Source organism: Bradyrhizobium sp. RD5-C2 (assembly GCF_019972155.1).
Taxonomy (GTDB): Bacteria; Pseudomonadota; Alphaproteobacteria; order Rhizobiales; family Xanthobacteraceae; genus Bradyrhizobium.
On record NZ_BOVL01000012.1, the window covers coordinates 231,109 to 345,304 of the forward strand.

General features: G+C 65.3%; 105 protein-coding genes and 1 tRNA gene (1 of these 106 cut by a window edge). 73 read left to right on the forward strand and 33 right to left on the reverse strand.

All coding sequences use genetic code 11. The features are described 5' to 3' along the window. The 4 genes in view from BraRD5C2_RS15355 to leuC are tightly spaced (at most 3 nt apart) and all read right to left on the reverse strand, a layout consistent with a single transcriptional unit that may run on beyond the window. On the reverse strand, positions 1 to 698 hold the 5' portion of the coding sequence (locus tag BraRD5C2_RS15355) for an ABC transporter substrate-binding protein (protein ID WP_223969551.1). It extends 364 nt beyond the left edge of the window; only the first 698 of its 1,062 coding nucleotides appear in the window; its start codon is at positions 696 to 698; its stop codon lies off the left edge, out of view. Beyond that, complete coding sequence (gene leuB, locus BraRD5C2_RS15360; protein ID WP_223969552.1) at positions 698 to 1,831, reverse strand: 3-isopropylmalate dehydrogenase; 1,134 nt, start codon at positions 1,829 to 1,831, stop codon at positions 698 to 700. Before leuB ends, BraRD5C2_RS15355 begins: the two co-directional genes overlap by 1 nt. Further along, positions 1,828 to 2,478, reverse strand: coding sequence for a 3-isopropylmalate dehydratase small subunit (leuD, locus tag BraRD5C2_RS15365; protein WP_223969553.1), 651 nt, complete (start codon positions 2,476 to 2,478; stop codon positions 1,828 to 1,830). The genes leuB and leuD overlap by 4 nt, the downstream gene beginning before the upstream one ends. Positions 2,479 to 2,481: 3 nt before the next feature. Continuing rightward, entirely contained in the window at positions 2,482 to 3,885 is a 1,404-nt protein-coding gene (gene leuC / locus BraRD5C2_RS15370) for a 3-isopropylmalate dehydratase large subunit (protein WP_223969554.1), read from the reverse strand. A gap of 146 nt (positions 3,886 to 4,031) precedes the next feature. On the opposite strand from leuC, the gene BraRD5C2_RS15375 reads away from it, so the two are divergent. Then, entirely contained in the window at positions 4,032 to 4,802 is a 771-nt protein-coding gene (locus BraRD5C2_RS15375) for an IclR family transcriptional regulator (RefSeq protein WP_223969555.1), read from the forward strand. A gap of 83 nt (positions 4,803 to 4,885) precedes the next feature. On the opposite strand, the gene ald is transcribed toward BraRD5C2_RS15375, so the two are convergent. Continuing rightward, the gene (ald, locus tag BraRD5C2_RS15380) at positions 4,886 to 6,001 is read right to left on the reverse strand and encodes an alanine dehydrogenase (protein WP_223969556.1); all 1,116 of its coding nucleotides are present in this window, start codon (positions 5,999 to 6,001) and stop codon (positions 4,886 to 4,888) included. Between the two features lie 87 nt (positions 6,002 to 6,088). Between ald and BraRD5C2_RS15385 the strand changes: the two genes are divergently transcribed. Continuing rightward, complete coding sequence (locus BraRD5C2_RS15385) at positions 6,089 to 6,616, forward strand: Lrp/AsnC family transcriptional regulator (protein ID WP_212316444.1); 528 nt, start codon at positions 6,089 to 6,091, stop codon at positions 6,614 to 6,616. 15 nt (positions 6,617 to 6,631) lie between these two features. On the opposite strand, the gene BraRD5C2_RS15390 is transcribed toward BraRD5C2_RS15385, so the two are convergent. Further along, positions 6,632 to 7,192 (reverse strand): cytochrome b, encoded by a 561-nt coding sequence (locus tag BraRD5C2_RS15390; RefSeq protein WP_223969557.1) that lies wholly within the window; start codon positions 7,190 to 7,192, stop codon positions 6,632 to 6,634. 478 nt (positions 7,193 to 7,670) lie between these two features. Between BraRD5C2_RS15390 and BraRD5C2_RS15395 the strand changes: the two genes are divergently transcribed. Next, positions 7,671 to 8,645: a hypothetical protein gene (locus BraRD5C2_RS15395; protein ID WP_223969812.1), complete on the forward strand. Its 975-nt coding sequence runs from the start codon at positions 7,671 to 7,673 to the stop codon at positions 8,643 to 8,645. 85 nt (positions 8,646 to 8,730) lie between these two features. Then, the gene (locus BraRD5C2_RS15400) at positions 8,731 to 9,444 is read left to right on the forward strand and encodes a type 1 glutamine amidotransferase (RefSeq protein ID WP_223969558.1); all 714 of its coding nucleotides are present in this window, start codon (positions 8,731 to 8,733) and stop codon (positions 9,442 to 9,444) included. Between the two features lie 6 nt (positions 9,445 to 9,450). Here the strand turns inward: BraRD5C2_RS15400 and BraRD5C2_RS15405 are convergent, their stop codons facing one another. After that, entirely contained in the window at positions 9,451 to 9,801 is a 351-nt protein-coding gene (locus BraRD5C2_RS15405) for a hypothetical protein (protein ID WP_223969559.1), read from the reverse strand. A 249-nt stretch (positions 9,802 to 10,050) separates the two neighbouring features. Next, complete coding sequence (locus BraRD5C2_RS15410) at positions 10,051 to 10,986, reverse strand: LysR substrate-binding domain-containing protein (RefSeq protein WP_223969560.1); 936 nt, start codon at positions 10,984 to 10,986, stop codon at positions 10,051 to 10,053. Positions 10,987 to 11,187: 201 nt separating this feature from the next. Between BraRD5C2_RS15410 and BraRD5C2_RS15415 the strand changes: the two genes are divergently transcribed. The 4 genes from BraRD5C2_RS15415 (at position 11,188) to BraRD5C2_RS15430 (ending at position 17,072) form a co-directional block, all read left to right on the forward strand. After that, a complete protein-coding gene (locus BraRD5C2_RS15415; protein ID WP_223969561.1) occupies positions 11,188 to 12,516 on the forward strand; it encodes an MFS transporter in 1,329 nt (442 codons plus the stop codon). A 22-nt stretch (positions 12,517 to 12,538) separates the two neighbouring features. Next, on the forward strand, positions 12,539 to 13,564 hold the full coding sequence (locus BraRD5C2_RS15420) for an amidohydrolase family protein (protein ID WP_223969562.1): 1,026 nt from the start codon (positions 12,539 to 12,541) through the stop codon (positions 13,562 to 13,564). A 33-nt stretch (positions 13,565 to 13,597) separates the two neighbouring features. Next, a complete protein-coding gene (locus BraRD5C2_RS15425) occupies positions 13,598 to 14,272 on the forward strand; it encodes an RraA family protein (protein WP_223969563.1) in 675 nt (224 codons plus the stop codon). A gap of 325 nt (positions 14,273 to 14,597) precedes the next feature. Next, the gene (locus tag BraRD5C2_RS15430; protein ID WP_223969564.1) at positions 14,598 to 17,072 is read left to right on the forward strand and encodes a TonB-dependent receptor; all 2,475 of its coding nucleotides are present in this window, start codon (positions 14,598 to 14,600) and stop codon (positions 17,070 to 17,072) included. 22 nt (positions 17,073 to 17,094) lie between these two features. On the opposite strand, the gene BraRD5C2_RS15435 is transcribed toward BraRD5C2_RS15430, so the two are convergent. Together BraRD5C2_RS15435 and BraRD5C2_RS15440 are read right to left on the reverse strand one after the other, a co-directional pair. Continuing rightward, on the reverse strand, positions 17,095 to 17,868 hold the full coding sequence (locus tag BraRD5C2_RS15435; protein WP_223969565.1) for an SDR family NAD(P)-dependent oxidoreductase: 774 nt from the start codon (positions 17,866 to 17,868) through the stop codon (positions 17,095 to 17,097). Positions 17,869 to 17,992: 124 nt separating this feature from the next. Then, a complete protein-coding gene (locus BraRD5C2_RS15440; RefSeq protein WP_223969566.1) occupies positions 17,993 to 18,613 on the reverse strand; it encodes a hypothetical protein in 621 nt (206 codons plus the stop codon). A gap of 362 nt (positions 18,614 to 18,975) precedes the next feature. Between BraRD5C2_RS15440 and tuf the strand changes: the two genes are divergently transcribed. From tuf to BraRD5C2_RS15455, 3 genes are all read left to right on the forward strand, one after another. Then, positions 18,976 to 20,181, forward strand: a complete 1,206-nt coding sequence (tuf, locus tag BraRD5C2_RS15445) for an elongation factor Tu (RefSeq protein ID WP_223969567.1) — start codon at positions 18,976 to 18,978, stop codon at positions 20,179 to 20,181. A gap of 197 nt (positions 20,182 to 20,378) precedes the next feature. After that, positions 20,379 to 20,750: a hypothetical protein gene (locus BraRD5C2_RS15450; RefSeq protein ID WP_223969568.1), complete on the forward strand. Its 372-nt coding sequence runs from the start codon at positions 20,379 to 20,381 to the stop codon at positions 20,748 to 20,750. A 147-nt stretch (positions 20,751 to 20,897) separates the two neighbouring features. Beyond that, entirely contained in the window at positions 20,898 to 23,171 is a 2,274-nt protein-coding gene (locus BraRD5C2_RS15455; protein ID WP_223969569.1) for a TonB-dependent receptor, read from the forward strand. A 20-nt stretch (positions 23,172 to 23,191) separates the two neighbouring features. Here the strand turns inward: BraRD5C2_RS15455 and BraRD5C2_RS15460 are convergent, their stop codons facing one another. Beyond that, the gene (locus BraRD5C2_RS15460; RefSeq protein ID WP_223969570.1) at positions 23,192 to 24,124 is read right to left on the reverse strand and encodes a LysR family transcriptional regulator; all 933 of its coding nucleotides are present in this window, start codon (positions 24,122 to 24,124) and stop codon (positions 23,192 to 23,194) included. On the opposite strand from BraRD5C2_RS15460, the gene BraRD5C2_RS15465 reads away from it, so the two are divergent. The 3 genes from BraRD5C2_RS15465 (at position 24,117) to BraRD5C2_RS15475 (ending at position 25,383) form a co-directional block, all read left to right on the forward strand. Then, positions 24,117 to 24,590: a hypothetical protein gene (locus BraRD5C2_RS15465; protein WP_223969571.1), complete on the forward strand. Its 474-nt coding sequence runs from the start codon at positions 24,117 to 24,119 to the stop codon at positions 24,588 to 24,590. The genes BraRD5C2_RS15460 and BraRD5C2_RS15465 overlap by 8 nt on opposite strands. A gap of 43 nt (positions 24,591 to 24,633) precedes the next feature. After that, a complete protein-coding gene (locus BraRD5C2_RS15470) occupies positions 24,634 to 25,098 on the forward strand; it encodes a hypothetical protein (RefSeq protein WP_223969572.1) in 465 nt (154 codons plus the stop codon). A 132-nt stretch (positions 25,099 to 25,230) separates the two neighbouring features. Next, entirely contained in the window at positions 25,231 to 25,383 is a 153-nt protein-coding gene (locus BraRD5C2_RS15475; protein WP_223969573.1) for a hypothetical protein, read from the forward strand. Positions 25,384 to 25,420: 37 nt separating this feature from the next. Here the strand turns inward: BraRD5C2_RS15475 and BraRD5C2_RS15480 are convergent, their stop codons facing one another. Beyond that, positions 25,421 to 26,329, reverse strand: coding sequence for a LysR family transcriptional regulator (locus tag BraRD5C2_RS15480; RefSeq protein ID WP_223969574.1), 909 nt, complete (start codon positions 26,327 to 26,329; stop codon positions 25,421 to 25,423). Positions 26,330 to 26,466: 137 nt separating this feature from the next. Between BraRD5C2_RS15480 and BraRD5C2_RS15485 the strand changes: the two genes are divergently transcribed. The 24 genes from BraRD5C2_RS15485 to BraRD5C2_RS15600 all read left to right on the forward strand — a co-directional run bounded on the left by BraRD5C2_RS15485 (position 26,467) and on the right by BraRD5C2_RS15600 (position 52,956). Further along, the gene (locus BraRD5C2_RS15485; protein ID WP_223969575.1) at positions 26,467 to 27,240 is read left to right on the forward strand and encodes an SDR family oxidoreductase; all 774 of its coding nucleotides are present in this window, start codon (positions 26,467 to 26,469) and stop codon (positions 27,238 to 27,240) included. A 135-nt stretch (positions 27,241 to 27,375) separates the two neighbouring features. Further along, on the forward strand, positions 27,376 to 28,311 hold the full coding sequence (locus BraRD5C2_RS15490; RefSeq protein WP_223969576.1) for a helix-turn-helix domain-containing protein: 936 nt from the start codon (positions 27,376 to 27,378) through the stop codon (positions 28,309 to 28,311). A gap of 114 nt (positions 28,312 to 28,425) precedes the next feature. Then, positions 28,426 to 29,670 (forward strand): acyl-CoA dehydrogenase family protein, encoded by a 1,245-nt coding sequence (locus BraRD5C2_RS15495; protein WP_223969577.1) that lies wholly within the window; start codon positions 28,426 to 28,428, stop codon positions 29,668 to 29,670. Between the two features lie 48 nt (positions 29,671 to 29,718). Further along, positions 29,719 to 30,438, forward strand: a complete 720-nt coding sequence (locus tag BraRD5C2_RS15500; protein ID WP_223969578.1) for an SDR family NAD(P)-dependent oxidoreductase — start codon at positions 29,719 to 29,721, stop codon at positions 30,436 to 30,438. A gap of 501 nt (positions 30,439 to 30,939) precedes the next feature. After that, positions 30,940 to 32,190, forward strand: coding sequence for an ABC transporter substrate-binding protein (locus BraRD5C2_RS15505; protein ID WP_223969579.1), 1,251 nt, complete (start codon positions 30,940 to 30,942; stop codon positions 32,188 to 32,190). Between the two features lie 138 nt (positions 32,191 to 32,328). Further along, on the forward strand, positions 32,329 to 33,147 hold the full coding sequence (locus tag BraRD5C2_RS15510) for a helix-turn-helix transcriptional regulator (protein WP_223969580.1): 819 nt from the start codon (positions 32,329 to 32,331) through the stop codon (positions 33,145 to 33,147). A gap of 121 nt (positions 33,148 to 33,268) precedes the next feature. After that, positions 33,269 to 34,279, forward strand: coding sequence for a branched-chain amino acid ABC transporter permease (locus BraRD5C2_RS15515; protein WP_223969581.1), 1,011 nt, complete (start codon positions 33,269 to 33,271; stop codon positions 34,277 to 34,279). Between the two features lies 1 nt (position 34,280). After that, positions 34,281 to 35,366 carry a branched-chain amino acid ABC transporter permease gene (locus BraRD5C2_RS15520; protein WP_223969582.1) on the forward strand — a complete coding sequence of 362 codons (1,086 nt, stop codon included), beginning with the start codon at positions 34,281 to 34,283 and terminating at the stop codon, positions 35,364 to 35,366. After that, entirely contained in the window at positions 35,359 to 36,141 is a 783-nt protein-coding gene (locus BraRD5C2_RS15525; RefSeq protein ID WP_223969583.1) for an ABC transporter ATP-binding protein, read from the forward strand. The genes BraRD5C2_RS15520 and BraRD5C2_RS15525 overlap by 8 nt, the downstream gene beginning before the upstream one ends. Beyond that, the gene (locus tag BraRD5C2_RS15530) at positions 36,134 to 38,344 is read left to right on the forward strand and encodes an ABC transporter permease (protein WP_223969584.1); all 2,211 of its coding nucleotides are present in this window, start codon (positions 36,134 to 36,136) and stop codon (positions 38,342 to 38,344) included. Before BraRD5C2_RS15525 ends, BraRD5C2_RS15530 begins: the two co-directional genes overlap by 8 nt. Positions 38,345 to 38,347: 3 nt before the next feature. Continuing rightward, positions 38,348 to 39,181 carry a phosphoenolpyruvate hydrolase family protein gene (locus BraRD5C2_RS15535; protein ID WP_223969585.1) on the forward strand — a complete coding sequence of 278 codons (834 nt, stop codon included), beginning with the start codon at positions 38,348 to 38,350 and terminating at the stop codon, positions 39,179 to 39,181. Positions 39,182 to 39,206: 25 nt separating this feature from the next. After that, positions 39,207 to 42,092: a flotillin family protein gene (locus tag BraRD5C2_RS15540; protein ID WP_223969586.1), complete on the forward strand. Its 2,886-nt coding sequence runs from the start codon at positions 39,207 to 39,209 to the stop codon at positions 42,090 to 42,092. Positions 42,093 to 42,101: 9 nt separating this feature from the next. Continuing rightward, positions 42,102 to 42,539, forward strand: coding sequence for an SRPBCC family protein (locus BraRD5C2_RS15545; RefSeq protein WP_092124412.1), 438 nt, complete (start codon positions 42,102 to 42,104; stop codon positions 42,537 to 42,539). 3 nt (positions 42,540 to 42,542) lie between these two features. Continuing rightward, positions 42,543 to 42,986, forward strand: coding sequence for an SRPBCC family protein (locus BraRD5C2_RS15550; protein WP_223969587.1), 444 nt, complete (start codon positions 42,543 to 42,545; stop codon positions 42,984 to 42,986). Between the two features lie 14 nt (positions 42,987 to 43,000). Then, entirely contained in the window at positions 43,001 to 43,819 is an 819-nt protein-coding gene (locus tag BraRD5C2_RS15555) for an FAD binding domain-containing protein (protein ID WP_223969588.1), read from the forward strand. A 6-nt stretch (positions 43,820 to 43,825) separates the two neighbouring features. Next, positions 43,826 to 44,305, forward strand: coding sequence for a (2Fe-2S)-binding protein (locus BraRD5C2_RS15560; protein ID WP_223969589.1), 480 nt, complete (start codon positions 43,826 to 43,828; stop codon positions 44,303 to 44,305). 12 nt (positions 44,306 to 44,317) lie between these two features. Further along, positions 44,318 to 45,907, forward strand: coding sequence for a xanthine dehydrogenase family protein molybdopterin-binding subunit (locus tag BraRD5C2_RS15565; RefSeq protein ID WP_223969590.1), 1,590 nt, complete (start codon positions 44,318 to 44,320; stop codon positions 45,905 to 45,907). A 2-nt stretch (positions 45,908 to 45,909) separates the two neighbouring features. After that, entirely contained in the window at positions 45,910 to 46,932 is a 1,023-nt protein-coding gene (locus BraRD5C2_RS15570) for a xanthine dehydrogenase family protein molybdopterin-binding subunit (protein WP_223969591.1), read from the forward strand. Positions 46,933 to 46,941: 9 nt separating this feature from the next. Beyond that, entirely contained in the window at positions 46,942 to 47,823 is an 882-nt protein-coding gene (locus BraRD5C2_RS15575) for an AAA family ATPase (RefSeq protein ID WP_223969592.1), read from the forward strand. Next, positions 47,820 to 48,938, forward strand: coding sequence for a vWA domain-containing protein (locus BraRD5C2_RS15580; RefSeq protein WP_223969593.1), 1,119 nt, complete (start codon positions 47,820 to 47,822; stop codon positions 48,936 to 48,938). Before BraRD5C2_RS15575 ends, BraRD5C2_RS15580 begins: the two co-directional genes overlap by 4 nt. Next, the gene (locus BraRD5C2_RS15585; protein WP_223969594.1) at positions 48,935 to 49,825 is read left to right on the forward strand and encodes an amidohydrolase family protein; all 891 of its coding nucleotides are present in this window, start codon (positions 48,935 to 48,937) and stop codon (positions 49,823 to 49,825) included. Before BraRD5C2_RS15580 ends, BraRD5C2_RS15585 begins: the two co-directional genes overlap by 4 nt. Before the next feature lie 51 nt (positions 49,826 to 49,876). Next, positions 49,877 to 50,725, forward strand: coding sequence for an MBL fold metallo-hydrolase (locus tag BraRD5C2_RS15590; protein ID WP_092124404.1), 849 nt, complete (start codon positions 49,877 to 49,879; stop codon positions 50,723 to 50,725). A gap of 17 nt (positions 50,726 to 50,742) precedes the next feature. Beyond that, positions 50,743 to 52,317, forward strand: coding sequence for an isochorismatase family protein (locus tag BraRD5C2_RS15595; protein WP_223969595.1), 1,575 nt, complete (start codon positions 50,743 to 50,745; stop codon positions 52,315 to 52,317). A gap of 12 nt (positions 52,318 to 52,329) precedes the next feature. Further along, positions 52,330 to 52,956, forward strand: coding sequence for an FMN-dependent NADH-azoreductase (locus tag BraRD5C2_RS15600; protein ID WP_223969596.1), 627 nt, complete (start codon positions 52,330 to 52,332; stop codon positions 52,954 to 52,956). Between the two features lie 198 nt (positions 52,957 to 53,154). On the opposite strand, the gene BraRD5C2_RS15605 is transcribed toward BraRD5C2_RS15600, so the two are convergent. The 3 genes from BraRD5C2_RS15605 to BraRD5C2_RS15615 form a co-directional block, all read right to left on the reverse strand. Further along, a complete protein-coding gene (locus tag BraRD5C2_RS15605) occupies positions 53,155 to 54,207 on the reverse strand; it encodes a sensor histidine kinase (protein WP_463671634.1) in 1,053 nt (350 codons plus the stop codon). A 307-nt stretch (positions 54,208 to 54,514) separates the two neighbouring features. Continuing rightward, a complete protein-coding gene (locus tag BraRD5C2_RS15610; protein ID WP_021075850.1) occupies positions 54,515 to 55,207 on the reverse strand; it encodes a response regulator transcription factor in 693 nt (230 codons plus the stop codon). A 146-nt stretch (positions 55,208 to 55,353) separates the two neighbouring features. Then, positions 55,354 to 55,866, reverse strand: coding sequence for a hypothetical protein (locus tag BraRD5C2_RS15615; protein WP_223969598.1), 513 nt, complete (start codon positions 55,864 to 55,866; stop codon positions 55,354 to 55,356). Positions 55,867 to 56,299: 433 nt separating this feature from the next. On the opposite strand from BraRD5C2_RS15615, the gene BraRD5C2_RS15620 reads away from it, so the two are divergent. Then, entirely contained in the window at positions 56,300 to 57,763 is a 1,464-nt protein-coding gene (locus BraRD5C2_RS15620) for a catalase (protein ID WP_223969599.1), read from the forward strand. Positions 57,764 to 57,982: 219 nt separating this feature from the next. On the opposite strand, the gene BraRD5C2_RS15625 is transcribed toward BraRD5C2_RS15620, so the two are convergent. The 4 genes from BraRD5C2_RS15625 to BraRD5C2_RS15640 form a co-directional block, all read right to left on the reverse strand. After that, positions 57,983 to 60,322 (reverse strand): Tex family protein, encoded by a 2,340-nt coding sequence (locus tag BraRD5C2_RS15625; RefSeq protein ID WP_223969600.1) that lies wholly within the window; start codon positions 60,320 to 60,322, stop codon positions 57,983 to 57,985. A gap of 119 nt (positions 60,323 to 60,441) precedes the next feature. Beyond that, positions 60,442 to 61,296, reverse strand: a complete 855-nt coding sequence (locus BraRD5C2_RS15630) for an amidohydrolase family protein (protein WP_223969601.1) — start codon at positions 61,294 to 61,296, stop codon at positions 60,442 to 60,444. Further along, positions 61,293 to 62,300, reverse strand: coding sequence for an aldo/keto reductase (locus BraRD5C2_RS15635; protein ID WP_223969813.1), 1,008 nt, complete (start codon positions 62,298 to 62,300; stop codon positions 61,293 to 61,295). The genes BraRD5C2_RS15630 and BraRD5C2_RS15635 overlap by 4 nt, the downstream gene beginning before the upstream one ends. A gap of 175 nt (positions 62,301 to 62,475) precedes the next feature. After that, positions 62,476 to 62,793, reverse strand: coding sequence for a YdhR family protein (locus BraRD5C2_RS15640; RefSeq protein ID WP_223969602.1), 318 nt, complete (start codon positions 62,791 to 62,793; stop codon positions 62,476 to 62,478). Positions 62,794 to 62,907: 114 nt separating this feature from the next. Between BraRD5C2_RS15640 and BraRD5C2_RS15645 the strand changes: the two genes are divergently transcribed. Further along, entirely contained in the window at positions 62,908 to 63,453 is a 546-nt protein-coding gene (locus BraRD5C2_RS15645) for a TetR/AcrR family transcriptional regulator (RefSeq protein ID WP_223969603.1), read from the forward strand. A gap of 9 nt (positions 63,454 to 63,462) precedes the next feature. Here BraRD5C2_RS15645 and BraRD5C2_RS15650 read toward each other — a convergent pair whose 3' ends face one another. The 8 genes from BraRD5C2_RS15650 to BraRD5C2_RS15685 all read right to left on the reverse strand — a co-directional run bounded on the left by BraRD5C2_RS15650 (position 63,463) and on the right by BraRD5C2_RS15685 (position 70,691). Then, entirely contained in the window at positions 63,463 to 64,302 is an 840-nt protein-coding gene (locus tag BraRD5C2_RS15650) for a class I SAM-dependent methyltransferase (protein WP_223969604.1), read from the reverse strand. Between the two features lie 45 nt (positions 64,303 to 64,347). Beyond that, a complete protein-coding gene (locus tag BraRD5C2_RS15655; RefSeq protein ID WP_223969605.1) occupies positions 64,348 to 65,202 on the reverse strand; it encodes an alpha/beta fold hydrolase in 855 nt (284 codons plus the stop codon). 75 nt (positions 65,203 to 65,277) lie between these two features. After that, on the reverse strand, positions 65,278 to 66,309 hold the full coding sequence (locus tag BraRD5C2_RS15660) for a hypothetical protein (RefSeq protein ID WP_223969606.1): 1,032 nt from the start codon (positions 66,307 to 66,309) through the stop codon (positions 65,278 to 65,280). 263 nt (positions 66,310 to 66,572) lie between these two features. After that, entirely contained in the window at positions 66,573 to 67,694 is a 1,122-nt protein-coding gene (locus tag BraRD5C2_RS15665; protein ID WP_223969607.1) for a branched-chain amino acid ABC transporter substrate-binding protein, read from the reverse strand. 234 nt (positions 67,695 to 67,928) lie between these two features. Then, a complete protein-coding gene (locus tag BraRD5C2_RS15670; RefSeq protein WP_223969608.1) occupies positions 67,929 to 68,441 on the reverse strand; it encodes a hypothetical protein in 513 nt (170 codons plus the stop codon). Between the two features lie 19 nt (positions 68,442 to 68,460). Further along, positions 68,461 to 69,480 carry a DUF4424 domain-containing protein gene (locus BraRD5C2_RS15675; RefSeq protein WP_223969609.1) on the reverse strand — a complete coding sequence of 340 codons (1,020 nt, stop codon included), beginning with the start codon at positions 69,478 to 69,480 and terminating at the stop codon, positions 68,461 to 68,463. Positions 69,481 to 69,517: 37 nt separating this feature from the next. Next, a complete protein-coding gene (locus BraRD5C2_RS15680; protein WP_223969610.1) occupies positions 69,518 to 70,000 on the reverse strand; it encodes a hypothetical protein in 483 nt (160 codons plus the stop codon). Between the two features lie 97 nt (positions 70,001 to 70,097). Next, positions 70,098 to 70,691, reverse strand: a complete 594-nt coding sequence (locus tag BraRD5C2_RS15685) for a class I SAM-dependent methyltransferase (protein ID WP_223969611.1) — start codon at positions 70,689 to 70,691, stop codon at positions 70,098 to 70,100. 223 nt (positions 70,692 to 70,914) lie between these two features. Here BraRD5C2_RS15685 and BraRD5C2_RS15690 point away from each other — a divergent pair, with 223 nt between their 5' ends. Then, positions 70,915 to 71,286 carry a hypothetical protein gene (locus BraRD5C2_RS15690; RefSeq protein ID WP_223969612.1) on the forward strand — a complete coding sequence of 124 codons (372 nt, stop codon included), beginning with the start codon at positions 70,915 to 70,917 and terminating at the stop codon, positions 71,284 to 71,286. Positions 71,287 to 71,325: 39 nt separating this feature from the next. Here the strand turns inward: BraRD5C2_RS15690 and BraRD5C2_RS15695 are convergent, their stop codons facing one another. After that, the gene (locus BraRD5C2_RS15695) at positions 71,326 to 72,306 is read right to left on the reverse strand and encodes an AraC family transcriptional regulator (protein WP_223969613.1); all 981 of its coding nucleotides are present in this window, start codon (positions 72,304 to 72,306) and stop codon (positions 71,326 to 71,328) included. Positions 72,307 to 72,696: 390 nt separating this feature from the next. On the opposite strand from BraRD5C2_RS15695, the gene paaG reads away from it, so the two are divergent. Then, positions 72,697 to 73,488 (forward strand): 2-(1,2-epoxy-1,2-dihydrophenyl)acetyl-CoA isomerase PaaG, encoded by a 792-nt coding sequence (paaG, locus tag BraRD5C2_RS15700; protein ID WP_223969614.1) that lies wholly within the window; start codon positions 72,697 to 72,699, stop codon positions 73,486 to 73,488. A 109-nt stretch (positions 73,489 to 73,597) separates the two neighbouring features. Continuing rightward, a complete protein-coding gene (paaZ, locus tag BraRD5C2_RS15705) occupies positions 73,598 to 75,625 on the forward strand; it encodes a phenylacetic acid degradation bifunctional protein PaaZ (RefSeq protein WP_223969814.1) in 2,028 nt (675 codons plus the stop codon). An 8-nt stretch (positions 75,626 to 75,633) separates the two neighbouring features. Here paaZ and BraRD5C2_RS15710 read toward each other — a convergent pair whose 3' ends face one another. Next, the gene (locus tag BraRD5C2_RS15710; protein ID WP_223969615.1) at positions 75,634 to 76,287 is read right to left on the reverse strand and encodes a TetR/AcrR family transcriptional regulator; all 654 of its coding nucleotides are present in this window, start codon (positions 76,285 to 76,287) and stop codon (positions 75,634 to 75,636) included. Positions 76,288 to 76,455: 168 nt separating this feature from the next. Continuing rightward, positions 76,456 to 77,376 carry a LysR substrate-binding domain-containing protein gene (locus tag BraRD5C2_RS15715; protein WP_097673243.1) on the reverse strand — a complete coding sequence of 307 codons (921 nt, stop codon included), beginning with the start codon at positions 77,374 to 77,376 and terminating at the stop codon, positions 76,456 to 76,458. A 100-nt stretch (positions 77,377 to 77,476) separates the two neighbouring features. Here BraRD5C2_RS15715 and BraRD5C2_RS15720 point away from each other — a divergent pair, with 100 nt between their 5' ends. From BraRD5C2_RS15720 to BraRD5C2_RS15820, 21 genes are all read left to right on the forward strand, one after another. After that, positions 77,477 to 78,250: an ABC transporter ATP-binding protein gene (locus BraRD5C2_RS15720; protein ID WP_223969616.1), complete on the forward strand. Its 774-nt coding sequence runs from the start codon at positions 77,477 to 77,479 to the stop codon at positions 78,248 to 78,250. Further along, positions 78,247 to 78,969 (forward strand): ABC transporter ATP-binding protein, encoded by a 723-nt coding sequence (locus BraRD5C2_RS15725; RefSeq protein WP_223969617.1) that lies wholly within the window; start codon positions 78,247 to 78,249, stop codon positions 78,967 to 78,969. Before BraRD5C2_RS15720 ends, BraRD5C2_RS15725 begins: the two co-directional genes overlap by 4 nt. Position 78,970: 1 nt before the next feature. After that, positions 78,971 to 79,885: a branched-chain amino acid ABC transporter permease gene (locus tag BraRD5C2_RS15730; protein WP_223969618.1), complete on the forward strand. Its 915-nt coding sequence runs from the start codon at positions 78,971 to 78,973 to the stop codon at positions 79,883 to 79,885. 3 nt (positions 79,886 to 79,888) lie between these two features. Further along, complete coding sequence (locus tag BraRD5C2_RS15735) at positions 79,889 to 80,962, forward strand: branched-chain amino acid ABC transporter permease (protein ID WP_223969619.1); 1,074 nt, start codon at positions 79,889 to 79,891, stop codon at positions 80,960 to 80,962. A gap of 30 nt (positions 80,963 to 80,992) precedes the next feature. Beyond that, on the forward strand, positions 80,993 to 82,180 hold the full coding sequence (locus BraRD5C2_RS15740) for an ABC transporter substrate-binding protein (RefSeq protein WP_223969620.1): 1,188 nt from the start codon (positions 80,993 to 80,995) through the stop codon (positions 82,178 to 82,180). A gap of 88 nt (positions 82,181 to 82,268) precedes the next feature. After that, positions 82,269 to 82,997, forward strand: coding sequence for a LamB/YcsF family protein (locus BraRD5C2_RS15745; protein ID WP_223969621.1), 729 nt, complete (start codon positions 82,269 to 82,271; stop codon positions 82,995 to 82,997). A 39-nt stretch (positions 82,998 to 83,036) separates the two neighbouring features. Continuing rightward, on the forward strand, positions 83,037 to 83,279 hold the full coding sequence (locus BraRD5C2_RS15750; protein ID WP_223969622.1) for an acetyl-CoA carboxylase: 243 nt from the start codon (positions 83,037 to 83,039) through the stop codon (positions 83,277 to 83,279). A 12-nt stretch (positions 83,280 to 83,291) separates the two neighbouring features. Beyond that, positions 83,292 to 84,692, forward strand: coding sequence for an acetyl-CoA carboxylase biotin carboxylase subunit (locus tag BraRD5C2_RS15755; RefSeq protein ID WP_223969623.1), 1,401 nt, complete (start codon positions 83,292 to 83,294; stop codon positions 84,690 to 84,692). A gap of 43 nt (positions 84,693 to 84,735) precedes the next feature. Further along, positions 84,736 to 85,611, forward strand: coding sequence for a 5-oxoprolinase subunit B family protein (locus BraRD5C2_RS15760; protein WP_223969624.1), 876 nt, complete (start codon positions 84,736 to 84,738; stop codon positions 85,609 to 85,611). Next, a complete protein-coding gene (locus BraRD5C2_RS15765; RefSeq protein ID WP_223969625.1) occupies positions 85,601 to 86,578 on the forward strand; it encodes a 5-oxoprolinase subunit C family protein in 978 nt (325 codons plus the stop codon). Before BraRD5C2_RS15760 ends, BraRD5C2_RS15765 begins: the two co-directional genes overlap by 11 nt. 210 nt (positions 86,579 to 86,788) lie before the next feature. Then, on the forward strand, positions 86,789 to 87,754 hold the full coding sequence (locus BraRD5C2_RS15770) for a LysR family transcriptional regulator (protein ID WP_223969626.1): 966 nt from the start codon (positions 86,789 to 86,791) through the stop codon (positions 87,752 to 87,754). A gap of 105 nt (positions 87,755 to 87,859) precedes the next feature. Then, the gene (locus BraRD5C2_RS15775; RefSeq protein WP_223969627.1) at positions 87,860 to 88,819 is read left to right on the forward strand and encodes an AraC-like ligand-binding domain-containing protein; all 960 of its coding nucleotides are present in this window, start codon (positions 87,860 to 87,862) and stop codon (positions 88,817 to 88,819) included. A gap of 193 nt (positions 88,820 to 89,012) precedes the next feature. Then, positions 89,013 to 91,037 carry a hydantoinase/oxoprolinase family protein gene (locus tag BraRD5C2_RS15780; protein ID WP_308444430.1) on the forward strand — a complete coding sequence of 675 codons (2,025 nt, stop codon included), beginning with the start codon at positions 89,013 to 89,015 and terminating at the stop codon, positions 91,035 to 91,037. A 3-nt stretch (positions 91,038 to 91,040) separates the two neighbouring features. Beyond that, on the forward strand, positions 91,041 to 93,002 hold the full coding sequence (locus BraRD5C2_RS15785) for a hydantoinase B/oxoprolinase family protein (RefSeq protein ID WP_223969629.1): 1,962 nt from the start codon (positions 91,041 to 91,043) through the stop codon (positions 93,000 to 93,002). A gap of 116 nt (positions 93,003 to 93,118) precedes the next feature. Continuing rightward, positions 93,119 to 94,225 carry a TMAO reductase system periplasmic protein TorT gene (gene torT / locus BraRD5C2_RS15790; protein ID WP_223969630.1) on the forward strand — a complete coding sequence of 369 codons (1,107 nt, stop codon included), beginning with the start codon at positions 93,119 to 93,121 and terminating at the stop codon, positions 94,223 to 94,225. A gap of 79 nt (positions 94,226 to 94,304) precedes the next feature. After that, positions 94,305 to 95,843, forward strand: coding sequence for a sugar ABC transporter ATP-binding protein (locus tag BraRD5C2_RS15795; protein WP_223969631.1), 1,539 nt, complete (start codon positions 94,305 to 94,307; stop codon positions 95,841 to 95,843). After that, positions 95,840 to 96,856, forward strand: a complete 1,017-nt coding sequence (locus BraRD5C2_RS15800) for an ABC transporter permease (RefSeq protein WP_223969632.1) — start codon at positions 95,840 to 95,842, stop codon at positions 96,854 to 96,856. The genes BraRD5C2_RS15795 and BraRD5C2_RS15800 overlap by 4 nt, the downstream gene beginning before the upstream one ends. Next, the gene (locus BraRD5C2_RS15805) at positions 96,849 to 97,862 is read left to right on the forward strand and encodes an ABC transporter permease (RefSeq protein ID WP_223969633.1); all 1,014 of its coding nucleotides are present in this window, start codon (positions 96,849 to 96,851) and stop codon (positions 97,860 to 97,862) included. Before BraRD5C2_RS15800 ends, BraRD5C2_RS15805 begins: the two co-directional genes overlap by 8 nt. Next, positions 97,859 to 98,752: an FAD binding domain-containing protein gene (locus BraRD5C2_RS15810; RefSeq protein WP_223969634.1), complete on the forward strand. Its 894-nt coding sequence runs from the start codon at positions 97,859 to 97,861 to the stop codon at positions 98,750 to 98,752. The genes BraRD5C2_RS15805 and BraRD5C2_RS15810 overlap by 4 nt, the downstream gene beginning before the upstream one ends. Before the next feature lie 15 nt (positions 98,753 to 98,767). After that, entirely contained in the window at positions 98,768 to 99,226 is a 459-nt protein-coding gene (locus BraRD5C2_RS15815) for a (2Fe-2S)-binding protein (RefSeq protein WP_223969635.1), read from the forward strand. 14 nt (positions 99,227 to 99,240) lie between these two features. Then, entirely contained in the window at positions 99,241 to 101,610 is a 2,370-nt protein-coding gene (locus tag BraRD5C2_RS15820) for a xanthine dehydrogenase family protein molybdopterin-binding subunit (protein WP_223969636.1), read from the forward strand. 23 nt (positions 101,611 to 101,633) lie between these two features. Here the strand turns inward: BraRD5C2_RS15820 and BraRD5C2_RS15825 are convergent, their stop codons facing one another. Next, on the reverse strand, positions 101,634 to 102,392 hold the full coding sequence (locus tag BraRD5C2_RS15825) for an SDR family NAD(P)-dependent oxidoreductase (RefSeq protein ID WP_223969637.1): 759 nt from the start codon (positions 102,390 to 102,392) through the stop codon (positions 101,634 to 101,636). Positions 102,393 to 102,471: 79 nt separating this feature from the next. Then, positions 102,472 to 103,743 (reverse strand): ROK family protein, encoded by a 1,272-nt coding sequence (locus BraRD5C2_RS15830; RefSeq protein ID WP_223969638.1) that lies wholly within the window; start codon positions 103,741 to 103,743, stop codon positions 102,472 to 102,474. Between the two features lie 241 nt (positions 103,744 to 103,984). On the opposite strand from BraRD5C2_RS15830, the gene BraRD5C2_RS15835 reads away from it, so the two are divergent. The 9 genes from BraRD5C2_RS15835 (at position 103,985) to BraRD5C2_RS15875 (ending at position 113,977) form a co-directional block, all read left to right on the forward strand. Next, positions 103,985 to 104,950, forward strand: a complete 966-nt coding sequence (locus tag BraRD5C2_RS15835) for a sugar-binding protein (protein WP_223969639.1) — start codon at positions 103,985 to 103,987, stop codon at positions 104,948 to 104,950. A gap of 64 nt (positions 104,951 to 105,014) precedes the next feature. Further along, entirely contained in the window at positions 105,015 to 106,541 is a 1,527-nt protein-coding gene (locus BraRD5C2_RS15840; protein ID WP_223969640.1) for a sugar ABC transporter ATP-binding protein, read from the forward strand. Further along, the gene (locus BraRD5C2_RS15845; protein ID WP_223969641.1) at positions 106,538 to 107,599 is read left to right on the forward strand and encodes an ABC transporter permease; all 1,062 of its coding nucleotides are present in this window, start codon (positions 106,538 to 106,540) and stop codon (positions 107,597 to 107,599) included. The genes BraRD5C2_RS15840 and BraRD5C2_RS15845 overlap by 4 nt, the downstream gene beginning before the upstream one ends. Before the next feature lie 300 nt (positions 107,600 to 107,899). Then, complete coding sequence (locus BraRD5C2_RS15850) at positions 107,900 to 109,249, forward strand: carbohydrate porin (protein WP_223969642.1); 1,350 nt, start codon at positions 107,900 to 107,902, stop codon at positions 109,247 to 109,249. Between the two features lie 38 nt (positions 109,250 to 109,287). Next, positions 109,288 to 110,052, forward strand: a complete 765-nt coding sequence (locus BraRD5C2_RS15855) for an ATP-binding cassette domain-containing protein (RefSeq protein ID WP_223969643.1) — start codon at positions 109,288 to 109,290, stop codon at positions 110,050 to 110,052. Next, a complete protein-coding gene (locus tag BraRD5C2_RS15860) occupies positions 110,052 to 111,134 on the forward strand; it encodes an ABC transporter permease (RefSeq protein WP_223969644.1) in 1,083 nt (360 codons plus the stop codon). Before BraRD5C2_RS15855 ends, BraRD5C2_RS15860 begins: the two co-directional genes overlap by 1 nt. Before the next feature lie 96 nt (positions 111,135 to 111,230). Beyond that, a complete protein-coding gene (locus tag BraRD5C2_RS15865; protein WP_223969645.1) occupies positions 111,231 to 112,163 on the forward strand; it encodes a sugar-binding protein in 933 nt (310 codons plus the stop codon). A gap of 312 nt (positions 112,164 to 112,475) precedes the next feature. Beyond that, positions 112,476 to 112,985, forward strand: coding sequence for an Lrp/AsnC family transcriptional regulator (locus BraRD5C2_RS15870; RefSeq protein ID WP_223969646.1), 510 nt, complete (start codon positions 112,476 to 112,478; stop codon positions 112,983 to 112,985). A 155-nt stretch (positions 112,986 to 113,140) separates the two neighbouring features. Next, the gene (locus BraRD5C2_RS15875; protein ID WP_223969647.1) at positions 113,141 to 113,977 is read left to right on the forward strand and encodes an alpha/beta fold hydrolase; all 837 of its coding nucleotides are present in this window, start codon (positions 113,141 to 113,143) and stop codon (positions 113,975 to 113,977) included. A 64-nt stretch (positions 113,978 to 114,041) separates the two neighbouring features. Here the strand turns inward: BraRD5C2_RS15875 and BraRD5C2_RS15880 are convergent. Continuing rightward, a tRNA-Met gene (locus BraRD5C2_RS15880) sits at positions 114,042 to 114,118 on the reverse strand. Positions 114,119 to 114,196: the final 78 nt, after the last annotated feature.

Genomic DNA, 114,196 nt, shown 5'->3' on the forward strand with positions numbered 1-114,196 from the left:
ATATGCTTGTTCCATATCGCCTCGTCAGTGCCGTCGAACAGCAATTCGCCCCAACCCTGCTGCTGCGCCTCGTTCAACAGCGACAGCGAAGAGACCAGGATATCGACCTGCTTCGATTTCAGCGAACCCAGCATGGTGTCGACATTGCCGGTGCCGATCCAGGTAACCTTGTCGTCGAGTCCCATGGTTTCCATGTAGTAGGATGACCAGACGTGGTTGGTGCCGCCGAGCGAAGAGACCGAGACGATCGGCTTGCGGCCGTCGGGCCGCTTCCATTGCGTGAAGGCCTCTAGCGAGTTGATGCCCTGGTCCTTCAGATCCTTGCGCAGGATGAACATCACCGAGTTCGACCGTGTGTCGACCGGCAGCAGCACGCGCGCAGCACGGCCGTGATTGGTCAGCTGCATCGGATGGGTGACGTCGCCGATCCCGATATCGCCCTGCGAGGAGGCGATGATCTCGCGGGTCTTCACGCCGCTGCCGCCCTGCACCAGCTTGCAGTCGAGCCCGGCTTCCTTGAAGTAACCGATGCGGTCCGCAACAAACTGCGTCTGATAGACCGGCACCGCGACCGGATAGATCGCGCGGCCGGTCGCCGCCTGCGCCCACGCACGCCCGGTCGCCAGCGCCGCGCCACCCGCGGCGATCACCGTCAGGGCCGACCGCCGCGAAATGTGGGGCATGGCGACATCAGGCATCACGCGTGCTCCTTGGCCGAGATCTTGTCCAGCGCGCCGAGCACCGCGTCGCCCATCTGGACGGTCGACAGCTTCTTCGCACCCGCTTCCGCAATGTCGGCCGTTCGTGCGCCGGAGGCAAGCGCACTCTGCACCGCCTTTTCCACCAGGTCGGCATCCTCGGGGCGATTCAGCGTCAGGCGCAGCAGCATTGCGACGCTGAGGATCGAGCCGAGCGGATTGGCGACGCCCTTGCCCGCGATATCGGGTGCGCTGCCATGTACGGGCTCATACAGCGCCTTGCGCCGGCCGAAGCGATCCACCGGGCCGAGCGAGGCCGACGGCAGCATGCCGAGCGAGCCTGACGCCATCGCCGCGCAGTCGGACAGGATGTCGCCGAAGATGTTGCCGGTCACCATGACGTCGAACTGCCGCGGCTCGCGCACGATTTGCATCGCGGCGTTGTCGACATAGAGATGGGTCAGCTCGACGTCGGAGAATTCCTCCTTGTGCAGCCTGATCACCTCCTCGCGCCAGACCACGCTGGTTTCCAGCACATTGGCCTTGTCGACCGAGCAGACCTTGTTGCGCCGGGTTCGCGCCAGCTCGAACGCCGAGCGCGCCACGCGGCGGATCTGGTTCGTGGTGTATTGCTCGGTGTTGAAGCCGCGGCGCTGGCCATCCGGCAAGGTCTCGATGCCGCGCGGCTCGCCGAAATAGATGCCACTGGTCAATTCGCGGATGATGACGAAATCGACGCCGTCGAGCACCTCGGGCTTGAGCGGCGCCGACGCCGACAGCGCCGGGCTCGCCACGATCGGCCGCAGATTGGCGTAGAGGTCGTACTTGCTGCGCAGGCCCAAGAGACTGCCGGCCTTGCGCGCCGCCGCCGGCACTTCGGTGGTCTCGGGACCACCGGTCGCACCCCACAGGATGGCGTCGGCCTCGTCCATCGCCTCTGCGGTGTCTTCGGGCAGCACCTTGCCGGTCGCCAGATACGGGATCAGACCGTATTGCGCCTCGCGCAAGGTCATCGGCACGTTCCGTTTGGCCGCGAACCACTCGAGCACGCGGCGCGACTGCGCGGTGACCTCGGGACCGATGCCCTCGCCACCGACGACGGCGACCTTGACCATGTTGGATTGCGTGCTCATGCCGATGTCCTTGAAGCGGGTGTCTTCTGAAAATGAATCCAGGGCCGCGCCGTGCGGTCGGCAGCCTGGAAAGCGTGGATCTCGCCATCGCGCTGCAATGTCAGCGCCACCTCGTCGAGCCCCTTCAACAGCCCTTCGCGCCGCCGTGGATCGATCTCGAAGGAATGCCGTGCGCCCGACGGCGAGACGATGGTCTGCGCCTCAAGGTCGATCGAGACCTTGCCCGCGCCCTGCGTCGCCTCGATGTCGGCGGCAAGCTGATCGACCACCGCCTTGTCGACGACGACGGGCAGGATGCCGTTCTGGAAGCAGTTGGCGAAGAAGATGTCGCCGAAGCCGGAGCCGATGACGGCGCGGATGCCGCGCTCCTGCAGCGACCACACCGCGCCCTCGCGCGACGAGCCGCAGCCGAAATTCGGTCCGGTCACCAGGATCTCGGCCTCCCGGTACGGCTCGCGGTTGAGGATGAAATCCGGATTCTCGGAGCCGTCAGCGAGATAGCGCAGCGAGCCGAACGCCCATTTGCCGAGCGTGCCGCGGATCGAATTGCCGACCAGGCGCTCGATCCGGATGATCACGTCGGTATCGATATTGGCGCGCATGATCGGCGCAGCAGTCGCGGTGAGCTTGTCGAACGGTTTCGGCATCGTCTAGCGCCCCATCATCCTGACATCGGCGATCGCACCGGCGATGGCCGAGGCCGCCGCACTCGCTGGGCTCGCCAGATGCGTCCGCGCCCGCGGTCCCTGCCGGCCGACGAAATTGCGGTTCGAGGTCGAGACCGAGCGCTGCCCGGGCGCCACCACCTCGCCGTTGGCGGCAAGGCACATCGAGCAGCCCGGCTCGCGCCATTCGAAGCCGGCCTCGATGAAGATCTTGTCGAGCCCTTCGGCAACCGCCTCGCGCTTGACGTTCTCCGAGCCCGGCACCACCCAGGCGCGGACCCCGGCGGCGACCTTGCGGCCGCGCGCGACTTCGGCCGCGGCGCGCAGATCGCTCAGCCGGCTGTTGGTGCAGGAGCCGATGAACACCCAGTCGACCGGCGTGCCGGCGATCGGCGCACCGCCCTGCAGGCCCATATACTCGAGCGCGGTCTCGATTGCGGCGCGCCGTGCCGGATCGTCGACTGCCTTCGGATCGGGAATGAGGCCATCGACGCCGACGACATGCTCGGGGCTGATGCCCCAGGTCACCTGCGGGATGATCTTCTCGACATCGATCACGACCTCGCGGTCGAACACCGCATCGGGATCGCTCGGCAATTCGCGCCATGCCTTGACTGCCAGATCCCACATCTCGCCTTGCGGCGCATAGGGACGGCTGCGCAGGTACTCGAAGGTTTTTTCATCGGGCGCCACCATGCCCATCTTAGCGCCGAGCTCGATCGAGAGGTTGCAGATCGTCAGCCTTCCCTCGATCGGCAGTTCGCGGATCGCACTGCCGGCATATTCGACCGCGTAGCCGGTGCCGCCGGCCGCACCGATATGCCCGATCAGTGCGAGGATCATGTCCTTGGCGGTGACGCCGAGCGGCAGCTTGCCCTCGAAGCGCGCGCGCATCGTCTTCGGACGCTTCTGGATCAGCGCCTGCGTCGCCAGCACGTGGGTGAGCTCGCTCGACCCGATGCCGAAGGCGAGCGCGCCGAGGCCGCCATGGGTGCAGGTGTGGCTGTCGCCGCAGACGATCGTCGCGCCCGGCAGGCTCAAGCCGAGCTCCGGCCCGATGACATGGACGATGCCCTGGCCGGGCTGATCGACATCGAAGAGCGTGATGCCGCTCGCCGCCGTCTCGGTCCGCAGCGCGGCCAGCAATTCCTGTCCGATCTTGCTGGTTCCGGCGCGGCCGGGCGCCGTCGACAACGCATGATCCGGCGTCGCAAACGTCAGTTCGGGATTGTGAACCTTGAGGCCACGGCTCTTGAGATCGAGCAAGCCGCGCGAGCCGCCGAGATCGTGCAGCAGATGGCGATCGATATGAAGGAGGTCCGTGTCCTCGCTCAAACGGGCGATGACATGCTGGTCCCAGATCTTCTCGAGCAAACTGCGTCCGGGCATCCGCCTTCCCCTGCTCTCCGCGTTTCCATGCGGCTTGATCGAATTGGCGCCAATCTGTGCCAAAGTTGTCGTCAAGTGAAGCAGTTTTGCCCTAACATCACATATGTGATGGAAGGCGCGGTCGTTGCGCCGCCGCGGAGACAGCCATGCCGAACGCGAACAAGACGGCCATCGTCAAATCGGCCATGCGGTCGTTTGCTGTTCTGGAGTTCTTTCGGGAAAGAAAGCGGGCTGCTTCCGTGACTGAAATAGCTTCCGCGCTTCAGATGCCCCAATCGAGCACGTCAGTGTTGCTTCGCAGTCTCGTTGAATTGAACTACCTTGAATACGACCGACGAACCCGGCGTTTCATCCCCAGCTACCGGGTCAATCTGCTTGGTGATTGGATCCGTCGTTCTCCGTTCCGGGACACAAAGCTCACCGATCTGATGGAGGAACTCTGGACCGCGACGGGCGGCGAGACCGTGATGCTTGGGCAACAGGCCGGCGCCGCCGGGATGCGGTATCTGCACGTTGTCCCGGGCGGCAATCAGCTTCAGTTCATTGCAAATGCCGGTCAAATACGACCGATGGTTCGCACCGCGCTCGGACACGTGCTGCTGAGCCAGATGCCGAACACCAAAATTCGCGGCATCATCCGTCGCAATAACGCCGAGGAGCCCAGTCAGTCGGCGCGCGTTCGCGAAGCGGCATTTCTGGAAGAGGTCGAGCGCATCCGCCGCCGCGGCTTTTCCGAGTCGAGCGGCCGCACGACGCCGGGCGCAAACACAATCGGCATGCTTGTTCCCCTGCCAAAGCGACGCGCGCCGCTCGCGATCGGCATCGGCGGGCCAATCGAACGGATCGCGGCAAAGCGCGCGCAGATCATTGAAGTCATGCAGAGCCGGCTGAAGGAACTGACAGATGTGGCGCCGTAGCCCGGACGGAGCCAACGGGTCGCGCGAAGCGCGCCCGATGACAGGCTCCGCGCAATCCGGGCTACAAATGCGCGCCGAAATTCCTACGACGCCAGCGCTTCCTCCGGCATGACGGCCGACAGATGCTGGCTCTCGGCCACGGCGCGGTTGGTGATGCGGCCGCGATGGACGTTGAGGCCGGCGCGCAGATGCGGATCCTCGACCAGCGCACGCAATCCCTTCGACGCCAAAGCCAGACCAAACGGCAAGGTGGCGTGGTTGAGCGCATGGCTCGAGGTCACCGGCACCGCGCCCGGCATGTTGGCGACGCAGTAATGCACGATGTCGTCGACCAGATAGGTCGGCGCCTGGTGCGTGGTCGCCTTCGAGGTCTCGAAGCAGCCGCCCTGGTCGATCGCGACATCGACCAGCACTGCGCGGCGTTTCATGCCTGCAAGCTGCGCGCGCGAGACAAGTTTCGGCGCGCTGGCGCCGGGCACCAGCACCGCGCCGATTACAACGTCAGCCGCGAAAACCTCCTGCTCGATCGCCTCCAGCGTGGCGTAACGGGTGCGGACGCGCCCGAGGAAGAGATCGTCGAGCGCGCGGAGCCGCGGCAATGAACGGTCGAGGATGGTGACGTCGCTGCCGAGGCCGGCGGCCATCCGCGCCGCGTGGGTGCCGACCACGCCGCCGCCGATGATCGCAACGCGCGCCGGCGGAACGCCCGGCACGCCGCCGAGCAGCTTGCCCATGCCGTCGGCGGATTTGCGCAGCGCGGCGCCCGCGGCCTCGATCGCCAGCCGGCCGGCGACTTCGCTCATCGGCGCGAGCAGCGGCAGCCCGCCATGTGCATCGGTCACAGTCTCATAGGCGACCGCCGTGCAGCCGGAGGCGATCAGCCCCGTGGTCTGCGGCACGTCGGGCGCGAGATGCAGATAAGTGAACAGGATCTGGCCCTCGCGCAGCCTGCTCCATTCGGACGGCTGCGGCTCCTTCACCTTCACGATCATCTCGGCGACCGAGAACACCTCTTCGGCGGTGTCGGCAATCCGTGCGCCGGCCTGGGTGTAGACGTCATCGCCGGCACCGATGCCGTCACCGGCGCCGCGCTGGACCACGACCTCGTGGCCGTGCGCCACATATTCCCGCACCGAGGCAGGCGTCAGCCCGACCCGATATTCCTCGACCTTGATTTCCTTGGGCACGCCGATGCGCATGGTCCGCTCCTTGAAGAATTCGTTTCCCTTAGCCTCAAGGCTATTCCTCGTCACACGGCGTTTCTCAGCGAATTCCGGCTTGTGCACATGCAAATACGCTCATATCCTTCGTTTCCAGCTCAGCCCTCGAAGGAAAACTGCGTGGACGGTCTCGATCGTATCGATCTCAGAATCCTTGCCGAGCTGGTCGCCGATGCGCGCGCTAGCCAGATCGAGCTCGCCGAGAAGGTCGGGCTGTCGCCGACCGCCTGCGCGCGGCGCATCCGTCATCTCGAGGAGATCGGCGTGATCCGCGGCTACCGTGTCGACCTCGAGCCGACAGCGCTTGGCCTGGTGACCACCGTCGTCGTCACCATCACGCTGGAGAAGCAGAGCGAGGATTATCTCGCAGCCTTCGAGGCCGCGATCGCGCGCTGCCCCGACGTCGTGTCCTGCCATCTGATGTCGGGCAGCGACGATTATCATTTGCAGGTCATCGCCCGCGACATCGCCGACTTCGAGCGCATCCACAAGCAGCATCTGTCGCGGATGCCGGGCGTCGCCCGCATCCATTCCAGCTTCGCGATGCGCGAGGTGGTCCGCCGCACCATTCCGGAGACCGCGCTGCGCGGCTGAAGGCCGATCGCCGCGTCAGGACGGATGGCGGCTCGCGCGCGGCCACATCCGCGCCAGCGTGTCGTCCTTCTTGACGACGACATGCCAGAGCGTCGCGGCGATGTGCAGCGCGACCACCGCATAAACGAAGTAGGCAAGTACGCCATGCGCGAGCTCGCCGGCCTCCGCGACCGCCTTGTTGTCGGCGAACAGGCGCGGCCAACTGAAGGTCCAGAAATAGCGCAGCGAATAGCCGCCCGCCGACGAGAACATGTATCCGGTCACCGGCATCACGAACAGGATGGCGTAGAGCGCCCAGTGATTGAGCCGTGCCGCGATCCTGACCAGCGGCGAGAACGAGCCCTGCTCCGGCGGCGCCGTGGTCACGGCGCGCACCATCAGCCGCAGGATCGCCAGGAAGAACAGGGTGACGCCGAGCGACTTGTGCACCTCGAGCAGCTCGCGCCGCGGCGACGTTCCCGCCGGCTGCAGCCCGCAATAAAGCCCGATCAGCATGGCCGCGATGAACAGCACCGCCGTCGCCCAGTGAATCCGGCGCAACAGCGGATCGTAGCTGGCCGTCATGTCCGTCGTCACGAGGCGCCTTCGGTTGAAGCCAGCCCGTGCGGGTTCGGCCCGAAAATGGAAGCCGTTCCATAGATGATCGCGCGACGCCTGCCTACGGGGCGGGCGTCAACTTCGATCACGATCGCGAAGGGGTGGCGGGCCGATGCTCCCCTCAATCGTCATTCCGGGGCGCGCGAAGCGCGAGCCCGGAATCCATCCAACCGCAACACGGCCCGATGGATTCCGGGCCTGCGCCTTCGGCGCATCCCGGAATGACGAAGGAGGGACGGCGCGCCTCGGAATGACGAACGGAGGGTCCGCGCAGCCACGCGCTCACTGTCACAAATGCCGCGCTGTCACAAACCGCGCCCGCTGTCACAAACGCTGTCACAATCGGAGCCGCCCGGCCCCGCGCCACACGCATTTTTTAGTCGTGATACGCCGCCTTCTATGACAGAATTACTACAATTCAATATCAGTTCGGTTACACGCGGAGCGGTGAATGAGCATGGAGTGGCGGGCGCGGCCGGTTTCGCTGGCTTGGTCGAATCCAGTGGTCCGGTGGTGGGGCTTCCTGAGCCTCGTCAGCGCTGCCAACATCGCGATCTGGTTCGCGCTGTACCGCCAGTTCCATGAGCAGTCGAACGGCAGCTTCAGCAACACGTCCGGCATCGGCCTGATGCTGCTGCTCTGCGCGGCCTATGTGTTCGGCTGCGCCTTCCGCTCGGTGCTGCCGCGCGCCGACGTGCAGCGCATCTGCCTGTTCGACACCTGGCTGTCGAGCGTCGTTGTCGGCCGCACCGTCGCCACCGTCGCCGAGGTCTGCTTCGCCGCGCAATGGGCGATTATCCTGCATCAGCTCGGCACCATGACCGGCGCCGAGACCACCATCAACATCGCCTGGATCATCGTGCCGCTGATCGTGATCGCGGAATGCTTCTCCTGGTATGCGGTGCTGACCACCCATTATCTCTGCAACGCGATCGAGAACTCGATCTGGGCTGTCGTGTTCTTCCTGGTCGGGATCGCGCTGTGCCGGCTGCTGCCCGAGTTTCATGGCCCGGTGCGCTGGGCGTTCATCGTCGCGATCGTCGGCATCGCCGCCTTCCTCGCCTTCCTGATGACCGTCGACGTCCCGATGTATCTGAACCGCTGGCGCGCCAACCTCGCCGCCGGCGGCACGCTGCTGCATCCGCTCGAGGGCCTGCGCGACGTCAGCAGGCGGTGGGTCGTGACCCATGACATCGCCGAATGGCGCGAGGAGATCGCCTGGATGTCGCTGTATTTCAGCATGGCGGTATGGTCGAGCCTTGCGCTCTGCGTCGGCTACTCGCTCGAGGATCAGCTGCCGCGCTACCGCACCGAGCCTGCGATCCTCGCGACCACGCCGGCGATCGAAAACCCGACACCGTCGATCGTCAGCACGACGCCGGCGGCGCAGCACACCGCAACGATCGACGCGGCGGCGCCGTCACGGAATTGAACGGCGGTCGCCGCGCGCGGCTTGTGGCCGTCAGCGTTTCCGGAGTAAACGCTGGATCGTCCCCGCTCATCCATCCGCGCGTTCCATGCCCCGCATCACCATCATCGAAACCGGGCTCGTCAGTCCGCAATTCCGCGAGCGCCACGGCAGCTATCCGCAGATGTTCCAGCGGATGGTGGCGACTTCATATCCGTCGGTCGCCTGTGACGTCGTCAGTGTCGCCAACGGTGAGGCACTTCCGGATCCGGCCACGTTGGATGCGATCCTGATCACGGGATCGGCGGCCGGCGTCTATGACGATGTCGCCTGGATCGCGCCGCTCGAAGCCTTCGTGCGCACAGCCCACGACAAGCACGTTCCGATGGTCGGCGTCTGCTTCGGTCATCAGCTGATCGCGCAAGCGCTTGGCGGCACAGTGCGCAAGTCCGAGAAAGGCTGGGGCATCGGCCGCCATGTCTATCGGATAGCGCCGGACAACGGGCTGCTCGCGGGCGACACGATCGCGGCGGCCGCCTCGCATCAGGACCAGGTGATCACCCCGCCCGCCTCTGCGCGCACCATCATGGCGTCCGAGTTCACCCCGCATGCCGGGTTGCTCTATGCCAACGGCACGACGCTGTCGGTGCAGCCGCATCCGGAATTCAGCGCCGATTACGCCGACGCGCTGTGCGACCTGCGCCGCGGCCTCGCGCCCGACGCCGTGGTCGAAACCGCCAAGGCATCGCTCACCGAGCCGCTCGACCACGCCACGCTCGGCGGCGTGGTCACGCGCTTCCTCATGCGCCGCGGGCCTGAGTGAGAACCCTCAAGTCATGCTGCCCGGCATGAAGCAGCGCACGCGCGGGTGGCCGTCGATATAGTGCTTCCACACCATGGTTCGCCCGATCTTGTTCGGCTCGGTGATCAAGGCCTCGTCCGGCACCACGACCCATTCGTCGTCGATGTGCACGCGATAGTGACCGTGGTCCGATTCCCAGTCCGGATCGGCGACCACGGATCCGTCGGCGTCGGAACAGCATTGTCCGTAGCCGCTGTGCAGGCTTTCAAACCAGGGCTTTAGAGGTGAATTGGCGTAGCGGCCGTCATCGCGCGCCAGGGTCGGCGATGTCAGCCACATCGCCCCCAGCAGCAGTGCCGCACGCGTGATGGCGTGCATGTTGTGGTCTCCGCAGATCTGATCCAGCTGCGGGCGCGCATCACTTACTGTTCGCCGGCGACATTGCCGTCGCGGGCGAAACACGACGAATCGGCGCCCCAGCACCTTGCATTGAAGTATGCAAGAGCGACGCCAGACTGCATTCCGGGAGACTACGGCCGACGAAAGTATTGGGGGCGCGGACCGTCGCGTGCCGCGCAGGGCAGGTCGCCTTTTCAGGCACGCGCGATCGCCTTCGGCACGACTCGATCAGCGGATCGCCGCAGCGACCTCGGGGACCAGCGGCGGTGCGCTTCGTGACGCAGCCTGCAGCGCGCATTCGACGAACCGGCGTGGCAAGAGCGAGGCGTTCGAACGCATCGCCACCAGCATGCGGCTCTCCGCATCCGGCGTGTCCAGCGCTTTCGCGACCACGTTCATGACGCCGGCCTGCTGGTAACACGACGGCAGGATCGAAAGTCCGATCCCGGCCGCCACGAGGCTGAGCACCGTGCGCAGTTCATGAGCTTCCTGCGCGATCCGCGGCGCAAAGCCGGCCCTCCGGCACAGCATCGCCGCCTGGTCGCCGACGCCGCAACCGCTTTCCGCCATGCCGACGAATTCATGTTCGGCAAGGTCGGCAACGCTGAGCTTGCCGGGCGCGGCGGCCAGCGGATGATCGATCGGCAGGAACACCATCAACCGGTCGCGCCAGACGACATGAACCTGCAAGTCCGCCGCCGGCCGGAAATCCAGCGGCGGCCGCATGATCGCGACGTCGAGCTCGGCGTCGGCGAGCGCCTGCAGCTGCTTTGCGGTCGACATGTGCCTGAGCTCGATCTTCACCCGCGGATAGCTGCCGCGGAAGCTGCGGAACAGTTCGGCGAACATCTCGAGCATCGGAACCGAGTCGGTGAAGCCGACACGGACCGCGCCAGCCTCCCCGCGCGCGGCGCGGCGCACGGTCTCCGACGCAAGGTCGAGCTCGCTGACAGCACGCCGTGCGTGCTCAAGCAGCAACTGGCCGGCCTGGGTGAGCTCGACCGCACGCCGCGTCCGCGACAACAGCTGAGTGCCGAGCTCCTCCTCCATCGCCTTGATCTGCGTGCTCAGCGGCGGCTGGCTGACATGCAGCCGCTTGGCGGCGCGGCTGAAGCTGAGCTCTTCGGCCACCGCGATGAAGTAGCGAAGCTGCCTGTAATCCATCGCTTATTCCGTTTCCCTATAAGTGATGGGTCAAAGCGGTATTTGACCTCCCACGGCCGTTTCCCGATCTTGGCGGCAAAACGCCGATGCTCCAAGGGGCAACACGCGCAGCCGGTCAGCCATGCGAAATCGCCGCGAATAACAGGCGCTCCGCCCGGTTCGGATCACAAGCGCGATAACAAGAAGCAAGGGAGGATTCCAATGGGCCAAGCGTCCGTCAGCGAGCTCGAACAGCAAACCATCCGCCGGGTCTATTGGCGGCTGATCCCGATCCTCTTCGCCATGATGTTCTTCAACTATCTCGACCGTATCAATCTCGGCTACGCCGGGCTGACGATGAACAAGGATCTCGGCCTCAGCCCCGCGATCTTCGGCTTTGCCGCCAGCATCTTCTTCCTCGGCTACATGGTGCTCGAAGTGCCGAGCAATCTGATGCTGCACTGGCTCGGCGCCCGGATCTGGCTCGCGCGGATCCTGATCACCTGGGGTCTCGTCGCCACGCTCACGGCCTTTGTCTGGAATCCGCTCAGCCTCTATGTGATGCGGTTCGGCCTCGGCGTCGCGGAAGCCGGCTTCATGCCCGGCGTGGTGCTGTATCTGACCTACTGGTTCCCCGCGCGCTACCGCGCCCGCGCGGTCGCCGGCTACATCATCGCCGGCTCGTTCTCGGCGGTGCTGGGCGGGCCGATCTCGACCAGCATCATGACCTTCCTCGACGGCGCGTCCGGCCTGCATGGCTGGCAATGGATGTTCATCGCCGAGGGCGTGCCGACCATTCTGCTCGGCCTGTTCACGCTCTATTATCTGACCGACCGTCCCGCCAAGGCGAACTGGCTCACCAAAGAGCAGGCCGCCTGGCTGGAAGGCGAGCTCGCCACTGAGCGGGCCGAGATCGAACAACAGGGGCAGCACAGGTTGATCGAATGCGTGCTCGATATCAGGGTCTGGCTGCTGGCGGCGCTGTTCGGCTGCGCGCTGGTCGGGATCTATGGCCTGCTGCTGTGGCTGCCGCAGATCATCAAGGGGATGGGCAATCTCAGCAACATCGAGGTCGGCTTTCTATCGGCGATCCCGCCGCTGCTCGGCGTCGTCGGCACCATCGTGGTCAGCCGCAGCTCGGACAAGACAGGCGACCGCAAGTTTCATCTCGCGGCCGTCTATCTGCTCGCCGCCGTCGCCATGCTCGGCAGCGCCTATGTCGCGAGCCCGGTGCTGGCCTTCGTGTTCCTCTGCATCGTCGGCTTCAGCCTGAACGCCGGCAATCCGCTGTTCTGGAGCATCAACGCCTCGCTGCTGACCGGCGCGGCCGGCGCCGCTGCGATCGCCATGGTCAACACGCTGGCGCAGTTCGGCGGGCTGATCGGCCCGTGGTGCATCGGGCTGATCAAGGACTCCACCGGAAGCTTCTCCTGGGCGCTGGTCGGCATTGCCGGCTTCCTGTTCGTCGCCTCCGCCATCGCCGCCACCATGCGCGTCAAACCGCGCGAGACGGAATTGACGGGCGCGATCCCGTCATCCGTCGCACACTGAAAAACCTACTAAGGACGCAACCATGATCATCGACTGTCACGGCCATTACACCACCGAGCCGGCCAAGCTGCAGATCTTCCGCGACAAGCAGCTCGCCGGCCTCGCCGATAAATCACGCCGGCCGCTCACCACCAATCTCGGCATCACCGACGACGAGATCCGCACCAGCGTCGAGGGTGCGCAGCTCCGCCTGCAGAAGGAGCGCGGCACCGACGTCACCATCTTCTCGCCGCGCGCCGCCGGCATGGCGCATCATGTCGGCAAGGAAGCAACCAGCCGCGAATGGACCACGATCTGCAACGACCTGGTGCACCGGGTCTGCACGCTGTTTCCGCAGAACTTCGTCCCCGTCTGCCAGCTGCCGCAGAGCCCGGGCGTGCAGCCCAAAAACTGCATCGAGGAGCTCGAGCGCTGCGTGACCCAGCTCGGCTTCGTCGGCTGCAACCTCAATCCCGATCCGGCCGGCGGCCACTGGTGCGATCCGCCGCTGACCGATGAATGGTGGTATCCGCTGTATGAGAAGATGGTCGAGCTCGACGTACCGGCGATGGTCCATGTCTCTTCGTCCTGCAATCCGTGCTTCCACGGCACCGGCGCGCACTACCTCAACGGCGACACCACCGCCTTCATGCAGTTCCTGACCTCTGACCTGTTCAAGCGCTTCCCGACCCTGCGGTTCATCATCCCGCATGGCGGCGGCGCGGTGCCCTATCACTGGGGCCGCTACCGCGGCCTCGCACAGGACATGAAGCTGCCGCCGCTGTCGGAGCATCTGTTGAAGAACGTGTTCTTCGACACCTGCGTGTATCATCTCCCCGGCATCGAGCTGTTGACCCGTGTGATCCCGGTCGAGAACATCCTGTTTGCTTCCGAGATGGTCGGCGCGGTGCGCGGCATCGACCCTGAAACGGGACATCACTTCGACGATACCCGCCGCTACATCGATGCGCTGCCGCTGAGCGCGGAAGACAAGGCCAAGATATTCGAGGGCAACGCCCGCCGCGTCTATCCCCGCCTCAACGCCCATCTCGACCGCCGCCCGCACTAGGCGACCGCGCCGACAACACACCGGAGAACACCGATGGCCATAGGATTTGCAATTCACAAGGCGAAGCGGAAAGTGTCGCCTGACCTCGTCGCGCGCTACCGCACGCTGCCGGTCGCCAATATCAGCGATGTGATGTCGCGGATCGCAGGCACCAACCGGCTGCGGCCGATGCATGCCGGCGGCTGGCTCGGCGGCCCGGCGCTGACAGTGAAGACCCGGCCCGGCGACAATCTGATGGTGCACAAGGCGATCGACCTCGCGCAGCCGGGCGACGTGATCGTGGTCGACGCCGGCGGCGTGCTGGTCAACGCCATCATCGGCGAGATCATGTCGACGCTGGCCGAGAAGAAGGGCGTCGCGGGCTTCGTGATCGACGGCTCGATCCGCGATGCCGGCGCGATCCGCGCCGGATCGTTCCCGGTGTTCGCCGCCGGCGTCGCCCATCGCGGCCCCTACAAGGACGGCCCGGGCGAGATCAATTGCACGATCTCGATGGACGGCATGATCGTCGAGCCCGGCGATCTCATCGTGGCCGACGATGACGGCGTGCTCTGTGTGCCGCATGACGACGCCGAGGCCGTCTGCAAGCTGACCGAGGCCAAGAAGGCAACCGAGGAGAAGGCCATCCAGCAAATCCTCGCCGGTACCAGCGACCGCCGCTGGGTCGATGAGGCCCTGCACCGGCTCGGCTGCGAGTTCAAGGACTGACCTGCCGCCGCTGCCCAGGAGGCGGAATGCCTGCCTCTTGGGCATAAGTCTCCGTACAACCGGCGAAAATCACCGCCGCGCGAACGGTTGGCGCGTCCGTCGATCGGCATCGGGAATTTTTCCCGATTGCAGATGGAAAAGAATCCCGAACCTCCGGGACACATCTTGTTTGCCAAAGCTAAAGCGCTCCCGCAGTCTCGAAGCCAAGGTTCGTCGGGGATAAAAGTCGAACCGGGACAACAGGGTGGGCGTTATGGCTGGTGCGTTGTTGCGTACGGCAACACGATTTTTGTCTGGTTCGGTCACGACGCGCGGCGCTGCGGCCGTGCTCACCGCCATCGGAGCCGCAGCGCCGCTGACGATGGTGCAGGCCCAGACCCCCGCCCCGACCGAACTGCCGCCGGTCACCGTGATTGCCCCCTCGCCGCTTTCGGGGACGCGCAGCATCAAGCCAGCCTCCCGGCCGGTGGTGCGGACCTCACGATCCGCCCGAACACGGGCCGCGCCGGCGCAAACTGCGGCGGCGCCCGAGGGCGGCACCGGGGTCCCGGGCCCCTCCGACCGCGACTCGAGTCTGCTCGACCGCGACAAGATCCCGTCCAACACCGAGGTGCTGACCTCGGCGGATTTCAGCCGCAACTATTCGACCAACTTTCTCGACTCGGTGAATCGCAAGCTGCCCGGCGTCACGCTGACCGACCAGACCGGCAACCCGTTCCAGCGCAATCTCGACTACCGCGGCTTCGTCGCCTCGCCGGTCCAGGGAACGCCGCAGGGCATCGCGGTCTATCAGAACGGCGTCCGCATCAACGAATCCTGGGGCGACGTGGTCAACTGGGATTTCATCCCGGAAAAGGCCATCGACCGGGTGTCGCTGGTGCCCAACAACCCCGTCTTCGGCCTCAACGCGATCGGCGGCGCGCTCAGCATCCAGATGAAGAACGGCTTCACCTATCAGGGCTCCGAGGCGGAACTGTTCGGCGGCTCTTACGGGCGCGTGCAGGGCAGCGTGCAGGCCGGCGGCCAGCGGGACAACATCTCCGCCTATGCGGCGTTCGAATCCGCCTATGACCGCGGATGGCGCGATTACGCCAATTCGTCACACGTCAACCGGATGTATGTCGACATCGGCGCGCGCAACGATGACACCGAATTCCACGTCAATTTCACCGGCGCCAGCAATCTGCTCGGCAACGTCGCCGCAACGCCGGTCGAGATGCTCAACCAGCGCTGGTCCAGCGTCTACACCTGGCCGCAGTCGACGCTGCTGCAGCTGGCCTTCGTCAACGCCACGCTGAGCCATAATTTCTCGGACACCTGGTCGTTCCAGGGCAACGCCTATTTCCGCGGCTTCCGACAGTCCCATGTCGACGGCAACGGCACCGACGTTGCGCCGTGCGACGACCCCACCACTTTGTGCATCGGCGACGGCCTCCCGGTTTTCGGTCCGGCAGACGGTCCCGCGACTCCGAACACGCTGGGCAACGCTTTCCTCGGCGAGATCGATCGTAACCAGGTTGCGACCAACAACTATGGTGGCACGGCCCAGTTGACCAACACGGACAGGCTGTTCGGGCACGACAACCACGTCGTGATGGGCGTCAGCGTCGACCATGGCAACACCAAGTTCACGGCGTCCAGCGAACTCGGAACGGTCGACCCGAACAACCTGTTCGTGACCGGCACCGGGGTCTTCATCAATCAGCCAGACGCCGGTCTCAGCCCGGTCGACCTGCGCGCGACCAATACGTACACCGGCGTCTACCTCACCGACACATTCGATGTGACGAACCGGTTCTCGGTCACTGCCGGTGGACGGTTCAATTATGCCCAGATCGACCTGAAGGACCAGACCGGGACCAACGACCTGCTCAACAGCAGCAACCACTTCCAGCGATTCAACCCGGTGATCGGCGGCACCTTCAAGATCACCCCGAACCTCACCGCCTATGCCGGCTATTCGGAGGCCAACCGCGCGCCGACGCCGCTGGAGCTCGGCTGCTCCGATCCTAACCATCCCTGCATGATCGACACCTTCCTGGTGGCCGACCCGCCGCTCAAACAGGTGGTGTCGCACACCGTCGAGGCCGGCCTGCGCGGCAGCTGGGGCCGCGACGCCAGGACCGGCGTGCTGAGCTGGGGCCTGGGCGTGTTCCACACCCTGTCCGACGACGACATCATCCAGGTCACGAGTCCGCTCGGCGTCAACAATTTCGGCTTCTTCCAGAATGCCGGGCAGACCCTGCGGCAGGGCATCGAGGCCAAGCTCGACTATCGCATCGATCGCTGGAACGCCTACGCCAACTACACCTATGTCGACGCCACCTATCGAAGCGCGGTTACACTGTCTTCGCCGAACAATCCGAATGCCCTGACCAACGATGCCGGCGCCCAATTTGTCAACGTCATGCCGGGCGACCACATCCCGGGCATTCCCGCGCACCGCTTCAAGGCCGGCGTCGACTACAACGTGACCGATGCGTGGAAGATCGGCGCCGACCTCAACGTCGTGGGCAGCCAGTGGATCATCCACGACGACACGAACCAGAGCCCGAAGGTGCCGGCCTATTCGGTCGTCAATCTGCACACGTCGTATCAGATCACGAAGAACATCGAGGTGTTCGGCCTGATCAACAATGTATTCAACCAGCACTACTATCTGAGCGGCGCGTTCTATCAAACGGGCGGCTTCACCAGTGCCGGCGGCCTGCCCAACCTGATGGCGCAACTGAGCGATCCCCGCACCTTCGTGCCCGGCATGCCGCTCGCCGCCTACGCCGGCATCAGGGCGAAGTTCTAGGACGGTTTTCTGAGAAGCGACGCTACGCCACCGTCCCGCCGTCGACCGGCATCGCGATGCCGGTGACGAACGAGGCCTTGTCCGACAGCAGGAACACCGCAACCTCGGCGATCTCCTCCGGGCGCGCCGCACGGCCCATCGGATTGCGGGTGACCGCGGCCTTGATCAATTCCTCAGGATCGGCCTCGTTGTGGCCCGGCTGGTCGGGCCGGTTGACGAACACCCGCAGCATCGGCGTATCGATCGCGCCCGGGCAGATCGCATTGACGCGCACGCCGTCCTTTGCGTGACGCTTGGCGAGCGCCCGCGCGAGGCCGATCACGCCGGCCTTGGCCGCCGAATAGGTCGGGCTCCATGGCGAGCCGACCAGGCCCGAGGTCGATGCGGTGAACAGGATGCTGCCCTTGCGCCGCGCCGTCATCTGCCCGAGCGCCGCATTGGTGGTGATCAGCTGCGAGCGCAGATTGAGATCGACGCTGAGATCCCAGCCTTCCAGATCGTCGATGACAGACGGACCGGGAATGCCGAGGTGATTCCAGACACAATCGAGCGCGCCGAACTCCTTCACGGTCGCAGCAACGATATCGCGCGAAAACTTGTCGTCGCGCAGATCGCCGGCCAGCGCCAGCGCACGTCCACCGCCCTTCTTGATCTCCTCGACCACCGCCTTCGCGCCGGCCTCGTTCTGGTCGACCACCGCGACCGCGGCACCCTCGCGTGCGAGAATGAGCGCGCCAGCGCGGCCGGCACCCGATGCCGCGGCGGTGACGAGTGCGATCTTGCCTTGCATGTCCATGGTACGATCCTGACTGTGCTCGCGAGCTCGAGCCTTCTTGGTTCTGATTGAAGTTCTGGTTGGATCAGGATCGCAACGCTGTGGTCTTGCGCTGACGCGCTACCGTCAGGCTGCGGGCTTCGCGCTAGCGGCCGCCGAACAGAACCGGAGACTGGCCGGGCAGCAGCTGCGAATGGATGTCGCTGTCCATGCGCTCCGCCCCTTGCTGGGTGAAACCGGCCCCGAACGACAGGGTGACATTCGAGGTCGGGCGGAACTCCAGTCCGGCGCGTGCCGTATATCCGGCGTTGACGCCGGGATTGCCGCTGAACGGCGCCAGCGGACCACCCGCGCCGGGAGGATTGTATTTCAACGAGTCGAAGCCGGCGAAGAACGTCACCGGCGTATCGCCGACGCCCTTGAAATTGTAGCCGACCTGCGCGCCCTGATATTCGAGCGAGCCGAACGCCGCCGATTGACCGAGCGTGTTCCAGCCGACACGGCCGCCTTCGCCGCCGATGAACCAGCCATCCGGGCGGCCGTTCAGATACGAGAAGTCGCCGCCTTGCGGGGCGGTGGCGTCAAAGCCCGGAAAGTTGCCGTAAGTGTCCGCCTTCTGGCCGTCGGCCAGGCTGCCGCCGAAGCCGAACAGCGAGCCCGGCGTCCAGTAGCGCACCGGTCCGGCCTGGGCGTTGGCCTGCTGGGCGCCGAGACAGAGCACTGCGGCGATGATGGCGAGACCGGATTTGCTTGCGAAGATCGACATTCGGGAGACCGTCACTTGTGCCCGCGAACTATACTCGTCGGAGGTCGACAATGCCAGCGCGGCTCTTGGCTGCGACGACCCCACCTCTTGCCAATCGCGCGGTCACCCCTTATGTACTCGCCTCCTTTTGTAGAAAGAGCGACCCAGGTTTCCAACATGCGGCAGTCACAGCGAGCATCGATGCTGATGACGGGAGGGCTAATGCCCTCGTCCGCCGCCATTCTGCTTTGGACCTGACCTCACGTCACACCTGACATTGGAAGGCAGCCCGGAGCGGAAGCGGCTCCTGGCGCCGAACGGGCTCTCGCGGTGCCACGAGTCGTGCAAACCCAGCACGGGAGCTCGAACACCACAGGTGTCCCATGGCCAAAGAGAAGTTCATCCGCCTCAAGCCCAACTGCAATGTTGGCACGATCGGCCACGTGGATCATGGCAAGACGACGCTGACGGCAGCGATGACGAAGGTTTCAGCCGATCACGGCTGGGGCGCGTTCGTCTCCTACCAGGACGTTGCCAAGGCGTCGGCAGCGCAAGGTACGCGTGACGATACGAAGATCCTGACCATTGCGACGAGCCACGTCGAGTTCTCGACGGCGGCGCGCCACTACTCGCACGTCGACTGCCCGGGCCACGCCGATTATGTGAAGAACATGATCACCGGCGCGGCGCAGATGGACGGCGCGATCCTGGTCGTCTCCGCCGTCGACGGACCAATGCCGCAGACGCGCGAGCACATTCTGCTGGCGCGCCAGATCGGCGTGCCGCGCATCGTGGTGTTCCTGAACAAGTGCGACGTGGCTGACGATCCGGAACTGGTCGATCTCGTCGAGATCGAGGTGCGCGATCTGCTGTCGAAGTACCAGTACGACGGCGACAACGCGCCGGTCGTGCGCGGTGCGGCGATGGCCGCGCTGCGCGGCGAGCACGGTCCGCTGGCGGATCAGGCGATCCTCGAACTGTTCGAGGCTCTCGACAGCTTTATCGTGCTGCCCGAGCGGCCGAAGGATCGCCCGTTCCTGATGCCGATCGAGGGCGTGCAGTCGATCGCGGGCCGCGGCACCGTGGCGACCGGGCTCGTCGAGCGCGGCACGATCAAGATCGGCGACGAGGTCGAGATCGTCGGCCTCGGCGAGACCCGCAAGTCGGTCGTGACCAGCATCGAGAGCTACCGGAAGATCCTCGACCAGGGGCAGGCCGGCGACAATGTCGGCTGCTTGCTGCGCGGGGTCGACAAGGCTCTCGTGCAGCGGGGTCAGGTGCTGTCGCATCCGGGTGGTGCGTCGCCGCACCGGACCTTCCGCGCGGAAGTGTACGTGCTGACGAAGGACGAAGGCGGCCGACATACGCCGTTCTTCGCCAACTATCGTCCGCAGTTCTACTTCCGAACCGCCGACGTCACCGGCACCGTCCAGCTCGCCGATGGCGCCGAGATGGTGATGCCGGGCGACAGCGCCGAGTTCACGATCGAGCTCAACAAGCCGATCGCGCTCGAAGCGCGGTCGCGCTTCGCGATCCGTGAAGGCAACCGCACCGTCGGTGCCGGCGTGGTGACCGCGATCGTGGAGTGAGGAATGGGGGCGCGGCGCAAGCCGGGCCCCCATTTTCCAACGTCGCGATGTTGCAAGATCGCCCGATCGCCTGGAAATTGATCGCATCAACCGGCAATGCGGATTGACAGGCTGGCACGTTTTCGAAACTGTGCGACACCGCGTCGCAGGCGCCGTCCATCGGTCTTCTGACCTCTCGACGCGGAGATGGCGTCGTCATGAAGTGGTTTCGTTCGAACATCAGGCACGGGGCTCGGCTGGCGTTTTTGGCGCTGGCGGTCCAGTTCGTGCTGTCGTTCGGCCATTTCCATGCCATTGCGCCGGCACAGGCGACAGCGTCGTTCGCGGCGCATATCGAGAACGCCTCGCGCGACGAGCCTCGTTCGAATCCTGATTCCGATCAGGCCGTAGATCTCTGCGCGATCTGCGCCGTCGTAGCGATGACGAGCACGGCGACGCCGACGCCGGCGTTGCCGCCACTCCAATTGCCCGATGCCGTCGCTCTGCTCGCCTGGCAGATCGACAATTATGCGGCGCCGCTCGGCATCGGCCGGCTGCACTATCAGCCGCGCGCGCCTCCGATCTCCTGAACTCCCTGCACGACTGAACGTCGAACGCGGCCACCATTCGGCTGCCGTTTGATCAATGGGAAATTTCGCCGTCGCGCATCGACGGCGGGCTCGACCGCGTCCTTCAGTGAGGATCCGGATCGCAGCCTCGTGAGATCGAGAACCAACATGTCAGGAATTATGAGACGACGCGCCGCTGCCGGAGCAGCATCGCTCTTGGTCTGCGGGATCAACGGCGCCGCATTCGGGCAGACGACCGCGCCGACAACGACACTTCCCGACATCACGGTGACGGCGCCGCAACGCCACACCGCGCCGGCCGGACCGAACAAGCCGAAGACGCGCGTTGCGAGCGGCGGTGGCCACCGCGCGCGCAGAACCGGCGCGGTATCGGCGACGCCGGAATCTCCGGAACAGACCCAGGCGCAAGCCGTCGCAAGCCAGAACACGCGGCTCGACCAGGCCCGCGCCGCGCTGCTGGCACCCACCGGCGCCAACAGCTACCAGATGAGCCGGCAAGCCCTCGAGGCATTGCCACAGGGCACCAACACCACGCTCGACAAGGCGTTGCTGCAGGCGCCCGGGGTTTCGCAGGACTCCGCCGCAAGCGGTGAACTGCATGTGCGCAACGAGCACGCCAACTTGCAATACCGCATCAACGGGATCATGCTGCCGGACGGCGTCGGCGCCTTCGGCCAGATCATCGACACCGGAATCGTCGGCAGCATGGCGCTGATCACGGGCGCGCTGCCGGCGCAGTACGGCCTGCGCACCGCCGGCGTGCTCGACATCCAGACCAGAACCGATGCCTTCAACAATTCCGGCAGCGTCAGTGTGTATGGCGGCAGCCACGGCACCTTCACCACCAGCGTCGACTACGGCGGCACGATCGGACAGACGCAGTATTACGTCTCCGGCCGCTATTTCGGCAGCGACGTCGGCATCGAGAACCCGACGCCGGCCTATAACGCCATCCACGACCGGACCGACCAGGAGAAGGGTTTTGCCTATGTCTCAACCGCGATCGATCCGACCAGCCGGCTAACCTATATCGGCGGCGTCTCCAACGGCGCCTATCAGATCCCGAACAATCCCGGCCAAGCTCCGGCTTTCACCGCCTTCGGCGTCTCGAACTTCGATTCCGCGCTGCTCAACGAACGGCAACGCGAATTCAACCAGTTCAACGTCGTGGCCTATCAGAAGTCGGGCGACGGGTTCGACTACCAGGTCGCCTATTTCAATCGCTACAGCCAGCTGCACTTCATGCCGGATCCGGTCGGCGATCTCGTCTTCAACGGCGTCGCGTCGGACGTGTATCGCCAGAGCTTCATCAACGGCATCCAGGAGGACACCTCCTACAGGCTCGGCTTCGCGCACACGCTGAAGTTCGGCGTCGCGGTCAGCGCCGAGCGCTCGCTGGTCAACAACGGCTCGACCGTGCTGCCGCTCGACGATTTCGGCAACCCGATCGATGCGCCGCTCTCGGTGTTCGATTCCAGCGCCAAGACCGGATATTTGTTCTCCACCTACATCGCCGACGAGTGGAAGATCACCAACCAGCTCACGCTCAATGCCGGCCTGCGCTTCGACCAGATGTGGCAATATGTCGATGCCAACCAGCTGAGCCCGCGGATCAGCCTGACATGGAAGCCCTATGACGGCACGACCTTCCATGCCGGCTATGCCCGCAACTTCACGCCGCCCGAGCAGGTGCTGGCGGCACCAACCAACCTCGCGCTGGTGCAGAACACGACGGCGCAGCCGGCGACCACCGCCAACGATCCTGTCCTGCCGGAGCGCTCGCACGTGTTCGACGTCGGCGTGACGCAGAAAGTCTATGCGATCCCCGGCCTCGAGGTCGGCATGGACGCCTATTACAAGATCGCGACCGATCTGCTCGACGACGGCCAGTTCGGCCAGGCCTACGTCCTGACCGCCTTCAACTATGCGAAAGGCACCAACGAAGGCGTCGAGCTGACCGCGAGATACGATCACGACAATCTGCATCTCTACGGCAATGTCGCGATCGCAAGGCAGGTCGCCACCCAGGTCGTCTCGAACCAATATCTGTTCGATCCTGACGAGCTGGCCTACATCGCCAACAATTACGTCAACACCGACCATGCTCAGACGCTAACCGCATCGGTCGGCGGCTGGTACCAATGGCGCGACACCAAGTTCAGCGCGTCGGTGATCTACGGCTCAGGCTTGCGCGATGGCTTCGCCAATACGGGCACGGTGCCGCCCTACGCGCAGGTCAACCTCGGCGTCTCGCACGACTTCAACATTGTCGCACCGAACAAGCCGACCACGCTGCGCTTCGACGTCGTCAACCTGTTCGACACCGTCTACCAGATCCGCGACGGCTCCGGCATCGGCGTGTTCGCGCCGCAATACGGCCCGCGCCGCGGCTTCTATGCCGGCATCACGCAGAAGTTTTGACGAGGCCGGAGCGCGCCCGCTCACAGTTCGGCGACCAGTTGGACCAACTGGTCCCGTAACCAGACATGGGCCGGGTCGTGATGGTAGGACGCATGCCACAGCAATGACACCGTGACGTCTTTCACCTTCACCGGCGGCGGGCTGAGGCTGAGCCCGAGATCGGCGGCGAAGCGGCGGGCCAGCCGCGCGCCCATGGTGACGATCACGGGCGCCTGCGCCACCAGATACGGCACGGTGAGGAAACGCGGCGTGGTCAGCGCAACGGACCGCTGCAGGCCGAGCTCTTCGAGCGCCTCATCGACAGAGCCGCGCACGGTGCGCCCCGGCCGCAGGCTGGTCAGCACGTGCGGAAGCCGGATGTAGTCCTCGAGCGAGATGGGCGGCGTGATACCCGTCTTCTCCGCATTGAACATGCAAAGGAAGCTCTCGGTGAACAGCACGCGCTGTTTGTGATGCAATTGTCCTTGCTGGATCGGCCCGTAGGAGAGCGCGAGATCCACTTCGTCGGCGTCGAGATCATCGAGCAGCCGGGACGTATCAACGTTGTAGAGCCGCAGGTGAATGCCCGGCGCGATTTCGCGCATGCGCGCCAGAAGGCGCGGCACGATCAGGATTTCCATACTGTCCGACAGGCCGAGCCTGAACGTTCGCACCGCGGTGGCCGGATCGAAGGTCTTCTCGCGCAGCAGCACCGCCTCGACCTGTGCGAGCGCGGTCCGCACCGGATCGAGCAAGGTCATCGCGCGCGGGGTGAGGCGCATGCCATCGGCGCCCCGCGTGAGCAGCTCGTCATCGAACAGTTCGCGCAGGCGGGCGAGATTGTGACTCATCGCGGATTGGCCGATGCCGACGGAGCCTGCCGCCCGGGTCACGCTCCGTTCGGTGAGCAGCGCATTGAGATGAACAAGCAGATTCAGGTCGATCCGACCCAAATTGACGGCATCGATGGCCATTATCGATCCTATCTGTTTGATCGATGATCATAGCCTCACCATCTCCTCCGGCAAGGGAGCAGACGGGCAATCGCTCGCCGCCCAGGTTCTGACACTCAAGCCAACGGAGGATCCCATGTCGATCCGCAGCACAATTTTCGCCACAGCCTTTACCCTCGCCTCACTTGGAATTTCATTTGGCGCCTCGCTTGGCGCCGCAGAGGCGCGCGGGCTCCGGCCGATCGAGGCCCAAAGCATCCATCTGGGCGACGTGTCCGGCGTCGCCTACTACACGGTTGAGCCCGACGGGTATCGCGTCGTGACGACGCTCGCACAGGGCGAGGCCGGCACGCCGGTCCGCTTCGTCTCGGTGCTGGCGCCCGGTCAGCGTGCCCTGCTCTCGACGCCGGACCAGGCAGGCGCAGTGGAGATCAGCCGGAACGGCGACAGCGTGACTGTCCGCAAGTCGGGCACGCTCTCCAACTAGTGGCATAGCGGTCGGAGCCTTCCATCAAAGGGGCAAGCCACTGATGTCCACGATCCACTTTCATCGGACGACCAGGTTGACGCCGGAGCAGTACGTCGCCGGCCTCACGGACTTCGGGCCGGGCCGCTCCAAGCTGTTCGGCAACAGTGCCGACGCATATCTCAAGGTGCATCATCGCGGCCCCTCGGATGCTGACGTGACCGAGGGCTCGAACGGCATCTGGGAACGGTTGCACTACGACTGGTCCGACCCAGACCATGTCGTCCTGACGACGACCGACTCCAATGTGTGGGGCGGCAGGTCGGGCCACTCCTACAACTTCGCGCGGCAGTCCGATGGCACGACCGACATTGACGTGGTCGTGGTGCGCGAGGGCAAGAATCTGAAGGGATGGATCCTCGGTCTCGTGCTCGGGTCGATCGGCAGAAGCGTCCTCGAAAAGGCATTCGAAAACTCCGTCAAGGCCATCGAGCAGCGGCACCCGCAGCAGCCCCGGATCGCGGCCTAGACGCGGAGCAATGAAAGTATTGCTCCGAGATCAATGTTTCTATTGTACCGAGCAATGTACCGGACCATATCTAGGTCCATCGAACGCATTGCACCGGGCCAGCCCGGTGCAAGCTGAATGGAGACAACTGAAATGGAGATCAATTACCTCGATACGTTCCTGGCATTCCTCGGAATGACCTTCGGACTGGTCTCGGTGATGCCCGGCCTGTTTTTCCAGCCCAAGGCCGAGGCGAAGCGCGCGACAAGGACGACCTCGTCCCGCGCCGGCAACAGCAGGCGATGACGCGCCGCGGCTTCCGGGCCCGCATCACGCTGAAGGTCTAACCCGCGACCAGCAGCTGCTCTTTCAGCAGTGCCGTCAGCCAATCGGCAAACACCTGCAGCCGCCGCGACAGGTGCTGGCGGTGCGGATAGAGCAACGTCATCGGCATCGGCGTGGCGCGATGCTGCGGCATCACCTCGGCGAGTTCTCCGGCATCGAGATGCCGCTTCACGTCATAGGCCGGAATCTGGATCAGGCCGAGGCCGGCCAGGCAGCAGGCGATATAGGCTTCCGCGCTATTGACGGTGACGCGGCCGCGCATCGCGATGGCGCGCGACGCGCCCTGCTCGCGCCATTCCCATTCCTCGATGCGACCGGTGGAGGGCGAGGCGTAGTTGACCGCCCAATGCGCGCCGAGATCGTCCGGCGTCTGCGGCGTGCCGTGGCGCGCGAGATATCCCGCGCTCGCAACATTGATCAGCACGAGATTGCCGAGCGGCCGCGCGATCAGGCCGGAATCGCCGAGCGGGCCGACGCGCACGACGCAATCGGCCGAGTCCGCGATCAGGTTGATGGCACGATCGGTGACGCCGAGGTCGATGTCGATCTGCGGATAGCGATCGAGGAACGCCGGCAGCGCCGGTGCGACGATCAGGCGTCCGATCCGCCCGGGCACGTCGACCCTGAGCCTACCCGATGGTTCGGCGGCGGCATGGCGGAACAGGGTCTCGGCCTCCTCGACATCGGCGACGACGCGCAGGCACCGTTCGTAGAACGCCGCGCCGTCGTGCGTGGGCGACACTTTTCGCGTCGTCCGGTGCAGCAGCCGGGCGCCGATGCGCTGCTCCAGTTCCGCGACCGCTGAGGACACCGACGAGCGCGGCATCCCCAGCGTGTCGGCCGCCCGCGTAAAGCTCGCGCACTCGACGACGCGGGCAAAAATGCGGAAGAGATCAATGCGGTCCACGATTAACGCCCCGATTGTTCGCTATTCCTGACAAGTGAGGTCAGAATGCACGGCTTTATCGGCAAATCCTAGACGATATCGTTGTCTCCAGAAAGCGGCCGCACGGCGCGGCCGCGAGATCCGGAGAGGCGAACGCCATGACCGACCACAGCATCAAGGGAAAGACCGTCATCATCGCCGGCGGCGCCAAGAACCTCGGCGGCCTGATCGCACGCGATCTCGCCGCGCACGGCGCGAAGGCGATCGCAATCCACTACAACAGCGCCGCGACCAAGGCTGACGCCGACGCAACCGTCGCCGCGATCAAGGCTGCCGGCGCCAATGCGGTCGCCTTCCAGGCCAACCTCACGACATCGGGCGCGATGGAAAAACTGTTCACCGATGCCGTCGCTGCGATCGGCCGTCCCGACATCGCGATCAACACCGTCGGCAAGGTGCTGAAGAAGCCGATGGTCGAGATCTCGGAGGCCGAATACGACGCGATGAGCGCGGTCAACGCCAAGTCCGCGTTCTTCTTCCTCAAGGAAGCCGGCCGGCATGTGAACGACAACGGCAAGATCTGCACGCTGGTGACGTCGCTGCTCGGTGCCTACACGCCGTTCTATGCCGCCTATGCCGGCACCAAGGCGCCGGTCGAGCATTTCACCCGCGCGGCATCGAAGGAATTCGGCGCACGCGGCATCTCGGTGACCGCGATCGGCCCCGGCCCGATGGACACACCGTTCTTCTATCCGGCCGAGGGTACGGACGCGGTCGCCTATCACAAATCGGCAGCGGCGCTGTCCGGTTTCTCGAAGACCGGTCTCACCGACATCAAGGATATCGTACCCTGGATTCGCCTCCTGGTGTCGGACGGCTGGTGGATGACCGGCCAGACCATTTTGGTCAACGGCGGCTACACCACGAAGTGAGACCATCGTTCTCTGCATGCATGCGCCATGCTTTGCAGGGGAAACAGGCCGCCGGCGGAATTTGACCGCCGGTTTGGCCGGCGATATCGTTCGCCTCGCTGGGCCCTTCGCAGTGACGGTCTATTCGAGGCGCACATGGAATGGTCGACCAGGCCGGCCCGTCCGGATCAACCCTTCGGCAGTTGGGCAGACGACCTCGCAGCTGCCTTCGTGCGCCTCGAGCCGCGCCGGATTGCCGAGGAATCGTTTGCCGGCGCGATCTGCAAGGTCGACGCCGCGCCGCTGCAGATATCGCGGGTCACGGCGAGCGGGCATATCGTGCACCGGCTCGCCTCGCACATCGCCGCAAGCACCGACGACCTTTGCTTCGTCAACCTCCAGCTCGAAGGGCTCGGACGCACCTCGCAGCGCGGCCACGAGCAAATCAGCGCCCCCGGCGATCTCGCGGTTGCCGATACGACGCAGCCGTTCGAGATCGCCCACCGGCATGACTTCAAGCTGTTCTGCTTTGCGGTGCCGCGGCGTCTGTTGCCGGACACGCTGTTCGACCACCCGCGGCTCGGCCTGTCTGCGACCGAAACGGGCCGCGCGTTATCGCGGACGCTGGCGAGCTATGCCGAGCTCTGCCTGAGCGGCGGTCACCTCGCAACAACCCCGGCGATGCTCGGCACGCATATCGCCGAGTTGATCGCGCACGTACCCGACATCCTCGCCGACACGGCGGCGGAGCGCGTGCATATGCCGGTCCTGCTGTCGATGATGCTTGACCATATTGCGCGTCACAACGACGACCCCGAGCTCGGCGCGCCGGCGCTGGCCAGGAAATTCCGCTGCTCCGAGCGCTACGTGCACCGCCTGTTTGCAAGCACCGGCCGCTCGGTGGGCGAGCACGTCAACGAGCAGCGGATCGCCGCGTGCACGCGCGCCCTGCTCGATCGCACCTCCGCGCACAAGACCATTGCCGAGATCGCCTTTGCCGCGGGCTTCCGCGACATCTCGCATTTCAACCGCCTGTTCAAGCGCCACAACGGCCTCGCCCCGCGCGAATTCCGCCGCGCCGCCGCGCACTGAGGCGCGGCGAGATTAGGTTCACTCCCAGCCAAGAAACCGGGCACTGCCGTCCAAGATTTCCCGACCACGCCGCGATAGCCATTAACCCGAACCGCCGACACGGAGGGCATTGGCATGGCGATCGATTTCACGCTCACGGCACAGCAGCGCGAGTTACAGCTCGTTTCCCGCAAGTTTGCCAGGGAGGTGCTGGCCGAGGCCAGGGCTGCTGAAAAGCTGGCGACGCCCGAGGAGCGCTTCCTCGCCACCAAACCGACCTACGAGGCGATGGTGGCGGCCGGTTACTTGCGCAAATGCATTCCGGCGCCTGCCGGCGGCGACAATGCCGGCATGATCGACATGGCGATCCTGGCTGAGGAATTCTACAGCGTGAACCCCAGCGTGACGCTGACCATGCTCGGCAGCGTGCTCGGCCTGCTGCCGCTGCTGCTCGGCGGCACGCCGGAGCAATGTCAGCGGCTGCTCGCGCCGTTCCTGAAGACCAGCGGCGCACCGCTCGCCGCCTTCTGCTCCAGCGAGCCGGGCGGCAGCGCCAACGCCGCCTCGCCGCCGCCCGGCGAGGGCGTCCGCACCACGGCCCGGCGAGAAGGCGACAATTGGCTGATCAACGGCCGCAAGAAATGGGTGTCCTCGGCCACCGGCTGGAATCGCGAGGGTGCCGACCTTCTGACCATCGTGTGCCGGACCGACTCGGCCGCAGCGCCGGACGCCGCTATCTCGATCATTGCCGTGCAAGGACCGGTGAACGGCCTCGTGTTCGAACGTGCAATCGACAGCATCGGTCATCGCGCGCATCTCGTGCCGCAGTTTGCTTTGCAGAATGTCGCGGCGTCACACCGCAATCTGCTCGGACAGCAAGGTGCCGGCCTTGCGCTGACCGCGGCGGCTTTCACCGGCACCGCGGCGCTCGTCGGAATCTTCGGCGTCGCGCTGATGCGCTCAGCCTTCGCGTTCGCGCTCGATTTTGCCCGCAGCGAAAAGCGCGGCGGCGTCCACCCCATCATCGAGCATCAGGCGGTCGGATACGCGCTCGCCGATGCCAAGACCACGATCGAAGCGGCGCGCTATCTGAGCTGGCGCGCCTGCCATGCGCTCGACACCCAGTCGCCGGCGGCCGAGGAGCTGGCGGTGCAGGCCAAGATCTTCGGTTCCGAGGCCGCCGTGCGCGTCATCACCGACCTGATGCGGGTCGTCGGGATCGACAGCTACGATCATGAGGCGCCGTTCGGCACCCTGCTGCAGGACGCGCTCGCGCTGCCGATCTTCGACGGCGGCAATCTCGGCATCCGGCGGCGGCAGCTGCACACGATGTTCAAGAGCCGCGACTACAGCCCGCTTGCTGCAAGCGGCGCGGCGTAGCGCAACGTGACGCGTCAAACCAAGGACCGGCTTTAAAGGAACGCAATCATGAGCACGGAGCGGAAAGTCGCAGTGGTCACCGGCGCATCGCAGGGGATCGGCGCCGGCATCGTTCAGGCCTTCAGGGATCGCAACTGCCGGGTCGTCGCGACCTCGCGCTCGATCAAGCCGGCCACTGACGCGGATATCGTCACGGTGGCGGGCGACGTCGGCGCAACTGAGACGGCGGAGCACGTGTTCAAGGCGGCGCTGGAGCGCTTCGGCCGTGTCGACACGCTGGTCAACAACGCCGGCATCTTCATGGCCAAGCCCTTCACCGCCTACACGCAAGATGACTATGCCAGCTACATCTCGACCAACGTGACGGGCTTCTTCAACATGACCCGGCGCGCGCTGGAGCTGATGAGCAAGCAGGGCCACGGCCACGTCGTCACCATCACGACCAGTCTCGTCGACCAACCGATGAGCAGCGTTCCGGCCGCCCTCGCCTCGCTGACCAAGGGCGCCTTGAACGCCGCAACCCGCGCGCTCGCGATCGAATATGCAAGGACCGGAATTCGCGTCAACGCAGTGTCGCCCGGGATCATCAAGACCCCGATGCACCGGGCGGAGGCGCATCCGGCGCTGGCAGCGCTCCACCCGGTCGGCCGGATGGGAGAGATTTCCGACATCGTCGACGCCGTGCTCTACCTCGATGGCGCAGGATTTGTGACCGGAGAGGTGTTCCACGTCGACGGCGGACAGGCCGCCGGCCACCATATGCCGTAGTACCGCGAACGCTCGGACCACGTTGCTGCTCCGCGCCCGCGGCAGCGGATGTATGGGTCACGTTACGAACGCTGCTGCAAATTCAGTGTCGTCCCGGGCAAGCGAAGCGCGACCCGGGACCCATAACCACAGGGTACAGTTATTGTGCGACGCTGGGGCCCCAGCGAATTCCATCACACAAGGCGGTGGTTATGGGTCCCTGCTTTCGCAGGGACGACACCGGAGAAGCCGCGGCCTCTCGCTCAAGCACAGCCGCCTCTGGAATGCTGGATCACCCGCATGCGCATGCACGGGTGATGACACCGAGCAAGTAACCGCGGCATCGCGCCGCGAACCGCGCTGCGGCGCAACAATCAAAATGAGACTGCCCGTTAAGCACCCCCGTCGCGACGACATCCGCGCCGTGCCTGCCTTCGGCTAGCTTTGCCGGCAACAACCGGACACCCATCGGCCTTCGTCAGGCGATGTGGACGCCGGCGACAACACAGAGGGAGGAGAGCGATGTTGAAAGGCAGTTTAGGACTGATTGCGTTGAGCAGCCTGTTGTTTTCGGGCACGGCATTCGCCCAGGAGAAGATCAAGGTCGGCGTCACCGCGACGCTCGAGGGCACCTACACGGTGCTCGGTGAGGATGGCATGCGCGGCCACCAGACCGCGCTCAACGTGCTCGGCAAGAAGATCGGCGACAAGGAGCTCGAATTCATCGTCGCCTCGACCGATGCGACGCCGGACTCCGCGGTGCGCGCGGTGCGCAAGCTGATCGAGCAGGACAAGGTGCAGATCCTGCTGTCGCCGCTGTCCGGCGACGAAGGCATCGCGGTGAAGAATTTTGCCAAGACCCATCCGGAGCTGACCTTCGTCAACGCCGCCTCCGGCGCGCAGGAGACGACCTATGTCGATCCGGCGCCGAACTTCTTCCGCTACAACATGGACGGCGCGCAGTGGCAGGTCGGCCTCGGCAAATACGCCTACGAGACCAAGGGCTATCGCAAGATCGCGACCGTCGGTGAAGACTACTCCTTCATCTACACCCAGGTGTTCGGCCTAGTGCTCGAATTCTGCGGCGCCGGCGGCCAGGTCACCAACCGGCAATGGGTGCCGCTCGGCACCAAGGACTTCGCCTCTGTCATCGCAGCACTTCCCGACGATGTCGATGCGATCTATCTCGGCCTCGGCGGCGCTGACGCCGTCAATTTCCTCAACCAGTATCAGCAGGCCGGCGGCAAGGCGCATCTGATGGGGGGCTCGATCATGATCGACCAGACCATCCTGTCGTCGAAGGGCAGCGCCAAGAACGCGCTGATCGGCACCATCGCCGCGAGCGGCCAGGCCGATACCTGGGAGGATCCCGCCTGGCAGAAATTCGTGAAGGCCTATCAGGACTCCTTCCCGGAGAACAAGCGCTTCCCGAGCCCGTCGCTGCTCGCCACCAACTATTACGGCTCGACCATGGCGCTGATCCTGGCGCTGCGGCAGGTCAATGGCGATCTCTCCAACAACCAGGCCAAGCTCAAGGATGCGCTGGCGAAGATCGAGATCGACGCCCCGAACGGCAAGATCAAGCTCGACGCCAACCGCCAGGCGATCGGCACCAACTTCGTCACCGAGGTGGTCGATGACGGCAAGGGCGCGCTGTTCAGCAAGGTCGTGAAGGTGATCCCGAACGTCAACCAGACGCTGGGCTACGATCCGGCGGTTTTCGCCAAGATCGGCCTGCCGAGCCGCACGGTCCCGGAGTGCAAGAAGTACTGACGTATTTGTTGCAAGTGCGAGCAAGCCAGCCGTGACCACGGCGCGCGGTTGCACGAGGAGCCCTGCTCGCCCTTGCTTTCCGCGGGCGGATGATGAACGCTTGTCGAAAAGACAAGAACATCCCGCGGGAGGGGAGGCATGAGCAGGGCGCTTGCCGTCTTCCACGGCCGGTTCGGTCGCGCGACGGTCTATCAGTTGAACCGTCCCTTCAACGTGCATGCGCACCGCGAAGGGCACCTGATCTTTCATGTCGGCGGCACGCCGGCGCAGATCGATGTCTCCGAGCAGCGCCTGCTGCTCAAGGACGACACCGTGGTCGCGGTCAACCCGTGGGAACCGCACAATTTTCTGCCGACCGACATGGACCACGGCGCGATCTTCTTCGTGCTCTATGTCAATGCCGAATGGTTCGCGCCGCAGCCCGCGAGCGCGCAGGGCCTGCGGTTCGGCCGCACCTTCTTTCCGCGCACCGAGACGCTCGACCGGCTGATCCGCCGCACCGCAGCACTGGTGTGCGGCGCGCCATCGCTGCGCAGCCTCGACTGCGAGCTCCGGCAGCTGATCGACTCCTGCTACGAGGAGAGCTGGCAGGCCGCGCAGGACGCGCGTGCCGCCGCCGCGGTGACCGATTTCCGGGTCCGCAAATCAATCAGGCTGATGTCGGAAAGCCCCGGCGCCGAGATCGAGCTCGATGCGATCGCACGCGAAGCCGGCCTGTCGCGGCCGCATTTCTACCGGCTGTTCCGGACGCAAACCGGCGTCACCCCTCACCTCTACATGAACACGCTGATCATGGAGCAGGCGCTGGATGCGCTGGTCGCGACCGAGGCGCCGATCGCCGATATCGGCTTCGATCTCGGCTTCTCCTCGCAGAGCGGTTTCACCCGCTTCTTCGCCGCCAATGTCGGCATGGCCCCGACCGACTATCGCCGCGCCGCCAAGGTGTTGCGGCCGTAACGGAGGTTCCACCTAGACGATAAAAGATACTGTCGATCAAATCCGCCGCCTTCGCCCTCGGTAGGATGCAAGGACACGCGGCCCGGCAGACGGTCGCGACCACAGAGGGAACGCGACGGAGATGGCCAGGTTCATCGAACGCCATCCGGCCTGGGCGCTGATCGTGATCATCGCGGTCGCGGTGCTGCTGTGGCTGGTGTTCGCGATCTGGCCGCCGGGGCTGGAAGCCGCGATCGGCCGCAAGCGCGTGTTCCTCAACGCGGTGCTGAACGGCATCACGCTCGGCGGGCTGTATTTCCTGGTGGCCAGCGGCTTCACGCTCATCTTCGGCCTGATGCGCAACGTCAACCTCGCGCACGGCTCGCTCTACCTGTTCGGTGGCTATATAGGCTACGCCATCAGCACCTGGACCGGATCGTGGATCCTCTCCTTCATCGTCGCCTTCATTGCAGCGGCGCTGGTCGGCGTGATCCTACAGCTCGCCGTGTTCCGCCGCATGGAGGGTCAGGATCTCAGGCAGACCATGGTCACGATCGGGCTCTCGATCGTGTTCGCGGATTTGATGCTCTGGGTGTTCGGCGGCGACTTCTACCAGGTCCAGACCCCGAGCTGGCTGATCGGGCCGGTGCAGCTGCCGCTGCTCACCGCAATCAAATCATCGGGCGAGCCGGTCTATCTGCAATATCCGCTGGTGCGGCTGGTGATCTTCGCGGCCTCCGTCGTGATCGGCGTCGCGATGTGGCTGGCGCTCAACCGTACGCGGATCGGCATGATCGTGCGCGCCGGGGTCGACGACCGCGACATCCTGGCCGCGACCGGGGTGCGGATCCAGCTGGTGTTCGTGCTGGTTTTCGCACTCGGCGCAGGACTGGCCGGCATCGCCGGCGTCGTCGGCGGCACCTTCCAGTCGCTGTCGCCGGGCGAGGACACGCGCTTCTTGCTGGCTTCGCTCGTGGTCGTGATCGTCGGCGGCATGGGCTCGATCCCGGGCGCAGCGCTCGGCGCCGTCATCATCGGGCTCGCCGAGCAGCTCGGCTCGGTCTACATCCCGACCTACGCCATCGTCGTCACCTTCCTGATCATGGTCGTGGTGCTGGCGCTGCGACCGCAGGGCCTGCTCGCGAGGCGATGAGATGTCGTTGCTCCAGAGCACCCAGTTCCGCCCCGACCCATCCGCTAACGCGACCCGCCGCGCCCTGATCCGCACCTGGCCGGAATTCCAGAATCCGGCGGCCTGGCTGGTCGCGCTGATCCTCGTCATCATGCCGCTGATCGCGAACGGATTCTTCCTGATCGAAATCTTCGCCACCACGCTGATCCTCGGCGTCATCGCGCTGAGCCTGATGTTCCTCGCCGGCTATGGCGGCATGGTCAGCCTGATGCAGCTCACCATCGCGGGCTTCGCCGGCTACATGGTCGCGGTGTTCGGCGTGAGCGGCAATGCCAATATCAGCCTCGGCTGGCCGTGGTGGCTCGCAACCCCGATGGCGCTGGCGCTGGCGACGCTGTTCGGCACGCTCGGCGGCGCGCTCGCGGTGCGCACCGAGGGCATCTACACCATCATGATCACGCTCGCGATCGGCGCGGCGTTCTACTACTTCACCAACCAGAACTGGGCAATCTTCAACGGCCATACCGGCATCAACACCGTCGCGACGCCACATTTCTGGGGCGTCGACTGGCGCGCCGATATCGCGTTCTACTATGTGACGCTCGGCGTTGCCGCGATCTGCTACTTCGCCGTCCAGTACGTCTCGCGCGCGCCGTTCGGCCTCGCGCTGCAGGGCGTCCGCGACAACCCCCGCCGCATGGCGGCCCTCGGCTTCAACCCCAATGCCCACCGCATCGCGGCCTACGCCTTCGCGGCCTTCATCGCAGCACTTGGCGGCGTGCTGCAGGTCTGGAACTACCGGCAGATCTCGCCAGGCTCGGTCAGCGTCGGCGCCTGCATCGACGTCCTGATCATCGCCGTGGTCGGCGGCATCACACGACCGATCGGTCCCTTCATCGGCGCACTCATCTTCGTCCTGCTGCGTACCTTCGCGCTCGACGTGTTGATCAAATTCGGGCTCGACGGCAACCGCTTCCGTCTGCTGATCGGCCTCGGCTTCCTCGCCATCGTGTTCTGGTCGTCGGACGGCGTGATCGGCCTCTGGGACCGCTGGCGGCGCCGCAGCGCATCCTGGACGCAACGTTCAGGCGGAGGCCGCCATGGATAGCGTCGCACAGCGGCTCTCGGTGGTCGGCGCCGGCGCGGCGCTGGAGCTGCGCGGCGTGACGCGGCTGTTCGGCGCGCTGGCAGCGCTGACCGACGTCACGATCACCGTGCGTCCCGGCGAACGGCGCGCGGTGCTCGGCTCGAACGGCGCCGGCAAGACCACGCTGTTCAACTGCATCACCGGCGACTTCCCGCCCTCCTCCGGCACGATCCGCTTCTTCGGCGAGGACATCACCCAGTTCCCGCCCTACGAGCGCATCCGCCGCGGGCTGCGCCGCACCTACCAGATCTCGGCGCTGTTCCCCGGCCTCACCGTGCAGGACAACGTCTATCTCGCCTGCCGCGGCGTCTCGCGCGGCCGGTTCTCGTTGCTGCGCCCGGGGCAGAACGATGCGCTGATGCACGCGACCGAAACGCTGGTGCAGGCCGTGCACCTTGCCGGCGTGAAGGACCAGCGCGTCGCCGAGCTCGCGCATGGCCAGCAGCGGCAGCTCGAGATCGCGCTGGCGCTGGCCGGCGCGCCGCGCTTCATCCTGTTCGACGAGCCGGCGGCGGGACTGTCGCCGACCGAACGGCGCGAGCTGATCGAGATCCTGACCTCGCTGCCCGCGCATATCGGCTACATCATCATCGAGCACGACATGGAGGTCGCGCTGCGCGTCGTCGAGAGCGTGACGATGATGCACAACGGTCGCATCTTCAAGGAAGGTCTGCCGCGCGAGATCGAGTCCGATCCCGAGGTGCAGCAACTCTATCTCGGAGGCGGCCATGAATGACCGCCGCGCCGCGCCCGCGCTCGAGGTGAATGGCCTCGACGTCTATTACGGCCATTCGCATGCGCTGCAAGGCGTCGACCTCACGCTCGATACCGGCGTGTTCTCGGTGGTCGGCCGCAACGGCATGGGTAAGACCACGCTGTGCAAGGCCATCATGGGACTGGTGCGCGCCAGCAGCGGCTCGATCCGGATTCGCGGCGAGGAAGTCACGCGGTTGAACCCGGCGCGGATCGCCCGGCTCGGCGTCGGCTATGTGCCGCAGGGCCGGCGGCTGTGGCGCTCGCTGACGGTCGACGAACACCTTGCACTCGCCGGCGGCCTGCGCCGCGGCGCTTGGACCATCGAGCGCATCTACGACACCTTCCCACGCCTCGCCGAGCGCAAGAACAACGGCGGCAACCAGCTCTCCGGCGGCGAGCAGCAGATGCTCGCGATCTCCCGCGCGCTGCTGACCAACCCGCAGCTCCTGATCATGGACGAGCCGACCGAGGGTCTTGCGCCCGTCATCGTCGCGCAAGTCGAGGAGATGCTGCTGCGCCTTGGCGATGAAGGCGACATGTCCATCCTGGTCATCGAGCAGAACATCGGCGTGGCGACCGCGGTGTCGCAGAACGTCGCCATCATGGTCAACGGCCGCATCAACCGCATCATCGACTCCGCTCGCCTCGCAACCGACCGCGAGTTGCAGCAGCGGCTGCTCGGTGTCGGCACCCACGGCGCTGATGACATCGATGCCGAGACGGCGCCGACAAGAGCTGAGGCGGCCAGCACGCCACAGCCGGAACGCAAGGGTCCGGTTCGCATCTACATCTCCAATCCCGTGCTGCCGACGCGCTGGTCGCAGCCGGCGCCGATCGCGCGCATCGAGGCCGCCGCGCGGACACAATCCGCCGCCGTCACGCGTCTCGAGGAGACGACCCGCACGCGGCGCGAACCGGCAACGTCGAGGACATCGGGACCTCCCGTCGTGCTGGTCGTCGGCACGCTCGACACCAAGGGTGCGGAGCTGCGCTTCATCCGCGACATCATCGCGGGCAGCGGTCTGCGCACCCGGCTGGTCGACGTCTCGACCAGCGGCAAGGCGGCGAGCTGCGATGTCACCGCGCAGGAGATCGCGTTGAACCATGGCCGCGGCGGCGCGAGCGTGTTCGGCACCGATCGCGGCGCCTCGGTGACGGCGATGGCGGAGGCGTTCGAGCGATGGTTGCGCCGCCAGAGCAATGTCGCCGGCATCATCTCCGCTGGCGGGTCAGGTGGCGCGTCGCTGGTCGCCCCAGGCATGCGGGCGCTTCCGGTCGGCGTGCCGAAACTGATCATCTCCTCGGTCGCGTCCGGTGACGTCGGTCCCTATGTCGGCCCCGCCGATATCACCATGATGTATTCGGTCACCGACGTGCAGGGGCTCAATTCGATCTCGCGTACGGTGCTTGGCAACGGCGCTCATGCTCTGGTCGGCATGGTCAAGGCGCGGCTCGAGGAGCAGGCCGGCAAGCCGCGCGATACCGGCGCGCATCTTCCGGCAATCGGCATCACCATGTTCGGCGTGACCACGCCGGCCGTGCAGAAGATCGCGGCGGACCTCCGCGAGGATTTCGAGTGCCTCGTGTTCCACGCCACCGGCGTCGGCGGCCGCTCGATGGAGAAGCTGGTCGAGTCCGGCCAGCTCGCCGGCGTCATCGATCTCACCACGACCGAGGTTTGCGACCTCCTGATGGGCGGCGTGTTCCCGGCGACCGACGACCGCTTCGGCGCCATCATCCGCAGCCGCGTGCCGTATGTCGGCTCGGTCGGCGCGCTGGATATGGTGAACTTCGGCGCGCCCGACACCATTCCGGAGCGCTACCGGCAGCGCAAATTCCACGTCCATAATCCGCAGGTCACGTTGATGCGGACCACGCCGGAAGAGAACGAGCGCATCGGCCGCTGGATCGGCGAACGTCTCAACCAGATGGATGGGCCGGTGCGTTTCTTTCTGGCCGAAGGCGGCGTCTCCGCGCTCGATGCGCCTGGCCAGCCGTTCTGGGACCCCGATGCCGACACGGCGCTGTTCCGCGCGCTGGAGCGCACCGTGCGCCAAACCGGCAACCGGCAGATCATCCGCATCAAGCGCAACATCAACGATCCCGAGTTCACCGCCGCCATCGTCAGCGCGTTCCGTCCGCTGCTCGGACGCGCCGGTGGCCGGCGGAGAGTGGCGAGGTGACCCATGCCCAGGTTTGAACGCGCGGCGCTCTTGAAGAAGTTTCACGCCATGATCGCACGCGGCGAGCCGATCGTCGGCGGCGGCGCCGGCACTGGCCTGTCGGCAAAATGCGAAGAGGCCGGCGGCGTCGACCTGATCGTGATCTACAATTCCGGCCGCTACCGCATGGCCGGGCGCGGCTCGCTCGCCGGGCTGATGCCGTATGGCGATGCCAACGCCATCGTCGTCGAGATGGCCGGCGAGGTGCTGCCAGTCGTGACGAGGACGCCGGTGCTCGCCGGCGTCAACGGTACCGATCCGTTCCGTGACATGGATCTATTCCTCGACCAGCTCAAGGCGCTCGGCTTCTCCGGCGTGCAGAACTTCCCGACCGTCGGCCTGATCGACGGCACCTTCCGCGCCAATCTCGAAGAGACCGGGATGTCCTACGCGCTCGAGATCGACATGATCGCGAAGGCGCATGACAAGAACATGCTGACCACGCCCTATGTGTTCAGCGAGCAGGAGGCGACCGCGATGGCGATCGCGGGTGCCGACATCATCGTCTGCCATATGGGCCTCACCACGGGCGGCACGATCGGCGCGCAGACCGCGCTGAAGCTCGCCGACTGCCCTGCTCGGATCGAGGCCTGGGCCGAGGCCGCGCTCAGCGTCAATTCGAACATCATCGTGCTCGCGCATGGCGGCCCGATCGCGGACCCCGAAGATGCCGATTTCATCATGAAGCAGACCCGCAATTGCCACGGCTTCTACGGCGCCTCCTCGATGGAGCGCTTGCCGGTCGAGCGGGCGCTGACGGATCAGGTTCGCAAGTTCAAGGCGATCGGCGCGCGCTAACGCGCCGTGACCAAGGGAGGAAGAGATGTCGGGGATGCTGGTCGGTGAATTGATCCTCTGGCTCATCGTCGCAATCGTCGCGATCGTCATCATCGTCTACGTGGTGAACTGGCTCTACCACCGCTCATCGAAGGAAACCTCCTTCGTCCGGACCGGTTTCCTCGGCGAACGCGTGGTGATCAACGGCGGCGCCTTCGTGTTGCCGTTCATCCACGACTACACGCCTGTCAACATGAACGTCCTGCCGATGGGGATCGTGCGCTCCAGGCAGGACGCCGTCATCACCCGCGACCGCATGCGCGTCGACATCGAGGCCGACTTCTACGTCCGGGTGCAGGCGACCCGCGAAGCCGTCTCGATCGCCGCCGCCACGCTCGGCCGCCGCACCATGGAACCCGAACAGCTGCACACCCTGCTCTCCGGCAAGTTCATCTCCGCGATCCGCTCGGTTGCCTCCGAGATGACGATGGAGCAGATGCACGAGCAGCGCGGCGACTATGTCGCTCGCGTCAAGGCCAATGCCGCGGAAGCGCTGGCGCAAAACGGCCTCGAGCTCGAGTCGGTCGCGATCACCGATCTCGACCAGACCGACCTCGAATATTTCAACCCCTCGAACCGCTTCGATGCCGAAGGCTTGACCCGCCTGATGGAGGACATCGAGGCCAAGCGCAAGCTGCGCAACGACATCGAGCAGGACTCGATGATCAAGATCCGTTCCCGCAACCTGGAGGCCGAGCGGCAGGCGCTGGACATCGAGCGCGAGAGCGAGACCGCCCGCCTCGAGCAGGAACGCGACATCGAGATGCGCCGCGCCCTGCAGCGCACCGAAGTCGCGCGCGAGCGCGCGCTGCGCGAGACCGAGGCCGAGCAGGCCCAGATCACCGCACGCGAAGCCATCGAGAAAGCCCGCATCGCCAACGAGCAGGCCATCACCGAAGCCCGCATCGCCTCCGAACGCGAGACCCGGCACCGGGAGATCGAACGCACCCGCGCGGTCGAAGAGCGCGAATTGCTGGCACGCGAGGAGATCGAGAAGGCGCGGATCGCCAACCAGCGCTCGGTCGACACCACACGTATCGCATCAGAGCGTGAGGTGCGCCAGCGCGAGATCGAGCGGATGCGCACCGTCGAGGAAGCCGAGATCGCCGCCCGAGAATCGATTGAAAAGGCCCGCATTCAGCAGGACCGCGTCGTCACTGATGCCCGCATCGCCAATGAGGAAGAGACCCGCCGGCGCGAAATCGAGCGGACCCGCGCCGTCGAGGAAGCCGAGATAGCGGCCCGCGAGGCCACCGAGAAGGCGCGCATCGCCCAGACCATGACGGTCAATGTCGAGCGGATCTCCTCAGACGAGCGCACCAGGGCGCTGGAGATCCAGCAGGTTCGGACCATCCAGGAGGCAGAGATCGAGGCGCAGAAGTCGGTCGAGGCCGCCCGGATCAGCAGAGAGAAGACGCTGGCCGCCGAGCGCATCGCCGCCGATCACACCACCCGCAAGCTCGAGATCGAGCGCAACCAGGCGATCGAGATCGCCGGGATCACCGCGCGCGACGCCACCGAGGCGTCGCGGATCGCGCAGGAGGAGCATGTCCGGGCGCTGGAAATCGCCCGCACCCGTGCGATCGAGGAAGCCGACATCGCCTCGCGCGAATCGATCGAGGCGGCGCGCATTTCGCAGGAGAAATCGGTCGCTGCGCAGCGCATCCGTGCCGAACGCGAGACCCGCGCGCTCGAGATCGAGCGCACCGGGGCCATCGAGGCGGCCGAGCTGAAGCGCCGCGACGCGGTCGAACGGCAGCGGATCGATGTCGAGCTGGCACTGGAGAGCGAGCGGATCACCTCCTCCAGGACCCGCGAAGTGCTCAACATCGACCAGAAGCGAGCGATCGAGCTCGCCGACGAGGAGCGCGTGATCGCGCTCGCCGCCAAGCGCTCGGAGCGGATCGATGCCGACCGGCAGGTCAAGCAGGCCGAGATCACGGCCCGCAAGGAGGTCGAGACCACCGACGTGACCCGCGAGCAGGCGCTGGAGGCGGCGCGGATCGAACGGCGCCGCTCGATCGAGCAGCTCGAGGTCGCCCGCAATCAATCACTGCAGGAGGCCGAGATCGCGGCGCGTGAAGAAGTCGAGCGCGCCCGCATCGCCTCCGACCGCGGCCTCGACGAGGCGAGGGTCGGCCGTGAACGCGAGCTGCGCAAGCTCGAGGTGAACAGGGAGAAGGACGTCGAAACCGCGCTGATGGAGAAGGCAATCGCGCTGCACCAGAAGTCGCTGGAAGAATCCGCGGCGCGCGCCGCCGCCGAGGACGCCAGGGTCCACGCCACCGAAGCCGCCGAGCGCGTCGTCACCGCACGCGAGAGCGAGATTGCCAAGCGGCGCAAGACCATCGAGGTTCTGCTCGCCGAGAAGCAAGCCGAGGAAACCAGGATCGCAGCCGGCGCGGAACGGGTCCGTGCTACCGTCGAGGCCGAGGCGCAGCGCCTGCTCAACGAGGCCGAGAACGTGCTGACCGACCAGGCCCGCTACTCGCTGTTCCGCCGCAAGCTGCTCGACCGGATCGAGGGCATCGTGCGCGAGAGCGTCAAGCCGATGGAGAAGATCGAGGGCATCCGCATCCTCCAGGTCGACGGGCTCAATGGCAGTGGCAACGGCTCCGGCCGCAGCGCCACCGACGAGGTGATCGACTCGGCGCTGCGTTACCGGGTGCAGGCGCCGCTGATCGACTCGATCCTCTCCGACATCGGCGTCGAGGGCGGTAGCCTCGCCAAGATGCCCGGTCTGATCCGCGAGGCCCGCGATATGCAGGGCATCAAGGAGTCCGCACGCAAGAGCGGCGGCGACGCCAAACCGGCAGCGCCCGAAGGCGGCGGCGAGCCGCGTCCCGAACGCACGCCGCGCAAGAAGGACTGAGCTCGCAACATGGCACGGGTTTACGTCTCCACCGTCGTCAATGCCCGCAACGACCGGGTCTGGGCTCGCGTGCGCGATTTCAACGGGCTGCCGAACTGGCATCCCGCGATCGCCGAAAGCCGCATCGAAGGCGGCGAGCCCTCGGACAAGATCGGCTGCGTCAGGGATTTTCGCCTGCGCAACGGCGATCGTATCCGGGAGAAGCTGCTCGGGCTGTCCGACTACGACATGTTCTGCACTTACTCGATCCTGGAATCGCCGATGGGCGTCGAGAACTACGTCGCGACGCTGCGGCTGACGCCGGTCACCGACGGCGATCAGACCTTCATGGAATGGACGGCCGAGTTCGACTGCGCGCCGGAGCGCGAGGCCGAGCTTGTCAACAATATCGGCGGCGGCGTGTTCCAGGGCGGGTTCGACGCGCTGAAGCGGGCATTCGGGGGATAGGCCGTGCCGCATATCGTCAAGAGCACGATCCTGGATGCACCGACCGATACGGTGTGGGCCGTGCTGCGCGATTTCAATGGCCATGACCGCTGGCATCCGGCGGTGGCGACCAGCGGCATCGAGCGCGCGCAGCCATCCGACAAGATCGGCTGTGTCAGGCGCTTCAAGCTGAAGGATGGCTCCGAGCTGCGCGAGCAGCTGCTGGCGCTATCCGATCTTGAACAATCGTTCAGCTACTGCCTGCTCGATACGCCAGTCCCGATGTTCAACTACGTAGCGCATGTTCGCCTGTTGCCGGTCACCGACGGCGACCGCACCTTCTGGCACTGGGAATCGCGCTTCATGACGCGGACAGAAGACAGGGATCGCATCACGCAGATGGTTTCGGAAGACATCTACCAGGCCGGCTTCGACGCCATCCGTCGGCATCTGAAGGAGGCCGCGTAAGCGGGAAGGACATCATGCCAGTCACGGTGAAGACCTTCACCAGCACCAACGAGGCGGCGGCGGCGCTGTCGTCGGATCGCAGCGCCCGCTATCTCGGCGGCGGCACCCTAGTGATGCGAGCGCTGAACGAGGGCGACATCTCGATCTCGACCGTCGTCCGCGCCAGCGACCAGGCGATGACAAGGATCGACGCGTCCGGCGCGCGAGTCGTGCTCGGCGCCGGCGTTACCTTCGCGCGGATCCTGGCCGAGCGCGATCTCGGCTTCCTGCACGCCCCTGCCCGCTCGATCGGCGGACCGGCGGTGCGCAACATGGGCACGGTCGGCGGCAATCTGTTCGCGCCGGTGCCGTATGGCGACTTCACGGTCGCGATGCTCGCGCTCGACGCCGTCGTGTCGGTGCAGGGCGGGCTCGGCGGCCGCGAGATCGGAATCGAGGAATTTCTGCAATCGCGCGACCGGCAGGCCGGCACGCTGGTGCTCGCGATCTCCTTTGCCAAGCCCGGCAGCACTGAGGCCTTCCGCTACCGCAAGATTGCGCGGATCAAGCCGAAGGGCGGCGCGGTGATCACGCTCGCGGCCCATCTGCCGGTCAACGGCAGCCGGATCGTCGGCGCCCGCGTCGCGCTCGGCTCGATGGCGCCGACGCCGATCCGCGCCCGCGCCGCCGAGCGCGCGCTGGAAGGCCGCGCGCTCGACGCCTCCACCATCAACGCAGCCGCCGCGGCGGCGGTCGAAGGAACCTCCCCCGGCGACAATGCGCTCGCCAGCGCCTGGTATCGCCGCGAGATCGTCGGCGTGCACCTCCGGCGCCTGTTGTCCGGTCAGGAATAGATCGTCATGACCAAGACCCCTCTCCAATTCCAGCATAACGGCCGCGACGTCGCGATCTTCGTCGACGGCGGCACCAACCTCCTGGTCGCGCTGCGCGAGCTGATCGGCGACATGACGCCGAAATTCGGCTGTGGCCAGGGCGGCTGCGGCACCTGCAGCGTGCTGATCGACGGCGAACTGCATCTCTCCTGCCTGACGCTCGCCGAGACGGTCGCCGGCCGTTCGGTCGAGACGCTCGACGGCATCAAGGACGGCCCCAATCTCCACCCGCTGCAACGCGCCTTCGCCGACAATTTCGCCGCGCAGTGCGGCTATTGCACGCCGGGCATGCTGATGGCCGCGAAAGCACTGCTCGACCGCAATCCGCAGCCGAGCCGCGCCGAGGTCGTCGAGGCAATCTCCGGCAATATCTGCCGCTGCACCGGCTATGAGCCGATCATCAACGCCGTGCTGGCAGCCGCATCCGGCGGCCGGGCCCGCGCCTAAGGAAACAATGCCATGCTGGAATTGCGCAAGGACCTCTTCGCCGACGAGCGCGACGACAATCTGAAAGAAATCGGCAAGGGCACGCAGCGCCAGGACATGCTCGGCCATGTCACCGGCACCTCGCCCTATTTCGACGACCACAAGCTACAGGGCATGCTGCACCTGAAGGTGGTCCGCAGCGCCCACTCTCACGCACGACTGCGCCGCATCGATACCTCCGAAGCCGAGCGGTCGCAGGGCGTGCGGCGCGTGATCCGCGCCTCCGACGTGCCGCACAATTTGAACACGCTGCTCAGCCTGATCAATTTCGGCAAGGACGACGAGCCATCGCTCGCGGTCGACAAGGTGCGCTACAAGGGCGAGCCGATCGTCGCGATCGTCGCCGACAGCCCGCGCGAGGCCTTTGAGGCCATTACCAAGGTGAAGATCGACTATGAGCCGCTGCCGGCGGTGTTCGATGTCGAGGACGCCCTGAAACCCGGCGCGCCCGTGGTGAACGAGGTCTATCCCAAGAACACCTTCACCTATCACGAGACCTATGATCGCCAGCAGCTCCGCTTCGGCGACGCCGACCGCGCCCTGGCCTCGGCCGATCATGTGCTGGAGCAGCGCTACCAGATGTCACCGATCGAGCATGCGCCGACCGAGACCAACGGATCGATCGCAGCACCTGACACCAACGGCCGCTACATCGTCTACACCTCGACGCAGGCGCTGTTCTTCTCGGTCGACACCTGCGCCAAGATCCTCGACGTGCCCTCCAACACCTTCCACTTCATCGGCGGCACGGTCGGCGGCGGGTTCGGCGGCAAGGTCGATACGCTGACCGAGCCGCTTTGCATCCTCGGTGCGATGCTGACCGGGCGTCCGGTGCGCTACGTGTTCGGGCGCGAGGAGGAGATGCAATACGGCCCGCCGCGCGGTGCTGAGCGCATCTACATCAAGGATGGCGTGATGCGGGACGGCCGCGTCGTCGCCCGCAAGGTGCGCGCCTATTTCGACAGCGGCGCCTATACGCGGCTGTCGAGCTACGCGGCGGTAAAATGCGCCGCGCATCTGCCCGGCCCCTACACGATCCCGAACGTCCATGGCGACGTCTACTGCGTCTTCACCAACCGCACGCCCGCCACCGCGATGCGCGGCTTCGGCGTCACGGCGATGGATTTCGCCATCGAATGCCAGATGGACAAGCTCGCCCATCTCGTCGGCATGGACCCGATGGAGTTCAGGATTCTCAATGCGTATCGCGACGGCGACATGAAGGCCCATCGCCGTGAGGCCAAGAACACCGCGCTGATCGAATGCGTGCAGGTCGCAGCCGAGAAGGCGAAATGGCCGATCCGCGAGGAGTTCAAGCGGATGTCGTCGCGCAAGGATGGTGGCGGGATCCGTGCCGCCGTGACGCTGACGCCGCGCGAGACGCATGCGCCGGCGGCCGCACCGATCCAGCAGCGCACAACGTATGACCGCGCGCCCGCTGCGACCCGCGAGCCACCACCACCGCCTCCCTCACTGCCAACATCACCTCCGCCGCCGCGGCCGAGCGCGCCGTCGCACGGCGCCACCCGCTTCTCTTCCGTCTTCGGCACCAGGAGGCGCTGACCATGACAAGGCACCGCGGACGCGGCATCGCGTCGGTCAACTATCCCATCGGCATGAATCTCGGCGGCGATCCGAGCCAGGCGTTGGTGCATTCCAACCCGAGCGGCAAGTTCACCGTGGCACTGTCCTCGATCGATCTCGGTCAGGGCATGAAGTCGGTGACGCGGCAGATCTGCGCGGAGACGCTCGGCGTGCCGGTCGAGGACGTCTATGTCGACACTGCTGATTCCGACACCGGCCCGCACTGCATGGGCTCGTTCGCCTCGCGCGGCACCCATCGCGTCGGCAACGCCGTGATCGCGGCGGCGCGGGAAGCGCGCGGCGTGATGATGGAGGCGGCCGCTGAGGAGTTGGAAGTGAACGCCGCCGATCTCGAGACCGACGGCCGCGGCAATATCCACGTCAAGGGCGCACCGCACCGCTCGATCTCGACCAAGGACGTCGCGATCGCCGCGCAGTTCAAGCAGGGCAAGACGATCTCCGGCCGCGGCATCTTCCTGGTGCCGCTTTCCGACGTCGACCCTGAAACCGGCGAGATGTCGCCGGCGACATGTTATGCGCATGCCTGCCTGGTGGCCGAGGTCGAGGTCGACGACGAGACCGGCGAGGTCGACATGGTCAGGATGGATTCCGCCTACGAGCTCGGCCGCGCGCTCAATCCGCGGCTGGTCGAGCAGCAGCTGGTCGGCGGCGCCTGGATGGGCGTCAGCCACGCGCTCTACGAGACGCCGGAGCCGTATTATCCGGAGCCGGTGCACGGCCCGCGCGATTTCGTCGAATATCTGATGCCGGGACCGGGCGACATTTGCCCGCACGACATCGCGGTACTGGAACGCCCGGCGCCCGACGGCCCGTTCGGCGCCAAGGGACCGGGCGAGATGTGCGCCAATCCGGTGCTGCCTGCCGTTGCAAACGCGATCTTCAATGCGGTCGGGGTGCGGATCGACGATCTGCCGATCACGCCGGAAAAAGTGCTCCGCGCGATTCGGGCGCAGGGCGGCGCGCGGCCGCAACCGCGGCGCTGAGGTCACTTCATGCCGGTCCGCAGCAACATCGTCGGCATCGACAGCCCCGAGGCGCTGCAGAAAGCGCTGCGCGCCGCCTATTACCTCGCCGACGACGGCATCGCGACGGCGTCCTATCTCTCGCTCGCGCTCGGCAAGCCGCTGCTGCTGGAGGGCGCGCCGGGTGTCGGAAAGACCGAGGCCGCGAAGGCGATCGCCGCCGTGCTCGGCCGGCGGCTGATCCGCCTGCAATGCTATGAGGGCATCGACGCCGCCGCCGCGCTGTACGAATGGAACTATCCGCGCCAGATGCTGGCGATCCGGCAAGCCGGCGAAGAGAGCATCGACATCTACGGCGAGTCGTTCCTGATCGAGCGCCCGATGCTGGCGGCGCTGCGCGCGCCCGACGCGACTGTGCTGCTGATCGACGAAATCGACCGCGCTGACCAAGAGTTTGAGGCGTTCCTGCTCGAATTCCTCTCCGACTTCCAGATCTCGATCCCCGAGCGCGGCACCATCCGCGCCGCCGAGCATCCGGTCGTCGTGCTGACCTCGAACCGGACGCGCGACCTGCACGAAGCGTTGCGGCGGCGCTGCGTCTATCACTGGATCGATTATCCGAATGCCGAGCGGGAGGCCCGCATCGTGATGATGCGCGCCTCCAGCGTCGCGGAAGCCACCGCCCGTGCCGTGGTCGCGGCTGTGGGCCGGCTTCGTCGCGAGCCGCTGAGCAAGGCGCCGGGCATTGCCGAAGCGGTCGACTGGGCCGAGGCCGCGACCTTGCTCAACAAAGGCGGCGCACGCTGGCCGGATGCCTTCAAGCGCTCGATCGGCGTCGCGCTGAAGGACGAGGAGGACCTGCACTTCATTTCACCCCGGCTCGATGCGATCATCGCGGAGGCAGCCGCGTGAGCGACGATCTCAAACTGCCCCGCGCCGCGCAGGTCTTCGTCACCTTTGTCGCGCTGTTGCGCGCCAACGGCTTCCTGGTCGCGCCGGAGCAGACGACGAGCTTCCTCGCCGCGATCGAACTGCTCGGGCCGCGCAGCCTGGCGCACATCCGCCGGGCCGGGCTTGCCACGCTGGCGCCGCCGCCGGAGCGCCGCGCGACATATGACCGGCTGTTCGACATCCATTTCCGCGGCGCTGATGCGATCGAGCAGTCCGAGGGCGAAGACGAGGAAACCGTCCGCCTGCAGGAGGAAGGCCGAGGCGAGGACGAGCCGCCGCTTGCCGGCGAGGCCAATGAGTCCGGCCTTGCCGCGGCGCGCGCCGAGGCGCTGGTCGAGCGCCGCTTTGCGCAGACCGCAACCAGCGATCCGCTGCGCCGATTGTCGCGCGAGGCGGCAAAACGGCTGCCGCGGCGCCGCGGCCACCGGCGACGACGCGCGAGGAGCGGCCCGTTTGCTGACCTGCGCCGCACCCTGCGTGACAGCGTTCGCAACGACGGCGAGGTGCTGCGGCTCGGACGGATGCGCCGCCGCCAGCGTCCGCGGAAAATCCTGCTCCTGATCGACGTCTCCGGCTCGATGAAGGCGCGCACCGAGGAGAACATGCGACTGGCGCATGGGCTGGTGCAGGCGGCCGGCAATGTCGAGGTCTTCACCTTCGGCACGCGGTTGACCCGCGTCACCCCGGCGCTGCGGCTGAAGCGACGCGAGCAGGCGCTGAACGCGGCCTCCTTCCTGGTCAGCGACTGGGACGGCGGCACCCGCATCGGCGACGCGCTGCAGGCCTTCCTCGCCGTGCCGCGGTTCGGCGGATATGCCCGCGGCGCCGCCGTCGTGATCGTCTCCGACGGCCTCGAACGCGGCGATCCGGCCGCGCTACGCGATGCCGTCGCAAAACTGTCGCGCCGGGCCTGGCGGGTGAGCTGGCTGACGCCGCTGGCGAGCTCGCCCGGCTTCAAGCCGCAAACCGAGGCGCTGATCGCGATCCAGCGCTTCGTCGATGATCTCGTGGACGGCGGATCGAGCGCGGCTATTGTCGCGCATCTGCTGTCACTTGCAACAAGGAGAGCTGCGTGACCGGCATTGTCGACGGGCATCATCACATCTGGCGTCAGGCCGATCTCGCCTGGCTGTCCGGCCCGATGCAGCCGCGTATCTTCGGCCCCTACGAGCCGATCCGCCGCGATTATCCGATCGAGGAATATCTCGACGACCTCAAGGGCACCGGCGTTACCCGCTCGGTCTATGTCCAGACCAACTGGCCGAACGGCCAGTTCGAGGACGAGGCGGCCTGGGTGCAGCAGACCGCCGATCAGCACGGCTGGCCGCACGCACTCGTCGCCTATGCGGACTTCTCCGTCGACGACGTCCGGCCACAGCTTGATCGGTTGAAGCGTTATCCGCTGGTGCGCGGCGTGCGCATGCAGCTGCACTGGCACGAAAACCCGCTCTATCGCTTCGCGGCCCGTCCCGATCTCTGCACCGATCCGGTCATCCGGCGCAATGTCGGCCATCTCGCCGATTACGGCTGGAGCTTCGACCTGCAGGTGTTCGCGCCGCAGATGGCCGATGCCGCCGGTCTCGCCGCAGCCTGCCCCGACGTGACGTTCATCCTGCAACACGCTGGTATGCTGGAGGATCTGTCGCCGCAGGGCCGCGCCGGCTGGCGCGCCGGCATGGCGCGGCTCGCGCAGTGCCCCAACGTCGTGTCCAAGCTGTCCGGGCTCGGCACCTTCATCCACCGCAACGATGCAGCGCATATCGCCGGCGTCGTGATCGACACGGTCGCGATCTTCGGCGCGGACCGCTGCCTGTTCGGCTCGAACTTTCCGATCGAGAAGCTGTGGACCAGCTACCGCGATCTCATCGACGCCTTCAAGGCAGCCGCCGAACGGCTCAGCCGCGAGCAGCGCGAGGCGATCTTCAGCACGACGGCGGCGCGGGTCTATCGGCTCGGGCCATAGCAGCGCCGCGAGCACGGACACAACGACGAACACGAATTGGGAGGGAGAAAGATGCCGTTGGAGATCAAGATCCTGGACTATGGCGATATCGAGCTGGAATCGAGCTTCCTCGTGCTCGGGCACAATTGCGGCCGCACCCGCCGCGTGCTGACGCTCGGCTTTCTGATCCTCGGCGGCCCCTACCCCGTGCTGGTTGATACCGGCTACCGCTCCAACCAGATCATGGAGACGCTCGGTATGCGCGGTCTCCAGTTCCACGAGAACATGATCGAAAACCAGCTCGCCCGTCACGGCGTGCGGATGGGCGACGTCCGTTTCGTCTGCCACACCCATCTGCACATCGACCATGCCGGCAAGGACGACCTGTTCCCGATGAACACGACCGTCGTCGTCAACCGCAAGGAGCTGGAATACTCGGTCTCCGGCCTGATGCACCCGCAATATCCCGCACCCGACATCAAGCATTTGATCGACCGCCTGCACACCAAGAGCGCGCTGCGTTTCCTCGACCTCGAAATCACCGGTCCGGTCGAGCTGATGCCCGGCGTCTATTGCGATGCCGCCAACGCTCATACCGAGGGCTCGATGAACATCCACGTCCACACCGCCGACGGCATCGCCACGATCTGCGGCGACGTGATCTATGACTTCAACGACCAGATCGTCACGCCCTTCAACGAGATCCAGGACGCCGAGCCGCGCACCACTGGCAACCATGGGACCAGCAAGCGTGCCGAGAAGGCCGCGATCAAGAAGCTGCTGTCGAGCTCGCGCTATCTGTTGCCGGTGCACGATCGCCCGGCGAAGATCGAGGGCGGCATGGTGGTCGGCCGCCTGCACGACCAGGTGCCCGGGCCCGTCGTGCAAAGCCTGCCGCAACGCAGCTGGTTTCCAGCGTAACAGCGAGGACGGATGCGATGACGCATGTCACGCTACGCGCGGAGTTCGAAGACCTGATCGATCCGTATGCACCGGTCGGCCAGGTCGGCACCGGCTTCGATTTCACGGAGGGACCGATCTGGCATCCGGTCGATCACTTCCTGCTGTTCTCCGACATGCCCGGCGACGTGCGACGGCGCTGGGATGCGCGGCGCGGCGTGGTCGAGATCAAGCGTCCGTCGAACAAATGCAACGGCATGACCTATGATGCCGATCTCAACCTGATTGTCTGCGAGCATGCGACCTCTTCGCTGATCCGCGAGCGGCCCGACGGGCGGCGCGAGGTGCTGGCCTCGCATTATGAGAACCAGGAGCTCAACAGTCCGAACGACGTCTGCGTCCATTCCTCCGGCGCGATCTATTTCTCCGACCCCTGGTATGGCCGGATGCCGGTCTATGGCGTCGAGCGGCCGCGCCAGCTCGGCTTCCAGGGCGTCTATCGCGTGCCGCCCGGCGGCGGCGCGCCGGAACTGCTCGTCGACCGCTATCTGTTCGAGCAGCCGAACGGGCTGTGCTTCTCGCCCGACGAGCGCATCCTCTATGTCAACGACACCGTGCAGGCGCTGATCCGCGCCTTCGACGTCGGCGCCGACGGCTCGCTCGGCAATCCGCGCGTGTTCGCCTCCGGCATCCGCTCGGAGCTTGAGCCCGGCCTGCCCGACGGCATGAAGTGCGACCAACGCGGCAATGTCTGGGTCACCGCGCCGGGCGGCGTGTGGGTCTATTCGCCCGCCGGCGATCTGCTCGGCAAGGTCCGCCTGTCCGAACTCGTCGCCAACCTCGCCTGGGGCGGCGCCGATTTCCGCACGCTCTACCTGACCGCGACCCATTCGGTCTACGCGATCCCGACCAAGGTCGGCCCGCGCAACGAGCCCTATTTGACCGGCAAGCGCGGCAGCGCCAGCGCCGTATCGTCTTCCACGCCGGCGCCCAATCTCGCCGCGGGCGAGATGCAGATCAATCCGCAGCGCTGCGCGATGATCATCCAGGACATGCAGAACGACGTCATCATGGACGGCGGTGCCTTCGCCGAGTCCGGTGCCCCTGCGCACGCGCGACAGCAGCATGTCGTCGAGAATGTCCGCCGCGTCGCCGAGGCCGCACGGGCACGCGGCGTCGCCATCATCCATGTCTGGTTCGTGGTCGAGCCGGGCGCGCCGGGCGTGACACTGAACGCGCCGCTGTTCGAAGGGCTGGTCGACAGCAAGGCAATGGTGCGCGGCAGCTGGGGCGCCGCGCCGGTCTCCGGTCTCGAACCGCGTCCGGGCGACTTCGTGGTCGAGAAGATGCGGATGAGCGCCTGGGAAGGCACGCGGCTCGAGACCATCCTGAAAGCGACCGGCCGCGACATGATCATCAACACCGGGGCCTGGACCAACATGTCGGTCGAGCACACCGCGCGCACCGGCGCCGACAAGGGCTATTTCATGATCGTGCCGGAGGATTGCTGCTCGACCATGAATGCCGACTGGCACAACGCTGCGATCAATTTCGCGCTGCAGAACGTCTCCGTCGTGACCAACGCCGACACCGTCATCAAGGCGCTCGGCTGAGAGGCGGACGCATTGCCAAAGCTGCTTCACGTCGCCTGCTCTCCCCGCGCCGATTCGGAATCGGCAGCCGGCGCGCGCGTCTTTCTCGATCGCTTCCGCGAGATGCGGCCGGATTGGGAAATCGACGCGATGAATCTCTGGCGCGAGCCGTTGCCGGAGTTCGAGGGCTATCTGCTCGAGGCAAAATACGCCCGGATCGGCGGCAAGACCTTCACCAATTCGCAACACGACGCCTTTGCGATGGCGGAGCGGCTGGCGCTGCGGCTGTCGCTGGCCGACCGCGTACTGATCTCGACGCCGATGTGGAATTTTTCCATTCCCTACAAGCTCAAGCAGTGGCTCGACGTCATCATCCAGCCCGGCCTGACCTTCCGCTTCGATCCGGCGTTAGGTTATCTGCCGCTGCTCAAGGACCGTCCGACGGTCGTGATCATCGCCAGCGGCAGCGACTTCGTCACCGGCATGAACCGCGGCCGCATCGACATGGCAACGCCCTATCTGCGCGAAGCGCTGCGCTTCATCGGCATCGGCGACGTCCGCTTCGTGCCGATCGGTCCGACCACCGGACCTGCGGAGCCGATCCATGCCGCCCGCGAGGCCGCGCACCGCCGGCTCGCGGAGATGGCGGGGCGGTTTTGACCTGCTCTCACCATATCGTCGTCCCTGCGAAAGCCAGGACCCATAACCACCGCATTTGATTGTGAATGAGACCGTGGCCCCAGCGCTGCACAACAATTGCCATTCGGGGTAATGGGTCCTGGCCTTCGCCAGGACGACGGCGAGTGTGTGAACGGAGTCGTGAGCCATGTGTCCGCATTCTCGCGACAGCGCTAACACCTACGTTTCCGTCGGCGGAAACACGAGCCTGCACAGCAGTCCCGGCGCGTTGTCGCGCAGTTCGATACGCGCGCCGTGCAGGCTTGCGACCGCCGCGACCAGACTGAGGCCGAGGCCGTTGCCTGGCGTGTAGCGGCTTTGCTCGAGCCGGTAGAAGCGCTTGAAAACGCGATCGTGCTGTTCGGCCGGAATGCCGGGGCCGTCATCGGCAACCGAAATCACCGCTTCACTTTCGTCGTTGTCGCAGGTCACGGTCACCCGTCCGCCCGGACGGCCATGCTTGATGGCGTTGTCGACGAGATTGGCGATTGCGTCGAACAAGAGGTCGCGATCGCCGGTGACCAATACCGCCGGATCGCCGGCAAGGTCGAGGTGGGTGGTGACCTCTTCAGCGGCGGCGTCGTAGAGCTCGACCACCTCACCGGCGATCTCGACCAGATTGACGGTGCGAAACGCGCCCTTGCGGGCCCGCGTCTCGATCTCGGAAATCCGCGTGATCGATGCGAACATCCCGAGCACCGCGTCGAGATCGGCAATCGTGTCGCCGATCAGCGCCGCATCGCCCTCGCCGTTGCGCGGGGCGTGATAGGCCTTTTCGAGCCGGCCGCGCATCCGGGTCAGCGGCGTGCGCAGGTCGTGCGCGATATTCTCGCTGACCTGCTTGACGTCGCCCATCAGGGTCTGGATGCGATCCAGCATCAGGTTGAGATTCTCGGCGACGCGATCCCATTCGTCATGACTGCCATGGAGCGGGATGCGCTGGTCGAGGCCGGAGAGCATGATGGCGCGGCTGGTCGCATTGATCGACTCGATCCGGCCGACCGTTCGCCGTGTGACCCCGATGCTGGCGGCAGCCGCAAGGCCGATGATCAGCACGACGACCGCGATGCCCGCGGCCCTGATCTGCGCCATGAAGCCGTCGAGATCGCTGATGTCGCGGCCGACCAGCAACCGATCGCCGCCTGGTAGGGTCTTCGCCACGGCGCGCACCAGCGCGGTTCCCGAAGGCAGCGCTGGCAGCGAGGTTCGAAATTCCGTCCATCCATCTCCAATGGTATCTGCCGGCCATTGCGTGAGATTTCCCGCGAGCACGACGGATCCCGGGCCGACCAGCAGATAAACCTGATCGGCGAGACCCTTGTTCGCGACGCGTTGCGCGATCAACGCGATCAGGCCATCGCGGCCGGATCGCGCATAGGCATCGTCGAGGTTTGCCTGCTCGGTCATGATGGCGCGGTCGGACCTGTCGCGCACATAGGACAGCGTCGACCCGTAGACATAGGCGAAGATCACGGACACGATGAGGCCGAACGTACCGATGGCGATCAACGCCAGGCGAAACGTCGACGACCTGAGGGTCTTAGCCAGGAGCACGGAGGCAGTACCCGATGCCGCGGATCGTGTGAATCAGCGGATAGGCTTGCTGGTCGTCGACCTTGCGGCGCACCCGGCCGACATAGACATCGATGATGTTGGTCGAGGGATCGAAGTGCAGATCCCAGACGTGCTGGAGCAGCATGGCGCGCGACACCACCCGGCCTTCGTTGCGCGCGAGATATTCGAGCAGCTGAAATTCCTTCGGCAGCAGCGGAATCTTGCGGCCGCGGCGGCTTGCCGTCCGCGCGATCAGATCGACCGCGAGATCGCCGACCCGCAGGATGGTCTCCTTGGCAACGGTCTCGCTGCGGCGGCCGAGCGCCTCCAGCCGTGCCAGCAGCTCGACAAAGGAAAACGGCTTGACCAGATAGTCGTCGCCGCCGGCGCGCAGGCCGCGCACGCGATCATCGACCTCGCCGAGCGCGCTGATGATCAGGAACGGCACCGCGATGCCGTCGTCGCGCATCTGGCGCATCACCGTGATGCCGTCGATGTCGGGCAGCATGCGATCGATCGTGATCACGGCATAGTCCCGCGCCGCCCCCTGGCTCAGCGCCTCGCGGCCGTTCGCCGCCAGATCCACGTCATAGCCGCTGGTGGTGAGTTCCTCGACGAGTTGACCGGCGGTTTCCGGATCGTCCTCGACGACGAGAATGCGGCGGTGAGCTCCGGTCATGTTCTTGAACTCTCCGAGTTGTCCTGAACTCCCCGAGTTCTCAAACTCTCCGAGTGCCCCGCAACGGTCGCCGCCAGACTATCCCATTCCGGGGCTGGATGGAACGCCTGGCGACGACCGCGACAACGGTGCGGTTCGTTGGGCGATCACCAATAGTCGCCGCACACATTGACCCATTGCAGCCCGTACGACGTCCATACCCTGCGGTAGCAGCCGTCATAGTAATCGGCATAGACACCAGGCCCGCCGAAGAAGGCGAAGCGATGGAAGCGGTGATGGTGGTGGAAGAAGCCGCCATGATGGAAGAAGTGCGAGCCGTGGAATCCGGCGCCGGCGAATCGCGGGCCGAACGCGGGAGAACCTGCGAAGCGCGTGCCGCCAAAATGCCCACCGGCAAAATGTCCGCCGCCGCCCATGGCGGCGAAGGCCATACTTCCACCGCGCATGCCGCCGCCGAAACCACCGCCATGCATTCCGCCGCCAAATCCGCCACCGTGCATGCCGCCGCCCATGGCGCCACCAAAACCGCCGCCATGGCCGCCGCCACCGCCGTGCCCACCACCGCCACCGCCGCCACCTCTGGCGAAGGCTACGGGTGCAAGCGCAACACTGACGGCGAGCGTCGCCGCCGTGAGAACCGTGAAGAGCCTGTTCGTCATGAAATCCTCCCTGATTGGGACCGCGGCGAACCTCGTGTCGCCGCATGCAGAGCATGATCAGAAGACGCAAGCGTGAGGCCGACTTCAACTGACAAATGCGCCAGATTCTGACGCCGGATTTAGGATTGGCGAACGCGCCGGCACATACAGCAAATGGCTGGATCACGGGCGGCGACTGCGTTGGCCGAGATCGACGGACATTTGGCTGGAATCAGCGGGTAGCGCGCGTTGAATCGATCCGCCGGGTTTCTTAATCCTGCGCCCATCCAAGGAGCGACGTCGTCGCGGCGGGATTGCAGATCCGGTTCACAATTTGTCGATCACCGGGTCTCCCCGTCGCGCCGGCCGTAACCCACCTGCGATGCAATCGTCTTTGAGCCGGCTCCTCTCAGCGCCGGGACGGTGATTGCTGACCTTCAGCAAGGAGCTTTCGATGAGCGACGAGATCAAGAGACCGTTTCTGACCCACGCCTCGGGCGCGCCCGTTGCCGACAATGTGAACATCATGACCGCGGGTCCGCGCGGGCCGGCGCTCTTGCAGGATGTCTGGCTGATCGAGAAGCTGGCGCACTTTCACCGCGAAGTGATCCCGGAGCGTCGGATGCACGCCAAGGGCGCCGGCGCGCACGGCACCTTCACCGTCACCCACGACATCACGCGCTACACCAAGGCCAGCATCTTCTCGCAAATCGGCAAGCAGACGCCGATGTTCACGCGGTTCTCGACCGTTGCCGGCGAGCGCGGCGCGGCGGACGCAGAGCGCGACATCCGCGGCTTCGCGCTGAAATTCTACACCGATGAAGGCAATTGGGACGTGGTGGGCAACAACACGCCGGTGTTCTTCTTCCGCGATCCCCTGCGCTTCATCGACCTCAACCACGCCATCAAGCGTCACCCGCGCACCGGGGTGCGCGATCCCGACATGAACTGGGATTTCTGGACGCTGCTGCCGGAAGCGCTACACCAGGTCACCATCGTCATGAGCGAGCGCGGTATCCCGAAGAGCTTCCGGCATCAGCACGGTTTCGGCAGCCACACCTACAGCATGATCAACGCCAACAACGAGCGGGTCTGGGTGAAATTCCACTTCCGCACCCGCCAGGGTGTCCAGAACCTGACCGACGCCGAGGCCGAAGCACTGGTCGGCAAGGACCGCGAGAGCCACCAGCGCGACCTGTTCAACAGCATCGAGCGCGGCGACTTCCCGCGCTGGACGCTGTTCATCCAGGTGATGACGGACGCGCAGGCCAACGCATTCAAGTTCAACCCGTTCGATCTGACCAAGGTGTGGCCGAAGGCGGATTATCCCCTGATCGAGGTTGGGTACTTCGAGCTCAACCGCAACCCAGAGAACTTCTTCGCCGAGGTCGAGCAGGCGGCGTTCACGCCGGCCAATGTCGTGCCCGGCATCGGCTATTCGCCGGACAGGATGCTGCAGGCCCGCCTGTTCTCGTATGGCGACGCGCAACGCTACCGGCTCGGCGTCAACCACCACCAGATCCCGGTGAACGCGCCGAAATGCCCGTTTCATAGCTATCACCGCGACGGCGCGATGCGCACCGACGGCAATCTGGGCGCCACGCTGACCTATTGGCCGAACAGCCATGGCGAGTGGACCGACCAGCCGCAGCTGAACGAGCCGCCGCTCGAGATTGCCGGCGCCGCTGCACATTGGGATCACCGCGTGGACGACGATCACTGGCAGCAGCCGGGCGATCTGTTCCGCAACATGAATGCCGCGCAAAAACAGGCGCTATTCGACAACACCGCCCGCCAGGTCGGCCAGGCGTCGAAGCACATCCAGGAACGGCATGTTGCGAATTGCAGCAAGGCCGATCCGACCTACGGCAAGGGTGTCGCGGATGCGCTGGCAAAGTTCGCGGCCGGCAAATTGTAACGCAATGCCTTGACGAATGAAGCACTGAGTCCCGTCATCCTGAGGTGCGAGCTCTTGCGAGCCTCGAAGGATGCACGGCCCCGTCTCTGGCCGATTCATCCTTCGAGGCCCGCTCCGCGGGCACCTCAGGATGACGGGCAGCTCGGGTGACTCGGCGAGACGCGTCACGCAGTCGATTTGAAACAGGGCGGCGAGCTCGGCTTGCCGCCCTCACCTCGCTCAAGTCGGCTTGCCGCGCCCGCTCTTCTCGGCGGCGCGGCGTAGCGCCTCAGCGAGCGCGCCGCCGCCGGACTGCTCCTGCGGCTTGCGCGGAGCCGACGACGTCATCTTGGCGGAGCCGCGCGAGAAATCGCGTGACGGTCCGGCATTGTCCTTCTTCGGTCCGACCTCGTCGTCGAGCCGCAGGGTCAGCGCGATGCGCTTGCGCGCGACCTCGACATCCAGCACCTTGACCTTGACGATGTCACCCGGCTTCACCATCTCGCGCGGATCCTTGATGAAATTCCGCGACATCGCCGAGATGTGCACCAGGCCATCCTGGTGCACGCCGATATCGACGAAGGCGCCGAAGGCGGCGACGTTGGTCACGGTGCCCTCGAGGATCATGCCCTGTTTGAGGTCCTTGACCTCCTCGACGCCGTCCTTGAACACCGCCGCCTTGAACGCCGGACGCGGATCACGGCCGGGCTTCTCCAGTTCGCGCAGAATGTCGGTGACGGTCGGCAGACCGAAAGTGTCGTCGACGAAGGATTGCGGCCTCAGCCCGCGCACCACGTCGGCGTTGCCGATCAGCGCCTTGATGTCGCTCTTGGTCGCTTCGAGGATACGGCGCACCACCGGATAGGCTTCCGGATGCACGCCGGATGAATCAAGCGGGTCCTCGCCGTTGCTGATGCGCAGGAAGCCGGCGCATTGCTCGAACGCCTTCGGCCCGAGCCGCGGCACCTCCTTCAGTGCCTTGCGCGACTTGAACGGGCCGTTGGCGTCGCGGTGCTGCACGATGCTCTGCGCCAGCCCAGCGCCGATGCCCGACACCCGCGAAAGCAGCGGCACCGAGGCGGTGTTGGCATCGACGCCGACCGCGTTCACGCAGTCTTCCACCACGGCATCGAGCGAGCGCGCGAGTTTGGCCTCGCCGAGATCGTGCTGGTACTGGCCGACGCCGATTGCCTTCGGTTCGATCTTGACCAGCTCAGCCAGCGGATCCTGCAGGCGCCGCGCGATCGAGACCGCGCCGCGAATGGTGACGTCGAGATCGGGCAGTTCGCTCGACGCGAAGGCGGAGGCCGAGTAGACCGACGCGCCGGCTTCGGAGACCACGATCTTGGTCATCTTGCGCTCAGGCAGCCGCTTCACGAGCTCGGCGGCGAGCTTGTCGGTCTCGCGCGAGGCGGTGCCGTTGCCGATCGCGATCAGCTCGACGCCATGCTCGATCGCGAGCTTGCCGAGAATGGCCAGCGCCTCGTCCCAGCGCCGTTGCGGCTCGTGCGGAAAGATTGCCGTATGCGCCACCACCTTGCCGGTGGCATCGATCACCGCGACCTTGACCCCGGTGCGGTAGCCAGGATCGAGCCCCATGGTGGCGCGCGGACCGGCCGGCGCCGCCAACAGCAGGTCGCGCAGATTCGAGGCGAACACACGCACCGCCTCGGTCTCGGCCGCGGTCCACAGCCGCATCCGCAGGTCGATGTTGAGATGGATCTGGATCTTGGTGCGCCAGGCCCAGCGCACCGTCTCGCTCAGCCATTTGTCGCCCTTGCGGCCCTGGCTCGAGATCGCAAAGCGGTTCATGATCCTGAGCTCGTAGAGGCCGGGCACGCCGACCGCCGGCGCCTCGGCCTCCGGCTTGATCGCGAGGTCGAGGATCTCTTCCTTCTCGCCGCGGAACAGCGCCAGGATGCGGTGCGACGGCAGCTTTGGCAGCGGCTCGGAGAAATCAAAATAGTCCTTGAACTTCTCGCCTTCGGTCTTCTTGCCGGTGCGGACGGTCGAGGCCATGATGCCGTTCGACCACATCTCCTCGCGCAGCGCGCCGATCAGGTCGGCATCCTCGGCGAAGCGCTCGACCAGGATCGCGCGCGCGCCGTCCAGCGCCGCGGCGACGTCGGCGACCTGCTTCTCGGCATTGACGAAGGGAGCAGCGGCCTCGTTCGGATCGTTCTGCGGCTGCGTCAAGAGCTGATCGGCGAGCGGCTCGAGCCCGGCCTCCTTGGCGATCTCGGCCTTGGTGCGGCGCTTCGGCTTGTACGGCAGATAGATGTCTTCCAAACGGCCCTTGCTGTCGGCGGCCATGATCTGGGCCTCGAGCGCGGCGTCGAGCTTGCCCTGCTCGCGGATCGAATTGAGCACCGCGGTGCGGCGCTCCTCGAGCTCGCGCAAATATGTCAGCCGCTCTTCCAGCGTGCGCAGCTGGGCGTCATCGAGCGCGCCGGTGAGCTCCTTGCGGTATCGCGCAATGAACGGCACCGTAGCGCCGCCGTCGAGCAGCGTCACCGCCGCCTCGACCTGCTCGTCGCGAACGCCCAGCTCCTGCGCAATCTGATGATGGATCTTTGCCACGCCTGTCTCTCTCACCCCGTTGCGCCGCCAAATCACCGATGGCGCGGACGCCGCTTATGGACCATCCCGGAATGATTCATCAAGGCGCGCTGTGGATCAAATTTGGCACGCCGCACGCGCTATTTCCGGGATGTTGGCCGCGCGCGGCTTGACAAATACACCCGCGCCGCATTGCCGCCGAAAATCGCAGCTCTTGCCTCACTTGACAAATCAGCAAGCAGGCTCTCAGCGGCGGCGAACCAGTGCGCATAGCCGCCGGCGAGGTTGACGACGGGCCAATCGCTACCCCACAGCAGCCGCTGCGGCCCGAAGCATGCCAGTGCATGATCCACGGCCTCGCGCAAATCGGCGACCTGCCAGTTCGGCGCGGCTTCCGTCGCCAAGCCCGACAGCTTGCAGACGACGTTGGACCGCGCGGCAAGGCTTGCGATGTCGTCCTTCCAGGCCGCGATGTCGCCGGTTGCGAGTTGCGGCTTGCCGAAATGGTCGAGCACGAATTGCAGGTCCGGATGGCCATCGACCACCTGAACGAGCCGCGGCAAATGGCGCGGCAATACCAACGCGTCGAACACGAGGCCGTACTGCGCCATGGCCTCGAGCGGCGCGGCCAGTTCCGGCCGCAGCAGCCAGTCGTCGTCGGCGATGTCCTGCACCATCGGCCGCAGGCCAACCAGCAGTTCGCGCCCGGCGATCGCGTCGACCCGCGTCGCGGCGTCGTCAGCATCGAAGTCGATCCAGCCGACCACGCCGCGCACCAGCTCCGCGCCTTTGGCAACGTCAAGCACGAACGCCGTCTCCGCCTCGGTCGGCGCCGCCTGCACCAGGATCGTGCCTTCGATCCCGGCCGCGGCCAGATGCGGCATCAAATCGGGCAGACCGAAGTCGCGGTAGATCGGCCCGCGTTCGGACGTCAGCCAGCCGTAATCGGCGCGCGAAAGTCGCCATACATGGTGGTGGGCATCGATCCGCATCATGCCGGCACCGGCGCGTGCTGGTCGAGCAGCCCCTCATTCTTCAAATCCCGCCACAGCGCGGTGGGGACGGGCGACGACAATGCGGCGGCGTTGCGCTCGACCTCCTGCGGCGTCTGTGCGCCGAGCACGACGCTCGCGACCGCCGGATGCCCCAGCGCGAAATGCAGCGCGGCGGTCGCGAGGGCCACGTCGTGCACGCGGCAGACGCGCTCGATTGTTGCCACCTTCTGCATCACGTCGGGCGGCGCGTCCTTGTAATTGTACTTGGCGCCGGCAACCGCGCCGGTTGCCAGGATGCCGGAGTTGAACACGCCGCCGAGCATGACGCCGATGCCCTGCGCCTGCGCGAGCGGCAGGAACTCGGCGAGCGCCGGCTGCTCCAGCAGCGAGTAGCGGCCGGCGAGCAGCATGGTGTCGAATGTACCGGCCCTGGCGAAGCGCACACACATCTCGGCCTCGTTGACGCCGATCCCGATCCCCTTGACCACGCGTTCCGAGCGGAGCTTGTCGAGCGCGACATAGGCGCCCTCCATCGCCTCGCGGAACCTGGCTTCGATCGCATCCGCACCATGGGTCCAGACGTCGACGTCGTGGATCAACAACAAGTCGATATGATCGGTGCCGAGCCGCAGCAGCGACTGCTCGACCGAGCGCATGGTGCCGTCATAGGAATAGTCGACCACCGCGCGATGCGGCGCGCCGCCGACGAAGTTCGAGCCATCGCCGCGGCCATGGAAAGGATCCATCCAGCGCCCGACCTTGGTACAGACGACGACGTCCTCACGCGCCACGCGGCGCAGCGCGGTGCCGCAGCGATGCTCGGCGAGGCCATGCCCGTAGAGCGGCGAGGAATCGAGCAGGTTCACGCCCAGCGCAAACGCCCGCTCTGCGGCTGCGATCGCGGTGGCGTCGTCGAGCCTCGCGAAGAGGTCGCCGAGCGGCGCGGTGCCGAAGCCGAGGATGGAAACGTCGAGGCCGGTGCGGCCGAGCCTGCGGCGCGGCATTGCCGACGCAGGCGCCGGATGTGAGGATGGAGATTGGTTCACCGTGACGGCTCCCTTGCAGTTTTCTTGCTTGCAGGGAGAGTAGCCTCGCGGGCGAGCCGAGCACAAGCGGACGCGCAGTCAAGCGACAGTCGAAAGTTCCGCGCCACTGTGGATCCGACGTGACGACGCGAGCCTATTCGTCGTCGGAGTTGATCTCCTTGGCCACATTGTCGACCACCACGGGACTTTCGAAATAAGTCACCGTCGGATCGGCGCCGTATTTGTCCCGGGCGCGGGCGCGCCAGGCATCGGTGTACAGCGCTTCCGCCTCGCCCCGCGAATTCCAGAAATAGATGCCGCCAGCCGTCATGCCGTCCTCGGACAGCACATAGGTCTTGCGAAACAGCCCCGGCACGTCTCGATAGAGCGGTGCGGTGCTCAGGAAGATGCTGCGCGCTTCCTCGCGCGTGACCGGCTTCGGCAATTTGAAAGTCGTGACGGCGGTAATCATGAGAACCTCCCGAGGGACCATTCTTGACATGATCGTCAAACTTGACAATTGTGTCAAGAATGATCCGGTGGAGCGAATCGCATGGTAGGTGTGCGTCAGTTTGACGAGGACGCGGTGATCGCGACCGCACTCGACGTGTTCTGGCGCAAGGGCTTGCACGACGCGACCATGCAGGACCTCGCGGAGGCGACCGGCGTACAGCGCGGCAGCCTCTACAACGCCTATGGCGACAAGGAAGCGATGTTCCTGCGCGCCTTCGATCGGTATACCGGGCAATTCCTGGAGGCGGCCGGCAACGCGCTGGCTCAGGGCGACACTGCGGCGGGGCTGAGGCACTTCTTCGACATGATCATCGTCAACATGACGGACGGCTCGCCGCCGCGCGGCTGCCTGACTACGCGCACGGCGCTCGACGCGGCCATTTCAAGCGCGGATGTGCGTCAGCGCGTGCAGGATGTGCTCACGCGGCTCGAGCAGCTGATCGGCAAGGCCCTCGGCACGGCGCCGGGCAAGCGCAGCGCCGCCGACGCGAACCGGCTGGCGCGCGTCATCGTGACGTACACGCGCGGGCTAGCGGTGATGGAGCGCGCCGGGTACAGCCGCAAGCAGTTGAGGGATCTGGCCGCGACGTTCATCGACGCGGTCGTCGCCAATGCCTGAGGTCACGGTTCAGCCCGGTCGCCTGCGCGACCATGCGCCGACGAAGGTCGGCAGCGCAAAGACGCCCTGCATGGCGACGACCTCGTTGCGCAAGCGCTCGGCAAAACTATCCAGCGCCAGCTCCGCTTCGGTGGCGACGCCGAGCTTGACGATATGCGGGAGATTGCTGCGCAGGCCGCTCGCCATGTAGTCGTAACCGTCGAAATCCGCCCCGCCTCCGGTCGGCGCAAACAGGCTCATGCGCGGCGCAGGAAGCCCAGCCGCGACGAACGCGCCGTGCAACGACAATCCCATGCGGTTGTTCAGGCCCGCCCGGGCGAACATCTCCTTCACGGTGCCCCACGCCTGCGACAGCAGCGGCGACGGCGGATTGGCGATCGGCCCCTCGCCCCAGTCGAGATCCTGAAACGCCACGATGCCGTCTGGCTTGACGTGCCCGAGCAAGTGCCGAATGAGCGCCGCGGGATCCTTCACATAGATCAACACGAGCCGGCCGACGACCGCATCGAAATCCCGGTCGAGCTCGATCGTGCTGATGTCGCCGACCCGGAACGAGACCTGGCGGAGGCCGAGCGAGCGTGCCGTGCCCACGGCTTCCCCGACGATGGCGGGGTTGCTGTCGACCCCGACCACCGCCCCGCTTTCGCCGACCAGGCCTGCGGCGATGAACGACACGTTGCCGGCGCCGCTTCCGACGTCGAGCACCTTCATGCCCCGCGAGAGCCCGGCCTCCTTCAGGAGCTGCCACGTGGACGCATCGTAGAGCTGCGACTGACGCTTGAGCCTGTCGGTCTCTGCGGTCGAACGCCCCATCACATAGTTCGGATCGTAGCCGGAGGTCTCTTGCATGGATCTACCCGTTCGGTTCGTGAATGGAGGCGGCCGCGCCCGTGCTCACGCCGGCCGCAGGCCCGACAGGAATGCCTGCAGATCCGCCGCGAAGCGCTGCTCGAACGCGATGGCGCGGTGGGGTGAATGGCCGCATTCCTCATAGTGAACGATGTCGGCACGCGGATTGTCGCGCGCGAAGCGCGCGTCGTGGTCTTCCAGCAATGCCGCCCCACATCCAGGATCGGCCTGAATGATCCTGACGGGACAGAGGAATTCCCGCCTGGTCTGAATCGCTGCAAGAACGGAGGCAACGTTTCCGTCCGCCCAGCAGCGCCCGTCTTGCCGCTGCAGCGCTGACGCATGGCTCAACAGGTGACGGGGGCCGAAATGATCGCGGCCGATCCCGCCCATCGGCGTCGGAGAGTCTGCAAGGAATGCCAGGTAAGTGCCGAGTGGCGCGCGCGCCTGCTGCCACGCGGCCTGACGCGCGCTGACGATCGCAAACAGCTTTGGGAAAGCCGATTTCTCCCACTCGCCCGGCTGGCCAAGATACCATGGCGGATCCTCGAGGAAGGCGGCGCGCACGTTGGCATCGCCGCGCTGTGCCAGCACCCCAGCAACACAGCCGCCGAGCGAGTGCCCGACGATCACCGCCGGACGCCCGATTGCGGCCAATGCGGTCTCCGCATCCGATACATAATCGGCGAGCGCGTAGCTCGGGGCCCGATCCGAGTGCCCGTGCCCCCGGAAATCCATAGTCCAGACCCGGTATCGATCCCTGAGCCGACCGCCGGTTTCCTGCCATGTGTCCCGGCTGAGCGACAGGCCGTGCAGAAACAGGATCGATTCACCGTCCGGCGGGCCATCGACCGAAGCAGCCAGCCTGACGCCGCTATTGTCGAGCGTAATGTCGGTCACCGAACATCTCCGTTGCGAAATACCGCCAGCATCAGGCGTCGGCCGGATTGCACTTCGGCATCACCCGCGCCGATCTCAGCGCCCGATCTGCCGGAACTTGTCTGTGAGGCCGTCGAGATAACCGACCCAGGTCGAATTGATCGGCTGGTTCTCGATCAGCGCGTGAAAGCGGATCATCATGCAGATCAGGAACAGCGGCTGGATGAATGCCGCGCGCACCGTCACCGCCAGCAGGGCCGCGATGAAGACGGTGACCACGGCGCCATATTCCCTGACGGCCTCAGGCAGCCAGACCGTCACCACCCCTGCGGGGACCAGCAGCAGCAGGCAAAGCAGCATGCTCAGGATCCGCTCGACGATGACCATCCAGACCGACGTCGCCAAGATTGGCTTGGCGTTCTGGCAATAATAGACCAGTCCATCCTGGATGTTGCGCCTCGGATCGTCGCCGCCGCGCGCCAGATCGTAGGACAGCACCACCTTGTCCAGGTAGCGCGTCGCAGCCGATAGGATGGTGTTGAGCAGACCGAGGATCGCCTTCATACCGGGCGCCGGCAGCCAATCGCCGAGCGTATCGAGCGCATTGTGAAACGCGCGAAGCACGGCGCGGATCAGCGCATTGAGCCCGAACAGGACCGCGACTTCGCCGAACCGGTCCATCACGATCCGGCGACCGTAGGCGAACTGCCCTTCGGTGCCGTTGCCGATGCTGCCGCGTGTGATCAGCTCGGTCAGCACGGCGACATGGCCGCAGGCGATCATGTGAAGCGTGTAGCGAAGGATGGCGCCCCATATCCATCCGCCGAGCAGCAGGATGCCAAGCAGCCAGCAATAGCCGAACACGCTGGCGACATGGGTACCGAGCCAGACCGCGCCGCCGACCGCGACCACGGCCCAGATGGCGCACGCTACGGCAAAGGCCAGCAGCACGCCCCAGCGCGCCAGCGCATAGGGTAAGGTCTCGACCAACAGCTTCAGCGCCGCCGCCAAACCATGATCGCGAACCAGCAACGGATAGGAATGGGACGGTCCCTGGGATTGTCCCGCGGCGTGCCAATCGGCTGAACCGCCGCGGCCGCCGCCATTGCTCAGGCTTATGTCAGACACGTGTTGCCTCTTGTTGGCTCTTGGGTTGCCGTGATCGATCGAGATTGGATTCAACGGGATTGCTGTTGCGGGATCAGCTCGACGCGGTGACTGATGCGGAAACCTGCCCAATGCGCAAACCTGCCCAAGAGCAGCGTGTCCGCCGCAGACCAGGCATCACAGCGCCAACACCTCGGGGCTGGCAGAGGGTTGGTCCGTTGGCGCTGTGAGCCGGCACAGCCGCGACATCGATCAGGGAGGAGCGCCGATGTCGCGGCCAGCGATCATTGACCGGCGGCCGGCAGTTCGGCGTAGTTGCCGTCCTTGTCGCGGCGGTACACGACGTAATCGATCAGGGTGATGTCACCCTTCGGCGTGTAGCTGATGTTGCCGAGCACGGTATCCCAGTTTCCACTCTTGATGGTCGCTGCGATCTTCTTGGCGTCCGTGGTCTGGGCGCGGGCGACAGCCTGGCTCCAGATCTGGAACGCGGCATAGCTGTAGAGCGTGTAGCCGTCCGGATCGATGCCCTTATCCTTGAACTTCTTCAAGGTCGCGGCCGCGGTCACCTTCTTGCGCGGATCGGGCGAGAAGGTGAACAGCGAGCCCTCGGCAAGCGGACCCGCAATCGCGGCGAACTGCTTGTCGACCAAGGCGTCGCCGCCCATCAGCACGGCATTGACGCCCTGCTCGCGCATCTGGCGCAGGATCAAGGCCGCCTCGGCGTAGTAGCCACCGACATAGACGAAATCGATCGATTCCTTCTTGAAGCGCGACACCAGCGCGGCAAAATCCTTGTCGCCCTTGGTGTAGGCCTCATAGAGCTTTTCCTTAACGCCCGCCGCGTTGATGGCGTTCTTGGTTTCGTCGGCAAGGCCTTTGCCGTAGGTCGTCTTGTCGTGGATGATCGCGACGTTCTTGGTCTTGTAGTTCTTGATGATATATGCGGCCGCGACCATGCCCTGCTGGTCATCCCGGCCGCAGACGCGGAACGTGTTCCACAATCCGCGCTCGGTGAAGAGCGGGTTGGTCGAGCCCGGCGTGATCTGCAGCACATTGCCCTCGGCATAGGCGTCCGAGGCGGGGATCGAGGTCGACGAGCAGAAGTGCCCGACCACGAACGGAATCTTCGCGCCTGCCATCTTCTCGGCAACCGACACCGCCTGCTTCGGATCGCAGGCGTCGTCGCCGACCTCCAGCTTCAGCTTCTTGCCGAGCACGCCGCCCGCCGCATTGATGTCGGCGATGGCGAGGTCAGCACCGTTCTTGAACTGCTGACCGAAGCTCGCCTCCGAGCCGGTCATCGGCCCAACCACGGCAACACTGATGTCCTGGGCCATGGCCGCGCTGGACAATGCCAGGCTCGCACCAACCGCAAGAAAGTATCCTCGAAGTGCAAACTTCATCATATTCTCCTTGATGGTCTCAAGTCGCCTCAATGCATCGCAATCGACTGGTATCGCCGGCCGCAACGATCATCGGGGGCTGCCTTGTATGCGCGCGATGAGCGGCAGGCTCGGACTGAGGCGACGGGGGATTGGACATATGCGACATTGGGCAACAATGTGAAACACGTTGCCGTGCATTGGCGCTTGGAATCGTCCTGTGTGCGCGACAGCACATGGCTGGTGATAGCTCGATCACGGCCGCACCAGCGGCTCGGGCTCTGCCGGCTTGACGTCGGCTCCGACCGGTGCTGCCGCCTCCACGGCGCCTTTCAGCTCGATCTCGTAGTAGCCGCCGACCTTGATCGCGCCCCATTGCGTCGAGACCGCCACATTGATTCGTTGTCGCGCCGGCAGATCGGCATCGGTGTGCCGGTGGGCAACGCTGCCCTGGGACAGGACCTCGATGTGAGACAGCCGAACGCCGTCCGCATTCCAGAAGTCGAAGTTGAGATGCTGCGGCAGCGGACGGCCGAACACGCCCGTCTCCTTGAAGGCGAGCTCGACATCGACATGGCCCGGCCCCGCCATGAAGCTGTAGTAATGACCGCGGACATCGTTGGTGATGTTGGCGCGATTGACGCCGACGCCGAGCACTGTCGGATGATGCAGATCGGTGGACTGCGCCGATGCCGGGTCGGCCAACCCGCCGATGCAGAGAAGCAGGCGCAGGCTCGGCATCACGACCATCCAGGGCGTGTTCGTCATGGTTGAAACGCCGCCGACGCTAGTTCGGGTTCGGAACGAAGATGACAATCTTCAGATCTCGCGACGGGGTGAAGTTCGTGTGCCGGACCTCGAAGCGGGTCGGTCCGGTCTTCTTGACGCCATCCGCGCAGAAGCTGACGAAATTGTTGGGCTCACCCTTGTCGATGGTGAGGTGAAAGTCGCCGATCGGCGCCGCCCAGTTGGCGCCGGTCGAGAGCACATAGGCAATCGACCGTTCACTGAATGGGGGATAGGGAGCGTGTCTGGTCGCGCGCGCCCGCTCGATGGTGCGGATCAAATCGTCGTCGATGCAATATGAGGCGAGAAACTCCCGCGCTTCCGGATTGCTGCGCCAGTTGTCGGCGCCGATAATCGTCTGCACCGAGCCGCCGACGCTCGGACGATAGGTCTGCTCGAACATGATCTCCCGACCCGCAGGGAAGGTCTGCATCCAGGTATAGGCCGAGCGCAACGTCCAGGTCGGCACCAGATGATCCTGCATCGGGCCGCCCGACCCGTAGGTCTCGATGGCGCCGACGCCGAGCTTGACGAGCTCCGGCCAGTTCGATTTCGGCAATTTGTCGAGCAGCTCGCCCGCAGGGCCCCTGATCGGCATTAGTGGAATTCCGAGCTTCCGCAGCAGCGCCGTCTGGTCCACATCGTTCGCGAGCGCCGTCTGTTCGAGATGCGGCACGGCCGCCTTGCCGTCGACGATTACGTGGAAATCAAAGATGTTCTCGGGATCGTCGGTCGGGAGCCCGATATTCTCGTCGCCTTCCTTGCCGGCAATGTCCGGCATCGGGAACGCGATCATTATCGTTTTGTCGGCGGCCGAGGTGTTGAAGAACCGGTAGACGATCCGGATCTGCTTCTCGGAGATGAACAGATCCTCGGAACGCATCACGATATCGGGGTCCTGCTTGAAGCGAAGTCCCCCGCTTTCCAGTGCGGCGGACGTGTCATTCGCCCGCGCGCACCAGGGCAGCAGCCCGGCAAGCAGGACCAGAAAGGCCCCTTTGGCTATCGGAGGCATGGTCATTCCTTCTCGCTTGATTGGGGGAGCAAACTCGCGGCAGTCAGTCGCATCCGTCCTTGACCGGGAAGAAATCGGAGACGTCGACGCGCGTCGTCTCGATCGGCAGCACGACCCAACTGTCCATATCGAGGTGACCGCAAAGCTTGACGACAGCGATCGATTTCCGGTCCTGCCAGGCCGTCACCGTGAAACCGATCGGGACAGCACTGCGCTCAAAAACATGCTGCTTGGCAATACCGGCGGCAGCGCCGGCCGCGAGCGAGATCGTGATTTCACCGGCGCCGGTGCCGCCAGGCCGGATCGACGATTGCCGCGGTGATCCGAACGAGAGTTCGCTCCCGGCCGTGACCGCAACGGTCTGTTGGAACCCGTTCTCGATGCTGAGCACAGGTTTCGCACTCGCGGCCTCCGTGGCGATCGGCACTATTCCCGCTAGAAGGCCGAGCATCACTGATGCTGATCGAATGAGTGAAGCCGACATGAGCGCAATCCTTCCTGAATGAGCGCGCCAGGAGCCGAACAAGTTCGCTGCATCGTGATCTTTCCCTCGAATCCGATGTCGATACATGCGCAGCCGAGGCCTTCGCTGCGAACGGTGTTGAAGGGCAAGCATACTCTTCCTATTGCGCAACGATCACGTTCCACGTCGTGCCAGGCTCCGGACGATGGATCTCGACGGTTCCAAATCCAGCTTCCCGCAAGGCATGCCTGACATCGTCGACGGCTCGAAAAGTGAAGATGTCCTTGGGAAATCCCAGGCGCTCCATCACATCACCCGGCAGGAAGCCGAGCGCGAGCACGCCATCTGCCTTGAGCACCCGCCTGATCTCGCTGGCACCTATGGACAGCGATCGCCAGAAGTACACGGTGTTGACGCTGCACACCTTGTCGAATTGATCACTCTCCAACGGCAAGGCCTCGATTTCTCCGATCCGAAAGTCGGCGCGCCCGGCGTCAATCGCAGTCCGATATCGCGCTGTCGCCCATGCCACCACGTCCTGGGAGCGATCGACCGCCGTCAGATGAGCAGCGCAGTCGAGCAAAGGCGCGAGCGTCACGCCGCCGCCGAACCCGATCTCGGCGACGCGGTCGGAGGACTTCACGTCGAGCAACTCCAGCGCATAGCGGTTCATCCGGCTGTTGTGCCGGTTCATCAGGCCGCCAACGAAACGACCGAAGACGCCGCGCGGATGAGCGAGATGGCGAGCGATCAAGCGAGGCGGAGCCATGATACGTCCTGAAATTTGAGCCGATGCACGCGATGCCGGCGCCGGCCTGAGCGGATCGTCCCGTAGGCAAGATCGCGCGGAAGCTGCCTTTTATGCGCTTAGGGGTTATGTCGCACGGACCGATGCGACAGCGATTTGGACATATGCGACATCGGTTGACGATGTGAATCGAATTTGTCGCTGCATGGCTACCCGACGGCGGAATTGTATGCAGGTCGGCCGCCCGCTAATGATTGCCCGCCTTGGGCGCTCCTGTATCGTCAGCAACCTTCAAAAGGATTGGATACGCGACATGCGCGGATCATATCGGCGGATATCCCGATCGGTCGTGTTGATCGGAACGGCACTGATCGTGACAGCCGCCGCAACGCCAGCACCGGAAAGCGCGATCCGTTGGGATGCGAAGAACGCCTACCTCAAATGCGACGGCGCGATCGACGGCACCATCGCTTGGCCCTCCGCGCCGCAGGCAGCATGCGTTGCGATGCTGATGTGCGCAAATGAGCGCACGCTATCCGCAGAGCGTCACCGGCGGCTGATCGAGCAGATCCGGCGGGTGCCGGGTTGTGGAGAGCCGTAAGGAGCGGTCGGGCGGCACAACGGGAATTCAGACGTTCGGTCAGGAACGCCGCGGCACCGCGCGAATATCCGACGGCGTCACGCCGTACTGCCGGCGGAAGGTGCGGTTGAAGTAGGACAGGTCGCCGAACCCGACTTCGAACGCAATCGTGCCGATGGCGCTGCGGCTGTGGCGCGGATCGGTCAGCAGATGATGCGCGCGCGCCAGGCGCTGGCCGAGCACGAATTCCGAGAAAGTTGAACCCACGCTCTCGAACAGCCTCTGGATATGGCGCGGCGTGAGCCTCAGCCGGGCAGCCACCGCGGGCAGCGTGAGGTCGCCATAGCCGAGATTGTCACTGATGTCGGCCTTGATCGCGGCAAGCCGGGCCGCCGCCAGTCCGCCGTCTTCCGCGGCAACCGCCGCGTCACGGTTGGCGCCGATGATCAGCGCGCCGAGATCGATCAGATGCTTGACGACGGCACCGCGCAGTTCGGGGGTCGAAAGCTGGTAGCTGTCGTCGAGCTCCCTGATGTAAAGCGCCAGCAGCCGCATCGCCTCGGTGTTCGCCGGCAGCGGACGGATCAGCATGTCTTCGGGATCGTTGACCAGCGAGGCGAGCGCGTTGCGCGGCAGCCGGAGACCGACGAAGCGGCTCGGCGACACCGGCACCACTATGTTGCCGGCTTCCGCGCTCGACTGCAGCACGGCCTGGCCCGGGCTGAGTTCGATATCGCGACCGCGTTGCGAGGCACGGGTGTTGCCGCTCGTGATGATCGTCAGCACCAGGTCGTCGGTGCCGTCGAGCAGTTCGCGTGGTCTTGCGATCTTGAGATTGCTGCAGGCCCAGGATCCAATGCCGAGCCCGGACAATTCGCGCACATTCGCTTCGGCATGAAACGCGCCGTCGTCGAGCGGCTCCGGATCGAGCTTGACGATCATCCGCCCGATCTGCTGGCGAAAGATCGGCAAGCGATCGCGTTCGCCGAAATGCGCGGTCGAGAATCGAAACCCTGTGATATCGCCCGACTGCATTGTCATCGGCTCGCCCTCATGGTGGCGGAAGTCGCCGTTCATATGCGGCTGATTTGTGGCAGCGCACACCCGAGCATGGGGGCCATGCAACGCCACGTTGAACGTGAACCTTTCGCCGGTTCCCCCGATGACTCGATCTGACAAGTGTCAAGCATCGCGCATAAACTTCGCAAATGCGCAGCCTGGTACGGCGCGCGCGAAATTCCTTCGACCTTGATGGATTTTGTCGCGCCCGAATTCGCGACCGGGACTAAAATTGTCCTCGCTCCGATAAGCCCGAACACGCCGTCCGCATCGGAGCGCGGATAAATTATAATTGACTGACCGGACGGTCAATAGTAATCCGGTCGCAGGTCATGCGACCTCGGTCATCAGAAGCCGCAACGGGAGGTAATCATGGTCAGCGATTTGGTGTTGACCGATATCCGCGCCGGATATCGCGTCCTGACGCTCAACAGGCCCGACCGCCTGAATTCATTCAGCGCCGATCTGCACGCCGCATTGATGGCCGCGCTGATTGCAGCCGAACAGGACAAGTCCTGCCGCGCGCTGATCCTGACCGGGGCCGGACGCGGGTTCTGCGCCGGGCAGGATCTTTCGGACGGCGTGTTCACGCCGGGCGAAACGCCTGATCTCTCAGTGCCGATCGAAAAATACTACAACCCGTTGGTGCGCAAGCTGCGCAGCATTCCGATGCCGGTCGTGTGCGCCGTCAACGGCGTGGCCGCGGGCGCTGGCGCGAATATGGCCCTTGCCTGCGATATCGTGATCGCCGCACGATCGGCCAAGTTCATTCAGGCCTTCGCGAAGCTCGGCCTGGTCCCGGATTCCGGCGGCACCTGGTTCCTGCCTCGGCTGGTCGGCGGAGCGCGGGCTCGTGCGTTGACTATGCTCGCCGAACCGATCTCCGCGGATCGGGCGGAGACATGGGGCATGATCTGGAGAGTGGTCGAGGATTCCGACCTGATGGCGGAGGCCCACGCCCTCGCCGCCTCTCTCGCGACGCAGCCGACCGATGGTCTTGCGCTGATCAAGCAGGCGCTCGATGCCTCCGAGACCAACACGCTCGACGCGCAACTTGATCTCGAGCGCGACCTGCAGGGCCGCGCGGGCCGGTCGGCGGACTATGCCGAAGGCGTCACCGCGTTCCTCGAAAAGCGCACGCCGCGCTTTGTCGGGCGCGCCTAGAATTGAACGTTCCGCCCGCAAGGCAAGACGCATCATTGGTCACTAGTCAGAGGGTTCAACTTCGATGACACAGCCTCAATCCAGCGGCGCGCAGGCGGCCGACAAGGTCATGAAACTCGACAGCTTCGTTCGCGGAAAGTGGAGCGGTTCCGGCGAGCCCGCCACCGAGATTCGCAGCGCCGTCACCGGCGATGTGGTGGCGCTCGCAACCGGGAGTGATCTCGACATGCGCGAGATCCTCGGCTATGGCCGCACGGTCGGCGGCAAAAATCTCCGCAAGCTGTCGTTCCACCAGCGTGCCGGCCTGCTGAAGACGCTGGCCGACTATCTGAGCCAGCACAAGGACCGGCTCTACAGACTGTCGCTCCATGCGGGCGCAACCCGCACCGACGCCATGATCGACGTCGATGGCAGCATCGGCACGCTGTTCGCCTATGCCAGCAAGGGCCGCCGCGAGCTTCCGAACACCAGATACCTGCTCGACGGCAACGTCGAGGGGCTCTCCAAGGGCGGCGCATTCGCCGGTCAGCACATCGTCACGCCATTGCACGGTGTGGCCGTGCACATCAACGCGTTCAACTTCCCGTGCTGGGGCATGCTGGAGAAGCTGGCGCCCGCGCTGCTCGCCGGCGTTCCCGTCGTCACCAAGCCCGCGACCGTCACCTCCTATATCGCCTACGAGCTGGCGCGGATGATCACCGAGTCCGGCGCACTGCCGGAAGGCGTCCTGCAATTCATCGTCGGATCGACCGGCGACCTCTTCGACCACCTCACCTGCCAGGACGTGGTGTCCTTCACCGGCTCGGCCGACACATCGCAGAAACTACAGCGGCATCCGGTCATCGCGCGCGAAGCGGTCCGGTTCATCGCCGAGCGGGATTCGCTCAACGCGGCGATCCTCGCGCCGGACGCCGTGCCGGGAACCCCGGAGTTCGACCTCTTCATCAAGGAGGTGGCGAAGGAGATGACGGTCAAGGCCGGGCAGAAATGCACCGCGATCCGCCGTGCATTGGCGCCGTCGGCGCAGATCGACGCCGTCATCACGGCGCTGCGCGAGCGTCTCGCCAAGGTCACGATCGGCAATCCCGAGAACGAGAAGGTCAGGATGGGACCGCTGGTCGGCCTCGCTCAGCGCAGCGATGTGCTTGCCCACGTGGCGAGGCTTCGCACCGAAGCCGAACTGGTGGCCGGCGATCCCGACAATTTTGCGCTGGTCGACGCTGACGCCAAACGCGGCGCCTTCGTTCCGCCGCTGCTGCTGCACTGCGCGAAACCGCTCGCCGCAACCGCGGTCCACGAAATCGAGGCGTTCGGGCCGGTCTGCACCGTGATGGGCTATGACGATCTGGAGCAGGCCATCGCGCTGACCAATCGCGGCGGCGGCAGCCTGGTCGCATCGGTCTACACCCACGACATCCCGGCCGCGACCGAGCTCGCGTTCGGCATCGGCAGTTTTCACGGCCGTGTCGCGATCATCGATCGCGACTGCGCGACCGAGCACACCGGACATGGCTCGCCGATGCCACAGATGGTTCACGGCGGACCGGGCCGGGCCGGCGGCGGCGAGGAACTGGGCGGCGTCCGCAGTCTCCAGCACTACATGCAGCGCACCGCGTTGCAGGGCTCCCCCCGCATGCTGAGCGGCGTCACCAGCCGCTGGTTCAAGGGCAGCCCGGTGCTCGAAGGTGATCTGCACCCATTCCGCTATCACTACGACGATCTCGAGATCGGCCGCACGCTGATCTCGAAGTCGCGGCAGATCACGCTCGACGACATCGAGCACTTCGCGCATTTCACGGGCGACACCTTCTACGCCCACATGGACGAGGAAGCGACCAAGGGGCATCCGTTCTTTCCGGGCCGCGTCGCGCATGGCTACCTGCTGCTGTCGTTCGCGGCCGGTCTGTTCGTCGATCCCGACTACGGTCCGGTGCTGGCGAATTACGGTCTCGACTCGCTGCGCTTCGTCAGGCCCGTGCAGCCGGGCGAGCAGATCCAGGTGCGGCTGACCGCGAAGGAGAAGACGCCACGCAACAAGCAGTATGGCGAGGTGCGCTGGGACGTCGAGATCACGACAGGGACCGGTGAGACCGCGGCGACCTACGAGCTTCTGACGATGAACGCGATGCGGGCATAACGCGCGGCTCAGAGCAACTCGGCCTGCCGGCTTCGGCCGGCGGGTTTTACCTTGCTGCGCGGCCGGGCGGCGGCCGCGTCCGCGGCACCCGCCAGCACCAATTGCGCGACGAAGTCGGCGTATTCGGCGCGGGTCATCGGCCCGCCCTCGCGAAACCACATATAGTGCCAGTTCAGCATGCCGAAGACGCTCATCGTCAGCGGCTTGAGGACGCGCTTCTGCTTCGCCGCCGGCACGGCCGCGGCGAGCGCATCCGACATGATCCCGACCAGGATGCGCTCGCTCGCAAGTAGCGGCTGCTGCTTGTCCTTCGGCAGCAGCCTGAGACTAGCAATCTGGACCTGATGCTCGGCGTCGGCATGCCGGTAGAGCTCAAGCAACGTCGCCACGATCGTCCTGAAGCGCTCGACCGGATCGCCGGCCTGTGCGCTCGCCTTCCGAACCGCCGCCACGAGCGTCTCGAGATGCGACGACAGGATGTCGAACAGGATCGCCTCCTTGTCGGGGTAATAGTGATAGAGCAGCGCCTTCGACACGCCGCACGCATCCGCGATCGTATTCATCGACGTGCCGACATAGCCCGATGCGGCAAACAGCTCGGCCGAGCGATGCAGCATCGAGAGGCGCTTGTCGTCGTAGTCCTTGGCGCGCGATCGGGCCATGTCTTTCCGTTCCATCGGCCGCCGTCCGGCCATCGCAGGAGATGTCAATCAACGGCAAAGTTCCGAAACCACCGCCCTGCTTGCGCGGCGCCGCGTCCGAACCAGCATTTATTGACCATCCGGTCAAATAATTCCATGGCTGAATTGGAATGGCGCCTCTCCGGGCCGCTAGTCGAGCTTGAACGGCTCCGATCCGGGATAGGAATGGGCGACGAACTCGCAGAAGGCGCGGGCCGCCGGTGAAAGCGCCGCGTTGCCCTTCCAGGCAAGCCCGACATCCATGGTATGGACGTCGTCATCAAGCGTCTTGAGCTCGATGCGATGTCCCTCGAGCGACCAGGGACGGTAGACCATGTCCGACAGGATCGTGATCCCCATCCCGGTCGCGACCATGCTGCGCACGGCCTCTACCGACAGGGTGCGGAAGATGACGTTGGGCACGTGTGCCGTGTGCTGCCAGTAGCGCATCGCTGAGCGTTCGGCTTCGTCGACGGTCAACATCAGATAAGGCTCGCTCGCCAGATCGGTCAGCTTGATGTTGTCCTTGCGCAGCAGCGGATGATTGACGCATGTCCACAAGCGACGCGCCGAGCGTAACAGCAGCCGCGAGCGAATGGAGTGCCGGTCATGCAGATTCGCGATCAGCATGATGGCCGCATCGACACTGCCGCTGATCAGGCTCTGCTCGATCGCATCACGTTGAAACTCGTGCAGCCGGACCGTGATGCCCGGGAAGGACCGCCAGAACCGCGTCAGCAATGGCGGCAGGAAATATCCGGCAACGGTATAGCTCACGGCCACGTCCACAGTGCCGTCGACCTGCGTCCCCCAGCGATGCGGCCCCCGTGTCGCATCCGACACGCTCGCTTCGATCGCGCGGGCGCGCTGCAAGAACTCGTGGCCGTCAAACGTCAGCGTCACGCCGTTGGAATGGCGGTCGAACAATTTGCGGCCGAGCTCGGCCTCGAGCGCCTTGATCGACGACGTGACCGCCGATTGCGTCACGTTCAGAGCCGCCGCGGCCGCGGAAACGCGTCCGCTCTCCGCCGTCGCGATGAAGTGCCGAACCTGACGGAACGTCAGAGACATAAAAATTTCCGATATCAGCGAACGATATTTCGAATTTTACAATCCCGCGACGGAACGAAAAGATCAATCCGTCGGTTCCGGGTGAGAAGGCGTTGAGATGATGTCCGAAGGTTTGGAATTGGTCGCTCGCGGTGTCAGCGTCCAATTCGAAGGCCTGAAGGCACTGTCCGACGTTACACTGGCTGTGCCGCGGGGGCATATCGCCGGACTGATTGGGCCCAATGGGGCCGGCAAAACCACCCTTATTAATGTATTGACCGGTTTCCAGCCGATCGGCGCCGGCACCGTGGAGCTGGAGGGCGAAGCACTCAACGGCATTGCAGCGCACATGCTGCGACGCAAAGGCGTGGCGCGGACCTTCCAGTCGGGCCGCCTTTTCCGCGACCTGCCTGTCATGGACAACCTGGAAGTGACCGGCGTCGGTCTCGGTCAGGGCCGTCCCGACGCGATCAGCGAGGCCGAGCGGGTGATGGCCTGGCTCGGCATTTCGCATCTCGCCAACAGCATTGCCGGCGCATTGCCCTATACCGACGAGCGCCGCGTTGCCATCGGTCGCGCCATCATGGGCACGCCGCGATATCTGCTGCTCGACGAACCGGCGGCAGGCATGTCGGAGCATGAGAGCCACGAGCTCGCCGGCATCATCCGCAGGATCGCATCCGAGCTCAATGTCGGCGTGCTGCTGATCGAGCACAATATCGGCCTCGTGCTGGAGCTCTGCGAGCGCATCTTCGTGCTCGATTCCGGCGAGATCATCGAAGTCGGCCCGCCCGCCCAGATCCGCAACAGCGATGCCGTGCGGCATGCCTATATGGGCACGCAGCGCGACGAACTGATTCCACCGGTCGCAGCCGAAGCGGCCGTGGCGTCATGACCGCGCTCGTCGTCGACGACATCACGGTCAGCTACGGCCGCCTCACGGCGCTCCGCGGCGTAACATTGACGGTCGACGAAGGCGAAATCCTGTTCGTGACCGGCCCCAACGGCGCCGGCAAGTCGACGCTGCTCAACGCCATCGCAGGCGTCGTGCCGCCGGGCTCCGGCTCCATCATGATCGACGGCACAAGGATCACGGGTGCCGCGCCCGAAGACATCGCCCGGCGCGGGTTTTCGCTGGTGCCGGAAGGACGCAACGTCTTCGGCGCACTGACGATCGAGGAGAATCTGAAGGTCGGCACCGGCATGCGCGCCGATCGCAAGACAATCGCCGGCGACCTGGATCGGGTCTACCAGGAATTCCCGATGCTGGCCGAGCGCCGTCACAGCCCGGCGGGTATGCTGTCCGGCGGCCAGCAGCAGATGCTGGTCATCGGCCGCGCGCTGATGGCCGCGCCCCGCATCATGGCCATTGACGAGCCGTCGCTGGGCCTTGCGCCGAAGATCATCGACCAGGTCTACGAGATCCTGCTGCGGCTGCGGGCCCAGCGCAAGCTCACGCTGCTGATCGTCGAGCAAAGCTCGACGCGCGCCATGATGACGGGCGGGCGGATGGTCCTGATCCGCGGCGGGCGCATCGTGCTCGAGGGCCCCGCGGTCGACATGGTCAGGGATGATCGCCTGAAGCAGACCTATTTCGGCTTCGGAGATCACTGAGATGCGCGAGCTGCTCCAGATCATCTTCGACGCGCTGAGCCTCGGCAGCCTCTATGCGCTGGGCGCGCTCGGCATCGCCCTGATCTTCGGCGTCATGCGGCTCGTCAATTTCGCTCACGGCGATTTCATCGCCTTCTGCGTCTTCGCCATGCTGTGGCCGTCGATCGATGCGGCGGCGATCGTGTTTGCCGGCCAGTTGCCGTTCTATCTTTTGATCCCGCTGCTGCTGCTGATCGGCGCTGCGCTGTCCATCCTGTCGGAGGTCGTCGTCTTCCGCCGCTTCCGCAACGCCAATCCGGCGACGATGATGATCGCGTCCTTCGCGCTCGGCTTCGTCATCCGCCATGTCCTGCTGATGCTGTTTTCCAGCCGACCGAAGTCGATCACGCTGTGGCCGAGCCTCGGCCTGCCGGTCGAAGTCTTCGGCGCGCACATCCCGATGCTCCAGGTCGTGACCATCATCATCACGCTGGCCGTGCTTGTGATCCTCGTCCTGTTCCTGAAGCGCACACGCTACGGGCTCGAGATGCGCGCCGCGGCCGATAATTTCACCATGGCGCGCATGCTCGGGGTCCGCGCCAACGGTGTGATCTTGCTGGCCTTCGCCATCAGCGGCATGCTGGCGGCGGCGATCGGCCTGATCCTGGCGACCAATTCCGGCACCGCCGACATCGGCATGGGCGCCAACGTGATGCTGATCGCGTTCATCGCGACCGTGATCGGCGGTCTCGGCAGCATTCCCGGCGCCGTTGCCGCCGGCTTCCTGATCGGTGCGGCCAGCGTCGTATTCCAGGCGACCTTGCCGCACGACGCCCGCGTGTTCCGCGACGCGTTCGTCTATGGCGCCGTCATCGTCGTCCTTCTGGTGCGGCCGCAGGGCCTGTTTGCACCGAAATCCGCCAAGCAGAGGGTCTGATCGATGTCGCAGCGGCCGTCCGTCATCCGGCAAACGATCATCACGCCGATCGTGCTGATCGTGGCGCTGCTCATCATGGCCGCCCTCTCCTATCAGTTCGGCAGCCGGGCCTTCAACCGCACCGTGGTCGAGATGTTCATCAACATCATGGTGGTGGTCGGCCTCTACGTCTTCGTCGGCAATTCGGGCCTGCTGTCGTTCGGCCATATCAGCTTCATGTGCCTCGGTGCCTACATGACCGCCTGGCTCACCATTCCGCCGGTGATGAAGTCGATCACGCTCAAGGGCCTGCCTGCGTGGCTGCTCCACGCACAACTGCCAATGTGGGTGGCGACGCCGATCTCCGGCCTGTTTGCCGCATTGTTCGCGCTGATCGTCGGGCGCGTCATCATGCGCTTGTCGGGCATTGCGGCCTCGATTGCGACCTTCGGCCTGCTCGGCGTCATCAACAACGTCTATTCGAACTGGGATTCGGTGACGGGCGGACAAGGCTCGATCGTCGGCATTCCGCCCACCATGAATGTCTGGACCGCATGGATCGGCGGCGCCGTGGCCATCGCGATCGCCTATCTCTACTCGATCTCGCGCTCGGGCCTCGCGCTGCGCGCCACGCGCGACGAAGCGGTCGCCGCCAGCGCCTCCGGCATCGACATCGTCCGCGAACGGCTGATCGCCTTCGTCGTCAGCGCCTTCATCATCGGGCTCGCCGGCGCGCTGTACGCGCATTTCCTGAGCATCGTCAATCCCGGCGCATTCTATCTGCGGACCACCTTCATCACGCTGTCGATGCTGGTCGTCGGCGGCATGTACAGCCTCAGCGGCGCCGTCTCCGGCGTGGTCGCGATATCGGTGCTGATCGAGCTGTTCCGTGACCTCGAGAAGGGCATCAGCCTGGGCGGGCACACCGTCGGCCTGCCGAACGGCGTCCAGGAGATCGCGATCGGGATCATCACCATCGTGATCCTGATGTACCTGCCGACGGGATTGACCCGCAACCGGGAGTTCTCCTGGCGCCGATGGCCATTGCAGCGGCGCCTGACCCGGCCCGTCCAGACCGCACTGAAGGAACTGCACTGACGCTCGTTTGTAAAATTGGAGGAGTGGGATATGCGCATTACGACATTACTCGGCATTCTGGCCGGAGCATCCGCGCTCTGGTTCACGCCGGCCCAGGCGGCCGACGAGATCGTCGTTGGTTTTGCGACCGCGGCATCCGGATTCATGCAGGCCTACGACAAGCCGGCGCAGGACGCGGCGTTGATCCGGATCGATGAGATCAACAAGGCCGGCGGCCTGCTCGGCAAGAAGATCAAGCCGGTGTTTGCCGACACCAAGACCGATCAGGCCGAAGGCGCCAAAGCCGGTCTTGCGGTGCTCGACCAGGGCGCCGACCTCGTGATCGTCTCCTGCGACTACGATTACGGTGCGCCCGCGGCGCTGCAGGCGCAGGCGGCCGGCAAGGTTTCCTTCTTCCTTTGCGCCGAATCGATCAAGGCCGGCATTCCCGGCGTCGGTCCGTTCTCGTTCTCGGCCTCGGTGCTGGCACCGGTGCAGGGCGCAACCATGTCGGAATGGGCGTACACAAAGAAGAATGCGCGCAGCTTCTATCGGCTGCTCGACAGCTGGACCGTCTACAACAAGGGCATTTGCGACGGCTTCGACTGGATGCTGCCGCGCCTGAAGGAGGCCAAGCTGGTCGGCAGCGACACGTTCAAGAACGACGATGCCTCGATCGCGTCGCAGATCACGCGGATCAAGAGCCTGCCGAAGGAGCCTGACGCCATCATGCTCTGCACGATGATGCCGGGCGCCGTCTCCGCCATCAAGCAGATCCGCGCCGCCGGCATCAAGTCGATGATACTGAACGGCTCGGGCGTCGATGGCAGCTACTGGCTGAACGCCGTTCCTGATCTCTCGAACTTCTATGTTCCCGTACAGGGCTCGGTCTACGGCGACGATCCGAACCCGAAGGTCAACGAGTTCAACAAGAAGTACAAGGAAGTCACCGGCGGCGACCCGTCGAGCCAGTACGTCTATCCCGGCTACGTCCTGATCGACGTCTGGGCCAAGGCGGTCGAGCGCGCCAAATCGACCGATGCGGCGCCCGTCGTGGCCGAGCTCGAGAAGATGAAGGACGAGTCCACGCTGTTCGGGCCGCGCACCTTCAGCAAGGACATCCACCACCAGAACCAGGGCCGTTACCTGATCGTCGACACCGAGGCCGGCAAGCCGAAGGTGATCGACCAGTGGACGATCTCGGAAAAGATCCCGCTCGATTATCTGGTGTCCAAGTAACCCGGCAACGCGCCGCCCAGGGTGCGCCGGACGCACCCCGGGCGGTCGCGACGGTCGTATGCAAAGCCAGTTGGAAGGAAATCAGGAGATGGTCGTGATCAACTGCGACATGGGCGAGGCCTACGGCCTCTACAAGATGGGCGACGACAAGGCATTGATGCCCCATATCGACGTCGCCAACGTCGCCTGCGGCTTTCATGCCTCCGACTTCAACCACATGCGCAAGACGGTGCAGCTCGCCAAGCAGTTCGGCGTCAAGGTCGGCGCGCACCCCTCGCTGCCGGATCTGCAGGGATTTGGCCGCAGGGAGATGAAGATCAGCCGCGAGGAGCTGACCAACTGCCTGCTCTACCAGATCGGCGCACTCAAGGCGTTCCTGGATGCCGAAGGCTTGGCGCTCAATCATATCAAGCCGCACGGCGCGCTCTACGGCATGGCCTCGCGCAACGAGGACATCGCCGAAGCCGTGGCTGACGCCGCCGATGTCTACAAGGTGCCGCTGCTCGGCATGAAGGGAACGCTGCACCAACAGGTCTATGAGCGCCGCGGCCACGCCTTCGTCGCCGAGTACTACGCCGACCTCGACTATAATGCCGACGGCAGCCTGATCATCACGCGCGAGCACGAGGCGAAGGACCCGGCCGAGGCCGCCACCCGCTGCGCGAGAGCCGTCAACGAGGGCAAGACGCGTACGGTGGCGGGAAACGACATCGTGGTCGGCGCCGATTCGATCTGCATTCACTCCGATACGCCGAACGCCGTCGCCATCGCGGAGGCCGTCCGCGAAGCGGTTCGTCCCTATCTCACCGCGCGCTGAGCCGTCGCGGCAAGAAAACCAATTACCCACGAGGAAACCATGGCAACGCAGCAGATCTTCTCGCCGCTCCCGGGCATCTTTTATCGCAAGCCGTCGCCCGACAAGCCGTTCTACAAGAACGACGGCGACGTCGTCACGGAGAGCGACACGATCGGGCTCATCGAGGTGATGAAATCGTTCAATGAGGTGAAGGCCGGCGCCGCCGGCAAGATCGTTCGCTTCCTGGCCGAGAACGAGGATGCCGTGATGGCCGGCCAGCCGATCGCCGAAATCGACGTTTGAGCCCGACCAGCCATGGCGATCAAGAAGCTCCTCATAGCCAATCGCGGCGAGATCGCGGTGCGCATCATCCGCGCAGCACGCGATCTCGGCATTGCGACGGTCCAGGTCTACAGCAAGGCCGACAAGGATTCGCTCGCGGTGAGACTAGCCGACGAAACGGTCGATATCGGTCCGCCGCAGGCCTCGAAATCCTATCTCAACCAGGCGACGATCCTCGCTGCGGCACAGGGTGCCGGTGCCGACGCCATCCACCCCGGCTACGGCTTCCTGGCCGAGAATGCGGAGTTCGCGGCCGCCGTCGAAGCGGCCGGATTGATCTTCGTCGGCCCGACCGCGCAATCGATCCGGCTGATGGGCGACAAGGTCGCAGCGCGCGAGGCCGCCGCCTCGGCCGGCGTGCCGACCGTCCCCGGCAGCCAGGGGCGGCTGGAGTCGGCGGACGCGGCCTTCGCGCTGGTCGAGAAAACCGGTTTCCCGGTCATGATCAAGGCCGCAGCCGGCGGCGGCGGACGCGGCATTCGCATCGCGCGCTCCGCCGAGGAATTTCATCATCTGATGCCGCAGGCGCAGGCCGAGGCGCTCGCCGCCTTCGGCGACGGCGGGCTCTATGTCGAGAAGCTGATCGAAGGCGCACGGCACATCGAGGTCCAGGTGCTCGGCGATGGACGCGACGTGATCCATTGCTTCGAGCGCGAATGCTCGTTGCAACGGCGCCGTCAGAAGGTCTGGGAAGAAGCCCCTTCGCCCTCGCTCACCCACGCGGTGCGTGAAAAGCTCTGCACGTCCGCCGTGGCGCTGGCCAAGGCAGTCAACTACCGTGGCGCCGGGACGCTCGAATATCTCTACGACGACAGGACCGGCGACTTCTACTTCCTCGAGATGAACACCCGCATCCAGGTCGAGCATCCCGTCACCGAAATGGTCACCGGCATCGACCTCGTGCACGAGATGATCCGGATCGCCGGCGGCGAGCCCTTGCGCATTCGTCAGAACGAAGTGCGCGTCAGCGGTCATTCGATCGAGGTCCGCATCAACGCCGAGGACCCCGCCAGGAATTTCCTGCCCAATCCGGGTACGGTGAGCGCGCTCAGCGTTCCCGGCGGCGACGGTGTGCGCTTCGACAGCATGCTCTATGCGGGCTACACGGTGCCTCCCTTCTACGACAGCCTGCTCGGCAAGCTGATCGTGCACGACAAGGATCGCCCGAGCGCAATGAGAAAGCTCGAGCGCGCGCTCGCCGAACTCAGCGTCGAAGGCATCTTCACGACAAAGCCCCTGCATCAGGCGCTGGCGCGCGACGCCGACGTCAAGGCCGGACGCTTCCATACGGCATGGCTCGAACCGTGGCTGGAGTCCCATGCCGCCGGCCTTGCCACCGCTCAACCGCTATCGGCCGTGAAGGTCGCGCCATGATGGCGAGAGAATCCGCCCCGTCAGCAACAGGAGGCCGCTAGTCATGCAAACTCGATTTTCCTTCGGCGGCGACGAGCACATTTTCGCCGAGGTCGGCGAAGCGATGTCGCTCGAGGCCTTTTTCAAGAGCCTCTTCATCACCAATGCGGTGCGCGACGCCAAGATCAGGGGTGTCACGGAGATCTGCCCCGCCAACGCGTCCTATCAGGTCAAGTTCGATCCGGATCAGATCAAGCCGGACGATCTCCTGACCGAGCTGAAGCGGCTGGATTCCGCATCCGAGAAATCGGAACCGGTGATCAAGACGCGGATCATCGAGATTCCCGTGCTCTACAACGATCCCTGGACGCATGAGACCCTGATGCGCTTCCGCGAGCGTCATCAGGATCCGAACGGGACCGACCTCGAATACGCCGCGCGCATCAACGGCCTCGATAGCGTCGACGCCTTCATCAAGGCGCATTCCAGCGCGCCCTGGTTCGTCTCGATGGTCGGCTTCGTCGCCGGCCTGCCCTTCCTCTACCAGATGGTCGAGCGCAAGCGGCAGCTTCAGGCGCCGAAATATCTGCGCCCGCGCACCGACACGCCGAAGCTCACCGTCGGACATGGCGGCTGCTTCAGCTGCATCTACTCGGTGCGCGGCGCCGGCGGCTACCAGATGTTCGGCATCACGCCGATGCCGATCTATGACCCCAACCAGAACATCAGCTATTTGCGCGACTTCATGTGCCTGTTCAAACCGGGCGATATCGTGAAGTGGAAACCGATCGACCGGGCGGCCTATGACGCAGCGGTCGCCGACGTCGACGCCGGCCGCTTCGCGCCTGTGATCCGCGACGTCTCGTTCTCGCTGACCGAGTTCAACCGCGACGTTGATGCCTACAACGCCAAGCTCGATGGAGTTCTCCATGGCCGTTAAGGTTTTGAAGCCGGGTCTTGCGACCACCGTCCAGGATCTCGGACGTCCGGGCTATTATCACATCGGCATCCCGCTCTCCGGCGCCATGGACCGTCACGCGCTGGTCGCGGCCAATTTGCTGGTCGGCAACGACGCGGGTGCTGCCGTGCTCGAGGCCGTGTTCATGGGACCCGAGCTCGAATTCACCGCGGACGCGACCGTCGCGATCACCGGCGCGGAGCTGCCGCCGAAACTCGACGGCGAGCCGCGCGAAACCTGGACCAGCTTCAAGGTGAAGCGCGGCCAGATCCTCTCCTTCGATTTCCTCAAGCAGGGCGCGCGCGGCTACGTCGCAGTCGCCGGCGGCATCGACGTGCCCGTCGTCCTCGGCTCGCGCTCGACCTATGCGCTCGGCGCGCTCGGCGGCTTCAAGGGCCGCAAGCTCGAGGCCGGCGACGAACTGCCGATCGGCAGTGCCGGCGCGACGGGCAAGGACGGGCGCAGCGTTGCCAGGGATTTGCGTGGACAACCGGCAGGGATGCCGACGGAACTGCGCGCCATGCCCGGTCTCTACTGGCACCGCATCACCGAGGCGGCCGGCGACGGCTTCTTCTCCGATACCTGGAAGGTGGCGCCGGAAGCCGACCGGATCGGCTACCGCTTCAAGGGCGGCAAGCCGCTCGAATTCGTTCCGCGCGAACCGCCGTTCGGCGCCGGCTCCGACCCGTCCAACATCACCGATGCCTGCTATCCCTACGGCTCGATCCAGGTTCCCGGCGGCACCGAACCGATCGTGCTGCATCGTGACGCAGTGTCCGGCGGCGGCTACTTCATGGTCGGGACCGTGATCGCCGCGGACATGGATCTGATCGGCCAGCTGCAGCCCAATACGCCGGTGAAATTCGTCAAGGTCGACATGAACCAGGCGCTTGCGGCCCGCAAGAGCCGGTCGGAATTGCTGGGCAAGCTGCACAGCGCGCTGGCGTAGCCGCCGGCAGCTGCGTCCCTATCCGCCAAAGACCGCGGCCACCGATCGGGGTGACCGCGCGTATTCCAGGCTTCAGGCCGTCGGTTGCGGCCTCTCCCGCCTGATATTGACGTCACCGCGCGCTCTGTACCTGTCGGCACGAGAGTTGCAACGAATGCAGCCGGGTTGAGAAACACCGCTCATGAGTTAGGCAACATCGGAACAACCGCGATGTCCGTTTCTCTGAAACAGATCCGCTACTTCGTCGCCGCCGCCGAAACCGGGCGCATCAGCCAGGCGGCGATCGACCTCAACGTCTCGCAGTCCGCGGTCACCGCGGCCATTCAGCAGCTCGAAGCGACCGTCTGCGCTCGCCTGCTGGAGCGCGCGCCGAACGGCGTGACCGTCACCATGGAGGGCAGCCGCTTCCTGTCCCAGGGCCGTCAAATCCTCGCCGCCGTCGCCGAAGCGGTACGGAACACCCAGATATCCGCGGGACCGCTGTTCGGCACGGTCCGCGTCGGCGTCACCTACACCGTGTCGGGCTATTTCCTGCCGCGCCATCAGAAACGCTTCCAGGCAAGTTTTCCCGGCATCACGATCGAGCTGTTCGAGGCGCCGCGCGACGTGCTGGAACGTGCACTCGTCGACGGCGCGCTCGATCTCGCGGTGATGCTGGTCTCGAACCTGCGTGACAACGCCAAACTCACCAGCGAGACGCTGCTGCGATCGCCGCGCCGCCTGTGGCTTGCGCCCGAGCATCCGCTGACCCGCGCCGAGCGGGTCCATCTCGCCGACATCGCCACCCATCCCTACGTCATGCTCACCGTCGACGAGGCCAAGCACACCTCGATGCGCTATTGGAGCAACGCCTCGCTCGAACCCAACACGATCTTCCGCACCTCCTCGGTCGAAGCCGTGCGCTCCATGGTCGCGGGCGGCATGGGGATCGCCATTCTCTCCGACCTGATCTACCGGCCCTGGTCGCTGGAGGGACAGCGGATCGAGACCCGCGTCATCGAGGACGAGGTGCCCAGCATGGATATCGGTCTTGCGTGGCGGCGCGACATCAAGCCGTCGGAAGCCGCGATGGCGTTCCGCGATTTCATGCGCTTTGCGGTGGCGGGCGTCGGGCCAGCCCGGCCCCCGGTCAGCATGGATCATCGGCACCAGGCCGAGGAGGCGATCGAAATCTAGATTATCTGTTTCCGTTTTATTCGACTTGACGCCGTCCGGCAGTCCTCGCCAAACTTTGGACGGGACACGACGACCGGAGGCACAGCCGGCGGCGGGGAGTGAGACATGCAAGTCACCTACACGACCAACAACATCCCGTTGCAGACCCGCCGCCAATACTGGCAGGAGGTCGTCTCGAAGACTTATTACTCGCTCGACCTGCGCTTTCCGAGCACCCGCGACTTCAATGCGCGCCTCGGCGCCTGGTCGATGGGCCCCCTCTCGGTCTCGCGAAACATCGCCAACGGCCTGCTGTACAAGCGCCATGAACGGCACCTCCTGAGCGAGCGCGAGGAATCCTTCCTGATCACGGTGCCCGAGCTCGCCGAAATCCGCTTCGAGCAGGACGGCAAGGTGGTGCACTGCCGGCCGGGCGCGTTCCTGATCGAGCGCAGCCACCTCCCCTACGAGTTCAGCCATCAGGATCCGACGGCGCTGTGGTGCCTGAAGATCCCGAGCGCGGTGCTGCGCAGCCGGATTTCGCGGCCCGAGCGCCTCGCCACGCTGCAATTCGACGCCAGCCGCAGCGTCGGCGCGCTGTTCGTCGACACGCTGCGCCTCTCCGGTGAGCGGATCGAGGAAATGGACGAGACGGCGCGCGCGATGATGGGCAAGCATCTCATCGAGCTGCTTGCGATGGCCATCGAATCCGACGACCGCGTGCTGACCGGCCACTCGTCCTCGGTGCGCAACGGCCATCTGCTGCGCTGCGAGCAGTTCATCCGCGCTCGCCTCGACGACATGCGGCTCACGCCGCAGATGGTCGCCGACGGCTGCGGCATCTCGCTGCGCTATCTGCACCAGATCTTCGAGGGCGAGGGTCTGACCGTCTGCGCCTACATCCGCAACCAGCGGCTAGCGATGTGCGACGCCCTGCTGCGCGACGCGAACTGCCGCAAGAGCATCTCGGAAATCGCCTACCAATGGGGCTTTGCCGACCAGGCGCAATTCAGCCGCAACTATCGCGGCCGGTTCGGCTGCACCCCGAGCGAGGCGCGCGCCACCTCGCGCGCCGCCAACGCCTGAACACGGCATCGCAACCGCACCCACCTGACCGCTAACCTGACCGCTTCCCGGGCAGCCCGCCGCCGGTCCCCGCACGCATGGCCCGCCAAGCGGTTCGCTCTCTCGCACAAGTCTTCCTGCGCTCAGCGTCAAGAAGGCGGGCCGCCGCTCTGCCTAAGATCGGCGAAACGCTTGTTCGAAAGGAAGACGCATGGTGCAGGACCTTCGTGTGGCTGTCGATGTCGGGGGCACGTTCACCGACATCTGCATTATGGACGAGACGACCGGTCTCATCCGCATCGAGAAGACCTCCTCCACGCGCGATCCGATCGATGGCATCATGGGCGGCGTGTCCAAGGCCGGCATCGATCTTTCCAGGGTGGCGCTGTTCTCGCACGGCACGACAGTTGCCACCAACGCGCTGATCACCCGCCGCCTGCCCCGCACCGCCGTGGTCACGACCAAGGGGTTCCGCGACGTCATCGAGATCAGGCGCGCCAACAAGGAAGACCTCTGGGATACGTACAAGGACGTTGTCCGGCCCTACGTGCCACGTCGCGATCGCCTGACCGTGCCCGAGCGCGTCGATGCCGGCGGCAAGGTGATCGAACCGCTCGACGTCGAGGCTGCGCGCGACGTCGCCCGTATTCTCAAGCGTCGCGGCGTCGCCGCGGTCGCGGTCTGCTTCATGAATGCCTATCTCAACGGCGCCAATGAACGCGCGATGCGTGACATCCTGCTGGCGGAGATGCCCGACATTCCGGTGTCGATCTCCTCGCAGGTGCTTCCCGAGATATTCGAGCACGAGCGGTTCTCGACCACGGTCGCCAACGCCGTCGTGAGCCCGGTGGTCGTCAACTACACGAGCCGGCTCGGCGAACGCCTGGCGCACGAGGGCTACACCCGCGATCTCCTGCTGCTGCACACCGGCGGCGGGGTGATGACGCCGGCGAGCGTCAAGGACTTCGCGGCGCGCCTCGCCGGCTCCGGCATCGCCGCCGGTGCCATCGCCAGCCGCTATATCGCCGGCCTGTGCGGTTTTCCCAATTCGATCGGCCTCGACATGGGCGGCACGTCCACCGACGTATCGCTCGCCTATGAGGGCCGCTCGCGCGTCACCAAGGACTGGCACATCGAATTCGGCTACCCGATCCGCTTCGCCTCGATCGAGGTGCTCACCATCGGCGCCGGCGGCGGCTCGCTGGCCTGGACCGACCCGGCCGGCTCCCTGCGCAACGGCCCGCAATCGGCCGGGGCCCATCCGGGACCGGCCTGCTACGGCAACGGCAACACCCAGCCGACCAACACCGACGCCAACGTGACACTGGGCCGGCTCGGCACCGACCTCGCCGGCGGCAAGGTGAAGCTCGACCCCGAGCTGGCGCGGAAGGCCGTCGAGAGCGGCGTCGCCAAGCCGTTCGGCCTCGGCCTGCACGAGGCCGCGGACGCCATCGTCAAGGTCGCCAATGCCAACATGTCGGATGCGGTGCGGCTGATCTCGATCAGTCGCGGCTACGACCCGCGCGACTTCGCGCTGGTGGCGTTCGGCGGCGCCGGCGCGCTGCATGGCGTCGACGTCGCGCGCGAGCTGGCGATTCCCGTCATGATCGTGCCGCCCAATCCCGGCGTGACTTCCGCGCTCGGATGCCTGCTCGTCGACATGCAGCACGATTTCTCGCAGAGCTGCATGGTCGACGCGGTCGACGCCGATGCCGACGAGATCGAAGCGCAGTTCGCCGAGCTCGAGAAAGCCGCGCTCGCACGGCTGACCCATGAGGGCGTCGCGCAGCAGGACATCGTGCTGCAGCGGTCGATCGACATGATGTATCGCGGCCAGTGGCGTTCGCTCGCGGTGAACGCACCGCAACCGATCGGCGCAATTTCCGATCTGGTGCAGAGCTTCCACGCCGAGCATCAACGCGAATACAATTTCCGCCGCGACAGCGCGCCGGTCAGCTTCTTCCGTCTCAATCTGAAGGCAGTTGGCGTGGTTCCCAAGGCCGAATTTGCCGTTCACCAGCCGACCGGCGCTAGCCCCGAGCCGATTGGCCGCCGCAGGGTCTGGTTCGAGGGCAGCGGGCTCGATACGCCCGTCTATCAGCGCGACGACCTGCCCTGCGGCTTCTCCTTTCAAGGCCCCGCGATCATCGAGCAGGTCGATGCGACCACCGTGGTGCCGCCCGGCGCCGCCGCCGAGGTCGACAAGTATCTCAACATCATCATCCGCGTGAAGGAGTGAACCATGGCCGGAGCTCTCCCGCTCGACCCCGTGACCTTCGAGGTTCTGAAGAATTCCTTCATCACCAGCGTCGACCAGATGGGCGAGCAGGTGCTGCGGACCTGCTACTCCTTCGTCATCTACAACCGCGACTTCTCCAGCGCGCTGCATGACGCCAACGGCGAATGTGCGGCGCAGGGCAACCAGGATATCGCGGTCCACGTCGGCACGCTGCATTTCACCTGCAAGGACGTGATGCGCCATTTCGAAGGCGACATGCATGAGGGCGACGTCTTCGCGATCAACGATCCCTATGCCGGCGGCACGCATTTTTCCGACGTGCGGCTGATCCGTCCGATCTTCGCCGACGGCAAGATCATCGCTTTCAGCCAGTCCAACGGGCACTGGTCGGACGTCGGCGGCAGCGTGCCGGGATCGTTCGACGTCGCCGCCCGCGAGATGTTCCGCGAAGGCCTGCGCATCACGCCGGTCCGCCTGTTCGACAAGAACGGCCTGCGCAAGGACGTCGCGCATCTGATTGCCTCCAACACCCGCGATCCGGCCTCGATCATCGGCGACATTCAGGCACAGGCCGAAGCAACTGCAGTCTGTGAACGCGAGATCCTGCGTCTGGTAGGCAAATACGGCCGCGATACCGTCGAGACCGGGCTTGCCGCCGTGCAGGACTATGTCGAGCGCTCGGCCCGCCAGCGCATCGCAGCGTTGCCTGACGGCGAATGGGAAACCGTCGACTACATCGACCGCGATCCGGCCGGCGGCGAAGGCATGATCCCGATCCGCATCAAGATGACGATCAAGGGCGACCGCGCGATCTACGACTTCACCGGCAGCCATCCGACCATCGGCTCGATCTACAACTCGGCGTTCGGCGCGACCTTTTCCGCGGTCGCCGCCGGCATGAAGACCTTCTTTCCCGATCTTCCGCTCAATTCCGGCTTCTACCGCTGCTTCGAGATCATCGCTCCCGAAGGTTCGATCGTCGATGCCAAATGGCCGATCGCGGTCACCGGCTTCCTGATGCCGTTCGAGAAGATCATGAACTCGATCTACGAAATGTGGTCGAAGCTGATGCCGGAGCGCGCGCTCGCCTGCGCCTTCAATCTCGAATATCTGCTCACCGGCGGTCTCGACGCCCGCAGCGCCGACAAGCCGATCTTCATGTTTTACGACTGGCTGCCCGGCGGCTGGGGCGGCCGTAACGGCAAGGACGGCAGCAATGTCACCACCGCCTGCTTCGGCACCGGACTGATGTCGCAGCCGGTCGAAGGCCAGGAGCGCGCCAACCCGATCCTGACCACCGAATGCGAGATCCTCAAGGATTCGCCCGGCCCCGGCAAATGGCGCGGCGGCGCCGGCGTGGTGAAGACGTCGCGGATGCTGCAGGCCGAGAAGACCGTGATCTCCTATATCTGCGACCGCGAGCGCGCGATCGTGTGGGGCATCGAGGGCGGCCTGCCGTCGATGCCGCACGGCCTGACCTTGAAGCGCGCCGGCAGCGCGGCCGAGGAGCGATTGGGCTCGATCTTCTCCGACGTGCCGATCGGCGAAGGCGACGTCTTTTCGCGTCCGACCGCCGGCGGCGGCGGGTTCGGCGATCCGCTGGAGCGCGATCCGAACCTCGTGATCGAGGACATCAAGGACGACTATGTCTCGGTCGAGCGTGCCGCCAAGGACTATGGCGTCGTGGTGCACACCATCGACGCCGAGCTCTGCAATTACGAGGTCGACAAGGTCGCGACCGCGGCGCTCCGGACCAAGATCCGCTCCGAGCGCGTCGCCAATGCCCGGCTCGATCCGGAGATGGTGGCGCAGCGCTACCGCAGCGGAGAGATCAACACGTTCGACGTGATCCGAAAGCACGCGGTGATCCTCGACTGGGGCACCGGCGCGCTGCTGCCCGAATCCACCCGTCAGTTCCGCGAAGCATTCGAGCGGCGCTCGGTCGCGATGTGGAAGGCGGGTTGATCGTTACCGGCAGCCGCGCCGTCGGCAGACGGCGCGGTCTAACCACCAAAGAGGATTCGAGCCGTCGCCTCCCCCTGCATCGCCTGCACTTTCATTCAAACCATGAGGATAGCGCTATGACGATCACGACGTGCCTTTCTTCCAACCGACTGTGGCCCATCCGCTCCGTGCTCGGCATCGCCACGGCCCTCGCCCTTGCCGGCACCGCCACGCCGGCGGCGGCCGGGACCGAGGCACCGTGGTTTCCCATGAAGGTCTACGACGCGTCATCCGGCACGCCGAAACCGGCGGACTACACGCCGCTGCCGAAGGCCGAAAAGCCCTACAGGCTGTGCGTGCTGTTTCCGCACATGAAGGATAGCTTCTGGGTCGCGGTCGCCTACGGCATCGTGAAACAGGCCGAAGCGATGAACGTCAACATGAACCTCTACGAAGCCGGAGGTTACGAGAACCTGCCCAAGCAGCTTTCGCAATTCGATGACTGCATGGCGAGCGGACCGGACGCGATCATCGTCGGCGCGATCTCCGGCGCGGGGCTCAGCAAGAAATTCGAGGAGGCCAAGGCCAAGGGCGTGCCGGTGGTCGGCGTCACCAATCCGCTGCCGCCGAACGCACTGCCTGCGGCCAACTATGTCGATTTCGTCGCCATGGGCGAAGTCACCGGCGACGGCCTGCTGGCGCAGACCAAGCCCGGCGACAAGCTCAACATCGTGACATTCCCCGGTCCGGCCGGCTCGGGCTGGGCGGAATCGTTCAATGAAGGGTTCAAGAAGGCCATCGCCAAGAATTCGAACGCCAAGATTCTGGCCGAGAAGTTCGGCGACTCCGGCGTCGCGGTGCAACTCCAGTTGATCCAGGACGCATTGCAGGCCTATCCCGCCATGAACGTGATCTGGGGCACCGCTCCCACCGCCGAAGCTGCCATCGGCGCGGTCGCCGAGGCCGGCCGAAGCGACCTGAAGATCGTGTCGTCCTACGAAAACCAGGCCATGCTCGACGCGCTGAACCGCGGCGACATCCTCGCCTTCGCTACCCAATATCCCGTCGGCGAAGGCGCGATCGCGATCGACCAGGCGGTGCGTCTGATCGAGAAGAAGCCGGTCATGAGCCTGGTCCAGCCGGTGGCCACGATGATCGACAAGACCACGGTGCCGAAATTGCAGATGGATCTCGTGCTGGCGCCCGGAAGCTGGACGCCGGTCTATTCGGTCAAGGCCAAGTAGGCATGGTCAAGCAGCCGGCCTGAACGGTCGAGGCGGGAGCGTGCTCCCGCCTGCTGGCTCGCGGCCAACGGAGAAGCGGATGAACGTCGAGATCGACCCGAGGCCGGCCGAGCCCTTGCTTCAGTTGCGGGGGATATCGAAGCGATTCACCGGCGTCCGTGCGCTCGACCGCGTCGACCTCGATGTCCGTGCCGGCGAGCTTCACGTCCTGTTCGGCGAGAACGGCGCCGGCAAGTCGACCCTGATCAATGTCGTATCCGGCACGTTTCCCCCTGACGAAGGCACGTTCCGTTTCGGCGGCGAGGAGATCCGGCATCTGACGCCGCAGCGCGCGCGAGAGACCGGCATCAGTCCGGTGTTCCAGGAGTTCTCGCTGATCCCGAGCCTCACCGTGGAAGAGAACCTGTTCCTTGGCCGCGAAATCACGCGCGGCGGAATGTTGCGTGCGCGCGAGATGCGCAAGCGCGCCAGGGCGCTGATCGACGAGCTCGGCTTCGATCTCAACCCCGCGCAACGGATCGACGATCTGTCCCGCGCGCATCAGCAGATGGCCGAAATCGCCAAGGCGCTGCTCGGCCGCGTCCGCCTTCTGATCCTCGATGAGCCGACCGCGTCGTTGACCGAACGCGAAACCGGGCGGCTGTTCGAGCTGATCGCGCGCCTGAAGAGCCAGAATGTCGGACTGATCTACGTCTCGCATCGCATGCGCGAAATCCGTGCCCTTGCCGACCGTGTGACCGTGCTGCGCGATGGCCGTCACATCCGGACTCTCGATGCCGCAAAGTCGACTGACGGCGAACTCGTGGAACTGATGACCGGCCGCACGATCGACCTGCTGTTTCCCACCATCGCCCATCAGCCGGACAAGGTGATGGTCGACGTCGAGAACCTGACGCTCGCCGATGGCAGCGTCCGTGAGGTCAATTTCCATGCCCGGGCCGGCGAGATCACCGGCATCGCGGGCCTCGTCGGTTGCGGCAAGTCGGAGCTGATCCGCGCAATCTACGGCATCGAGCGCGCGTCAGCGGGCGCGATCCGGATCGACGGCGCGCCTTACGAATCTCCAAGGCCAAGTCATAGCCTCAAGCGCGGCGTTGCCTACTTCCCCGCCAACCGGATCGCCGAGGGGCTCGCGCTGTCCCGTCCGATCCGCGAGAACGCATCGATGACCGGGCTCGACCTGCCCGCCTTCGCCCGCTTCGGCGTCATACGGCAGGCCGCCGAACGCGTGACGATCGCGGGCATCATGACGCAGCTGCAGCTGAGGCCGCCGAACATCGAACGGAGCGCCGGCGCCCTGTCGGGCGGCAATCGTCAGAAGGTGATGCTGGGACGCGCGCTGACGCGCGAGCTGACCGTGTTCCTGTTCGACGAGCCGAGCGTCGGCATCGACGTCGGCGCCAAGCTCGAGGTCTACGAGTTCATGAAGCGCCTCGTCGAGGCCGGCGCCGCCGTGATCGTGGTGTCGTCCGAACTGCCCGAGGTGCTGGCGCTGTCGAACCGGCTCTACGTCATGCATCAGGGCCGCATCGCCGCCGAGCTGACGGGCGCCGCGAAGACCGAGCAGAATGTGCTTTCGAGCTTCTTCCGCGATCATCTCGCCACGGAGGTCGCATGAACACGGCCCTGGTCGCCACAGCGCCACGGGGCTTGGTCAGCCTCCGGTCGATCGCAGGCCGTATCGGGTTGCTGCCGGCGCTGCTTGTGGTGCTCGTGGCCGGCATGTCGGCGGTCGATGCGCAGTTCTACGGCATCATCAACGTCCTCAACATCCTGCGCAACGCCTCGCTGCTGGCGATCGTCGCCTGCGGCCAGGCGCTGGTCATCATCGCGGGCGGCTTCGATCTTTCGGTTGGCGCGGTGGTCGCCCTGGCGAGTGTCGTCACGGCCAAGACCATGGCGGCCACCGCGGCCGCATTCCCCGGCTCCAACGTCCTCATCATCGCAAGCGGGGTCGCGGCCGGGCTCGGTTGCGGCGTCGCGGTCGGGCTCGTCAACGGCTTCTGCGTGGCCAAGCTCAAGGTCTCCGGCTTTGTGGTGACTCTGGGCACGATGTCCGCCACTGCCGGCGTCGGCCTCATGATCACCAACGGCATCCCCGTTTACGGCATGCCGGAGGTATTCGTGAAGGGCTTCGGACGCGCCCAGGCATTCGGTCTGCCGACCGCCGCCCACGTCGCGCTGATCGTGATCCTGGTGATGGTGTTTGCACAGCGACGCACGCTGTTCGGCCGCTACGTCTATGCGATCGGCGGCAATGTCGACGCCGCCGTGGTGTCGGGCGTGACGATCCAGCGCCATATCGTGGGCACCTACGTGGTCTCGAGCGTCCTTGCGGCATTGACCGGCATCCTGCTGACGGCACAGGTCGGCTCCGGCCAGGCAAGCTTTGGCGGCGACCGGATGATGCTGCAGTCGATCGCCGCCGCCGTGATCGGCGGCGTCAGTCTGCGCGGTGGCGTCGGGCGCATCGAGATCGTCGCCATCAGCGCGCTGTTCCTCACGATTCTGGGCAATGCACTCAACCTCCTGCACGTCGACTCGCGGCTTCAGCCGGTCTTCCTCGGCGTCATCATGGTCGCAGCCGTGGCGCTCGACGAACTCAGCCGAGGGAGCAAGTCGCGTGTCTGATCTCGAATTGACCGTTGCCGCCAAGGACACCGACCGGCCGAAGCTGACGCTCGGCCATAGGCTCTGGAGCGCGGTCCTGCCGGTCGCATTGGCAGTGCTGTTACTCGGCTTCGCCGCGGTCAACCGCGGAGTGCTGTCGCCGGCCAATCTGCTCAACATCGCACAGCAGACCAGCTATCTGGCGCTGTTCGCGATGGCGCAGACCGTGGTCATCCTGACGCGCGGCTTCGACCTTGCCCTTGGCCCGACGGTGTCGATGGTCAGCGTCGGCAGCGCGCTCGCGATGGCCGGCGCCACGGCGTCCGGTCACGGCGCGGGGGCTGTGCTGCTCGCCGGGCTCGGCGCCGGCTTCGCCCTCGGCATCGCGTGCGGTCTCTTCAACGGCGTGGTCGTCGCACTGCTCGGGGTCAACCCATTCGTCGCAACCCTCGGCAGCTACAATATCGCGATCGGGATTGCGACCACGCTTTCGGCCGGACGGCCGGTGCAAGGCGTGCCGGCACCGTTCTCGCAGATCTTCTACAGCGGCAGCACCTTCGGGGTACCGGCGGCGATTGTGATCACCGTCGCGGTCGGCATCGCGCTTCATCTGCTACTGGCCCGCACCGTGTTCGGCCGGTCGCTCTATCTGATCGGCACCAACCCGCGTGCCGCGGCGGTCGCCGGCATGCCGGTCAAGCGCATTTTGGTCGCGACCTATGTGCTGTGCTCGGGACTTGCCGCGCTCGGTGCGATCATGATGACGGCGCGAACCGGATCGGGTGAACCGAACCTCGGCGGCGCGCTCTCGCTGCAGGCGATCGCCGGTGCCGTGGTCGGCGGAACGAGCCTGGCGGGCGGCCGCGGCGGTGTCGGCACCGCCGTGCTCGGCGCCCTGTTCATCACCATTCTCTCCAACGGCATGAACCTCACCCGGATCGACGGATACGTCCAGATGGTCGTGCTCGGCGCGATCGTCATCATGGGCGTGCTGCTGGATCGCCTGCGGCAGGAGCGGCGGCAATGATGTTAGGCTCTCCCATCGAGAACATCCCGGTCGGACCGCGCGATGCGCCGGCATCGATCTATCTCGCGCCCTCGCTCGCCGCCGCACTCGGTGCATTGAGCGAATACGGTGCCGCTGGCGCTCCCTTGGCCGGCGGCACATGGATCATGCGATCGCCGATCCGGCACGAGCCGCTCAGGACCCATTATGTCGCCATCGGAAGGATCGCCGAGCTGACCGCGGTTCGGATCGGCAGCGATGCCATCGAGATCGGCGCGGCGGTCACGCACGCGGCGCTTGCGACGGCCTTGGCCGACCTTCCCGAATTTGCCGGCCTCGCAGCAGCCGCCGGAGGCTCCGCCAACCCCGCGATCCGCGCAATGGCGACGATCGGCGGCAATCTCGCGACGTCGGAATTTTCCGCGGCGGATTGCGTGCCGGCGCTACTCTGTCTCGATGCCGATGTCGAGATCTCGGGCCGCGACGGTCGCGAGCGCATCGGCCTGGCGCATTTCCTCGCAATCCGATCAACGCTCGCGCCCGGCCGCCTGGTGACACGGATCATCGTGCCTCGGGCGGAGCGCAACACGGCCCATGCCCGCCTGCCGCTGCGCCGAGCGGGCGATTATCCGGTCGCCATCGTCAGCCTTTCGGTCCGCGTCGATGCGGCGGACCGCGTCCAGGCGGCGCGGATCGCGGTCGGATCGGTCGAACCGAGCGCGCGCCGCTGGCCTCGCCTTGAAGCGGCGCTGATCGGACATCCGCTCGACGCCGCAGCAGCGGCGCGTCGTGCGGCCGAACTGACCGACGAGTTCATCGGCCGCGACAGCGTCGATGCGCCGGCCTGGTATCGCGTCAGCGTGCTGCCCGGCCTCGTCCGCCGCGCCGCGATCGCTGCACTTGGCTCATGAACGCGCGGAGATGACATGGGATTCAGCCTGACCGTCAACGGCGATCGCCTATCCTGCGCGGCCGATCCTGCCACCCCGCTGGTCGATATCCTGCGCGAAGAGATGCATCTGACCGGCGCGAAGCCTGTCTGCCGCGAGGGCTTTTGTGGCGCCTGCATGGTGCTGATCGACGGCGAGCCCACGCCTTCGTGCCTGCTGCCTGCTGCGCTGGCCGATGGCCGCGAGATCCGCACCGTCGAAGGCCTTGCACCTCTGGGAATGCTGAACCGCATTCAGGCCGCGCTTGAGGCCAGCGATGCCGTCCAGTGCGGCATGTGCTTTCCCGGCATGGTGGTGAGCTTGACGCATTTCCTGACGACCCGGCCGGATGCCACCCGTGACGACATCCTGATGGCGCTGACCGGAAATATCTGCCGCTGCACGGGCTATGAACGCATCGTCGAGGCGACACTGCTCGCCTTGGCCTCGGCATGATCGGGGGCGCAAGGATGTCAGACGTTTCCGCGACGATGGATCTGCGCCGGCGTGACGCCGCCGACAAGCTGCGTGGCCGCACCCGCTACACCATCGACCGGTATCTGCCGGGCATGCTGCATGCTGCGGTGCTGCGCGCCGGCGTGCCGGCGGGGCGGATCATTCGTCTCGATACGTCCAGAGCGGCCCGCATGCCGGGCGTGCGTGCGATCGTGACGGCGGCCGATGCGCCCGGCATGATCGGGATCGGCATCGCCGATCACCCGCTGTTCGCCCGCGACGTCATCCGCTACGACGGCGAGCCGCTCGCCGCGGTCGCAGCCGCCACATTGGCGCAGGCGCAGGCCGCACTCGCGGCGATCGACGTGGAGATCGAGCCGTTCCCCGCAGTCTTGACTATGGCAGATGCGCTGGCATCTGGCGCGCCACTGGTTCATCCGGACTGGCGCAGCTATGAGGTCTTGCTCGAAGGCAGCGCGCGCGGCGGCAACGTCGCCTGGGAGGCGACCGTCGTTCGCGGCAACGTCGATGCCGCCTTTGCCCGGCCCGACGTCGAGATCGTCGAAAGCTGCTTTCGCGTCGGCCGGCAGAACCACGTCGCCTTCGAACCGCGCGCAGTCGTCGCGAGCTACGAGGATGGGCGCTTCCACATCGAGACCTCAACGCAGGTTCCCTGGAGCGTCCGCAATGCGACCGCGCGCCTGCTGGGCGTACCGGCATCACAAGTCCGCGTCACGGTGCCGCCGGTCGGCGGCGGCTTCGGTCTCAAGTTCGATCTGGCCGTTGAGCCTTTCGCCGCCCTGCTCGCCCGCGCCAGCGGCCGGCCGGTGCGCCTCGTCAATTCGCGCGAGGAGGAGATGCTGACCTGCCTGTTCCGCGAGAACGCCGATATCCGCATCCGCTCGGCGGTGACGCGCGCGGGCGATATCGTGGGGCGCGAGGCCGTCGTCCTGATGGACTGCGGCGCCTATGGCGGCGAACAGATCTTCCTGACCACCATGACCGCGCACACGCTCGGCGGAAACTACAGGCTTGGAAGCGTACGCATGGTGTCGCGTGCGGTCTATACCAACACGGCGCCGAACGGCGCCTTCCGCTGCTGCAACGGGGTCTACAACACCTTTGCGCTGGAGCGCCACACCGACGAGATCGCGGCAAGGATCGGAATGGATACGCTCGCCTTCCGCCGCCGCAATGTGCTCGGCGACAAGGATCTCGGCGCCACCGGCCAGGTGTTCGAAGGCGACGTGCTCGGCCCGATGCTCGAGCGGATGGATACGCTGCGCGATGCGGCAGCGCCGCCGCCGGCGCGCACCGACGGCCGGCTCCATGGACGCGCGACCACCGTCGGCACCTGGTTTGTCTTCGTCGGACCATCGGCGGCGACGGTGAACATGAATGCCGACGGCACGGCGACGCTGGTCACGTCCGGTGTGGAGATCGGATCCGGCTCGATGATGCAGAGCCTACCGCAGATCGTGGCCAGCACGCTCGGCATTGCCCCCGAGCATGTGATCGTCCGCGCCGCTGATACCGATGCAGCCGGTTATGACGTCGGCGTCGGCGGCGGCCGCACCACCGTTTCGCTCGGCGCGGCCAGCCTGTCGGCAGCGCAGGAGGTACGCACGAAACTCTTGAAGGTCGCCTCCGAGATGATCGAGGCTGCGCCGGATGATCTCGTCATGCGCGACGGCCGAATCGAGATCGCCGGCGCGCCGGGCTCCGGCCGTACGGTAGCGGAGGTCGCGACCCGTGCCCAGGCGCTGGCTGGCCCGGTGTCCGGCACCGGCGCGTTCACCGGCGCCGGCGTACCGGCGATGCCGGGCTGCGTCGCCGGACATTTCATCGACGCGATCGACATCCCCGTCTTCGCGGTCCACGACTGCGAGGTCGCCGTCGATCCGGAAACCGGACATGTCGAGGTGCTCAGCTATCGCGTGGTGCAGGACGTCGGCCGCGCGCTGAACCCGCGCGCCATCCATGGCCAGATCCAGGGCGGTGTCGTGCAGGGGCTGGGTTACACGTTGCACGAGGAAGTCACGATCGGCAGCAACGGCCGTGTCTGCCAGAGCGGTTTCGAGACCTACCGCGTGCCGCTGGCGCTCGATGTCGTGCCGGTGGAGATCAGCCTTTACGAGGGTGCGCCGTCAATCGGACCGCTCGGCACCAAGGGTGCCGGCGAGGTGCCGATCCTGAATGTCGGAGCGGCCGTCGCCTGCGCGGTTGCAAACGCCACCGGCAAGCGCGTCCAGGCACTTCCATTGACCCCGCCACGCGTGCTCGAACTCCTGCTCGATCGCAAGCAGGATCTGACCCTTCCCCACATTGCCGATGCGTGGGCCGACAATCTGACACGTTCGCATCAGACATCTCCCAAGACATAGCAACAAGCCGGCCGGCGGTGTCGCTAGACCCAGCCGCCGTCGACGATATGGCTCTGGTTGGTGCAGGCGCCGCTGTCGTCGGCGGCGAAAAACAGGACGACACGGGCGATGTCGTCAGGCACGAGCTTGCGCTTGAGACATTGGCGCTGCATCAGCTCGGCCACACCTTCGGGCGTCAGCCACAGATCCTGCTGCCGCCGGGTCATGATCCATCCGGGCAGGATGGAGTTGACCCGCACGTTGTGCGGCCCGAGATCGCGGGCCAGCGCGCGGGTCAGGCCCTGCACCGCTGATTTCGCCGTGGTGTAGCAGGGCATATTGCCCTGACCGATCACCCAGCTCACCGAGCCGATATTGACGATCGAACCGCCTCCTGCCCTTTTCATGTCGGGTGCGACCGCCTGGGCGCTGAAGAACTGGTGCTTCAGGTTGACGGCGATCCGCTCGTCCCAGAATTCGGGCGTCACGTCCTCGATCGCGTGACGGTCGTCGCGCGCCGCATTGTTGACCAGGATGGTGATCGGCCCGAGCGCCTCGCGGATGCCGGCAACCGCGCGTCGCAGCGCGGCGATGTCGCGCAGATCGGCGTGCTCGAAGTGCACGCCGGCATGCGCGCCCAAATCGGACAGCAGCTGCTCCGAGGACGTCACATCGATATCGATGAATCCGACCCGCGCGCCCTGGCTGATGAACTGGCGGACGATGGCCTCGCCGATGCCGGAACCGCCACCGGTTACCAGGACGGTCCGGTCCTTGAGGCTTGGATAGATGGCACCCTGCATTGGCATTCTCTCGCTTTGGCGCCTGAAGCGCGTCGGTTGCGTTGCTGCGGCTCAAGGCAAGAGCCACGGCTCCCGAGGTTCACTCGGTCGTCTCCATGTGGTTTCGGTCCACGACCCGCAGCGTCCGCCGCACCATGCCGTCGACAATTGTCGCCGACTCGCTTGGACGCACATGGATGGCGGTGGACTTGAGCAGCCACGGCAACACCGCCTGCTCGAGCCGCTCCTCATAGGCACTGCGCATCATGTCAAACGCCTCCAGGCCGGGACCTGCAAGGATCACATGGTGCGGGCGCAACACCGAGATCGTCGTGGCCACCGCCTCGGCAAGCGCGTAGCCAGCCTGCCGGAATAGCTGTTCGAGACGGGGATCGCCGGCGCGTGCCCGCGCGCGCAACAGAGCCATCTGCGCCTCGGATGGTTGCTGCGACACCGCCGGCGGCAGATCGAGAAAGGTGCGGGCGTCGCGGTAGAGCGCATAGTCGGCGAGATGGGCCTCGATGCAGCCGCGCTGACCGCAGCGGCATTGCGGACCGTTCGGCGTCAACTTGACATGGCCGATCTCGCTGCCCGCGCCGGCACCCCAGCGCGCTTCACCATCGACGACGATGCCCATGCCGATGCCGTGACCGACCATGAGCGTGGCCGTGAGGCCCTGCGCCAGCGCCGGCTCGGCCGCCACGAGGGCCAGCGCCACCGCGACCGCATCGTTCGCCATCACGACTTCGACGCCGAATGCCTCGCGGACCGGCGTCGCCAGATCGACGTCGGTGATCGACAGCGCCGGGCTCCACAGATGCCGGCCGGCGTCGGCATCGACGATGCCCTGCAGCGCAATCCCGATTCCCAGCAGCCGATGCCGCGGCGTGGCCGTCTCATCGAGCATGGCCTCGATCTGCGCGATCACGAGATCGCACAACGCGCCTGCATCGAGCCCACGCGTCGTGAGTTCGAGCCGCGATTGCGCCAGGGCAGCGCCGCTGAAGTCGGCGATCAAGGTCTCGATCAGGTTCATGCGGAGCGAGATGGCAATGATGCGGCCAAACTCGGGGTTCAGGGTCAGCAGGACCGCCGGCCGGCCGCGGCGGCGGCCGCTCAGCCCATCCGCATCCTCGTCGTCGGCATCGTCCGGCAACGACGTCGCGGCATCCGTCTCGGCTTCGCACAGCAGGTCTTCCGCCATCAGCTTCGACGTGATGGCCGAAATGGCCGGGAAGCTCAGCCCGGTGCTGCGGGCGAGTTCGACGCGCGGCAATGGCCCCTGACGCCGCAAGACTTCGACGAGACGGCCGCGGTTCGATCCGCGGGCCAGACTTGAAGCACGTCTCAGCGGTTCGGACTGCTCATTCATGCCGGCTTTTTTAATTCGCTTGATGAAATTATTCAACGGATACAACTCAGATGTTGGCCAAAAAGCGTCAATAGCGGCGGAAATACATCACCTTCTCACTATTATTACGTGAGGTCCTAGACATGAACATCCTTGACTGGACATTTTGTCGCGCTAATTTATTAGTTACGTGAATAAAATAAGGCGTGAAAAGCGCCGGGCGTGAAATCCCCTCACCGGGGGTGTCGACAGGGAGGTGCATATGAATGACTCAATGAAAAGATTGATCGTGCCGCTGTTGGCGGGCGCAGCCGCGCTCGCGATGGTAACGGGGATAGCACAGGCGCAGCAGAAAAAGACCATCGCGCTGGTGACCAATGTCGCGGCCGACTTCTGGACCATCGCCGGCCGCGGGCTTGAGAAGGCGCAGAAAGAGCACCCGGAATACAATATCGAGCTGATCGTCACCAACGAAGGCACCGCGGCCGGCCAGCGGCGCGAGCTGGACGACCTCTTGGTGCGCGGCGTCGCCGGCATCTCGATCTCGGTCGACGATGCGCCGCATGCAACCGAAGAACTCAACAAGGTCGCGGCCAAGACCGTGCTGATCACCACGGACAGCGACGCGCCGCAGAGCAACCGTCTCGCCTATATCGGCACCGACAACGTCGCGGCCGGGCGACAGGCCGGCGAGGAGATCAAGAAGGCGCTGCCGAACGGCGGCAAGATCGCGCTGTTCGTCGGAACGATGGATGCCGACAACGCCCGCGAGCGCGTACAGGGCATCAAGGAATCGATCGCCGGCACCAAGGTCGAGCTGGTCGACGTGTTCACCGACCAGGTGGACTTTGCCAAGGCCAAGGCGAACATGGAGAACGTGCTCGTCAAATACCCTGATATCGCACTGCTCTCCGGGCTGTGGAGCTACGAGACCCCGCTGATCTATGATGCGGTGAAGGCTGCGGGCAAGGCCGGCAAGGTGAAGATCGTCGGCTTCGACGAGGACCAGCGGACGCTGCGGGGCATTTCCGACGGCACGATCGAATCCACGGTCGTGCAGCAGCCCTACGAGTTCGGCTATCTCTCCGCCACCAACATCATCAAGACGCTGAACGGCGACAAATCCTGGATTCCGAAGGACAGCAAGCTGATCGTGCCGACCAAGGTGATCACCAAGACCAACGTCGCGGAGTTCGCCGGGCAATTGAAGGAACTGCTGAAAAAGTAACTTCAGTCGGCTTCACCGCCCGGCCGCCACAGGCCGCCGGGCGGGCTGCAGGAGGACATGTCGAATGGCGGAAACGCTGCTCGAACTCAGCGGAATCAGCAAGACCTATCCCGGAGTCAGGGCACTCGACGACGTCAATTTGCGCGTCTGCCGTGGCGAGGTGCTGGGCCTGATCGGCGAGAACGGCGCCGGCAAATCGACGCTGATGCGCGTGCTGGCCGGCGTGATCGCGCCGAGCGCGGGCGTGATCCGCATCGGCGGCAACGACCACGCAAGGATGACGGTGAACAAGGCGACCCTCGCCGGCATCGCCTTTGTGCACCAAGAGCTGAACCTGTTCGAGAATCTCGACGTCGCGGCCAATGTCTTCATCGGGCGCGAGAAGCTCGCCGGCGGCCCGCTGAAGCTCGTCGACAATGCGGAGATGCGCGCCCGCGTGACGCCGCTGCTGGAACGGCTGGGCGCCGATTTCACGCCGAACACGCTGGTCGACAATTTGTCGATCGCCGAGCGCCAGATGGTGGAGATCGCCAAGGCGCTCTCGATCGACGCCCGCGTGATCATCATGGACGAGCCGACCTCCAGCCTGACCATTTCGGAGACGGAGCGGCTGCTCGAGGTGATTGCCGACCTGAAAGCGCACGGCATCTCGGTGATCTACATCTCTCACCGGCTCGGCGAGATCATGAGCTGCGCCGACCGCGTCGTGGTGCTGCGCGACGGGCGCACCGTCGGCGAATTGACGCGCGGCGAGCTGAGCCATGCCGCAATGATCCGCCTGATGATCGGCCGCGACCTGAAGGCGCTGTACACGCCGCCGGCGCACACGCCGCAGCCGGGCGGCTGCGATATCGCCGGCGTTGTGACGACGGCCTTTCCCGACCGGCAGATCGACCTTTCGGTGCGGCGCGGCGAGATCCTCGGCCTCGCCGGGCTCGTCGGCGCGGGCCGCACCTCGCTTGCCCGCGCGGTGTTCGGCGTCGACCCGCTGCTGGGTGGCGAGATCAGGATCGACAACACGCCGGTCGGCGTCGCCTCGCCGCGCGATGCGATCAGGCAAGGGATTTACCTCGTGCCGGAGGATCGCAAGAAGTCCGGGCTGGTGCTGGAGCTGCCGATCCGGGAGAACGTGACGCTCGCGAGCCTGCTGGATCATGCGCGGATGTGGCTGGTCAACGGCGGATCCGAGCGCAAAATCGCGAAGGAACAAGCGAGGCGCCTGTCGATCAAAGCGCCGAGCATCGACATCGAAGCCGTGACGCTCTCCGGCGGCAACCAGCAGAAGGTGGTGCTGGGCAAGTGGCTCTCGATGCAGCCGCGCGTGATGTTCTTCGACGAGCCGACCCGCGGCATCGACGTCGGCGCCAAGAGCGAGATCTACGCCCTGATGCGCAGCCTCGCCGACCGGGGCGTCGCCATCGTGATGATCTCATCCGACATGGAAGAGGTCATCGGCGTCTCCGACCGGGTCGCGGTGATGCATGAAGGCAGCGTCAGCGGCGTCCTCGAGCGCGACCAGTTCAGCGAATACAACGTGTTGAGGCTGGCGGTCGGCCAGGCGCTCGAAACCCTGGAGATCGCTGCGCCATGATGAAGAAGGAACTCGGCCTGTTCTTGCTGCTGGCGGTGATCTCCGCCATCACCGGCGCGATCAATCCGGCCTTCCTGTCGTTCGTGAACCTGCTGAACATGGCCAATTTGATCGGCCTGTTCGGCGTGTTCGCGCTGGGCGAAGGATTAGTCATCATCACCGGGGGCATCGATCTTTCGCTCGGCTCGATGTTCGCGCTGCTTGGCGTCGTCTTCATCGACCTGCTGACGACGTATCAGGTGCCCTGGCCCTTCGCACTGATGCTGGTCTTGATGGGCGGGCTGGCGCTGGGCGGCATCCAGGGTTTCCTGATCACCCGGCTGAAGATGCAGCCCTTCATCGTGACGCTGTGCGGGCTGCTGATCTATCGAGGCGCCGCGCGCTACTACACCAGCGATTCGACCCGCGGCTTCGGCTACGGCGACGAGGCCAGCACGCTGAGCAACATCGCCTCCGGCAATATCGCGGGCATTCCGAACACCTTCATCTTCCTGATCATCCTTGCGGTGGTCCTCGGCGTGCTGCTGCATCGTTCGGTCTACGGACGCTGGCTCTATGCCGTGGGCAAGAACGAGGAAGCGGCGCGCTACTCCGGCATCAGGACGAATCTCGTGATCGCGACCGCCTATGTCATCAGCGGCGGCCTCGCCGGCGTTTCGACCGTGTTGTTCGTGTTCTATACCAACTCGGTCTCGCCGAGCTCCTTCGGCAATTTCTACGAACTCTATGCGATTGCAGCGGCCGTCCTCGGCGGCTGCAGCCTGCGCGGCGGCGAAGGCTCCATTCTCGGTATCGTGCTGGGGACGGCGCTGCTGCAGGTGCTGCAGAACCTCGTGAACATCCTCGGCATTCCGAACTCCCTGAACTTCGCGGTGATGGGAACCGTGATTCTGATCGGCGTGCTGGCGGATCAGCAATTGCAGGCCCGTCGGCGACGCAAGGCGGCGCTCGCCGGGCTCGCCCGCACGGCACCGCGATCAAAGGAAACCACAATCCTGCAAAACGCCTCTCCGCGCGGCGCGGCAGCGTTGCCGACAAGCGCGGGCGATCAGGCTTAACTCGATGACGAAGAACCGGGATCGGGAATATGACCGCGGCGACTTGGGTAGAGGGACAGGGGAAGAGTTCGATGCGCAAGACTGATCAAGCATCCGACGTTCGCGTACATGTCGGCGCTGTGGGCCGAGCCCGGCCGCGGGCAGACCTCATCACCGTCCTGAATGGCTTTGGTGCGCGTGGATTTTCTATCTCAAGTTGACGGGTCGCTACACTGACGGGGGCGCGTTCCAGGCTGAAGGGCTTTGGGCCGGAACGCGACACAAAAATGGACAAAGCCGGGGACGCTGGGAGTGCAGAAAATGTCACTTTGGTCTGTAAACACCGCGCGTGCATGCGGCGTGGGGATCGCTCTGTTATCGTTGTTCGACGGCGGCGCGCATGCAGCCGATCTCTTAACGAAGGCTCCGCCTGTGCCTTACACGGAGACCGATGATTTCTGGACACGACCGTATCTGTTCGGTGATCTCGGCAGGACGCAGCTGAAGGAGCGAGGTATCTCGCTGGCCCTGACGCTGGGTGATGAAGCCGTCACCAACCTGTCAGGCGGCAACAGGAACACCGGCGCCAACGCCGGACAGCTGTTCTTCCAGGCCAAGTTCGACATGGCGAAACTAGCCGGCATCCAGGGCGGCACGGTCGGCCTCACGCTGGTCGATCGCTTCGGCCGCAACCTGAATGACGAGGCAGGCATTCCGGCCTTGCAGCTGACCAACGAAGTGTTCGGCCGCGGCAACATCCTTCGCCTCACCGAACTCTACTACTCGCAGAAACTGTTCGATGATCGCCTTGAACTCAAGGGCGGCCGTCTGCCGGTCGGCTCCGACTTCTTCTTCGGCCTGTGTGAGTTCATCAACCTGACGTTCTGCGGCGGTCAGCCCGGCAACATCCAGGGTGGCTACATCTACAACTGGCCGGTGAGCCAATGGGCCGGTGTCGCACACTACAACTTCACCAAGGAATGGCAGCTTTCGGTCGGCGTCTACGACGCCAATCCGAACTATCTGACGACGTCGGACTCCGCGACCTACTTCCTGCCGGGCGTCCCCGGATCGAGCCGGGCCTCCGGCGTGCTGGTGCCGGTCGAGGTGGTCTGGGCGCCGAGCGGTCCGCTGAACGGGACCTGGCGCTTCGGCGGCTGGTATGACAGCGCGTCGACGATCGACGGCGGCCTTCCCGGTATCATAGCGATCGCCCCCGGCATCGGCGGCGTCTCGGACCAGAATCTCGGCGATCAACGCGGCCGCTATGGCATCTATGAATCGATCCTGCAGCGACTGACCGTCGAAGGTGCAAAGGCACAGGGTTGGTACATGTTCCTCAATACGACCGTCGCCGATCACCGGACATCGTATCAGGATTACCAGGTCGCTTTGGGCTTCAGGCACACCGGAACGTTCTCCTGGCGGCCCGAAGACGAAGTCGGTTTCGCGGTCGGTACGACCCACGTGAACTCGGCTGCGCTCACCCTGAATGCGGGCGGAAACGAAGTTCCGATCGAAGCCTGGTACGGGTGGCAGGCGACTGGCTGGATGAATCTCAAGTTCGACGCCCAGTACGTGATCAATCCCGGCGGGCGCGGCTACAATGCCGCCGGCATCAAGACCGAGAATGCCTGGGTCCTTGGTCTGCGCACGCTGGTGCACTTCTGATCGGGAGGGGTTGCCAGCATGTCTGAGCGAAACCAGCCATGGTAACCCCTCACGACGCCGGGCTCGCGGTCCTTGAGTTGAAGGGCATCGGCAAGGAGTTCGGCGCCATTCGCGCGTTGCATGGCGTCGACCTGCGCGTTTCTCCCGGCGAGGTGGTCGGCCTGATGGGCGACAACGGCGCCGGCAAGTCGACGCTGGTCAAGATCATCGCCGGCAACTTCCCGCCAAGCCACGGCGAGATCCGCTTTGACGGCAAGCCGGTTCATTTCGCCCGGCCGATCGATGCCCGCGCGATCGGTATCGAGGTGGTCTATCAGGACCTCGCGCTCGCCGACAATCTCACGGCGGCGGCCAATGTCTTCCTCGGCCGTGAGCTCACGCGCAAGGTTGGTCCGTTCGCGTTGCTCGACCACAAGGCGATGGCAGCCCGCGCGCTGGAGCTGTTCGGCGAGTTGCGCTCGGAGACCCGGCCGCACGATCTCGTCAAGCAGATGTCGGGCGGCCAGCGTCAGGCGGTCGCGATCGCACGGACACGGCTGTCCAATGCCAAGCTCGTGATGATGGACGAGCCGACGGCCGCGATCTCGGTCCGCCAGGTCGAGCAGGTCCTGAGCCTGATCCATCGCCTGAAGGAACAGGGCGTCGCGGTGATGCTGATCTCGCACCGCATGCCCGACGTGTTCGCGGTCTGCGACCGCGTCGTCGTCATGCGCCGCGGCGAGAAGCGCGCCGACAAGGCGATCGGCGACACCAGCCCCGAGGAAGTCACCTCCCTCATCACGGGAGCGAAGGAGGCTGCGTGATGGCCACGCCCCTGGACTCTCCCATCACCTTCACCAATGTCAGCAAGGCCAAATGGTGGCAGAGCGGCTTGTTTGCCTCGCAGACCGGCTACGTCCTGCTCGCGCTGATCGCGCTGGTCGTGGTGATGAACTTCGCCAGCCCCTATTTCCTCACCGAGGGCAACATACAGAATGTGGCGAAGAACTTTTCCTTCATCGCCATCGCCACGCTCGGCGTGACCTTTGTCATCATCACAGGCGGCATCGATCTCTCGGTGGGCTCGGTGATGTGCTTCTCCGCGATGATCACTTCGATGGTCATGACCCACATCTCGACACCGGGCATGCCCGGCGCGGACTGGTTCGTGCATCTGGCCGATGACGGCAAGACCGTGATCGCCAATCTGCCCGGATTGATCCTGCTGGTCTCGATCCTGGCAGGACTCGGCGTCGCGCTGATCGTCGGCCTCGTCAATGGCTTCTGCATCGCGGTGCTCGGGCTATCGCCTTTCGTCACCACGCTCGGCATGCTCTCGATCGTGCGCGGCCTCGGCTACGTCGTCTCCAACGGCCGCGGCAGCTTTCCCAGCGGCCCCGAAGCGAGCTATTTCTACACGCTGACGTCGGGCGTCGTATTCGGCATGCCCGCGCCGTTCATCTACCTCGTCGTTCTCGCGGTAGCGATGGCGGTCGTGCTGCACCACACGAGCTTTGGCCGCCACGTCTTTGCCATCGGCGGCAATGAGAAGGCGGCGGCGCTGACCGGCATTTCGGTCGTGCGGGTGAAGATCGAGATCTACGTGATCTGCGCGCTGGCGGCTGGTCTGCAAGGCATCATCATCTGCGGCTGGCTGGGATCGGCGCCGGCAAACATGGCGACGTCCTACGAGCTCAACGTCATTGCGGCCGCCGTCATCGGCGGTGCCAATCTCGCCGGCGGCGCCGGCGGTCCGCTCGGAGCCATCGTCGGCTGCGTGCTGCTCGAGGTGATCCGCAACGGCCTCGTGCTCGCGCAGGTCAACTCCTACTGGCAGCAGACATTGGTGGGCGTGATCATCATCGCAGCGGTGCTGGTCGATCGCCTCCGCTCGCGCATGGCCTGAAGAGTTCGTCCCCGGAGGATCACCAATGTCCGCCTATCCGCCTCCGGGAGCCGCTGATTTCAAGGAATAGGCACAAAAACAATGTGGAGGGAAGCAATGAGGAAGACACTTCTTGCCGCCGCGGTCGTCGCCATGATGGCGACGCCCGGCTTTGCCCAGAGCTACAAGTTCGTGATCGTGCCCAAGGCGATGAACAATCCGTTCTTCGATTTCGCGCGCGACGGCTGCCAGAAGCGCGCCAAGGAGCTCGGCAGCATCGAATGCATCTACAAGGGTCCTGTCGAGCACGAGCCGGCGACGCAAGCGCAGATCATCCAGGATTTCATCACCCAGAAGGTGGACGGCCTCGCCATCTCGGTCGCCGACGTTGCCGCGATGACCAAGTCGATCGAGGCGGCGACGGCGGCCGGCATCGCCGTCATCACGTTCGACTCCGATGCGCCGGGTTCGAAGCGGATTGCCTATATCGGCACCGACAACAAGGAGTTCGGCATCGCGCTCGGCAAGCAGTTGCTGACGCTCCGGCCCAATGGCGGCAAATACGCGATGATCTCCGGCGGACCGGGAGCGGCCAACCTCGCCGAACGCGTCGATGGCGTCCGCGAAGCGCTCAAGGGCTCGAAGTGGACCGAAGTCGCGGGATCGCCGACCTTCTGCAACGACGACCCTGCGCTGGGCGTTCAGCAGATGACCGATCTGCGCACCGCAACTCCCGACCTTGCTGCGATCATCCCGGTCGGCGGCTGGCCGATGTTCGCGCCGGAAGGCTTCAAGGCATTCGCCAGCAAGAGCAAGAAGGAGATCGACGCAGGCAAGTTCACGCTCGTCGTGGCCGACACCCTCAGGATGCAGCTTGAGCTTCTGAACGAGGGTTATGCCAACGGACTGATCGGCCAGCGCCCGTTCGAGATGGGCGAGAAAGCGATGGATACGCTGCTTGCCATCAAGAAGGGGCAGAAGGTGCCGGATATCATCCACACCGGTCTCGACGTCGTGACCAAGGACAACGTTGCGGCGATGCTGAAGTAGCAGCCCGGAGGCCGCGTCGCCTATTCGCGGAAAACTGCGGCTCGGCGCACAAACGGTGCCCTTAGTAACGGGGGAAGGCTACCGCGCCTTTCCCCACACCGACCAAACCTACGATATCTGCTGGGTACGTTCTCGAGCGTTGAGCGCGACGGCCTTCCGACCTACAGCAACCGGATAGATGAGCTACAAAGCGCAGAGCCCGCAGAAGGGATTTCTCCGGCGATCGCTTTTTTCAAAATGCCCGCGGCTTGCGTAGAAGATTCTTTCATCTAGCATTGATGCAGATATTTCATTTGAACGAGAGTTCTGCACATGAACGACATCCAAACGCTTTCGGCGGTCGCGCCTCGCCGCCTCGATGCGATTGATCGCAAGATCTTGCGGGTTCTCCAGGAAGACGCATCGCTATCGGTCGCCGAGATCGGCGAGCGCGTTGGACTTTCCTCGACCCCTTGCTGGAAGCGCGTGCAGCGTCTGGAGAACGAGGGGGTCATCACCGGCAAGGTCGCCCTCGTCGACCAGAACAAGATCGGTCTGGGTCTGTCGGTCTTCGTGTCCGTCGAGAGCGACGACCACTCCGACACGTGGCTGAGACGATTTGCGTCGGTCGTCAGCGCGATGCCCGAGGTGATCGAGTTCTACCGCATGGCCGGCGACATCGACTATGTCCTGCGCGTGGTCGTCGCTGATATGCAGAGCTATGATCTGTTCTACAAGAAGCTGATCGGCGCGATTGCGCTGAAGAATGTGACCTCACGCTTCGCAATGGAGAAGATCAAGTCGGTGACCGCCCTGCCTGTCCCGGCACTCGCACCAGCGTAGTCAAACGTGGCGTACGAATGACGATCAGATCGACGCACTTCGCGCGATAGGAGGGTTCGGGCCACGCGCGCGCAACTCTCGCCAGGCCGCGCTTCGCTTGCCTCGTCGGGCCAATCGATGCATCGTCATCATCCGGCTCCTCAAAGGGACTATCGATGCGCTTGCTCCTGTGGGCTCTCCTGCTGCTGCTTCCCGCGCAGGCTTCCGCCGCGCCGCTTTGGCAAACCCTTCCGCCGACGCCGCCCGCTGTCTCCGGTGAACGCAGCGGCCATGCCAAGGTCAATGGCATCAGCCTGTACTACGCAACCATCGGCCACGGACCGCCGGTCGTCCTGCTCCATGGCGGACTTTCCAATTCGGACTACTGGGGTCATCAGGTCAAGGCGCTCGCCCGCCGGCACATGGTGATCGTCGTGGACAGCCGTGGCCACGGCCGCAGCACACGTGACGACCGCCCCTATGGATACGACCTGATGGCCGATGACATCGTCGCGCTTCTCGATGCGTTGCATATCGCCAAGGCCGACGTCGTCGGCTGGAGCGACGGTGCCATTCTCGGGCTCGATATCGCACTCCGTCATTCAGACCGTGTCGGAAAGGTCTTCGCGTTCGCTGCCAACACGGTGACGTCGGGTGTCCAGGAGGGCGTGGAGAAAGCCCCTGTGTTCGCGCGCTTCATCGAGCGAGCCCGCGGCGAGTACGCCAAATTGTCCGCCACACCGAAGGATTACGACGCCTTCGTCACGCAGATCACCAAGATGTGGGAGACCGAACCGAACTGGACTGATGATCAGCTACGTTCGATCAAGGCGACGGTCCTGGTGGTGGATGGCGATCATGATGAGGCGATCAAGCGCGCTCACACCGAATATATCGCCGCCACCATCCCGAACGCCGGGCTGCTGATCCTGCCCAACGTCAGTCATTTCGCCTTCCTGCAGGATCCCGCATTGTTCAATGCGGCCCTTCTGCATTTCATCGATGGCAACTGACAGACCGACCGTCGGGAGCACAAAATCGCCAGAAATGGTGGACGAGCGCACCAATTCGCAGCCTTGGTAGCGGGAGAGGGACTCGAACCCCCGACCCCAGGATTATGATTCCCGTGCTCTAACCAGCTGAGCTACCCCGCCACAGGCTCGCGATCGGCGGCATGGAGCCGCGGGGGCGAACGCGCGGCATATAAAGAGGGGCATGCTCGCCTGTCAAGC

Bases quoted from the DNA above. Each gene is read 5' to 3' on its own strand.
- leuB (WP_223969552.1), bottom strand. From the start codon at position 1,831: ATGAGCACGCAATCCAACATGGTCAAGGTCGCCGTCGTCGGTGGCGAG.
- leuD (WP_223969553.1), bottom strand. From the start codon at position 2,478: ATGCCGAAACCGTTCGACAAGCTCACCGCGACTGCTGCGCCGATCATG.
- leuC (WP_223969554.1), bottom strand. From the start codon at position 3,885: ATGCCCGGACGCAGTTTGCTCGAGAAGATCTGGGACCAGCATGTCATC.
- BraRD5C2_RS15375 (WP_223969555.1), top strand. From the start codon at position 4,032: ATGCCGAACGCGAACAAGACGGCCATCGTCAAATCGGCCATGCGGTCG.
- ald (WP_223969556.1), bottom strand. From the start codon at position 6,001: ATGCGCATCGGCGTGCCCAAGGAAATCAAGGTCGAGGAATATCGGGTC.
- BraRD5C2_RS15385 (WP_212316444.1), top strand. From the start codon at position 6,089: ATGCAAATACGCTCATATCCTTCGTTTCCAGCTCAGCCCTCGAAGGAA.
- BraRD5C2_RS15395 (WP_223969812.1), top strand. From the start codon at position 7,671: ATGGAGTGGCGGGCGCGGCCGGTTTCGCTGGCTTGGTCGAATCCAGTG.
- BraRD5C2_RS15400 (WP_223969558.1), top strand. From the start codon at position 8,731: ATGCCCCGCATCACCATCATCGAAACCGGGCTCGTCAGTCCGCAATTC.
- BraRD5C2_RS15405 (WP_223969559.1), bottom strand. From the start codon at position 9,801: ATGCACGCCATCACGCGTGCGGCACTGCTGCTGGGGGCGATGTGGCTG.
- BraRD5C2_RS15410 (WP_223969560.1), bottom strand. From the start codon at position 10,986: ATGGATTACAGGCAGCTTCGCTACTTCATCGCGGTGGCCGAAGAGCTC.
- BraRD5C2_RS15415 (WP_223969561.1), top strand. From the start codon at position 11,188: ATGGGCCAAGCGTCCGTCAGCGAGCTCGAACAGCAAACCATCCGCCGG.
- BraRD5C2_RS15420 (WP_223969562.1), top strand. From the start codon at position 12,539: ATGATCATCGACTGTCACGGCCATTACACCACCGAGCCGGCCAAGCTG.
- BraRD5C2_RS15425 (WP_223969563.1), top strand. From the start codon at position 13,598: ATGGCCATAGGATTTGCAATTCACAAGGCGAAGCGGAAAGTGTCGCCT.
- BraRD5C2_RS15435 (WP_223969565.1), bottom strand. From the start codon at position 17,868: ATGGACATGCAAGGCAAGATCGCACTCGTCACCGCCGCGGCATCGGGT.
- BraRD5C2_RS15440 (WP_223969566.1), bottom strand. From the start codon at position 18,613: ATGTCGATCTTCGCAAGCAAATCCGGTCTCGCCATCATCGCCGCAGTG.
- tuf (WP_223969567.1), top strand. From the start codon at position 18,976: ATGGCCAAAGAGAAGTTCATCCGCCTCAAGCCCAACTGCAATGTTGGC.
- BraRD5C2_RS15450 (WP_223969568.1), top strand. From the start codon at position 20,379: ATGAAGTGGTTTCGTTCGAACATCAGGCACGGGGCTCGGCTGGCGTTT.
- BraRD5C2_RS15455 (WP_223969569.1), top strand. From the start codon at position 20,898: ATGTCAGGAATTATGAGACGACGCGCCGCTGCCGGAGCAGCATCGCTC.
- BraRD5C2_RS15465 (WP_223969571.1), top strand. From the start codon at position 24,117: ATGGCCATTATCGATCCTATCTGTTTGATCGATGATCATAGCCTCACC.
- BraRD5C2_RS15460 (WP_223969570.1), bottom strand. From the start codon at position 24,124: ATGGCCATCGATGCCGTCAATTTGGGTCGGATCGACCTGAATCTGCTT.
- BraRD5C2_RS15470 (WP_223969572.1), top strand. From the start codon at position 24,634: ATGTCCACGATCCACTTTCATCGGACGACCAGGTTGACGCCGGAGCAG.
- BraRD5C2_RS15475 (WP_223969573.1), top strand. From the start codon at position 25,231: ATGGAGATCAATTACCTCGATACGTTCCTGGCATTCCTCGGAATGACC.
- BraRD5C2_RS15485 (WP_223969575.1), top strand. From the start codon at position 26,467: ATGACCGACCACAGCATCAAGGGAAAGACCGTCATCATCGCCGGCGGC.
- BraRD5C2_RS15490 (WP_223969576.1), top strand. From the start codon at position 27,376: ATGGAATGGTCGACCAGGCCGGCCCGTCCGGATCAACCCTTCGGCAGT.
- BraRD5C2_RS15495 (WP_223969577.1), top strand. From the start codon at position 28,426: ATGGCGATCGATTTCACGCTCACGGCACAGCAGCGCGAGTTACAGCTC.
- BraRD5C2_RS15500 (WP_223969578.1), top strand. From the start codon at position 29,719: ATGAGCACGGAGCGGAAAGTCGCAGTGGTCACCGGCGCATCGCAGGGG.
- BraRD5C2_RS15505 (WP_223969579.1), top strand. From the start codon at position 30,940: ATGTTGAAAGGCAGTTTAGGACTGATTGCGTTGAGCAGCCTGTTGTTT.
- BraRD5C2_RS15510 (WP_223969580.1), top strand. From the start codon at position 32,329: ATGAGCAGGGCGCTTGCCGTCTTCCACGGCCGGTTCGGTCGCGCGACG.
- BraRD5C2_RS15515 (WP_223969581.1), top strand. From the start codon at position 33,269: ATGGCCAGGTTCATCGAACGCCATCCGGCCTGGGCGCTGATCGTGATC.
- BraRD5C2_RS15520 (WP_223969582.1), top strand. From the start codon at position 34,281: ATGTCGTTGCTCCAGAGCACCCAGTTCCGCCCCGACCCATCCGCTAAC.
- BraRD5C2_RS15525 (WP_223969583.1), top strand. From the start codon at position 35,359: ATGGATAGCGTCGCACAGCGGCTCTCGGTGGTCGGCGCCGGCGCGGCG.
- BraRD5C2_RS15530 (WP_223969584.1), top strand. From the start codon at position 36,134: ATGAATGACCGCCGCGCCGCGCCCGCGCTCGAGGTGAATGGCCTCGAC.
- BraRD5C2_RS15535 (WP_223969585.1), top strand. From the start codon at position 38,348: ATGCCCAGGTTTGAACGCGCGGCGCTCTTGAAGAAGTTTCACGCCATG.
- BraRD5C2_RS15540 (WP_223969586.1), top strand. From the start codon at position 39,207: ATGTCGGGGATGCTGGTCGGTGAATTGATCCTCTGGCTCATCGTCGCA.
- BraRD5C2_RS15545 (WP_092124412.1), top strand. From the start codon at position 42,102: ATGGCACGGGTTTACGTCTCCACCGTCGTCAATGCCCGCAACGACCGG.
- BraRD5C2_RS15555 (WP_223969588.1), top strand. From the start codon at position 43,001: ATGCCAGTCACGGTGAAGACCTTCACCAGCACCAACGAGGCGGCGGCG.
- BraRD5C2_RS15560 (WP_223969589.1), top strand. From the start codon at position 43,826: ATGACCAAGACCCCTCTCCAATTCCAGCATAACGGCCGCGACGTCGCG.
- BraRD5C2_RS15565 (WP_223969590.1), top strand. From the start codon at position 44,318: ATGCTGGAATTGCGCAAGGACCTCTTCGCCGACGAGCGCGACGACAAT.
- BraRD5C2_RS15570 (WP_223969591.1), top strand. From the start codon at position 45,910: ATGACAAGGCACCGCGGACGCGGCATCGCGTCGGTCAACTATCCCATC.
- BraRD5C2_RS15575 (WP_223969592.1), top strand. From the start codon at position 46,942: ATGCCGGTCCGCAGCAACATCGTCGGCATCGACAGCCCCGAGGCGCTG.
- BraRD5C2_RS15590 (WP_092124404.1), top strand. From the start codon at position 49,877: ATGCCGTTGGAGATCAAGATCCTGGACTATGGCGATATCGAGCTGGAA.
- BraRD5C2_RS15595 (WP_223969595.1), top strand. From the start codon at position 50,743: ATGACGCATGTCACGCTACGCGCGGAGTTCGAAGACCTGATCGATCCG.
- BraRD5C2_RS15610 (WP_021075850.1), bottom strand. From the start codon at position 55,207: ATGACCGGAGCTCACCGCCGCATTCTCGTCGTCGAGGACGATCCGGAA.
- BraRD5C2_RS15615 (WP_223969598.1), bottom strand. From the start codon at position 55,866: ATGACGAACAGGCTCTTCACGGTTCTCACGGCGGCGACGCTCGCCGTC.
- BraRD5C2_RS15620 (WP_223969599.1), top strand. From the start codon at position 56,300: ATGAGCGACGAGATCAAGAGACCGTTTCTGACCCACGCCTCGGGCGCG.
- BraRD5C2_RS15630 (WP_223969601.1), bottom strand. From the start codon at position 61,296: ATGATGCGGATCGATGCCCACCACCATGTATGGCGACTTTCGCGCGCC.
- BraRD5C2_RS15635 (WP_223969813.1), bottom strand. From the start codon at position 62,300: ATGCCGCGCCGCAGGCTCGGCCGCACCGGCCTCGACGTTTCCATCCTC.
- BraRD5C2_RS15640 (WP_223969602.1), bottom strand. From the start codon at position 62,793: ATGATTACCGCCGTCACGACTTTCAAATTGCCGAAGCCGGTCACGCGC.
- BraRD5C2_RS15650 (WP_223969604.1), bottom strand. From the start codon at position 64,302: ATGCAAGAGACCTCCGGCTACGATCCGAACTATGTGATGGGGCGTTCG.
- BraRD5C2_RS15665 (WP_223969607.1), bottom strand. From the start codon at position 67,694: ATGAAGTTTGCACTTCGAGGATACTTTCTTGCGGTTGGTGCGAGCCTG.
- BraRD5C2_RS15670 (WP_223969608.1), bottom strand. From the start codon at position 68,441: ATGACGAACACGCCCTGGATGGTCGTGATGCCGAGCCTGCGCCTGCTT.
- BraRD5C2_RS15675 (WP_223969609.1), bottom strand. From the start codon at position 69,480: ATGACCATGCCTCCGATAGCCAAAGGGGCCTTTCTGGTCCTGCTTGCC.
- BraRD5C2_RS15690 (WP_223969612.1), top strand. From the start codon at position 70,915: ATGCAGGTCGGCCGCCCGCTAATGATTGCCCGCCTTGGGCGCTCCTGT.
- BraRD5C2_RS15695 (WP_223969613.1), bottom strand. From the start codon at position 72,306: ATGACAATGCAGTCGGGCGATATCACAGGGTTTCGATTCTCGACCGCG.
- paaG (WP_223969614.1), top strand. From the start codon at position 72,697: ATGGTCAGCGATTTGGTGTTGACCGATATCCGCGCCGGATATCGCGTC.
- paaZ (WP_223969814.1), top strand. From the start codon at position 73,598: ATGAAACTCGACAGCTTCGTTCGCGGAAAGTGGAGCGGTTCCGGCGAG.
- BraRD5C2_RS15710 (WP_223969615.1), bottom strand. From the start codon at position 76,287: ATGGCCCGATCGCGCGCCAAGGACTACGACGACAAGCGCCTCTCGATG.
- BraRD5C2_RS15715 (WP_097673243.1), bottom strand. From the start codon at position 77,376: ATGTCTCTGACGTTCCGTCAGGTTCGGCACTTCATCGCGACGGCGGAG.
- BraRD5C2_RS15720 (WP_223969616.1), top strand. From the start codon at position 77,477: ATGTCCGAAGGTTTGGAATTGGTCGCTCGCGGTGTCAGCGTCCAATTC.
- BraRD5C2_RS15725 (WP_223969617.1), top strand. From the start codon at position 78,247: ATGACCGCGCTCGTCGTCGACGACATCACGGTCAGCTACGGCCGCCTC.
- BraRD5C2_RS15730 (WP_223969618.1), top strand. From the start codon at position 78,971: ATGCGCGAGCTGCTCCAGATCATCTTCGACGCGCTGAGCCTCGGCAGC.
- BraRD5C2_RS15735 (WP_223969619.1), top strand. From the start codon at position 79,889: ATGTCGCAGCGGCCGTCCGTCATCCGGCAAACGATCATCACGCCGATC.
- BraRD5C2_RS15740 (WP_223969620.1), top strand. From the start codon at position 80,993: ATGCGCATTACGACATTACTCGGCATTCTGGCCGGAGCATCCGCGCTC.
- BraRD5C2_RS15745 (WP_223969621.1), top strand. From the start codon at position 82,269: ATGGTCGTGATCAACTGCGACATGGGCGAGGCCTACGGCCTCTACAAG.
- BraRD5C2_RS15750 (WP_223969622.1), top strand. From the start codon at position 83,037: ATGGCAACGCAGCAGATCTTCTCGCCGCTCCCGGGCATCTTTTATCGC.
- BraRD5C2_RS15755 (WP_223969623.1), top strand. From the start codon at position 83,292: ATGGCGATCAAGAAGCTCCTCATAGCCAATCGCGGCGAGATCGCGGTG.
- BraRD5C2_RS15760 (WP_223969624.1), top strand. From the start codon at position 84,736: ATGCAAACTCGATTTTCCTTCGGCGGCGACGAGCACATTTTCGCCGAG.
- BraRD5C2_RS15765 (WP_223969625.1), top strand. From the start codon at position 85,601: ATGGCCGTTAAGGTTTTGAAGCCGGGTCTTGCGACCACCGTCCAGGAT.
- BraRD5C2_RS15770 (WP_223969626.1), top strand. From the start codon at position 86,789: ATGTCCGTTTCTCTGAAACAGATCCGCTACTTCGTCGCCGCCGCCGAA.
- BraRD5C2_RS15775 (WP_223969627.1), top strand. From the start codon at position 87,860: ATGCAAGTCACCTACACGACCAACAACATCCCGTTGCAGACCCGCCGC.
- BraRD5C2_RS15785 (WP_223969629.1), top strand. From the start codon at position 91,041: ATGGCCGGAGCTCTCCCGCTCGACCCCGTGACCTTCGAGGTTCTGAAG.
- torT (WP_223969630.1), top strand. From the start codon at position 93,119: ATGACGATCACGACGTGCCTTTCTTCCAACCGACTGTGGCCCATCCGC.
- BraRD5C2_RS15795 (WP_223969631.1), top strand. From the start codon at position 94,305: ATGAACGTCGAGATCGACCCGAGGCCGGCCGAGCCCTTGCTTCAGTTG.
- BraRD5C2_RS15800 (WP_223969632.1), top strand. From the start codon at position 95,840: ATGAACACGGCCCTGGTCGCCACAGCGCCACGGGGCTTGGTCAGCCTC.
- BraRD5C2_RS15810 (WP_223969634.1), top strand. From the start codon at position 97,859: ATGATGTTAGGCTCTCCCATCGAGAACATCCCGGTCGGACCGCGCGAT.
- BraRD5C2_RS15815 (WP_223969635.1), top strand. From the start codon at position 98,768: ATGGGATTCAGCCTGACCGTCAACGGCGATCGCCTATCCTGCGCGGCC.
- BraRD5C2_RS15820 (WP_223969636.1), top strand. From the start codon at position 99,241: ATGTCAGACGTTTCCGCGACGATGGATCTGCGCCGGCGTGACGCCGCC.
- BraRD5C2_RS15825 (WP_223969637.1), bottom strand. From the start codon at position 102,392: ATGCAGGGTGCCATCTATCCAAGCCTCAAGGACCGGACCGTCCTGGTA.
- BraRD5C2_RS15830 (WP_223969638.1), bottom strand. From the start codon at position 103,743: ATGAATGAGCAGTCCGAACCGCTGAGACGTGCTTCAAGTCTGGCCCGC.
- BraRD5C2_RS15835 (WP_223969639.1), top strand. From the start codon at position 103,985: ATGAATGACTCAATGAAAAGATTGATCGTGCCGCTGTTGGCGGGCGCA.
- BraRD5C2_RS15840 (WP_223969640.1), top strand. From the start codon at position 105,015: ATGGCGGAAACGCTGCTCGAACTCAGCGGAATCAGCAAGACCTATCCC.
- BraRD5C2_RS15845 (WP_223969641.1), top strand. From the start codon at position 106,538: ATGATGAAGAAGGAACTCGGCCTGTTCTTGCTGCTGGCGGTGATCTCC.
- BraRD5C2_RS15850 (WP_223969642.1), top strand. From the start codon at position 107,900: ATGTCACTTTGGTCTGTAAACACCGCGCGTGCATGCGGCGTGGGGATC.
- BraRD5C2_RS15855 (WP_223969643.1), top strand. From the start codon at position 109,288: ATGGTAACCCCTCACGACGCCGGGCTCGCGGTCCTTGAGTTGAAGGGC.
- BraRD5C2_RS15860 (WP_223969644.1), top strand. From the start codon at position 110,052: ATGGCCACGCCCCTGGACTCTCCCATCACCTTCACCAATGTCAGCAAG.
- BraRD5C2_RS15865 (WP_223969645.1), top strand. From the start codon at position 111,231: ATGAGGAAGACACTTCTTGCCGCCGCGGTCGTCGCCATGATGGCGACG.
- BraRD5C2_RS15870 (WP_223969646.1), top strand. From the start codon at position 112,476: ATGAACGACATCCAAACGCTTTCGGCGGTCGCGCCTCGCCGCCTCGAT.
- BraRD5C2_RS15875 (WP_223969647.1), top strand. From the start codon at position 113,141: ATGCGCTTGCTCCTGTGGGCTCTCCTGCTGCTGCTTCCCGCGCAGGCT.